Below are 115343 nucleotides of genomic sequence, written 5' to 3'. Positions count from 1 at the left end.
ATAATCTCTTCCCCCGATAAGCGCCGTAACAAAGCCTGTCTTAGGATCCATCGCTGCAAATCCAACTTGAATATCGGAGTCTTTAGAAATTGTTTCATTCATTACTTCTTCTGCAATGTCCTGCTGCCTTTGGTCAAGAGTTGTAAAAACTTTTAATCCTCCATGGGCCAACACTCTTTCATCTAAACCAACTGTCGTTAACAGTTCTTTTTTTACGACATCGTAAAAATAAGGGGCAGAGTCAGCGCGGTGATGTGGATGCTTTCCGGTTATAACCAATTTTTCTTCAGTTGCTTCTATTGCAGTTTCCTTAGTAATCATATTCATTTCCAGCATTGATTTTAATATCAGCAGCTGCCTTTTTTTCGCTAATTCATAATTAATGAGTGGTGAGTAAATACCTGGACCTTTCGGAATTCCGATAAGCATAGCTCCTTCTGCAACAGTTAAGTCCTTCGCATTTTTTCCGAAGTAAAATTGACTGGCAGCCTCAATTCCGTATGCACCATGCCCGAAATTAATGGTATTTAAATATCCTTCCAATATTTCATCTTTGGAATAATTTCCTTCTAGACGAATGGTGTAAATCGCTTCTGAAATTTTCCGTTTCCATGTTTTATCCATCGTCAAAAATAAATTTCGCGCATATTGTTGAGTAATCGTACTAGCACCTTGCACTTTTTTCATCGATGTAATATTTGCTGCAATAGCGCCGAAGATTCTTTTGACATCGAAACCGTAATGATTGTAGAAAGTTCGATCTTCAATCGCGATAGCTGCATCAATGACCGATGGCGAAATCTCATCAAGTGTTACCCAATAACGCTTTTCACCACTATTGCTTTCTCCTATAACCGATCCATCATTCGCATAATATAAAGTAGATTGAGGGATGGAAAGCGGAGGAGGACCTAATATTTTGATATAAATAAAAAACGAAAAAATAAGGGCACCCAATGCTCCAATTGCTAAAATACTAGTAAACGTCAATAATCGAATCGTTCGCCACTTTTTTCTATGGGCTCTTGTTTCTGTCTCCATTCTTTTCTCACCTCAATCTAGCAATCTTTTATCAACAGTATGAAAGAAAAAACGTAGTTTTATTCATCGTTTTCATAGAAATTTTTAAGGGCATCTTTACTTCGTTACTCGATTTTTCTATAATTTTTGTGTTTGTAAATGTACGATAGTGGAAAACTAAATAGAAAAGCGGAAGCGCCTTGCTAATCGACGTATGGATTTCGTATTTCCTGACGAGATAAAGGAAACACGATTCGTCCTATGGATGAATCAATGTTGAATTATCGTAGGAAGGGAAGTAGAAATCCACTAGTCGATAGGCGCTGTAGCTAGACAATGAAAAGCGGAAGCGCCGCATGAGTAGCATCTACCGCTTGTAAATAACATAATTACACGGAAGGATGGCTGAATTATGGGAGGTTTATGGTTTACTGAAAAGCAGACTGATCATTTCGGCATCACAATGAAGGTTAAGCGTACTTTACATACAGAGCAGACAGATTTTCAATTGTTGGAAATGGTGAAAACAGAAGAATGGGGAAATATGCTACTCCTTGATGGAATGGTCATGACTTCGGAAAAAGACGAATTTGTGTATCATGAAATGGTCGCTCATGTTCCGTTATTTACACACCCAAAGCCTGAGCATGTTTTAGTAGTGGGTGGCGGTGATGGCGGGGTCATACGCGAAATTATGAAACATCCTAGCGTAAAAAAAGCAGTTCTTGTTGACATTGATGGGAAAGTAATCGAATACTCAAAGAAATATTTGCCATCTATTGCCCACGAGTTGGATAATGAACGTGTAGAAGTGAAAGTCGGCGACGGGTTTATGGAAATTGCTGAGAGCGAAAACGAGTACGATGTCATCATGGTCGATTCAACAGAGCCTGTAGGTCCCGCTGTAAATTTGTTTACAAAAGGTTTTTACGCAGGAATTTCGAAGGCTTTAAAGGAAGATGGGATTTTTGTGGCTCAAACAGATAATCCTTGGTTTAAAGCAGATCTTATCCGCGAAGTACAGCATGATGTGAATGAGATTTTTCCAATCACAAAGCTCTATATCGCAAACATCCCAACCTATCCAAGTGGAATGTGGACTTTCACATTAGGATCCAAGCGCTACGATCCACTTGAAATAGAAGAAAGCCGCTTCCACCCAATTGAAACAAAATACTATACAAAAGACCTGCACAAAGCCGCCTTCGTCCTCCCGAAATTCGTTTCTGATTTGATAGGGACAGGTTCAAAGGGGACTGACCCCAAAGGGACAGGTTGAAAAATTGAGGAGGATTTAGATGCGTTTTGATGAAGCTTATTCGGGGAATGTGTTTATAGGCAGTCATCCGAGTTATGAAGAGAGTAAAGTTGTGATTTATGGAATGCCTATGGATTGGACGGTTAGTTATCGTCCCGGGTCCCGATTTGGACCGGGGAATATTCGTAAGGTATCCATCGGGCTTGAGGAATATAGTCCATATCTCGATCGAGAAATGTCAGAAGTTAAATATTACGATGCAGGTGATATTCCACTTCCGTTTGGCAATGCGCAGAAAAGTCTTGATATGATTGAAGAATATGTCGACAAGTTACTAGATGCAGGAAAATTTCCGCTTGGTATGGGTGGGGAGCATCTAGTTTCTTGGCCGGTCATTAAAGCAATGTATAAAAAATACCCAAATCTCGCCGTTATTCATATGGATGCCCATACTGATCTAAGAACGGAATATGAAGGAGAGCCGCTTTCCCATTCAACACCAATTCGAAAGGCAGCAGACCTAATTGGCGCAGAAAACATTTATTCATTTGGAATTCGTTCCGGAATGAAAGAAGAATTCGAATGGGCTAAGGAAAACGGGATGCAAATTGCCAAATTTGAAGTGCTTGAACCGTTGAAAAAAGTTTTGCCGACTTTGTCTGGCCGCCCTGTTTATGTGACGATTGATATCGATGTTCTTGACCCTGCTCATGCCCCTGGAACGGGAACAGTAGATGCAGGTGGCATTACGTCAAAAGAACTTTTAGCATCCATTCATGAAATCGCCAATTCGGACGTTCAAGTTGTCGGCTGTGATCTTGTAGAAGTGGCACCTGTTTACGACCACTCTGAACAAACATCAAATACTGCAAGCAAGCTCATTAGGGAAATGCTGCTTGGCTGGTGTAAGTAGTAGGAAAAGCGTAAGGCGCTTGAAGCTGGACAAAAAAAGACTACCCAAGATCAGCTTGAAACTGATTTTAGGGAAGTCTTTTTTGTTTCATCAATATGTACCGCTTTATTCCGGCCAGTGTTTTTTGCATGGTATAAGGCAATGTCAGACTGATTAAATAGCTTTTGTATTTCATCGCCATTGTCAGGGAAAGTAGTCACTCCAACGGAAACGGTTATGCTAAGATCTATTCCATTAGACGTAGTAAACGGAACGTTTTCCACCGCAGACCGAATGATTTCAGCCACTTCCATTCCCGTTTCTTTTTCGGCATAAGGCAGAATAACTGAAAATTCCTCTCCACCATTTCGTGAAACAATCCCCTCATAGCTGTGCGAAGACCTTCTCAACCTTGAAGCAAGCTCGCGAAGAACTTCATCGCCAATCGGATGTCCATATGTATCGTTTACCCTTTTAAAGTAATCAATATCGAGTAAAAGGAGAGAAAAAGGAGCATCCGTATTTTTCGTAATAGATTCTGTCACTTTCTGAAACATCCTATTATTATAAAGCCCTGTTAAATAGTCAGTTTCTGATAATTTTTCTGCTAGACTTACTTTAGTAAAATGAATATTTAATTCTCTTAAAATAAAAAGAACGGTAAAGAATGATAGAAATGAAAAAATAATGAAATAAAAGATTTGAGCAGCCGCGGTCCAAGAAAAATCCATTAAAATAGCTAGTAACACTACAGTTTGAATTAGAAAATAATAAAAATAAAAACGAGCATTTCGAAATGTCATACGTTTTCTGATCGTAAAAACAGAAATAACTAATCCACCAATGATAGTTCCTATTCCGACAATCATAGAAGTAGTTGTTAATCCAGTAATAAAAATACGTGTTCCACCAATAATTAAACCGCTAATCAATGGGGCAATTGGTCCACCATAAATACCAGATATCACAATAACAGCCATGCGGGCATCCACAATGATTGCATCTGTAATTGTAATGGATGTCCCCATTAACACTATTCCTGTAATTCCACTGATAAGCGCAATGAAAAATGGATGTAAGGATGGAAAAGGCATATGAAAACGAACCCGAGTTTGAAAGGGCCAGTAAGAGAGCACACTAAATGTAAACAACACACAAAAATTAATTGCCATTCCTAAAAACATATGAGTCCCCTATTATCGAATTTTGTCGTTTTCCATTATATCCCACCATTAATCATTAATAAAGAGAATAATTCATTTTAACAAAACCAAAATAGACTTCCGTATAAAAGTTTCCTATAATATAAAGGTTAACTATAGATAAAGGTGGTTTTTTGACCGTGGATACACAAAACCCAGTCAAAATCCAACTCACGACAAGAGTGAGGATCGATGATGAGATTGAGACATATGAATTGACCGTTTTTGGTACTCGTTATCAGAAGGGGAAGACAATTTATTTAAAATATGATGAAATTCAAGAAGAAGGCACAATCCATACAGTTGTTAAAATTTTGCAGGATGAAGCGACTATTTTACGAAGTGGCCTACTTAAAATGAGGTTGAGCTTCAGTCTGTCAGAGCAAAAGCATGGTACACACGAAAGTACATTAGGAACGATTTTCTTAATGACAGACACTAAAAAGCTGAGTCATGAAAATGGTAAATTAAGTTTAGCTTATGATTTATCGATGCAAGGCACACTCGCCGGATATTACGAAATGGACCTAGAATATAAGGAGGACAAGCTATGAATATTGTTGAACAAATTCAAGAAAAATTGAAGCAAGAAATTAAAGCCGCTGTCTTAAAAGCAGAGCTTGCAACTGAAGAACAGCTTCCCGAAGTTATCCTCGAAACACCGAAGGATAAAGCGCATGGTGATTATTCTACAAACATGGCGATGCAGCTTGCCCGTATCGCGAAAAAAGCACCTCGTGCGATAGCTGAACAAATTCAAGCTCATTTTGACAGTTCAAAGGCTTCAATCGAAAAAATAGAAATTGCCGGACCAGGTTTTATTAACTTTTACATGGACAATAGCTATTTATCAGATATTATTCATACGATTCTTGAGCAAGGTTCTGAGTACGGTCGCTCAAATGCTGGGAATGGTGAAAAAATCCAAGTCGAGTTCGTGTCTGCGAACCCTACTGGTGACCTCCACCTTGGACATGCGCGCGGGGCGGCAGTTGGAGATTCGTTATGCAATATTCTTGATAAAGCAGGATACGATGTATCTCGTGAATATTATATAAACGATGCCGGAAATCAAATTCATAATTTAGCCTTATCCGTTGAGGCACGCTATTTTCAAGCACTAGGACTTGAAAAAGAGATGCCGGAAGATGGGTATCATGGACAAGATATTATCGGTATTGGCCAAAAACTTGCTGAAGAATTTGGGGATAAATACGTCAATGTAGATGAAAAAACTCGCTTTGACTTTTTCCGTAAATTCGGGTTGGAATATGAATTAGAGAAGTTAAAAAAGGATCTAGAAAATTTCCGAGTGTATTTCGACGTATGGTATTCAGAAACATCTTTATATGAAAACAATAAAATCCAGCCGGCTCTTGATCAACTTCGTGAAAGAGGTCATATTTATGAGCTGGATGGAGCGACATGGTTTAGATCAACAGAGTTTGGCGATGACAAAGACCGTGTTCTCATTAAAAATGATGGAACGTACACATACTTAACGCCAGATATTGCGTATCACCTAGATAAACTTGCTAGAGGTTTTGATAAGCTAATTAATATTTGGGGTGCCGATCATCACGGTTATATCCCTCGTATGAAAGCAGCGATTGAGGCAATGGGTTACGAACGTGACCGTCTAGAAGTGGAAATCATCCAGCTCGTTCATCTGTATAAAGATGGCGAGAAAATGAAAATGAGCAAACGGACTGGAAAGGCAGTCACGATGCGCGAATTAATTGAAGAAGTTGGCTTGGATGCTGTTCGCTATTTCTTTGCGATGAGAAGTTCAGACACTCATATGGACTTTGACTTGGACTTAGCCGTTTCCGAATCGAACGAGAACCCTGTGTACTACGCTCAATACGCGCATGCACGAATTTGGAGTATACTCCGTTCGGCAGAAGAAAAAGGATTCTCTGTTGATGGTGAAGCAAATCTTTCCGTCTTAACGAGTGAAAAATCCGAGGACTTATTGAAAAAACTTGGCGAGTTCCCGCAAATTATTGCAGATGCAGCAGAGAAACGGATTCCTCATCGAATTACTCATTATATTTTTGAACTAGCTTCATTCTTCCATAGCTTTTACAATGCTGAAAAAGTATTGAATGAAGAAAATCCGGAAGAAACAAAAGCGCGGTTAGCTTTAATAAAATCTGTGCAAATTACGTTGAAAAATGCTCTCGCATTAGTTGGCGTATCTGCACCGGAGAAGATGTAAGTGGGGAAGGTGTCTCTTTATGGAGACACCTTTTCTGTCCAGCTCAGCGCCTATCGGTGTACAAACTTCTTGTCCTTGTCCCTACGATAAGTAAACATCGATTCACCTTAAAGGCTCAACGTGTTTCCTTCGGTGGCCAATGAAGGAACATCGACTAAAAGCCGCCATGTCCTGTGGCGACATCGACCGACCCACATCCTGTGAGCCTGTACGCCGATAAACAGGCGTTTCGCTTTCCTTATTACAACAACCCTTTAATCATCCACCCCAGAATTTCCTTCAACTTTGAGCCGAAGCTAACATTATTCAATTTTTCTAACGACAGTTGGCGTGAATGGCTAATATCCTCTTCTAAGGCATGTTCAACATCTGTAATAAAATTTTTATCGTATATATAACAATTGATCTCATGATTTAATAAAATGCTTCTTCGGTCAAAATTGGTAGTTCCAATATCACAAACTTCTCCATCTACAATCATCACTTTCGCATGGAAAAAACCTTTTTCAAACTGGTAGACTTGCCCACCTCCCACTAGCAACCTACGCAAAGAAGGAAATGAAGCTTCCTTCACTATTGGATGATCAGCCGTTTCTGGCACTAGAACTGTTAGGGAAACGCCTCTTTTTAATGCGGCTTCGATTGATTCCATGATTGCATCAGTGGGGATAAAATATGGGGTTCCGATCATAAGAGAATTTTTCGCTCCATCAATCAGTTTGAGAAGATGATGTTCCACACCAATTCCTTCTGACGGATAGAATCGATGCAGCATCTGGAAATCCTCATTATCAACAAAGTTATCCTCAAATTCCGGAACTTCCTTTTTGGTAGCTCGCACCCAATCGACCAAGAATTCATTCTGTAGATCTGAAATTCCTTCACCCCTTATCCGAATATGATAATCACGCCAAGGCGATAGCTTCGGCTCCAAATCAATATATTCTTTGCCAATATTGTAACCACCTAAATACCCGATACGATTATCTATAATCGTGATTTTCCGATGATTTCTTTGTTGCAATGTAAAAATGAGAAACGGTAAACGAGGAATATGGCAAAAACTAATTTCCATACCGCAACTTCGCGCTTTTTCGATCCATTCTTTTCGAACTTGGCGGCTGCCTATCCAGTCGAGGAGCAATCGAACTTTTACACCTTCCTGAGCTTTTTCTATTAATACTTCCCAAAATATTTGGCTAAAACGGTCATTTTTTACGATATAAAATAAAATATGTATGTTAGACCTAGCTTCTCGCAAGTCTTTAAAATATGTCTCAAATAAATCTACTCCGTTTGTAATTAATTGAAGATGACCTTTTCTCAGTGGATAAGAACGTTTTTTCCAGCGCTTATTATGCAAATAAAGACCGAGGTGAAAATCGGCATAGAACCATACGCCAACTAGGGCAATAACGAGTAAGATCCCGATGAACCATCCCATTTTCAAACCTCCATATTAAAAATCTCAAATGATATACTTCATTATTATGACCAGAACCGAATAAAAAAGATGTAGGTTTAGTAAAAAAGATGTATAATCAATGAGGTATCTTAAAACTAAATAGCTTGGATATCGGTGCTTCCTTCATAGGGAAGCTGAAAAGGGAAGTTGGTTAAAATCCAACGCGGTCCCGCCACTGTAATTGGGAGCTTGCTGCATAAACCACTGTGCCTTGTGCATGGGAAGGAGTAGTAAGTGATGATCAAAAGCCAGGAGACCTGCCGATTCCATTGCACCAATAAACCTACGAGGATAGGGAGGTGGAGAAGAATCAAGTTTATTAATTGTTGACGCACATCTCCATGTTCTGGGGATGTTTTTTATTTTGCAAGGCGCTCTTACATATTTAAATAGCTTTAGTAAAACTTTTTTCAAGGGGGAACATAAGAATGAAAAATTTATATGGTTTATTTGCTGCATTTTTACTTGTTTTTGGACTTTTAGCAGCATGCGGAAATGAAGGGAATAATAAAAATACAGATACTAACAAACAGCCTGTCTCTGAACAGACGGATGAAAATACGAATAAAACGGAAGAAGCTTTCCCAGTTACGATAAAAGACGCTTCTGATACAGATGTAATCATAGAGAAAAAACCAGAAAAAATTGTTTCGTTGATTCCAAGTAACACAGAGATTGTCTATGCGTTAGGCGAAGGCGATGCAATAGTCGGTGTATCTGAACTCGATAATTATCCAGAAGAAGCAGCTACAAAAGAAAAGGTAGCAGGTATGGAATTGAATGTAGAAAAAATTCTCTCGTTAAATCCGGACCTTGTTCTTGCACACGGATCAGTCGCCTCTTATTGGGAAGCGGGTCTAAAGCAGCTGAAAGATAGCGGTGTGACGGTACTTGTGGTGAATGAAGCACAAAGCTTCGAAGGTGTATATACATCGACTGAAATGATTGGTAAAGCAATTGGAAAAACGGCAGAAGCTGAACAGCTTAACCAAGATTTGAAATCAAAATTGGATGACATTCAAAAGAAAGCAGCTTCCATCTCAGAGCAAAAAACAGTATTTGTTGAAGTTTCACCTGCTCCAGAGATTTATACAACAGGAAAAAATACGTTTATGAACGAAATGCTTGAGCTAATTAATGCTAAAAATGCTGTGAGTGATCAAGAGGGATGGATTCCGATTAATGAAGAGGCAGTAGTCGAAATCAACCCGGATACGATTATTACGACTGTAGGATATGTTGAAAATGCAGCTGATGAGATTAAAGGTCGTGCTGCTTGGAAAGATATTGCCGCTGTTAAAGAAAATCAAGTTTACTTAGTGAATGAGGACCTTGTAAGTCGTCCAGGTCCACGGATTGTTGAAGGAGTAGAGGAGCTTGCAAAAGCCATTTACCCGGACGTTTTCGGGAAATAAAAAATTAATTTCATATGTAGCGGCGTCCGTATTTTTACTATTGGCGGTTTTTTTAGGAATCGCCATTGGGGCGGTCCATGTGCCGTTTAAAAACATCGTGACTATTATTTTTCAAATACATCATAATAATGAGGCGAATCTCATGACGAATATTGTCATGAATATCCGCCTTCCTCGTGTTATTTTGGCAGGTCTAGTGGGAGCTTCTCTTGCTATTGCAGGAGCGGCTTTCCAAGGACTGCTCCGAAATCCACTCGCAGATCCCTATACTTTAGGTGTTTCATCTGGAGCTTCTGTTGGTGCGGTCGTAGTGTTATTTTTTCAAATCTCACTGCCATTCGCAGGTTTATTTACTTTGCCGTTAATAAGCATAGTCGCTTCCTTCATCACTATTTTCCTCGTTTTATTTTTTGCAAGAACGATAGAGCCTTCAATGAAAGTGGAGACGATTATTTTAACGGGAATCATCTTCAGCTCATTTTTAGGAGCCGTTTTGTCTTTAATGATTGCCCTTTCCGGAGAAGAATTAAGGCAAATTATAGGCTGGCTGCTAGGAAGTGTTTCGATGCGCGGTTGGAGTTATGTCCGGCTTATTTTGCCTTTCTTAATGATTGGCGGATTGATTCTTATGATGAATGTTAGGGAACTAAATGCGATGACGTTTGGCGAGGAGCGCGCAAAGCATCTAGGCGTGAATGTAGAGAAAAGAAAACTTGCAATTTTATTAGCAGGTTCTTTACTAACAGGTGCTGCTGTTGCAGTTTCAGGAACAATCGGTTTTGTTGGACTCGTCATTCCGCATTTCGTAAGGATACTTTCAGGACCGGATCACAAGCATTTATTGCCATTATCAATGTTAGTCGGAGCAGGATTTTTGATTTTGGCCGATTTAGTAGCGCGTACGATTATTCAACCAGCGGAACTCCCAATCGGCGTCATCACCGCCTTAATTGGAGCGCCTGCTTTTGCATCGATTTTAGTAAAAAGACGAATGGAAAGAAGGGGATAGATGATGCTTCAAGTTAGCGGATTATATGGAGGCTACCCCGGATTTAGTGTATTAAAAGATGTGTCGTTTTCTGTGGAGACTGGTGAATTATTCGGTATTTTAGGACCGAATGGGAGCGGAAAAACGACTTTACTGAAAATGATTAGTGGTTTGCTTACGCCTAATCAAGGAGAAATTTTTATTAATGGCCAGGATCTTAGAAACTACTCAACTAAGGAATTAGCAAAAATAACGGCCGTTTTGCCTCAGGTCGCATCTGAAGTTTTTGCCTATACGGTTCGAGAAACCGTTTCGTTAGGTCGATATGCGCATCAAAGAGGATGGCTCGGGCGTACGGATGCTCATGATGAAAAAATAATTAATGAAGCAATGGCTTTAACGGGAGTCGAGATTTTTCAAGATAAACTGTTGCATGAGCTTTCCGGTGGGGAACGCCAACGTGTCTTTCTCGCTCAAGCACTTGCTCAACAACCGAAAATTCTTCTTTTGGACGAACCGACGAATCATTTGGATTTATCTTTTCAGAAGGATCTATTAGATTTATTGAAAAAATGGACACGAGAACATGATTTAACAGTTGTGTCTATTTTTCATGATTTGAATCTTGCCAGTCTTTATTGTGATCGACTTCTGCTTCTAAATGAGGGTCAAATTAGTGCAATCGGAAACACTGGCGATGTTTTGCAGAGAGAACGCATTAGAGAAGTATACGAAACAAACATTGATATTCAGCCGCATCCAAAAGTCCCGAAACCACAAATGATTTTGCGTCCGGACGAGGACAAGGTGAAACCTCTAAAAATAAACGAGTCAATTTTTAAGAAAACGAAAGATTATGCCGAGCTGACTACACCAATCCCGTTAAAAGTAATGGCTACATCTACAGTTGGCGCTAGGATTGGTTGGTGTGAAAGGTTTATCATGTATTTTTCTGATGAGCCTTTTGGAAAAGATGAAGCAATCGTAATGCCTGCAAAAAGCTCGGAAATGATGCGGCATGGAACATACCAGGATATTTTTATCATAGCATCGACCGGACGACAGGATGACGGTATCAATCTATGGTTTTTTGTTAATGGAATCATATCCGACGAAGCGTTCCTTCAAGGAATCGTAGCAGCTAGCGAAGAGCGAGCACTTGTAGCAGGGAGAAGCAGTGGAGGTGGAATCGTTATTGCCTCTGTTCAGAAAGGTGAGTCGATTACTGGGGAATTACTAGCCGAGTATATTCGAAAAGGCTTCCGGGAGATTGCGGGTGTTTTATTAAATGGCCAGTGATGTTGTTGTGAATTGCGTTTGCTGATTATAAAACCAGTGTGATCGCTGTTCCCACTAAAGTGTTATATAGAACGTTCTTATGGGAATAGTGATAGACAGTCCGATTGGAGCGTTCAATGAACACATTCCAGCCGGAAATGGGAGTTATCTGTCCGATTGGAGTTCCCAATGAACACATTCCAGAGGAGAATTGGAGTTCTCTGTCCGATTGGAGATTCCAATGACCACGTTCCAGAGGAGAATTGGAGTTCTCTGTCCGATTGGAGGTTCCAATGAACACGTTTGAGAGGTAAATGGGAGTTATCTGTCCGATTGGAGGTTCGAATGAACACGTTTGAGAGGTAAATGGGAGTTATCTGTCCGATTGGAGGTTCCAATGAACATGTTCCAGAGGTAAATTAGAGTTCCATGTCCGATTGGAGGTTCCAATGAACACGTTCCAGAAGTAAATCGTAGTATCCTGGCCGATTAGAAGGTTCAATGAACACATTCCAAAGATAAACCCTGCTCTACTACCCGAATGTAGTGTTTAAAGCGTTAAAGAAAATTTTGTCACTAAAGACGCTACGTAAACATTTCAAAGAGAAGAAAGATCATAGAGGTCACAATGACTACACGCTTCGAACTTGATAAAAGAAAGTTTGAGATTATATGTCCAATTCATTAACTTTAAAAAGCATCTAGTTTCTGAATTATTTATTTTTGAGTCGGAAATGTATAATACGAATACCTCCCCAGATAATATTGAGTCATATTCTTCTTCAATATTCTTCTAATTGTTCTTATGGAGTTAATATTACACCATTCATGAATAATTTTACTTGTGATTTTTATTTCCGGAAAAAGAACGCTAAACTCCTCAACACTGCGCATAACCGAGGCTTCGAGCAGTTCCTTGAATCCGCATTTCCTACATATTAATTCCGTATTGCTTAACTTTGACATAAAGGAGTAGCATGATTTGCATATAACTCCTTTTTTTAGTTGTGCATATTCATACTCGGGCAGTTGTTTATAAGGATTTTCCACAACATGATCTGAATTTATTTTTGCCGCTAACTTATAGTGAAAATCACTTAGTTGTGATGGTATAGAGTTTAGATCACTTATGAATCGATTGAGCTGTGTAGGAAGAATGATTGGTTTGTTGCGAGGAGCTTGTAATAAGGTAAACTCGGGGTTGATAAAAATAAGGAGTTCTTTAACTGACAAGTTACTTATCCCTATGTCTTGCAGATATCGCCTAAATAAAGATGAGCATCTTGATAACTGGGTTAAAGGATTTTGTATTTCTTTACCTGTTGCGACTGAATACCATCTATCTTCTTCGACATAGAAATCACCTTCATAATTTTTCACTTCGAAAAGATAAATGGTGTTTTGATAAATTTGTAGAGTATCAATTTGGAAAAATGTGTTGTTTTTTTCAAGCAGTAAGTCATTTAATATGAGGAAGGTAATTGGTAGCTTTTCTAATAAAGAGTTAAAATCTTTTTCGCCTTCATAGCCTTTTTGGAGAGTCAAATATTGTGACATATCTTTAGATGTCAAATTCATACGACTATTTAAAATCCTATAAACTATTAATTCCTTCGATTTGAGTAGTGGTTTAAGAAACATTTTCCACTTCCTTTCTATATTTTTGACAAAATCGACTTAAACCTATGATAGGAAAAAGTACCTATCTTTACAAGTTGCCATCTAGTATAAAGAGTATTTGTTGAATATTGTTGAAATTTGTTTTATACTCCAAATGTAATGGTTTATATTTCCTAGATAAAGGCAAACTTTCCGAAAGGGTAGGACGCAAAGCAAAGGGTCTAAGGTTTATTGTGCAACTATGATCGCCTGGCTGCCAAAATGGTTAACTATTTCAAATATGAAATGGTATTTTTTGGCTATTTTTATTAAGAGTAGCCTTTTTTATGAGTAAAAGAAAATAAAATGTAAGCGGTGAATTTCCATTAGCTTTAAGACATGAGATAAAACCTTCCTTTGCTTAGTATTGAAACGTTTAAAAACAATCATAGAGAGATAGAGGAGTTGTGGATTTAGATGTTAGATGTACGACGGGAGTGCTCAAGATATAACTTATTGCTTTCGCAATTTACATTAGATGAGGATTTCAATATTGCAAGCGTTAAATCGTTTGAAAGAATTTTTAACTTCTTATATGAGCATACGAATATATATTATCTTGGGTTTGTTAAGGAAGAGAATTTAATTCAGTATTTGGAATATCATCGAACTAATCAGTTTAGTGACATTTCTTTTATTGAGGCGATTAAGGATGTTAAACTATTCCAAAAATATTTAAGAAATCATAAACAAATTAACCACCACGTACATATAGATTTATCGCTAAAAAATTCAGACCAATGGATTAATTTATAAAATGGCAAACACCGCTCTTTTACTTTTAAAAAATTTCTCAAGAAGGTGAACTATTCACTTCTATTAAGTCAAAACCAATTATAATACGGTTTTTACTGCTAGCGATTCCGCTAGCTTTTACTAGTACATTTACTTACTATAAAAGCGCTTTAAACAATGTCTAGCTCATCGAAGGCAGCTTGCGCTGGACAGCAAAAGCCTTAGTTCAAAATATAGATTAACTTCTAAAAAAGTTCCGGGATAATACTCGGAACTTTTTTCATATACTTTAGAAGAGAATATTCAGTCTTGACTGAATGCTCATTCATTATATAATGAAGGTAAACAAAAGTTCGGATAACGCCGGAAAGGAGTTCCGATTATGGACATTTTATTTTGGATAAATTGGCTTGCATTTTTAATTGTAACCGCTTACGCCATTTCCTTGTTCGTGTATGTTGTCAGAACGCGAATTGCGTATATTAAACTAGGAAAAAAAGCAGAGTTTGATAATGATGTTAAGTCACGTTTTAATAATATTTGGACCAATGTATTTGGTCAAAAGAAACTGCTGAAAGATAAAAAAAGTGGTCTGATTCATGTTATGTTTTTCTATGGCTTTATTCTTGTTCAATTCGGTGCGATTGACTTTATTTGGAAAGGTCTTGCACCAAGTTCCCACCTTCCTATCGGTCCTCTTTACCCAGGCTTTAAATTTTTCCAAGAAATTGTCACTTTAATGATTTTAGTAGCGGTCGTATGGGCTTTTTACAGACGTTATATTGAAAAATTACCTAGATTAAAACGTGGATTTTACCCAAGTCTCGTACTAATTTTTATTGGTGGGCTCATGCTTTCAGTCTTGCTCGGAAACGGTATGTCTCTTTTATGGCATGAGCAAACTCTCACATGGACAGAGCCTGTCGCCGCAGGAATTGCCACACTCTTTAGTTGGATGAGTCCAATGGCTGCAGCTGTAGTATTTTATGTTTCTTGGTGGGTCCATTTACTTCTATTACTTGCATTTCTTGTGTATGTACCACAGTCGAAACATGCTCACTTAATTGCCGGCCCTGCCAATGTATATCTCGAACCGCTTGATGGCGGGAAGAAACTTGCTCCAATCGATTTTGAGGATGAAACACAAGAGAGTTTCGGTGTGGGGAAAATTACTGAATTTACTAATCTTCAGCTTGTGGATCTATATGCCTGTGTCGAATGTGGACGCTGTACGAATATGTGCCCGGCTTCAGGCACGGGAAAAATGCTTTCTCCGATGGACATTATGACCAAACTCCGCGACCATTTAACGAACTATGGCGCGGCTGTCACGCAAAAACAACCTTGGGTACCTGCATTCGCATTTGCGGGAACGGTTGGGAACCAACTTGCAAAAGCAGCTAAAGGCAAGGGTGCCGAGGAAGCAGCAGCTGCTGTAAACTATGAACCTAGCATGATTGGTGAAATTATTACGGAAGAAGAATTATGGGCTTGTACAACATGCCGCAACTGTGAAGACCAATGTCCAGTAATGAATAAGCATGTCAGCCACATCATCGATATGCGCCGTTACCTCGTGTTAACGGAAGGGAAAATGAATCCAGATGCACAGCGTGCGATGCAAAACATTGAGCGTCAAGGAAATCCATGGGGATTGAACCGCAAGGAAAAAGAAAACTGGCGTGATACTCGTGAAGATGTGTATGTACCAACAGTTAAAGAATTGAAAAAGATAGGAGAAGACTTCGAATATTTATTCTGGGTCGGATCAATGGGGGCCTTTGATAATCGCAGTCAAAAAATTGCCCTCTCCTTTGCAAAATTATTAAATGAAGCGGGCATTTCCTTTGCCATTATCGGAAATAAGGAAAAAAATTCGGGTGATACGCCGCGCCGTCTTGGCAACGAATTTTTATTCCAAGAACTGGCGACCGCTAATATTGCCGAGTTTGAAAAAATTGGTGTGAAGAAAATCGTCACGATTGATCCGCACGCATATAATATTTTTAAAAATGAATACCCTGATTTTGGATTTAAAGCGGAAGTATATCATCATACAGAGCTTCTTGACGAACTCGTTAAAGAAGGACGTCTGCAACCGCGCCATGCAGTCAATGAAAAAATCACATTCCATGACTCTTGCTATCTAGGACGTTATAACGAAGTATATGATCCACCAAGGGAAATCCTTAAATCTATTCCAGGGGTGGAACTCGTGGAAATTAAGCGTCACCGTGAAAATGCGATGTGCTGTGGAGCGGGTGGAGGATTAATGTGGATGGAAGAGGACTCGGGTCAACGTGTAAATGTCGCCAGAACAGAACAAGCACTTGCCGTCAACCCATCCATCATCAGTTCAGGCTGTCCTTATTGCTTAACGATGCTCTCAGATGGAACGAAGGCAAAGGAAGTAGAAGACACAGTGAAAACGTATGACGTAGCGGAGTTATTAGAAAAAGCAGTATTTGGAGAAGATAAAGAACTAGTTTCATAGAAGATAAGCGCTTCAATGACAGTTGAAGCGCTTATGTAGAAAAGGAAATTGAGCGAGCGTTCAGTCGAAATATTGTAAGCGTTTACTATCTTTGTAAAAGGAGAGAGTGGCTCATGGCGAAAACGGTCATTGTTGCTGGTGCACGTACCCCTTTTGGAAAATTTGGTGGAGCTCTAAGTTCATTGTCGGCGACAAAGCTAGGAGGAATTGCGGTTAAAGAGGCGTTGGCAAGGGCGAATGTCGCGCCTGAAGAAGTGCAGGAGGTCATATTAGGAACAGTACTACAAGGAGGACAGGGACAATTACCTTCAAGGCAGGCTGCACGGGAGGCCGGTATTCCTTGGAATGTAAAAACCGAAACGATCAATAAAGTATGTGCCTCTGGGATGAGGGCCGTCACACTTGCAGATCAAATTATTCGATTAGGAGACGAAGAAGTGATTGTTGCTGGTGGAATGGAGTCCATGTCGAATACACCATATATGTTACCGAACGCAAGATGGGGATACAAAATGGGCGATGCTGCTTTAGTTGATTTACTTACCCATGATGGTCTTACTTGTTCGTTTACGGGTGTCCATATGGGAACGTACGGAAATCAGACCGCTAGAGAATTTGAGATTACTAGAGAAGATCAGGATGAATGGGCATTTAGAAGCCATGAAAGAGCAATTAAGGCGATGGAATCTGGGAAGTTAGCTGAGGAAATCGTGGTGGTTGAATTACCCCAGCGTAAAGGCGAGCCTTTAGTCATAAAAGATGACGAGGCACCTCGTAAAGATACGACATTAGAAAAACTGGCAAAGCTTAAGTCCGTTTTTGATAAAGATGGAACGATTACGGCAGGAAACGCTCCTGGAGTGAATGACGGGGCGGCCGCGCTCGTGTTAATGAGTGAAGAACGTGCCGCAAAGGAAGGTAAACAGCCGTTAGCTTATATTCTCGGGACTGCGGAAGTGGCGGTGGAAGCGAAAGAATTTCCGCAAACTCCTGGGCTTGTCATTAATGAACTTCTAAAAAAGACAGGAAAAACGATTGAGGAAATCGACCTGTTTGAAATTAACGAAGCTTTTGCAGCGGTGGCTCTCGCAAGTAATAAAATAGCCAACTTAGCTTCTGAAAAAGTGAACGTGAACGGCGGTGCGATTGCACTTGGCCATCCAATTGGTGCAAGTGGTGCAAGAATTATTTTGACATTAGCGTACGAGTTAAGACGACGTGGAGGCGGACTTGGAATCGCGTCGATTTGTTCTGGTGGAGGCCAAGGTGATGCCGTTTTAATCGAAGTACCAAAGGTGGTGCATTCATAAGATGGAAATTAAATCAGTGATGGTCGTCGGGGCGGGACAAATGGGTTCAGGGATTGCACAAGTGTGTGCAATGGCAGGGTACAAAGTGTATTTGAACGACTTGACCGACGAACTTGTGGAAAAAGGGCTAAACGTCATTGAGAAAAATTTGAGCAGACAAGTAGAAAAGGAAAGAATGACAGAAATAGAGAAAGCAAATGTGGTAGAAAATTTAAACCGATCTACTGATTTAAACGATGCGGAAAAAGTAGATATTGTCATTGAGGCAGCCACTGAAAACATGGAAGTAAAAAAAGAGATTTTTGCTAAGTTGGATAAAATCGCGCCAGAGCACGTGATTCTCGCATCCAACACTTCCTCACTCCCGATTACAGAAATCGCTGCCGCAACAACTCGACCAGAAAAAGTCATCGGCATGCATTTTATGAATCCTGTTCCAGTAATGAGATTAATTGAAATTATTCGCGGACTTGCTACTGCAGATGAAGTGTATAAAACGGTTGAAGCGATGGCGAAAACTCTTGGAAAAGTTCCTGTTGAAGTCAATGATTTTCCGGGATTCGTATCGAATCGTGTCCTTATGCCGATGATCAATGAAGCCATCTACACCCTTTACGAAAGTGTTGCGACGAAGGAAGCAATAGATGAGGTTATGAAACTCGGGATGAACCATCCGATGGGACCACTGACGTTAGCTGATTTTATCGGCTTGGATACTTGCTTGTATATTATGGAGACCCTACATGAAGGCTTTGGCGATGATAAATACCGTCCGTGTCCACTTTTGCGAAAATACGTGAAGGCTGGCTGGCTCGGTAAAAAGACAGGGCGCGGTTTTTACATTTACGACTAATTCCTTGATTCTGGGAGGTCTACCATGAAATTCCAATTTACTGAAGAACAGTTGATGATGAGGAATATGGTTCGTGATTTTGCTGAAAAAGAAATTGCACCTTACGTTGAAAAAATGGAAGCTGGTGAATTTCCACGTAAGGTTTTACAAAAAATGGGGCCGCTCGGATTAATGGGGATTACGGTTCCTGAAAAATATGGCGGTTCGGAAATGGATTTTACTTCCTATATTATCGCCATTAACGAAATATCCAAGATGAGCGCGACTTTAGGAGTTATATTATCGGTCCATACATCTGTAGGAACGAATCCGATTGTTTATTTTGGAACGGAGGAACAAAAACAAAAATATGTAACAAAACTTGCTACCGGAGAGTATTTAGGGGCTTTTTCCCTTACCGAACCAAATGCAGGCTCAGATGCTGCGAATATTCAAACTCGTGCAACGCGAGTGGATAATCATTACAAGCTAAATGGAATAAAAGCTTTTGTATCGAACGGCGGGGAAGCCGATCTGTATATTGTGTTTGCTGTAACAAATCCGAGTGCGGGCAATAGAGGAGTGTCTGCTTTTATTGTGGAAAAGGATACTCCGGGTTTAATAGTAGGAAAAGACGAGAAAAAAATGGGGCTTCATGGCTCAAGAACTGTTCAACTAACATTTGAAGATGCGTTAGTGCCAGCCCAAAACAGGCTTGGGGAAGAAGGGGAAGGCTTTAAAATTGCGCTTTCCAATTTAAATATCGGTCGAATTGGAATTGCAACGCAGGCACTTGGGATAGCGGAAGCGGCTTTTGAAGCAGCAGTAAAATATGCCGGCCAACGTAAACAATTCGGAAAGCCGATTGCAGAACAACAAGGTATCGCCTTCAAGCTATCAGATATGGCCACAGCCGTCGAAAGTTCACGTCTCTTAGTCTATCAGGCTGCCGATTTATGGCAAAGAGGAATCCCATGTGCAAAAGAAGCTTCAATGGCAAAATTATTCGCTTCAAAAACAGCTGTTGAAGTGGCAACGGAAGCTCTCCAAGTTTTTGGCGGTTATGGCTACACAAAGGAATACCCAGTCGAACGCTATTTTCGCGACGCTAAAATCACTGAAATATACGAAGGTACAAGCGAGATCCAACGCATCGTCATCGCAAAACATCTACTAAAATAATGAACCCGTCCCCTTGGGGACAGTCCCCAAAGGGACAGGTTAGGAGGAATAAAGGATGAATTTTCGACTTAGTGAAGAGCACGAGATGATCAGGAAAATGGTCCGGGATTTTGCTGAGAATGAGGTTGCACCCACCGCGGCGGAGAGGGATGAGGAAGAGCGGTTTGATATGGGGATTTTTGAAAAGATGGCTGAACTCGGGTTGACTGGGATTCCGTGGCCTGAGGAATATGGTGGGATTGGGAGCGACTATTTGGCGTACTGTATTGCGGTGGAGGAGCTTTCTCGAGTGTGTGCGTCTACCGGGGTGACTCTTTCGGCACACACATCGCTTGCTTGCTGGCCATTATTTAAGTTTGGAACGGAAGAGCAGAAGCAAAAATATTTGCGGCCAATGGCTGAAGGGTCGAAGATAGGAGCTTATGGACTCACTGAACCTGGCTCTGGATCGGATGCAGGCGGGATGAAAACGACGGCTCGTCTCGATGGGGACAGCTATATATTGAACGGATCTAAAATTTTCATTACAAATGGTGGCATCGCAGACATTTATATCGTTTTTGCTCTAACTAATCCGAATGATAAACGAAGTACGACAGCATTCATTATCGAAAAAGATTTTGAAGGCTTCTCCGTTGGGAAAAAGGAGAAAAAGCTAGGGATTCGTTCATCACCTACAACTGAAATTATTTTTGAAGACTGCAAGGTCCCTGCTGAAAATATCCTCGGCGAAGTTGGGCAAGGCTTCAAAATTGCGATGATGACACTTGATGGCGGACGTAATGGAATTGCTGCTCAAGCGGTTGGGATTGCTCAAGGAGCGTTGGATGCGGCTATTGCATATGCAAAAGAACGTAAGCAATTTGGAAAATCGATTGTCGAAAACCAAGGGATTTCCTTTAAGCTTGCTGATATGGCGACATCTATTGAGGCATCTCGCCTTCTCACTTATCAAGCGGCATGGCTGGAATCAGCTGGTCTTCCATATGTAAAAGAATCCTCCATGTCTAAACTGATGGCAGGGGACACGGCAATGAAAGTAACGACGGAAGCCGTGCAAATTTTTGGAGGATATGGATATACGAAGGACTATCCAGTAGAGCGTTATATGAGGGATGCCAAAATCACACAAATTTACGAAGGCACACAAGAAATCCAGCGTATCGTTATTTCTCGAATGCTAACTAAATAGTTTGCTAGAAGGCGGTGAGAAGAAGTGGAAGAAAAACGTGAGGTTCATGCATCGGTAAAAGATGAAAGCCTCATTAAAAAACGGCGTAACCAAATGATTCACGGAGCAGTTTCTCTTTTTAAAGAAAAGGGCTTCCATCGAACGACGACGAGAGAAATCGCTAAAGCATCAGGGTTCAGCATCGGAACGCTATATGAATATATCAGAACGAAAGAAGATGTTCTCTATCTTGTATGCGACAGTATTTATGATGAGGTGAGCGAACGATTAAGCAGCATCGAACTCGGTCAAGGAACACTCGAAAGTCTTAAGCTTGGAATCAAACATTATTTTAAATTAATCGATGATATGCAGGATGAAGTACTCGTCATGTACCAAGAGGCAAAAGCCCTATCTGAAGAAGCACTCCCATACGTCTTAAAAAAAGAACTCGAAATGGTTTCGATGTTTGAACGATTGATCAATCGTTGTGTCAAGAATGGAGAATTGGATATCGGCAAGGAGCACCAGCATTTACTTGCACATAATATCTTTGTTCAAGGGCAAATGTGGGGTTTCCGTCGTTGGGCTTTAAAAAGGATATATTCTATCGAAGACTATATTACACTCCAAATCGACTTGCTTTTTACAGGGATTCAAGGCTACGAAACGAACCGAGGAGGGGTAACGTGATGACTGAAGTTTACAAACCGAAAAATCACGTCCGATTCATAACGGCATCCAGCTTATTTGACGGCCACGATGCCTCTATTAACATTATGAGGAGAATTTTACAGGCAAGTGGTGCTGAAGTCATTCATCTCGGCCACAATCGTTCAGCCGAAGAAGTGGTTAATGCAGCCATTCAAGAGGACGTACAAGGCATCGCCATTTCATCTTATCAAGGTGGTCATGTCGAGTACTTTAAATATATACATGATTTACTCTTGGAAAAAGGTGCGTCGCATATCCGAATTTACGGTGGCGGTGGCGGGGTCATCATTCCTCGTGAGATCAAAGAACTTCATGATTATGGAATCGCAAGGATTTTTTCTCCAGAAGACGGACGCATCCACGGCCTGCAAGGAATGATCAATATCATGCTTAAGGAATGTGATACGGAAATTCCGATTCAGTCACTGGGAAGCGAGATTGAAAAACTTCGAGAAGGTAATTTTCAGGCAGCTGCCAGATTGATTTCAGTTGCTGAAAATAACAAAGAATCCCTTGCTAATCTTTTAAAAAAATCGAAAGAGGATGCAGGAAATACCCCTGTACTTGGAATAACCGGAACGGGTGGGGCAGGAAAAAGTTCACTCACAGATGAACTCATCCGCAGATTCATAAATGAATTCCCTGATAAAAAAGTGGCAATTCTATCGGTTGACCCGACAAAGCAAAAAACAGGTGGGGCGCTTTTAGGCGATAGAATTAGAATGAACGCTATCTTTTCTCCAAATGTGTACATGAGGAGTTTAGCAACACGAGGTTCGAAAAGCGAGGTTTCCGATTGCCTCGAGGATGCCATTCAAATTGTAAAAGCGGCAGGGGTCGATCTTGTTGTGGTCGAAACGAGTGGAATTGGTCAAGGGGATGCGGAAATTAGTACGATTAGCGATATTTCGATGTATGTTATGACGAGTGAGTTCGGAGCACCTTCACAGCTTGAAAAAATCGACATGATTGACTATGCCGATTTCATTGTCATTAATAAATTTGAACGAAAAGGGTCCGAAGATGCTAGAAATCAAGTAAGAAAGCAATACCAACGCAGCCATCTGTTATTCGACCATCAGCTTGAATCGATGCCAGTATATTGTACAATCGCTAGCCAATTTAATGATCCAGGAACGAATACGTTGTTTGCAGCGTTAGTTCAAAAGATAAATGAACTAACAGATAACGAATGGAATTTTTCTCCGAAACGAGTAGAAATAAGTGAAAAAAGAGACGTCATCATTCCAATCAATCGCCAATATTATTTACGTGAAATTGTGGAGACCGTCCGTAATTATCATAAAAAGACAGAAGAACAAGTAAAATTTGCACGCCAACTTTTTCAGCTTGAAGGTGCAATTGCAGCTGCAAAAGATGGGGAAATAATCCCGAATGTAATCAAAGAACTCGAAAGACTTAGTGAAAAAGCAAAGTCGCACTTAACTCCTGCTTCTATCAAAATATTGAATGAATGGGAGACGATAAAGGAAAAATACGCTGCAGAACAGTTTGCGACAAGCATTCGTAATCGAGAAATCATAACAGAGCTAAGAGTACGTACGTTATCTGGCCTTTCCATTCCAAAGGTAGCATTGCCAAAATACGAAGATTACGGAGAAATATTAAGATGGATGTATAAAGAAAATATTCCAGGTGCATTCCCGTTTACAGCCGGCGTTTTTCCTTTTAAACGTCAAGGGGAGGACCCGAAACGTCAATTTGCAGGAGAAGGAACTCCTAAACGAACGAATCGTCGATTTCATTATTTATCGAAGGATGATGAGGCGAAGCGGCTAAGCACTGCATTCGACTCAGTCACATTATACGGAGAAGATCCTGATTACCGCCCGGATATTTACGGAAAGGTAGGGGAAAGCGGCGTTAGCATTTGTACATTGGATGATATGAAAAAACTGTATGCAGGCTTTGATCTCTGCTCTCCATCTACATCCGTATCGATGACGATCAATGGGCCAGCTCCGATTATTTTGGCGATGTTTTTAAATACGGCAATTGCCCAGCAAGCAGAAAAGAAAGCAAATGAGCTAGGCAGGACACTTACAGAAGAAGAATATGCCGAAGTAAGAGAGCGAACTTTAGCAACCGTAAGAGGCACGGTGCAAGCAGATATTTTAAAAGAAGATCAAGGTCAGAATACATGCATCTTTTCAACGGAATTTGCCTTACGCATGATGGGGGATATCCAGCAATATTTTATTGATCATAAAATCCGTAATTATTATTCCGTATCAATTTCCGGCTACCATATTGCGGAAGCTGGGGCAAACCCCATTTCCCAGCTCGCCTTTACACTCGCCAACGGATTCACCTATGTGGAGTATTATTTGAGCCGTGGAATGAATATTAATGATTTTGCTCCGAATCTGTCGTTCTTTTTTTCGAACGGTCTCGATCTTGAATACACGGTTATTGGTAGGGTTGCTCGTAGAATATGGGCAACAGTGATGCGAGATAAATATGGAGCAGATGAGCGCAGTCAAAAGCTGAAATATCATATTCAAACATCCGGGCGTTCCCTTCATGCTCAGGAAATTGATTTCAACGACATCCGCACGACATTGCAAGCATTGATGGCACTACAAGACAATTGCAATTCACTCCATACAAATGCATATGATGAGGCGATTACGACTCCTACGGAAGAATCAGTCCGCCGTGCGATGGCAATTCAAATGATCATTACGAAGGAGCACGGATTATCGAAAAATGAAAATCCACTTCAAGGATCTTTTATTATTGAAGAACTAACCGATTTGGTTGAAGAAGCTGTTTTGCAAGAATTTGAGCGCCTTAATGATCGCGGCGGCGTGCTGGGTGCAATGGAAACGCAGTATCAGCGCGGAAAAATCCAGGAAGAATCGATGTACTATGAAATGTTGAAACATTCGGGGCAGCTGCCGATTATTGGGGTCAATACGTATGTAAATCCAAACCCGCCTTCGGAAGAAGAAATGAATAGTCTCGAACTTGCACGTGCATCAAAAGAAGAAAAAGAAACGCAAATTCAAAACTTAAAGTCTTTTCAAAAACAGTATCAAGACAAAGTTGACCAAGCACTAGTCAAATTAAAAGAGACAGCCATAAACGGGCGGAATATTTTTGCTGAGCTAATGGAAACAACGAAAGTAGCAAGCCTTGGGCAAATCACAAATGCTTTATACGAGGTAGGAGGAAAATACCGCCGTAATATGTAAAAAGAAAATCGTGCATTTAACTAAGGATAAGTACAATTCTATTTGAAGTTTGTGACTCGATTTGATTCCCGTTTAATGAATCCGAAATTCTGCTATTTGATTTGAAAATCGCGCAAATAATGGATGAAATCATTCCCTATTAAATTGCTCAAAAGGATAAATGGAAAAAACTTTTAATAATTGGCGAAAACAGTGGCATAATTGAAAACAATTTGTTTATAATGGTGAGTATGGATTTTTGGTTTAAAAGAGTGAAGGGATGTGCATTTATTGAACTTATTGCAATTGTCCAAAGAAGAACGAAAAGAAATGTCTTTTATTGAAATTGCTCAACATATTTTTGAAGAAAAGAAAGAAGCTATTTCATTTAAGGATCTTGTAGATGAAATTGCAAACTATCTTGAATTAAACGAACAAGAGAAAACGACACGTATGCTGCAATTTTATACAGATTTGAATGTGGATGGCCGCTTTTTAACACTTGGTGAAAATCGCTGGGGATTACGCGAGTGGTATCCTATTGATCAAATCGATGAGGAAATTATCGCTCCTGTAAAAACGAAGAAGAAGAAGAAGGCAAAAGCGGCATTGGAAGATGACGATTTAGATCTTGAAGATGAAGATCTTGACTTTGACCTCGATGAAGACGAAGATTTCGATGATGTGGATGAATTGGACGAGGAAGAAGACGAAAGCCTTGAAGCTCTTCGTGAAGAAGAAGAAGAAGAAGAATTTGAAGACGATGAATTAATCGAAGATGATTATGAAATCGAAGAAGAAGAAGAGGACCTTGATCTTGAAGATGAGGACGAGGACCTTGATTTAGAAGAGGAAGAAGAGGAAGAGGAGTAATCCTCTTGACTTACAATCAGTGAGTATGTAGAATTTTATTTGGGCTCCTTGAAAAAGGACTGCTGAAAATATTATTTCACGCTCCCTTACGCGGGGGCGTTTTTTATTTTTTACTAACAATGTAAAATTGAGGAAGCATATGTAATGTCAAAATAACCCGTATAATAATTATACGGGGGTGCGATTATCCAATGGTTTTTCGTTCAAAGGTAGATGCGTTTTTATTAAAAATGCAATCAAAATGATTTGACTATCTAAGGTGAAATGTGGCTTTGATAGCCAATATAGATATAATCTTAGCAAAGAGGAAAATGAGTTTCCGATTAAGATACTAATAAAGAGTTCTTTCGTGCAAAGAGGGAACTATAGTTTATCATACATAAGATGGGGAATTTGTTATTCACATTCGAAAGCGAGCGGAAGAAAGATGAAAAAAGTTGGATTTGATTCAGAGAAATACTTGAAAGAACAATCTTCCTATATCCTTGAACGGGTACAACACTATGATAAGCTTTACTTGGAGTTCGGCGGCAAATTGATCGGCGACAAACATGCCAAGCGTGTTTTGCCGGGATTTGATGAAGATGCAAAGATGAAGTTGTTGGCAACACTGAAGGAAAAAGCGGAGATCATTATCTGTGTGTACGCAAGTGACATTGAACGGAAAAAAATACGCGAAGATTATGGTATTACTTATGACCAAGATGTTTTGCGCTTGATCGATGAATATCGCGGATACGGCATATCTGTTAACAGTGTCTTGATTACACGTTACCAAGAGCAGCCAAATGCCAAAGTATTCATGGCGAAGCTGGAACGGAACGGTATCAACGTTTACACTCATCGCGCTATTGAAGGTTACCCGACGAATGTGGAAGCGATCGTCGGCGAGGAAGGATTTGCAAAGAACCCCTATATTGAAACGTCAAAGCCGATCATAGTGGTAACAGGGCCAGGTCCGGCAAGCGGAAAACTCGCGACTTGTTTAAACCAAATGTACCACGAACATGAACTAGGAAACAAAATAGGCTACGCAAAGTTTGAAACTTTTCCCGTTTGGAACTTACCATTGAAGCATCCTGTGAATATTGCTTATGAAGCCGCTACTGTGGATTTGAAAGACGTGAATATGATCGACAACTACCACTATGAAGCTTATGGAGAAGTGGCGGTCAATTACAATCGCGATATCGAAACGTTCCCAGTCATCAAACGGATTATTGAAAAAATCACGGGTAAAGAATCTGTTTATCAATCGCCGACGGATATGGGTGTCAATCGCCTTAAGTCGGGTATCATAGATGATCAAGTCGTACGGGAAGCTGCAAAGCAAGAAATCATTCGGCGCAGTTTCGCTGTAGAAAATGACTATAAAAAAGGATTGGCAGATGAAGATACTCTTCGGCGTATGCAAGTGATTTTGGAAGAAAGCGACTTGAAAAAAGAAGATCGGGTACCCGTATTGCCAGCACGCGACTATGCAATAACGGTGCAGGATAGGATCGGCAGTACGAATCTTCAGGCAGTGATTGCGATCGAACTGCCAAACGGCAAGATCATTACTGGTCGAACCACAAAACTTATGGATGCTTCGGCAGCGGCGATTCTGAATGGGTTGAAGTTATTGGCTAATGTAGCGGATGAAATTGATCTTTTAGCACCGATGATTTTGCAAACCATCCAGCGTTTAAAAACCGATGATCTAAACAGTAGAGTACCGACATTAAGTGCAAACGAATTGTTGATTGCATTGGCAATCAGTGCCGTCACCAATCCTACTGCTCAGCTCGCTTATCAGCAACTGCCGAATTTAAAAGCCGCACAAGCTCATTCTACGGTCATTTTGAGCAGAGAAAACGAACAGACCCTGAAAAAACTTGGCATCGATATCACCAATGACCCGGTATACCCGACAGAGAATCTGTATTATAATTAATGATAATTGAGGGAACAACAACCTGTCACTTCCTAATCGGATTATCCCCAGGATTTAGGGAGTGGCAAGTTTTTTTCTTATAACCCCTTTTAAATCAAGGAATTATTAACTTTTTACTATAGAGGTTTTGACAATACGTATAGAAATCAGGGGAAAGATAGAGTCGCTATATGGACCGAGCTCGAAAGAGTCTTGGATCAACGTAGCTAGACCATCAATTCATTTGCGCATATCTGTTTTCCCGCAAATGATATAGATGTTTTTGACACTGGTATAATCCTGTCTCATCGGTGGATCAGCTCCCTCATGATCGTTTGGATGATGCGCTCCTCCACGTTTTGCTAGTTTGATAGTACAAAGGCCAGAGGAATGGACATAGGCAATTGGAAGGATGCCGTCTGGCTCAGTATGCAAGGTCACGGGGACAATCGTCATTGGGTTTTGTGGCATTAGAAAAGCACCTCCTTCTGTTGATACATTGATCATACTAAGAGGTGCCACGTAAAGATATGCGTTGTTTGATTAGGAGCTTACTAATGTCATAAAGGAGGAAATATTCGTGTCAAAGTATATTTTCGTTACCGGCGGGGTTGTATCATCACTTGGAAAAGGAATCACAGCTGCATCGCTCGGTCGATTGCTAAAAAACCGAGGATTAACAGTAACCATTCAAAAATTCGATCCATATCTTAACGTTGATCCCGGTACGATGAGCCCTTATCAGCATGGGGAAGTTTTCGTTACAGATGACGGTGCTGAAACCGACCTAGACCTAGGGCATTATGAGCGTTTCATTGATATTAATTTAAACAAATATAGCAATGTGACAACTGGAAAAATTTATTCCGAAGTAATCAAAAAAGAACGTCGCGGTGATTATCTTGGCGGCACAGTTCAAGTTATTCCCCATATAACAAATGAAATCAAAGATCGTATCTTTCGTGCTGCAGAAAAAACGAAAGCGGATGTCGTTATTACGGAAATTGGCGGTACAGTAGGGGATATTGAATCTCTTCCATTTTTAGAGGCCATTCGCCAAATGAAAAACGATGTTGGCCGTAAAAATGTCATGTATATTCATTGTACTCTCGTTCCTTATTTAAAAGCTGCGGGTGAAATGAAAACGAAGCCGACACAACACAGCGTTAAAGAACTTCATAGCTTAGGTATCAATCCTAATGTCATTGTCGTTCGTACAGAAATGCCAATTTCTCAAGAAATGAAGGACAAGATTGCCTTATTCTGTGATATTGATAAAGAAGCCGTTATAGAAGCGGGTGATGCGAGCACATTGTATTCCATCCCACTTTCATTACAAGATCAAAAGCTAGACCAACTTGTATGTGAGCATTTGAACCTTGATTGCCGTGAAGCAGATATGACGGAATGGAAACAGCTTGTTGAAAAGGTGCAGGGTCTTTCTAAAACAACTAAAATTGCACTTGTTGGTAAATATGTTGAATTGCAAGACGCTTATATTTCTGTGGTTGAAGCATTAAAACATGCAGGATATGCATTTGACTCAGACATTGAAATTAAATGGCTTAATGCTGAACTCATTTCTGAAGAAAATGTTGCTGCGGAGCTTGGTGATGTGGATGGCATCCTTGTTCCTGGTGGCTTTGGGGATAGAGGGATTGAAGGTAAAATAGCGGCAATCAAATATGCACGTGAAAATAAAATTCCTTTCCTTGGAATCTGCTTAGGAATGCAGCTTGCTTCAGTTGAATATGCGCGAAATGTTCTCGGCTTAGAAACAGCCAATTCGTCTGAAATCAATCCGGAAACACCATATCCAATCATCGACCTTTTACCAAACCAAGAAGATGTTGAGGATCTTGGCGGTACATTACGTTTAGGTTTATATCCTTGTAAACTTCAATCTGGCACTAAAGCATATGCGGCATATAAGGAAGATTCAGTGGAAGAACGCCATCGCCATCGTTATGAGTTTAATAACGAATATCGTGAGCAGATGGAAGCAAAAGGGTTTATTTTCTCGGGAACGAGCCCAGACGGACGTTTAGTGGAAATCATAGAGCTTGCCGACCATCCATGGTTTGTAGCATGCCAATTCCATCCAGAATTCACATCACGCCCAACACGCCCACAACCACTATTCTACGGATTTGTAGAGGCATCATTAAATAAACAGTAAGTAGAAAAGCGAAAACGCCTGCTCATCGACGTACGAATTTCAGGGCCTTTGACTGAGATATAGGAAACACGACGAGGTTGGAAAAGTGGAAGGCGACTGGAGCTAGACAAGACGAGTCGATGTTGACTTATCGTAGGGAAAAGGACAAGAAGTTTGCTAGTCGATAGGCGACTGGAGCTAGACAAAGAAAAGCGCAAGCGTCTAACTTATCTAAAGGACACTATAGCTAGACACAGAAAGGACCGGTATCCATGATGTGCACCCCAAAAGTTAGACAAACAATTCTAACTCTTGGGGTGTTTTTTGTGGTCAAATATGATGAAGGATTTAAGCAAAATGTAGTTGACGCTTATTTAGCAGGTGAAGGTGGATATGCTTCCTTGGCTATTAGATTTGGAATTCAAAGTAAAACCAATATAAGAAAATGGGTCAGTGCGTTCCAACAATTTGGCAAACAGGGTTTGGCTTCTAAAAAAGCAATTACGAATTATCCTGTTCAATTTAAATTAGATGTCTTAAACTATAAGGTAAAAACAGGAGATTCCCTTGAAGAAGTTGCTAGAAAATTTGGCATTACTGAACCACCTATGATTCTTAATTGGTTGAGGAAATGGCAAAATGAAGGTATTGAAGGACTCTCTAAATCAAAGGGGCGTCCATCATTGTCCAACGAATCAAAGAGGAATAAAAATGAGAAGAAATTGACGAAAGAACAACAACTTTTAAAAGAAATAGAGTTACTACGTGCGGAGAATGCCTATTTAAAAAAGCTCCGTGCTTCAGGGGTAAATATTCCGAGCCGACTGCTAAAACAGAATCCAGGGTCATTCACGAACTCAGAAAACAATTCAAATTAGCTGTTATCCTTGAAGCCACAGGTTTTCCAAAAGCAACCTATATGTATTGGCAAAAACGATTTAATGAATCCAATCCAGATGAAGAGATTGAAAAGATCATCCAAGATATTGTAGACAAACATAATGGAAATTACGGATATCGTCGAATTGATATGGAATTGCGTAAGAGAGGTTATATCGTAAATCACAAAAAAATCCTACGGATTACCAATAAACTTGGTATTACTTGTACATCATTCACACGTAAATCTCGTAAATACAGCACTTATAAAGGAACTATAGGCAAGATTTCGAAAAACCTTGTAAACCGTAGATTCCATACAAGTATTCCACATCAAAAATTAACGACTGATACATCTGAATTCAAATACTATACGACCGATTCTGATGGGAAGATAATCATTAAGAAGGCTTATTTAGATCCATTTTTAGATATGTTTAATAGTGAAATTCTATCCTTTCGGTTCTCAGAACGGCCAAACGCTCAAGCAATTATGGATGCTTTAGACGAAGCAATTGAAATAACAAAAGATTGCCCCTATCGAACGACTATACACTCTGATCAAGGCTGGGGTTATCAAATGAAAAGATATGTAAGGAAACTAAAAGATAACGGTATATTTCAAAGCATGTCCCGAAAGGGAGACTGTCTGGATAATTCACCAATGGAAAATTTCTTCGGGATAATGAAACAGGAAATGTATTACGGTAGAGTTTATAAGTCATTTGAAGAGCTTAAACAAGCAGTATCTGATTATATTTTTTACTATAACAATGAACGGATAAAAGCAAAATTGACTGGCATGAGCCCGGTGGAATACCGTCTTCATACCAGTCAACTAGCTGCATAAATATTTTGGTCTAACTTTTAGGGTTCAGCACACCAAAACCGGTCCTTTCATCATTCATATTCTTCTAAAATTTCCTCTATCGTGAACTTTAATGAGAAATAAATATAGAGTGCTGCTATTAAGGAAGGGAAACCAACTCGATTTCCATCTTCTGTTGGAAGCAACGGTTTGATTACATACGTTTGAATAAACACATCCGCTATGTCAGCTAAGCTCTCGCCCCCGGACTTGTTCTCGCCTGCAATGACAACAAAAGGTATATTTTTTTCGACAAGATTTTTACCAAACTCCATTGCTTCCACATCGTCAGCAAAGCGGGTGATCAACATTACTCTATCTGCGTGGGATAATTTTTCAACAGATTCTAATCGAACGGCGCCTTTTAATGGCTCAGCACCCTCAAGTGCTTCTATTACGGCTCCTTCCATTTCTTTGAATCCCTTTATAAAAATGTTGCCTTCCCCAACTGGTGCCTGCGCTAAAACCCGAGCACCATCTTCTATATTTAACTCTTCTTTTTCAAGTATTCTTTTAAATAATCCAGCCAACTGGGTCGTAAACATTTTCTGCATAGCGTACACTCCTTTTAGAAAACCGCAAGACACTACTAAAAATAATACTATACCATACTGGCATAAACAATTTATGTCAAATAAGGTCGCTTTTTTTTAGAAGGACAAAGAGCTGATTATGGAGAAAAAGTAAGTGTGATTGTTATCAATTGTTGTATTTTGAAACGAATTTGACCTTCAAGAAAAAAAGCGAATAATATTGCGAAATCCATCTTAATACCCTATTAATTTTTATCGATGTTCGTTATAATGAAATAAAGAGGGGGATATAATGAAGGAGAAAATTTTGATTGTCGATGATCAGTTTGGAATACGCATATTATTAAACGAAATATTGCAAAAAGAAGGCTATCAAGTTTTCCAAGCAGCAAATGGTTTACAAGCTTTAGCTATTACAAAAAAACATACCCTTGATCTTGTATTACTCGATATGAAAATACCTGGGATGGATGGATTAGAAATTCTTCAGCAAATGAAAAAAATACGCCCAGACATTCGCGTTATTATTATGACTGCATACGGAGAACTTGAAAAGATTGAAGCGGCCAAAAAATTAGGGGCTTTGGCGCATTTTACAAAGCCATTCGACATTGTTGAGCTTCGTCAAACTATTAGAACATACATACCTATAAAGTTGGACACATAATAAAAAGATTCTTTATATTTCAATTTCCTCTGACAAAAAACATTTTCATAGTTGGTAAACATTTGATGAATTTGATATGATGAAAATGAAAAATGTCCCTGTCCTAGTTTTGGGTCAGGATCAATCATGCACAACAGTGCGCAGTTTAACTCAGAGGAGGAAAAAAGAATGCCTTTAGTTTCCATGACCGAAATGCTTAATAAAGCAAAAGAAGGAAAATATGCTGTCGGTCAATTTAACTTGAATAACCTTGAGTTTACTCAAGCAATTCTACAAGCGGCAGAAGAAGAAAAATCTCCTGTTATCCTTGGTGTATCAGAAGGTGCCGCACGCTATATGGGCGGCTTCAAGTTTGTAGTAAAAATGGTTGAAACCCTAATGGAGGAATATGGTACAACTGTACCTGTTGCTATTCATTTGGACCACGGCTCTAGCTTTGAAGCATGTGCAAAAGCAATTTATGCTGGCTTCACATCTGTTATGATTGATGGATCACATTATCCACTTGAGGAAAACATTGCATTGACGAAGAAAGTTGTCGAGCTAGCGCATATGTTTGGTGTTTCCGTTGAAGCGGAACTAGGCCGAATCGGCGGGCAAGAGGATGACTTATCTGTTGATGATGCTGACGCAGCTTATGCAATTCCAGAAGAATGTGATCAACTTGTACGTGAAACAGGAGTAGATTGCTTCGCTCCAGCTCTTGGTTCCGTCCATGGACCGTATAAGGGTGAACCAAACCTTGGATTTGATCGTATGGAAGAAGTCATGAATTTGACAGGAGTACCACTTGTTCTTCATGGCGGTACAGGCATTCCGACAAAAGACATCCAACGTGCAATTTCACTCGGAACAGCTAAAATCAATGTGAACACTGAAAACCAAATTTCATCTGCTGCACGTGTACGTGAAGTATTGGCAGCTGATCCAAATATGTATGATCCACGTAAATATTTGGGACCTGCGCGCGATGCTATTAAAGAAACAGTAAAAGGCAAAATGCGTGAGTTTGGTTCATCTCAAAAAGCATAATAAAACGAAACCGTCCATGTTTAATGGGCGGTTTCTATACAATTTGCAATTTAATGTAACTGTATCGATATAAAAATACGATTATGAATCCCCTATAATTTTTTCCACACTTGCAATAAATCCATATTATTCGATATTATTGTTAATAATTTACTTTATTTCTACATGTTTATGTTAAATTCGTATATAATACATATAATCTATTGTTCGTTTAAAAAAGCCATTGGAATATTTACCCAATAGAGTTGGAAAGGGAGACAAAAATGGAAAAGCTAAAAATAGCAGGTGGGTATCCGTTAAAAGGGACAATAAAAGTGAGTGGTGCAAAGAATAGTGCCGTTGCGCTTATCCCTGCTACGATATTAGCTGAATCACCTGTAACGATTGAAGGCCTTCCTGATATTTCAGATGTTCATACACTACAAGGACTCCTTGAAGAAATAGGCGGAAATGTCACTTTTAAAGATGGAGAAATGACTGTTGATCCGAGTTCAATGATTTCCATGCCGCTTCCGAACGGAAAGGTGAAAAAGCTGCGGGCGTCTTATTATTTAATGGGGGCGATGCTTGGCCGTTTTAAAAAAGCAGTGATTGGTCTTCCTGGTGGATGCCATTTAGGGCCACGTCCGATAGACCAGCATATTAAAGGCTTTGAAGCGTTAGGGGCAAAAGTGACAAACGAGCAAGGTGCCATTTATTTACGTGCGGATGAACTTCGTGGTTCAAGAATTTATTTGGATGTTGTCAGTGTTGGCGCAACGATTAATATTATGCTTGCAGCCGTTAAGGCAAAAGGTCGCACAATTATTGAAAATGCAGCGAAAGAACCTGAGATTATTGATGTTGCCACACTGTTAACGAATATGGGAGCAAAAATCAAAGGTGCAGGCACAGATGTAATTCGTATCGATGGAGTTGACCGTCTGGATGGGTGCCGTCACACAATCATTCCCGATCGAATTGAGGCTGGAACGTTTATGATCCTTGGTGCTGCAGTCGGGGAAGGAATACTAATCGATAATGTCATTCCGCATCACCTTGAATCGCTTATTGCAAAACTTCGTGAAATGGGAGTGCCCGTAGAAACCGGAGACGATCAAATTTTTATTGGAAAAAGTAATAAATATAAACCGATAGATATTAAAACACTAGTTTATCCTGGATTTCCCACTGATTTACAGCAGCCTTTTACCGTACTGTTGACGAAAGCTGAAGGGTCTTCTATTGTAACGGACACGATTTATTCTGCACGCTTTAAACATATTGATGAATTGCGGAGAATGAACGCGAACATTAAAGTAGAGGGCAGCTCTGCAATTGTGAATGGGCCATCTATTCTACAAGGGGCGAAAGTAAAAGCTTCTGATTTGCGAGCGGGGGCTGCACTTGTCATTGCAGGTTTGCTCGCGGAAGGCATAACAGAAGTAGCGGGACTTGAGCATATTGATCGAGGATACAGTGATTTAGTTGAGAAGTTAAATGGACTTGGAGCAACCATCTGGCGAGAAAAAATGACTGAGGAAGAAATGGAACAATTAAAGAGTTCCTAAATTAAGAGAAAAAAACGAAAAACATTTTTTTGGAGAGTCTAAAAAAATGCAGACTCTCCTTTGCAACTATTATCATTTCCATGTAAAATAGGCATAAGGTGAGGCCTTTTATTCCTCAACCTCTTCATACTCTTCTAATGTGTTACTATGGTTTTTATTTTTAATTCCTCTTAATCAATGTTTTTTCATCGAGAGTTTTTTCTACCTATGGCATTATTTGATTCCTTTTTCCGGTGAATAACGATCTTATTTTATTTATTGTTTTATTATTTTTTATCTTAAAACAGGGGAGACGTATGCCAGTTTTCCTGTATTAAGACCAAACTAAAAAAGAGTGGTGTCGAAATGGCTGAGTTAACAATTTCATTATTGGAAGATATGAAACTTAAAGAATTATATGAACTGGCCCGTGAATATAAGGTTTCGTATTACAGTAAACTAACGAAAAAAGAATTGATTTTTGCAATCCTAAAAGTACGTGCAGAACGAGAAGGGTTCTTCTTCATGGAGGGCGTACTGGAAATTATTCAATCCGAGGGGTTTGGTTTTCTAAGACCAATCAACTATTCTGCAAGTTCAGAGGACATTTATATTTCAGCTTCACAGATCCGACGATTTGATTTACGAAATGGTGATAAAGTATCAGGAAAAGTAAGGCCGCCAAAAGAAAACGAACGCTATTTCGGCTTGTTGCATGTTGAAGCTGTCAATGGTGATGATCCAGAAAGTGCTAAAGAGCGTGTCCATTTCCCAGCATTAACGCCACTCTATCCTGATCGCCAAATTAAACTGGAAACGACTCCAACGAATCTATCAACTAGAATCATGGATTTAATATCACCGGTTGGTTTTGGACAACGTGGATTAATCGTTGCCCCTCCAAAAGCAGGGAAAACGATGCTTTTAAAATCGATTGCAAATGCGATTACTACGAATAACCCTGAAGCTGAATTGATTGTATTATTGATCGATGAGCGTCCAGAGGAAGTTACGGACATCGAACGTTCAGTCAATGCGGAGGTTGTCAGCTCCACATTTGACGAAGTTCCTGAAAATCATATAAAAGTAGCTGAGCTTGTTTTAGAACGAGCGATGCGTTTAGTGGAACATAAGCGCGATGTCGTTATTTTGATGGATAGTATTACAAGACTTGCGCGTGCTTACAACCTAGTGATTCCACCAAGTGGACGAACATTGTCAGGTGGTATCGATCCAGCTGCGTTTCATCGTCCGAAACGATTTTTCGGAGCAGCAAGAAACATTGAAGAAGGCGGCAGCTTAACGATTCTAGCTACTGCCCTTGTCGATACAGGTTCCCGTATGGACGATGTTATTTATGAAGAGTTTAAAGGAACTGGAAACTTGGAACTTCACCTTGACCGCTCACTCGCGGAAAGAAGAATTTTCCCGGCAATCGATATTCGCCGTTCCGGTACAAGAAAAGAAGAATTGCTCATTCCTAAGGAACAGCTTGAAAAACTTTGGAAGCTTCGTAAAGTCATGTCAGATTCCCCAGACTTTGCAGAGAAGTTTTTACGAAAGCTGCGTCAATCAAAAACAAATGAAGAATTTTTTAATATGCTTGCAGCTGCGGAAGCAAAAGGCAATACGAATGGAAGAACGGTTCTATAAGACTTAATTTTTTCATGAAGAAATATTGCATTTTAAAGAAGCCCTTGTTATAATGAAAAATGTGTTTTCGAAGTAAAAAATGCTAAAAGCATCACGATAGATAACTCTGTTTCAGCAAATGATTCAGGGCATAAGGAGATGAAAGTAATGAAAGCAGGAATTCATCCAGAATATAAAAAAGTAATGGTTAAATGTGCATGTGGAAATGAATTTGAAGGCGGATCTGTTAAAGAAAACATTCGTGTAGAAATTTGCTCAGAATGCCATCCATTCTACACAGGTCGTCAAAAATTCGCGTCTGCAGATGGCCGCGTTGACCGCTTCAATAAAAAATACGGACTTAAGTAAGAAAAGCAGAAGCGCCTGTTTATCGACGTAAAAACTTCAGGGCCTTTGACTGAGATAAAGGAAACACGACGAAGAATGAGTCGATGTTGACTTATCGTAGGAAAAGGACAGGAAGTTTTCTAGTCGATAGGCGCTGGAGCTAGACAATAAGAATGTTCGAAAAAACGGGCAAGAATTGCTTGCCTGTTTTTTTATTGTCTGAAATGGGGGAAATCTATACGATAAGTACTTTTTTCGCAGTGTGTAGTGCTGTATAAGCGGAATTAATTATCGCAGGAGGAGCACTAATTGGCGGATAATAAGTTTTTATTGTATCATAGGTGAATTTAATCTCCGTATAACTGTTGCGATTGTCGTATAAAAAAAGATTTACTCTCGTATATAAGGTATATACTCTCTTATAAAGTATACATACTCTCACATAAGGAACACACTCTCATAGAAAAACCTGAAAGGAGCAGTCATCTCATGGATATAATCAAACATACAGGATGGATTGAAGTTATTTGTGGAAGCATGTTCTCTGGAAAGTCGGAGGAATTGATTAGACGAGTCAGAAGAACGCAATTTGCGAAGCAAAGCATTATGGTTTTTAAACCCCAATTAGATGACCGCTATAGTATAGAAGAGGTTGTTTCGCATAATGGAACAGCTGTGAAAGCACAACCTGTGCAACATTCCTCTGACATATTAAATGCTGTACATGCTGATATCGATGTTGTTGCCATTGATGAAGCTCAATTTTTTGATGATGATCTTATCGCAGTAGCCCAACAATTAGCGGATAGTGGGCACCGAGTGATCATTGCAGGTCTGGATCAAGATTTTCGCGGGGAGCCATTTGGACCAATGCCAAATTTAATGGCCATTGCAGAGCATGTAACAAAGCTTCAAGCAGTTTGTGCCGTTTGCGGATCGCCTGCAAGCAGAACGCAACGACTCATTAATGGAGAACCGGCATGTTATGACGACCCGATTATTTTAGTTGGAGCTTCCGAAGCGTACGAAGCAAGATGCAGGCATCATCACGAAGTACCTGCAGGAACGAATGCCAACTTACGACAACCTATTGAAAATAGTAAATAAAACATACATATTGACAGTCCTTGAAATTCCTCAAGGACTTTTTTTATTTTTGTAAAACTTTTTCTGCATAACAGTGTCTAATATATGGAAAGGGGGATTTCGGTGATCGATGAGAAACTAGTTAAAAAGGCAATCAGAGGAAATGACGATGCCTTTTTAGAAATCATGAATGAATATAAAGTAGATTTATATAGAACGGCTCTCGCTTTTTTGAAAAACGAAGGCGAGGCATTAGAGGCCATTCAGGAAGTTACCTTCCGAGCTTATAAAAATATCCGCACATTACGGAACTCCAATTTTATTAAAACATGGCTGTTTCGAATTATGATCAATTATTGCAATGACCAACTAAAAAATAAAAAGCGGCACATTGTTGATGATGGAGTCATCCAAACATTAGCAGTGTCTGAAACATTCAATGAACTTGAATTGAAAGATGCGATGTTAAAACTTGATGATCGGTCTCGTGAATTATTAACGCTAAAATACTTCAACGATATGAAAATAAAAGAAATTGCCGATGCGATGCAATGTCCAGAAGGCACGATCAAAACATGGCTGCATAAGGCCTTGAAACAGCTGCGAGACATATTGGAAGAGAAAGGAGCGGGTTCGAGTGTTTGAGAAAGAAGAGAAGAAATTGGCTGAATTAAAAAATAAATATGAAGATGCGTCTATTCCAGTGGAAGCATTGAACACCGCCATTATGGCAGGCTTCCAAAAAGCAAAGCAAAAGAGGAACACACCTATTAAAAAATGGATGTTTGCCAGTACAGCAGCTATCATTTTTCTAAGCGGATTTTTTACAACCATTCGGATATCACCTGCATTTGCTTCTTATATCGCCGCTATTCCTGGTATGGACAGAATCGTTGAAATGATTGTTCATGACAAAGGAATGCTTGCAGCAATTTCAAATGAATATTATCAGGAAATAGGAGTTTCGGAAGAAAAAAATGGAGTAAAGCTGACAATTGATGGGGCAATTGCGGATGAAAATGGAATGGTTTTGTTTTATACGTTGAAACCAGAAAAAAAATACGAATCCATGTGGATTGATCTTGTAGATTTAAAAAGTTTAGATGGAAAAGAAATAAAAGAACCTTCCACATCACATGGGGCTCCTCATACTCCGGAAAAAAGTTCTTCCTTTCAAGGAATGATTGAATATTACTTTTCTGAACCGTTAGAAGCTGGGAACTTTCAAGTTAGTGTAACAGTAAAAGCGAGCGGCTATACGGAAGATTTTACAATGCCTTTTACGATAAAAGAAATTAAGTCGGTAAAAAATCTGACAATCAACAAAGATGTGACAATCCAGGACCAGAAAGTAACCTTTGTAAAAGCCGATATCTATCCTTTAAGGGTGGGCATCCATGTAAAAATGGATCCTAATAATACGAAGAAGCTCTTAAATTTTGATGATTTACGCCTTGTTGATGAACATGGAGATGTATGGAGTAAAATTACAAATGGAATTACTGGTACCCGAATTTCTGATGATGAAGAAATTGTCTATCTGCAAAGCAACTATTTCAACGAACCTATGGAACTTTATATAGCACTTAATAAAATTCAAGCAATAGATAAGGATGAGGCTGAATTAGTGGTGGATATTGAAAAGGAAGAAATCATCAAACAGCCAAAAGGAAACCAAATTGTTTCTAAAGTAAATGTTTCAGGAAATGACTTGATTTTTACGATGAGAACAAAAGAAGAGTTTTCGTATTTTATGTTTAGTACACCTAAGGATCGTGATGGCAAAGAATTAGAATCAGGTTCTTCTTTTTCGAGATATAGCGATGGTGATGATCAAGTATATGAACATGGTATCAATATAACAGATTTACATTCCGTCAAAGGTCCAATCTCGCTTGGGATATCCTATTATCCAACCTGGATCGTAGGTTCTGAAAAAATAAAAATTAAATGAGAACGTAATTTTCACAAAAATATTTGCTTTGCATAAAGTGAACGTTATACTATAATAGTGCACTTATGCAAACAGTATGAGGTGAAAAAGATGTTTGATAAATTACAAGCTGTAGAGGAGCGCTACGAAAGGTTGAATGAGCTTTTAAGCGACCCGGCTGTTGTTAGCGATTCTACAAAGTTAAGGGATTATTCAAAAGAACAATCGGCGATTGCGGAAACCGTTGAAGTGTATCGTGAATATAAAAATGCTCAAACCCAATATAAAGAAGCAAAAGAAATGTTGGAAGATAAGCTTGATGCTGACATGCGTGAAATGGTTAAAGAAGAGGTCAGTGAGCTTGAAGATCAGCTAGAGAATTTAGAGGCTCGTTTGAAAATTCTACTTGTTCCTAAAGACCCGAATGATGACAAAAACGTTATTATGGAAATTCGCGGTGCGGCGGGCGGCGATGAAGCAGCTTTATTTGCTGGTGATTTATACCGAATGTACAGCCGTTTTGCTGAAGCGCATAACTGGAAGACAGATATAATCGAAGCCCATTCAACTGGCCTTGGCGGCTACAAGGAAATCATTTTCATGATTAATGGAAATGGCGCCTATTCCAAGCTGAAATATGAAAATGGAGCCCATCGCGTCCAACGTGTTCCTGAGACAGAATCAGGCGGAAGGATTCATACATCGACCGCGACTGTTGCTGTTCTTCCGGAAGCAGAAGAAGTCGAAGTCGATATTCATGAAAAAGATATCCGTGTTGATACATTTGCTTCAAGCGGACCTGGTGGACAAAGCGTTAACACAACGATGTCGGCTGTTCGTTTAACACATATCCCGACGGGTGTTGTCGTATCTTGTCAGGATGAAAAATCCCAGATTAAAAATAAAGAGAAAGCGATGAAAGTATTGCGTGCACGTGTATACGATATGTTTCAACAGGAAGCACAGGCGGAATATGATGCAAACCGTAAGTCCGCTGTTGGAACGGGAGATCGTTCTGAACGAATTCGCACGTACAATTTTCCGCAAAACCGTGTAACTGATCATCGAATTGGGTTAACGATTCAAAAGCTTGATCAAATTTTAGAAGGTAAGCTCGACGAAGTGATTGATACTTTAGTCATCGAAGATCAATCTAAAAAACTTGAGAGCGTGGAAGAATAATGATGCACAAAAAAGTGTACGAAGCCCTCAATTGGGCTTCTTCTTTTTTAAAAGAACATGACCGAGATGAAAATGCAGGCGAGCTTCTATTAATGTGGATTTTAGGCTGGAGCAGAGCTCGGCTTTTATCTGAATTACGAATGGAATTGCCTGATCGTGAATACGATGGTTTCATAGAAGTTGTTAAGGAGCATGTCACAGGACGTCCTATTCAGCACATCATCGGGTATGAGGAATTTTACGGAAGAAGATTTATCGTAAATGAGAATGTGCTCATTCCAAGGCCTGAAACCGAAGAATTAATTGTCGCTGTACTTGAGAGGTTGGGTACATATTTTGGTCCATCCTCAAAGCTAAAGTGCGCTGACATTGGGACAGGCAGTGGAGCGATTGCGGTTACGATGAAACTGGAAAGGCCGGAGCTCGTGGTTTCCGCATCGGATATTTCTGAAGCGGCATTAAAAATCGCTCAGAAAAATGCGGAAGCACTCGGAGCAGAAATAGATTTTCGACACGGGGATTTACTAGAACCATTTTTAAACGAAAAATGGGATATCATTCTCTCCAATCCACCGTATATTCCAAATGAAGAAAAGTTATCCGAGGTCGTAAGTGAACACGAGCCGCACAACGCCTTATTCGGTGGCGTCGATGGTCTTGATTTTTACCGCAGATTCGCCAACGACTTGCCGAAACTCACTAATAAAAAAGCACTCATCGCTTTTGAAATTGGTGCTGGACAAGGAGAGATAGTCGCAGCCATGATGAAAAAAGCTTTTCCAGACAGTAAAACAGATATCATCCTCGACATAAATGGAAAGGACCGAATTGTACTAACTCAAACCTGTCCCTTTGGGGACTGTCCCCAAAGGGACGGGTTCAATGTATAGGATTCTATTATCTTGTCCATAATGCCTGCTAGAGGGGGCAGATGGATATGATGCATGATTATATGAAACATAAATTCTATCAAAAAAATATAGCTTGGATGTATTTGATTATTCTTGTTTTCGCTACTGTAGCAAGTTTAATTATTCCTAAACAGGAAATGGCAAAGGCTTCAGATCCTCTTGTCATTCCGGGTGAAGCGATTCGTCTTCGAATATTGGCTAATAGTGATGGAGAAAAAGATCAAGAAGTGAAGCGCGCTATCCGTGATGCAGTAAATGCGGAAATTACAAATTGGGTGCAAGATTTAACATCGATTGATGCAGCAAGAACGACTATTACGTCACGTCTTGATCATGTTGAAGAAATCGCAAAACAAGAATTGGCTGCGCGAAATCTTAATTATTCCGTAAAAGTAGAATTCGGCAATGTACAATTTCCTACAAAATTATATGGTCAATATCTTTATCCAGCAGGCACATACGAAGCGATCTTAATTACACTAGGTGAAGGAAAAGGAGCCAATTGGTGGTGTGTTCTTTTTCCACCGCTTTGCTTCTTAGATTTTTCAAATAGCCTAGCTGTAAGCCCAGGCTTTGAAGAAGAAGAAGCTTCACTTGAGGAAGGAACTGTTACAAGTGAAGAGAAAATTCCAGAAGCAACAACTAAAGAGGTTGGGGATAAGTCTGTGGATAAAGAGCTTCAAAAATCGGATGAACAAGCACCAACTTTTATAAAAGAGGAAGAAAATAAAGTAGAAGTAAAATTTTTCGTAGTTGAATTATTTAATAAATTATTCTAATCTCTTTCAAGAGTTTCTATAAATGCAAGTTATACACATAACTCACAGTAGTTATCCACTGGAAAATATTGTTTATCCACAATATGTGTATAACTTGTTCCTTATTTTACTGAAAATCTCGTAAAGTACTTGAAATAGGAATGAGGCAATATACATGAAAACAGTTAGATGGTCTGTGGATAAAAAGATCGATAATATGACAGGTTATCCACAGATTGATGAAGCGGCTGCTTATTTACTCAACAATGAAGTAGTGGCATTCCCGACGGAAACCGTATATGGACTTGGGGCAAACGCCAAATCGGATGAAGCGGTAGCTAAAATTTACACTGCCAAGGGAAGACCTGCAGATAACCCATTAATTGTGCACATTTCTTCCACAAGACAGCTTCAAGACCTTGTTGCCGCTATTCCGGAAAAATCTATGAAACTGATGAATGCGTTTTGGCCAGGGCCTTTGACGCTTATTTTTCAAAAAAAGCAAGGGGCTGTTTCGGAAATCGTGACGGCGGGACTTGATACGATTGCAGTTCGTATGCCAGATCATCCAGTTGCGCTTGCGCTTATTTCAGCATCAAGTTTGCCTATAGCCGCTCCGAGCGCCAATCAATCTGGAAAACCAAGTCCAACAACCGCTGATCATGTAGCGAAAGATTTGGATGGGAAAATTGCGGGCATCGTTGATGGAGGCCCTACAGGTGTTGGTGTTGAGTCAACTGTGATTGATTGCACAGGAACGACGCCGATCATTTTAAGACCGGGCGGTGTTTCCAAGGAAGAAATTGAGTCTATTATTGATCATGTAGAAATGGACGCGAGTTTAAAAGATAAGGAAGAAAAGCCGAAATCACCCGGAATGAAATATAAGCATTATGCACCAGCAGTACCTTTATTTTTAGCAGAAGGTGAACCGAATTGGGTCCAGTCCTTGATCAACGAAAAAAGAAATCAGGGTTTAAAAGTGGGAGTAATGTCTTCTTCAGAAACAGCTTCTTATTATGATGCGGACAAAGTTCTTGATTTGGGGAGCAGAAGCAACTTAAGTGAAGTGGCACATTCACTATATGATTCACTGCGTGCTCTCGACGAAGCCGAGCTGGATATCATTTTTTCAGAAGTTTTTCCAGAAACCGGTGTGGGTGCAGCTATTATGAATCGCCTAGACAAAGCAGCAGGCCATAATTGGATACAACAAAAAAAATAAGTCTATTCCCTTTTATATTGGCATATGTTCCCTATAGGCACGTCCAATGGGGAAAGGGGAAGATAGACATTGCTTCCGGAAATAATCACACTTTTAATCATGGCATTTGCAGTTGGGATGGACGCATTTTCTGTCTCCCTAGGCATGGGAATATATAAGCTAAGATTGAAACATATTTTTATTATCGGGATTACAGTCGGTATTTTTCATGTAGTAATGCCATTGTTTGGGATTTTAGCCGGTCATTTATTATCTGAGACGTTCGGAAAAATAACAGGATATGTCGGAGGAATTCTGCTCATTATCCTTGGACTGCAAATGATTATATTTTGTTTCCGAAGCAATCGCCAATCCTTTATATTGCCGGTTGGCTGGGGAATTGTTCTCTTCTCGCTTCTTTTAAGTGTCGATAGTTTTTCAGCAGGACTTAGCTTAGGGATGTTTGGTGTTAGGGCAGCAATTGCCGCTTTCTGCTTTGGAGTAGTCGCTGTTTTCCTAACATGGAGCGGGCTGCTAATCGGGCGGAAGGTACAAAATCTGCTCGGAGTGTATGGCGAAATACTTGGTGGGATTATTTTAATCGCATTTGGTTTAAAACTTCTTTTACAATTTAATTAATTAAGGATTAAGGCAAGAAAGGCGGCTTTTCTATTTAGAGGGCTGTCTTTTTTTATTGAACTATGCCATAATTTTCTCTGAATATTCCGGTCGTCCTTTAGACCTGTTGAAATGAAATAATTATGTAAGGGTGGTCGTAACGTGAACGTTCTTTTTGTATGTACAGGAAATACGTGCAGAAGCCCAATGGCAGAAGCAATTTTTAATAACATATGGTCTGGAAAAGGTGAAGCTAAGTCCGTCGGCATGTTTGCTTCCGCAGGAGATAATGCCGCACATAATGCGATTCAAGTATTAAAAGAAAATGGAATAGATATTAACCATCAGTCAAAGCAGCTTACGAAAGAAAATGTAAAATGGGCGTATCTTATACTCACAATGACTGCATCGCATAAAAATATGCTGCTTAACATTTATCCCGAAGCTGCCGATAAAATATATACATTGAAAGAATACGTAAATGGTCCTGGGTATGATTCTGATGTACTCGATCCGTACGGAGGGGATATAAATATCTATCGCTCAACTTTTATGGAATTAAAAGAATTAATTAATCGTATTTTTGAAAATGAATAAGCCCTAAAAATCTAAGCGCATAAAGAGAATTGGACAGGAGAATGGACATGGCAAAGAAACGAAAGCATAAATTTGGTTTGCAAAGAAAGTTTGTTATTTTAACTACGTTGCTTGCTGTTATTACTTTTACAACAAGTGCTGTTTTTCTTTATTTCGTTTATCCTTTTGTTGATCAGTACTTGAGTGAGGAATTATTTACAATTGTTACCTTATCATTAGGTATTATTTGGTCGGGGATTTTAGCTTATTTCGCTGCGTTTTTTATTACGCGACCATTGCAAAGATTGGAACAAGCCGCTGTTAAAGTTGGAGAAGGGGATATTAGTACCGACGTTAAGATATATAGTAAAAATGATGAAATAAGTTCGCTTGGTCAAGCATTTAACCAAATGCTACATAACTTTAGAGAAATGGTTTTTCAAATTGAGGAAAATTTTAGCCAAACAAATGCGAATGTGGTAGCCATTTCACAAAAATCAGTAAGAGCTAGCGAAGAAGCGGAAAGTGTAGCTCATACAATATCTGAAATATCTGCTGGAGCAGAAAACTCTGCTGCTGCGATTCAAGGGACTGCTGAATCAGTAGAAGATATTACACGAATTGCAAATGAAGTTCAGTTAAAAGCGAGAGAATCAGAAAAAATCTCAGAAACAATGATTGAAGAATTGAAAGAAAGCCAACAAGTCGTTCAATCACTTGTAAGCGGAATTGAAATGCTTGCTGAAGGAAATAATGAATCTTTAAAAGCTGTACGAAGACTTGAACAAAATGCGACAGAGGTAGGGAATATCATCCAACTCGTTGGGGATATTGCCAATCAGACTAACTTGCTGGCGTTGAATGCTTCGATCGAGGCAGCAAGAGCTGGGGAACACGGAAAAGGTTTTGCAGTTGTAGCAGACGAAGTTAGAAAGCTGGCAGATGAAAGTGCGAAAGCTGTACAAGGAATTTCCGACCTCATTCAAAACATTCAATCAGAAGTAGAAAATGTAGTAAAACAAATATCAGCTCAAGTTGGCTCTGCAAACGAGGAAGTAAAGAAAGGTACGACTACAAATACTGCTATTGCCGAAATGACTGAAACAATCCATGAATCAGCGGCAGCGGTTAAAAATATTTCCTTATTGGTTGACAATCAAATGGAAAGTGTACGAGTAACCTCTTTGCAAGCTCAAGAAGTAGCCGCAATCGCGGAAGAAACATCGGCAGGCGCAGAAGAAGTTGCAAAACAATCACAAAAACAAGCAGAAGACATGGAAGAAATCGACCAACTCGCTGAACAACTACGCGCCCAAGCCGGCAAATTGAAAGACACCATCTCCCGTTTTACATTATAATTAGTGGGGGACAGGTTCAAAGGGGACAGGTCCAATGGGGACTGTCCCCATTATTAATAGGAGGTTCGAATATATGAAGGTGGCGTTGGCTTCTGATCATGGAGGCATGCAGATTCGGGAAGAGATTAAGAAGTTGCTTGAAGAGTTGAAGATAGAGTATGAGGATTTTGGTTGTGAGTGCGCGGATTCGGTGGATTATCCGGATTATGCTGTGCCTGTCGCGGAGAAGGTGGCGAAAGGTGAATTTGATCGCGGGATATTAATTTGCGGCACTGGGATCGGTATGAGTATTTCCGCAAATAAGGTAAAAGGAATCCGCTGTGCACTTGCTCATGATGTTTTTAGTGCGAGAATGACTCGCCTTCATAATGACAGTAATATTTTGGCAATGGGAGAGCGTGTCATCGGTGCTGGATTAGCACGAGAAATTGCTCAAACTTGGCTGCAAACAGAGTTTGAAGGTGGACGTCATCAAACTCGTATTGGTAAAATTGCAAAGTATGAGGGAAAATAAATACAATCTAGCATAAAATCCGGACCGTGTCTTTCACGCTCCGGATTTTCTCAAATAACGATAATCGAGGAGGGTGAGAGATTTGACGTTGCCTCTAGAACAATGGAAAAAAGAGATGAGGTCAATCATTCAGGAAAGCCGCGACACGCTTCAGCTTAATTCTGAAAAAATTTTAGTTATCGGCTGTTCCACATCAGAAGTTGCAGGAAAAAACATCGGCACATCCGGAACGATGGAAGCAGCTGAAGTGATATTTAGGGAACTGAAAAAATATGCTGACGACCAAGGGTTCCATTTGGCCTTCCAATGCTGCGAACATTTAAATCGAGCACTAGTCGTCGAGAAGCGAACAGCAATTGAAAAGGGTCTCGAGCAAGTATCAGTCATTCCAGCCCCACATGCAGGAGGCTCGATGGCTACATATGCCTTTAGTCAGTTTAAGGATCCGGTAGTGGTGGAATTCATTAAAGCGGACGCGGGAATAGACATTGGCGATACTTTTATTGGCATGCATTTAAAACATGTCGCGGTTCCAATTCGCATAAATCAAAAACAATTAGGAAATGCACACGTAACAATCGCGACTACCCGTCCAAAATTAATCGGAGGAGCGAGAGCGATTTACGAACCGCAAAAGCTGAACATTCAATGCTGATTTTATGAAAAACGTTCAGGAAATGCCCATAAAAATAGAAAATTCGTTTGGCACGATCACTTTTACATGGTAAAATGGAACAGAATCTAAAAACGATTAACTTTTTTAATAAGACAAGGGGGAACGAAATGAGCACAATTGCACAACAAGATCCGCAAGTGTATAAAGCGATTCAAAATGAATTAAAACGCCAGCGGACAAAAATTGAGTTGATTGCATCTGAAAACTTTGTGAGCTCTGCAGTAATGGAAGCCCAGGGATCAGTATTAACGAATAAATATGCGGAAGGTTATCCAGGACGTCGCTACTACGGGGGCTGTGAATATGTAGATGTCGCCGAAGACATTGCCCGCGACCGTGCGAAAGAAATATTTGGAGCAGAGCATGTGAACGTGCAGCCTCATTCCGGAGCCCAAGCAAATATGGCCGTTTATTTCACCATTCTCGAGCATGGTGACACTGTTCTAGGAATGAATTTATCCCACGGTGGACACTTGACACACGGAAGTCCAGTTAACTTTAGTGGTATCCAATACAATTTCGTAGAATATGGCGTTGATGAAAAGGATCATCGCATTAATTATGAGGATGTCCGCCAAAAAGCGCTTGAACACAAGCCGAAGCTCATCGTAGCTGGCGCGAGTGCTTATCCTCGAGTTATTGACTTTAAAAAATTCCGTGAAATCGCCGATGAAGTCGGAGCCTATTTAATGGTTGATATGGCTCACATCGCAGGTCTTGTAGCTGTAGGTCTACATCCAAATCCAGTTCCTTATGCTGATTTCGTAACTACAACTACACATAAAACATTGCGCGGACCTCGTGGAGGAATGGTGCTTTGTAAAGAAGAATTTGCAAAGAAGATCGACAAAGCCGTTTTCCCAGGTCTTCAAGGTGGACCATTAATGCATGTCATCGCTGCGAAAGCCGTAGCATTCGGGGAAGCTCAAAGCGATGAATTTAAAACATATATTCAAAATGTCATTGATAATGCGAAACGCCTTGGCGAGTCATTGAAGAAAGAAGGATTCGACCTTGTTTCAGATGGAACCGACAATCATTTATTGCTGCTCGACCTTCGCTCTATAGGTCTAACAGGAAAAGTAGCTGAAAAAGTATTGGATGATGTTGGGATTACTGTCAATAAAAATACAATTCCTTACGATCCAGAAGGTCCGTTTACAACGAGTGGAATCCGTATCGGTACACCTGCTGTAACTTCAAGAGGATTTGGCCATGAAGAAATGGATGAGATCGCATCCCTTATCGGATTCGTATTGAAAAATCATGAAGACGAAACAAAACTTGATGAGGCACGCAATCGAGTAGAGGCATTGACTGCGAAATTCCCATTATATGAATAATATTAAATTGACCGCTTTCATTATGAGGCGGTCTTTTTTGTACTCGCATTTCCCTTGCCCAAGCCACTTCAATTCTGTAAAATAATGAAAGGTTATAATACAAAATCCGATGATTTCAGACATGGAGTCTATTAAAAAAGGAGAGCAACCATGGCAAAAGTATATGTATTCGATCATCCTCTTATTCAACACAAAATTACATATATCCGTGACAAAAACACTGGTACAAAGGAATTTCGCGAACTCGTTGACGAAGTTGCGACATTGATGATGTTTGAGATTACTAGGGATATGGCACTTGAGGAAGTTGAAGTTGAAACACCAGTTGCAAAAGCTAAATCAAAAATTTTATCAGGGAAAAAACTAGGGATTGTCCCTATCCTACGTGCTGGAATTGGAATGGTAGATGGAATCTTAAATTTACTTCCCGCCGCAAAGGTAGGACATATCGGATTATACCGAGATCCTGCAACATTAATGCCAGTTGAATATTACGTTAAGCTTCCAAGCGATGTAGAAGAACGTGATTTTATCCTCGTTGACCCAATGCTTGCGACAGGTGGTTCTGCAGTAGCAGCCATTGACTCTTTAAAAAAACGCGGTGCGAAAAACATTAAATTCATGTGTCTGATTGCAGCTCCAGAAGGAGTAGAAGCTATGCAAATGGCTCATCCAGATGTAGATATTTACATCGCAGGCTTGGATGAAAAACTTAATGAAAAAGGCTATATCGTTCCAGGTCTTGGAGATGCAGGAGACCGCTTGTTTGGGACAAAATAATATCGTAACGGAAAATGGGGTGCAGATTTGGAGAAACGTGTAAAAGTAATGGCCATCTTTGGGACTAGACCTGAAGCGATTAAAATGGCTCCGCTTGTTTTAGAATTACAAAAACGTTCCGAAGAATTTGCAGCGATTGTAACAGTGACAGCTCAACATAGGCAAATGCTTGATCAAGTCCTCGATATTTTTAACATAAAACCAGACTATGATTTAAATATTATGAAAGACCGCCAAACTCTCATGGATGTAACGACACGGGGGTTGGAAGGTCTCGACAGAGTGATGAAGGAAGCTAAGCCGGATATTGTTCTCGTCCACGGCGACACGTCTACAACTTTTATTGCCAGTCTTGCCGCCTTTTACAATCAAATTGAAGTTGGTCATGTCGAAGCGGGTTTGCGCACATGGAATAAATACTCGCCATTTCCTGAAGAAATGAACCGTCAGTTAACAGGTGTCATTGCTGATCTGCACTTTTCGCCAACAGAAAAGTCCGCTCAAAACCTTTTAATTGAAAACAAAAAAGAGGAAGCTATTTTTATTACCGGCAATACGGCAATTGATGCTTTGAAAACGACGGTAAAAGAAGATTATCACCATGAAGTGCTAGAAAAGCTCGGAAATGACAGACTCATATTAATTACAGCTCATCGCAGAGAAAACCTAGGAGAACCGATGCGAAATATGTTTCGGGCGATCAAGCGGATTGTTGATGAACAACCAGATGTTCAAGTTGTTTATCCCGTTCATTTGAATCCAGTTGTAAGAGAAACGGCAGAGGAAATCCTCGGGAATGACGACCGAATTCATTTAATTGAACCACTCGACGTTATTGATTTTCATAACTTTGCGAAACATGCTCATATCATCTTGTCCGATTCAGGTGGTGTACAAGAAGAAGCTCCTTCATTAGGCGTACCGGTCCTTGTTGTACGAGATACGACGGAGCGCCCTGAAGGGATAGAAGCTGGTACTCTAAAATTGGCTGGGACGGATGAGGAAACCATTTACAAATTGGCGACAGAATTACTTACGAATACAAACGAATATGAAAAAATGGCACAAGCCTCTAATCCTTACGGAGATGGTAAAGCATCCACAAGAATTTGTGATGCCATCCTCTACCATTTTGGAAATAGAAAGCAAAAACCCGAGCCTTTTCAGGGATGAATGTGAAAAAGACGGGAAATTTAACTTTCCGTCTTTTTACATTTTTACATAATTAATGCTATGTCGATTAAAACGCAAATAACTTAATAACAATTCTCATAAAAATGTCAAAACAAGTCGCAATTGGAAGAAATTTTTAAAGTGATTATTTTGTGAACAATCTTGACAATCTTTATGCGAAATAAATTGAAAACTCGTTGACTAATGATTTGTGCTATTGTATGCTACAAAGGGTATGACTAAAACGGTTTTCCCTCATTATATAACGATTCCAAGCATGAGTGCGCACATGTTTATGGACAAAGTTAGCATTAGTTTTAACATCGAACTTCCACGATGCCAAACCTCGAAATTTGGCGGATCCTCAAAGTTCGACATTTCTTTTGAGGAGATTAAAAAGATATGCCGGAACTCCAACAATTATTCAGTAGACACTGCAAGTACATAATTTACATAATTGCAATCTATGTACTGGGATGGGGTTTTACAAGCTATAAATCAATCTTTCTCGGGTTGATACTAGGCACAGTAGTAAGTCTTTTTAATCATTGGAACTTAGTGAGGAAAACTACTGCGTTTGGTGAAGCTGCCTCATCGGGCAAGAAATTTCGTTCATTTGGCACGCTGGTCAGAATGTGCAGTGCCATATTAGCGGTGATGATTGCAGGGACTTATCCTAATGTCTTTAATCTAATAAGTGTCATCATAGGGATAATGACAGCGCACGCAGTCATTATGATAGACTTCGTTTTAAATCAGATTTTTAAATCCCACAAGAAGCGAGAAGAGAGGTGAGTTTAATTGGGTCATGAAGCACCAGAAATACAGATATTTGGTCTATGGTTTAACCTCGCCAACGTTTTAATGATTACCGTCGCATCAACGATAGTATTTCTTATCGCATTTGTAAGTACAAGGAAATTGGCATTAAAGCCTACTGGAATGCAAAATGTCATGGAATGGGTCTTCGATTTTGTCAAAGGTATCATTAAAAGTAATATGGATTGGAAATCCGGTGGCCATTTTCATATATTAGGTGTCACGCTAATCATGTATATTTTTGTTTCCAATATGTTAGGTTTACCTTTTTCCATCCAAATTAATGATCAACTATGGTGGAAATCACCAACAGCCGATCCAGTCATCACGCTGACTTTAGCGACGATGGTAGTGGGATTATCCCATTATTATGGAATTAAACAAACTGGCATTGGCGGATATCTCCGAGGGTATGTAAAACCGATGTGGTTTTTACTTCCGCTTAAAATCATCGAAGAATTTGCCAATACATTAACATTGGGTCTTCGTCTTTTCGGAAATATTTATGCTGGTGAAATCCTACTGGGATTACTTGCTGGAAGCTTGGCAGCTCCGAATGGAGTTATCGGCTGGATATCAGCGGCATTACCAACCCTTGCCTGGATGGGATTCTCAGTCTTTATTGGGGCGATACAGGCATTTATTTTCACTATGTTAACGATGGTCTATCTGGCACATAAAGTCAGCACTGATCATTAATATAAAAATGTTCATTCTATGGACAAACCATTTTAGTAAAAATACTTTTCATACAATTAAGGAGGAATTTTATAATGGGTATGTTAGCAGCAGCAATCGCAATTGGTTTGGCAGCTCTTGGAGCAGGTATCGGTAACGGTTTGATCGTTTCTCGTACAGTTGAAGGAATGGCTCGTCAACCAGAAGCAAGAGGTATGCTTCAAACTACAATGTTCATCGGGGTTGCATTAGTTGAGGCGATTCCTATTATCGCAGTTGTTATCGCGTTTATGGTTCAAGGAAGAATGTAATTATCTAAGTAAAAATACGGATAAAATGGCGAAGATTACGATCAAGAACCTTCGCCTTTTATTTAGGATAAGCGGTACTATCTCGAGTGTTTTTTGAAAGGAGTGGAGCGAGCGTGTCTACATTTGTACTAGGTGCTGTACATTTTAACGGCGGTGACATTCTATTTCAGCTAGTCATTATGATTATTCTTATTGCATTGCTGAAAAAGTTTGCTTGGGGTCCGTTAATGGGCATCATGAAGCAGCGTGAAGATTATATTACGAATGAAATTGAAGCGGCTGAAAAAAGTCGTACTGAAGCAAGCAAGTTGCTTGAAGAACAAAAAGAATTATTGAAAGAAGCCCGCTTGGATGCTCAAAACATGATTGAGAATTCCAAAAAGCATGGCGAAAATCAGCGTCAAGAAATTATTGCTACTGCTCGTGAAGAAGCAGAACGCCTTAAAGAATTGGCTCGCATTGAAATTGAACATCAAAAAGAACAAGCAGTTACAGCTTTGCGTGAACAAGTTGCAACTTTATCTGTTTTAATTGCGTCTAAAGTTATTGAGAAGGAACTTAACGAAGAAGATCAACAAAAATTGATCAACGATTATATTCAGAGGGCAGGAGAATAGCGATGAGTCAAAATGTTGTCGCAGAACGCTATGCTTTAGCTCTTTTCCAATTGGCCAAAGAACATAATCTTGTTCAACAAATAGAAGAGGAACTGCGTGTTGTGAAAAAGTCTGTCAGTGAAAACTCTAGCTTTATCACATTGCTCACTTCTCCGAATTTATCTCTTCATGAGAAAAAAAATGTATTGCAAAATGTTTTTTCGAATGTTTCTCCATTCGTTTCACATACGTTGCAGCTGCTGATTGACCGTCACCGTCAAAGTGACATCTTGGATGTAGCTGAGGCTTTTATCGATTTAGCCAATGAAGAAAATGGAGTAGCAGAAGCGACTGTATACTCAACACGACCACTGACTGCAGTTGAAGTTGAAAGCATTTCGGCTTCCTTTGCTCCAAAAGTTGGTAGACGTTCACTGAACATCGAGAATATCGTGGATACAAATCTTCTCGGTGGTTTAAAAATCCGTATTGAAAATCGCATTTACGACGGAAGTCTTCGTGGGAAACTTGACCGTCTTGAGCGTACATTAATCAGTTAACTTTTTGGGAATGTGAAAAAGTTAACCCATCAGATTTTATATTCTGCTGAAAAATGAGGGGTGAATTTCATGAGCATCAAAGCTGAAGAAATCAGTGCGCTGATAAAACAGCAAATTGAAAACTATCAGTCTGATATGGAAGTAAATGATGTTGGTACAGTTATCCAAGTTGGGGACGGAATCGCCCGCGCTTACGGACTGGACAATGTCATGTCAGGAGAACTTGTTGAATTCTCCAACGGTGTTATGGGTATGGCTCAAAACCTTGAAGAAAGCAACGTTGGTATCATCATCCTTGGTCCATATACAGAAATTCGTGAAGGAGACCAAGTTCGTCGTACAGGACGTATTATGGAAGTTCCTGTAGGTGAAGAACTAATTGGTCGTGTAGTAAATCCACTAGGACAACCAATCGATGGTTTAGGTCCAATCAATACAACGAAAACTCGTCCAATCGAAAGCCCTGCACCAGGTGTTATGGATCGTAAATCTGTTCATGAACCTTTGCAAACAGGGATTAAAGCGATTGACGCTCTTGTTCCAATCGGACGTGGTCAACGTGAATTAATCATCGGTGACCGTCAAACTGGTAAAACAACAGTTGCAATCGATACAATTTTGAACCAAGCCGACCAAAACATGATCTGTGTATACGTGGCAATTGGTCAAAAAGAATCGACTGTACGTGGAGCAGTTGAAACGCTTCGCAGACACGGTGCTCTTGACTACACAATCGTTGTAAGTGCATCTGCATCACAACCTGCACCATTATTATTCCTTGCAGCATATGCGGGAGTAACGATGGGTGAAGAATTTATGTACAACGGTAAACACGTACTCGTTGTATATGATGACTTAACAAAACAAGCTTCGGCATACCGTGAGCTTTCCTTGCTACTTCGCCGCCCTCCAGGCCGTGAAGCATATCCGGGGGACGTATTCTACTTGCACTCCCGCCTTTTAGAGCGTGCTGCAAAACTTAGTGACGCTAAAGGTGGAGGTTCCCTAACAGCACTTCCATTCGTTGAAACTCAAGCTGGGGACATCTCCGCATATATTCCAACGAACGTAATTTCAATCACAGACGGACAAATCTTCTTACAATCTGATTTGTTCTTCTCAGGTGTACGTCCAGCGATTAACGCAGGATTATCTGTATCCCGTGTCGGTGGATCCGCACAAATTAAAGCAATGAGAAAAGTTGCGGGTACATTGCGTCTTGACCTTGCATCATTCCGTGAACTTGAATCATTTGCTCAGTTCGGTTCAGATCTTGATAAAGCAACACAAGCGAAACTTGCTCGTGGTGCACGTACAGTTGAAGTACTAAAACAAGACTTGAACAAGCCGATTAAAGTAGAAAAGCAAGTTATGATTTTATATTCATTGACACAAGGCTACCTTGATGACATTGAAGTTCATGATATTCTGCGTTTTGAAGAAGAGTTCTATTCTTGGCTTGATCATAATCGCGCAGAACTACTTGAAAAAATCCGCACAACAGGTGCTCTACCAGCAGACGAAGAAATGGTAGATGCAATCAATACGTTTAAAAGAACTTTCGCTAAAAGCGAATAATATGAAAAGCGTAAGCGCCTTGCTCATCGACGTACAAACTTCAGGACCATCGACTGAGATAAAGGAAACACGATGAGGAACGAGTCGTTGTTGACTTATCATAGGGACAGGGGCAAGAAGTTTGCTAGTCGATAGGCGCTGGAGCTAGACTCGAAAATACACTTTAAAAAGCAGAGCGGTGCAAACCGTTTCTGCTCTACTTTGAAAAAAGGGTGGTGAGAATCAGTGGCATCCTTAAGGGAAATCCAATCTCGCATCAACTCGACGAAGAAAACTAGACAAATAACGAAAGCCATGCAAATGGTTTCTGCAGCAAAACTAAGTCGTGCAGAAATGAATGCTAGAGCATTCGTTCCTTATATGGAAAAGATTCAGGAAGTTGCAGCAAGTATTGCAATGGGAAGCAGGGATGCGACTCATCCAATGCTTGATACTCGTCCTGTTAAACGTACTGGATATATTGTCATTACAGCGGACCGTGGATTAAAAGGTGCATACAATACTAACGTATTACGTGCAGTCCATAACACAATTCAGGAACGTCATAAATCTGATGATGAATATGCCATTATTGCAATTGGACGCATGGGACGCGACTTTTTCCTAAAAAGAAATATGAATGTCGTACTGGAAATCAACGGACTTCCAGATCAGCCATCTTTCGTGGATATTATGGAAATCACGAGCAAAGCGGTTGGAATGTTCTCAGACGAAACGTATGACGAACTATATATGTACTACAACCACTATGTTAGTGCCATCAGTCAAGAAGTGACAGTGAAGAAAGTATTGCCACTTACTGATATCGCACCAACAACAAAGCTTATGTCTTACGAGTATGAGCCATCTGCAGAATCAGTTCTTGAAGTTTTACTGCCGCAATATGCGGAAAGTTTGATTTATGGCGCACTTCTAGATGCAAAAGCAGCTGAGCACGCTGCAGGTATGACTGCTATGAAGAGTGCGACTGATAACGCAGGTGAGCTTATTGATAGCTTGACACTACAATTTAACCGTGCACGTCAGGCAAGCATCACTCAAGAAATTACCGAAATTGTCGGTGGAGTAGCAGCTCTAGAATAATATTTCATATAAGTGTATGTTCAAAAAAGAGGATAAAAGGATCGAGGATTTCAAGACTGAGCAGTTTTGAACAGCGGAAATTCGATGTGTCATTATTACCGGACTTTTTGAACATCTTATTAAACCCAGGTAGGAGGGGAAATGATGAACAAAGGACAGGTTCTACAAGTAATGGGACCAGTTGTTGACGTAAAATTCGCCAATGGCCAACTCCCTGAAATTTATAATGCCCTTAAAGTTACGTATGCAGCGCAAAACGAATCAGAAGTTAACATCGACTTGACATTGGAAGTTGCTCTTCACCTTGGTGATGATACTGTCCGTACTATCGCAATGGCTTCTACAGATGGAGTTCAACGTGGAATGGAAGTACTTGACACAGCAGCACCAATTTCCGTTCCTGTTGGAGATGTTACACTTGGTCGTGTATTTAACGTATTAGGTGAAAATATTGACCTCGATGAAAAATTGGCAGATGATGTGCGTCGTGATTCTATTCACCGTGAAGCACCTAAATTTGAACAGCTATCCACAGAGGTTGAGATTTTAGAAACAGGTATTAAAGTTGTTGACTTACTAGCTCCTTACATCAAAGGTGGTAAGATCGGTCTCTTCGGTGGAGCGGGTGTAGGTAAAACCGTTCTAATCCAAGAATTGATCAACAACATTGCTCAAGAACACGGCGGTATTTCCGTATTCGCTGGTGTTGGAGAGCGTACACGTGAAGGTAACGACCTTTACTATGAAATGAAAGACTCTGGTGTTATTAATAAAACAGCGATGGTATTCGGACAAATGAACGAGCCACCAGGTGCACGTATGCGTGTTGCTTTGACTGGTCTTACAATGGCTGAATACTTCCGTGATGAACAAGGACAGGACGTTCTTTTCTTCATCGACAACATTTTCCGTTTTACTCAAGCAGGTTCTGAAGTATCCGCCCTTCTTGGACGTATGCCTTCAGCGGTCGGTTACCAGCCTACACTTGCAACGGAAATGGGTCAGCTTCAAGAACGTATTACATCAACAAACGTTGGATCTGTAACATCAATCCAAGCGATTTACGTTCCTGCGGATGACTATACAGACCCTGCTCCAGCAACTACGTTCGCTCACCTTGATGCAACGACAAACCTTGAGCGTAAGCTTTCAGAAATGGGTATTTACCCTGCGGTGGATCCACTAGCTTCTACATCAAGAGCCCTTTCTCCAGAAATCGTAGGAGAAGAGCATTATGAAGTTGCACGTTCTGTACAGCAAACATTGCAACGCTACCGTGAATTGCAAGATATTATTGCAATCCTTGGTATGGATGAGCTTGGCGATGAAGATAAACTGGTTGTAGCTCGTGCTCGCCGTATCCAATTCTTCCTATCGCAAAACTTCCACGTTGCGGAACAATTTACTGGCCAACCTGGTTCTTATGTACCGGTAGCTGACACAGTAAAAGGATTTAAAGAAATTCTTGAAGGTAAATATGACCATCTTCCAGAGGACGCTTTCCGTCTTGTAGGGCCGATTGAAGATGTAGTTAAAAAAGCTCAAGACATGGGCGTAGAAGCATAATCAGAGACCAGGAGGGTATGAAATGAAGACATTGCAAGTAAGTATTGTCACTCCCGACGGTCCCGTCTATGACTCCGAAGTTGAAATGGTAAGCACGAAAGCAGAATCGGGAGAACTTGGTATTTTACCAGGACATATCCCATTAGTGGCACCACTTCAAATTGGGGCTGTCCGTCTAAATAACGGAACAGAAACAGAATATGTTGCAGTCAGTGGAGGATTTTTAGAAGTTCGCCCTGACAAAGTAACCATTCTTGCCCAAACGGCTGAAAGATCAGAAAGCATCGACATTGCTCGTGCAGAAGAGGCGAAGAGACGTGCCGAAAGCCGCCTTCAAGGAAGTCAAGATGACATCGATTTTAGACGCGCCGAACTGGCACTAAAAAGGGCCATGAATCGGATAGACGTATACAAACATCATTAATAGAAAAGCGAAAGCGCCTTACTCATCGACGTAAAAACATAATGGCCATTGACTTAAGGACAGAGAAGTTTTCCAGTTGATAGGTGCTGCAGCTTAACAAAAAAATTGAACACCTTCTGATATGTTGAAAAATCAGAAGGTGTTCATATGTATCATTTAGACATGGGGCAGAGGTGATAAAAGATGCTCGAGAATCTTGGTCAGCAAGCCTTGATCAATTTACTCTCCCATTTATTTTTCATTGGTATTACTTTTTTTGCTCTACAAGCGTTAAATTTTGAAAAACTCATTAGAGCAAATAAAGTTTTTCAAGCACGATTGCTTTATATTTTGTTGACGATTGTAATTGGTTCCGCTGCAAGCAACTTTTTTTTAGACTATTTATATTGGTCCAGACAATTACAACTTCTATTTTAATTTTAGGAATTTATATAGGGAGTTTCCCCAATTTATAAAAATAACTTCAATGTAAAACCTCAATTTAACAATTTTTAAGAGAACTAAGACAAATGTAACAGACTTTTAATGCATAATGGGCCTTTTTACCTGTTTTCAATATGACTTCTTTTGTATATTATTTGAAGTGGTGACTCGAAATTTGTCGATGAAAAAAGTCTATTATCGTCTATAGTTGACGTTTTTCTTCAAGTATTACTTTCCCCATAGTGGTAACAATGTAACTAAGGGGGGAAGGATCATGAGAATTAATAGATTTTCCATTTTATCTCAAATTATTATAGCATTTGGTTTCATCTTTATTTTTATTGGGAATAACACCATTGCAGCACCGACATCAACTGATATTCAAAACTTGGCGAAAATCGTTGATAAACATCATGGCAAGATTACTGGATGGTCTTTATATGCAAGAGAATCCGTCTATCTTCTTACTGAAGAAAAGTGGTTGGCGAAAAAGCAAGAATTAGAAGATCAATTTCCGAATATGAAATGGAAATTGTCCAAAGCAAATGGTACATATTCTATACATGGTTTTATTGATCATGGACCGTTTAGCGAATCGATACAAATTCTTTCTGCCAGTAATAGACAAACAACTTCGTACTTAATTTACGAAGCTAATGGGGAGAACTGGAATCCAAAATTTGCTGAGTTAACTGGAAAAACAGTTATGCATCTTTTTAAAGAAAATCCCAAATTATTCTCTTGTATAAAAGGCGAATTCAGTGAGGAACTAAAAGAATTTGTTGATCATTCTTTGGATGGATTATTGCACTCACTGCATGCATCTGAAGTTGAATCCCTTAAAGAAAAGGAATTTTACTCCATATCAGCATTTTCCTCTCTTTTTGCCCAAACCTTATCTTTTACAAACAAACAAATGAATATGCAAATTGGACTTAGGAAAAATGAAATGGGTACGGGAACGACCTTTGTGGTCGGCACACCCATCTTGACGATTGAATATTAATATAAAGAATATGGACGCGGAGGGGAATTCTCTTGGAAAAAATCATCGTCCGCGGCGGAAAAAGGCTGAGCGGCACTGTTAAAGTTGAAGGAGCAAAAAATGCCGTATTGCCTGTGATCGCTGCATCATTATTAGCGAGTGAAGGAAAGAGCATCATACGAGATGTTCCGACTCTCTCCGATGTATATACAATAGGTGAAGTGCTGCGTCATCTAAATGCCAGCGTTGAATTTGTGGATAAAACCATTATTGTGGATGCATCAGAGGATCTAAACATAGAAGCACCGTTTGATTACGTTCGAAAAATGAGAGCTTCAGTACTCGTGATGGGCTCTTTGCTAGCTAGACAAGGCAGAGCGCGTGTTGCTTTACCAGGTGGCTGTGCAATTGGTTCTCGTCCCATCGACCTTCATTTAAAAGGCTTTGAAGCAATGGGGGCAAAAGTAAAAGTAGAGAATGGCTTCATTGAAGCAACAGTCGACAAATTGAGAGGTGCAAAGATTTATTTAGACTTCCCAAGTGTCGGTGCAACCCAAAATATTATGATGGCGGCAGTTCTTGCTGAAGGATCAACTATAATTGAGAACTGTGCTAAAGAGCCAGAAATCGTTGACCTCGCCAATTATTTAAATAGTATGGGTGCTTTTGTTAGAGGAGCCGGAACAGGTACAATTCGTATTGAGGGAGTAGAGAAAATGTATGGTGCCGACCATACAATTATTCCAGACAGAATCGAAGCAGGTACATTCATGGTTGCAGCTGCAATTACAGGAGGCAACGTACTTGTCCAGGGAGCCGTTCCTGAACATTTGTCGTCTGTCATTGCGAAGCTGGAAGAAATGAACGTAACAATTATAGAAGAATCCAATGGAATTCGTGTCATCGGGCCTGACAAATTAAAGGCTGCAGATATAAAGACAATGCCCCACCCCGGCTTTCCGACAGATATGCAATCACAAATGATGGCTTTACTCGTTTGCGCTGAAGGAACAAGCATCATCACAGAAACTGTTTTTGAAAATCGCTATATGCATGCAGAGGAATTTCGCAGAATGAACTCTGATATTAAAATTGAGGGCCGCTCTGTTATCATTAATGGACCGAGCCAGCTTCAAGGTGCAGAAGTAGCTGCCACAGACTTACGTGCTGCAGCTGCGCTCATTATTGCTGGCCTAAAAGCAGACGGCTACACCCGTGTTACAGAATTAAAACATCTTGACCGCGGATATTTAGACTTCCACCTCAAACTCCAATCCCTTGGAGCAGACATCGAACGAGTGAAAGATCTAAGCGATACACCATCCGTGGAAACAGCAGCTGTTGAAACAAATTCATAAGTGAATTCTAAAAAATCCGCCCCTTGTCTAATATGTGATCTGACCCAATAAAGTTAGACAAATAATTTTAGGCAACTTCTAAGACTTGAGTTCGGTATTCTACTGGGCTCAAGTCTTTTAATTTTGCCTTCATTCGTTTGTAATTGTAATACCTAATATATTCTTCTAATTCTTTTTCAAAGTGCGCCATACTTTCAAATTCTTGCAGATACAGTAGTTCAGATTTTAATAAACCGAAGAAATTCTCCATAACGGCATTATCCAAGCAGTTGCCCTTACGGGACATACTTTGTGTAATCTGGTGCTCTTGTAATGTTTTCTGATACTTCTTCATTTGATAATGCCATCCTTGATCAGAATGAAGAATGACTTTATCTTCTGGTTGGATACGTTTAATCGCTTCATCTAACATATCACTCACCAGTTGATAGACCGGTCGATTCATGACTTTATATGCAATAATTTCGCCATTGCACAAATCGAGAACAGGAGACAAATAACGTTTTTCCCCAAATAGATGGAATTCGGTCACGTCTGTTACCCATTTTTGATTCATTTTATCTGCGTTAAAATCACGTTGTAACACGTTCGGCGCGATTTTACCCACGTTCCCTTTATAAGAACGATACTTCTTCATGCGGACCATACATTTTAAGCCCATCTCATTCATTAGACGATTAATTGTTTTAGGATCGTGTGAATAACCGTGTTTCCTCAACTCTTTTGCGACACGGCGATAACCATAACGGCCTTTATGTTCGTGGTAAATTATCTTGATTGTTTCTTTTACTTGTCCATATTTATCTGCTTGATCTAAACGTTTTTCCCAATAATAGTACGTGCTACGTGGAATGCCTGCGACTTCAACTAAATCCACAACTTCATACTGATCCTTTAGTTCAAAAATTACTTGCGCTTTGATTTTGTTTGTAATTTTTCCTGCATCTGAACTAAAGCATTCAACTTTTTTAAGTAAGCATTCTCCATTTCTAAACGCTTGATTTTCGCTTGTAACGCTTCTACTGAGTCTTCACCTGGTGCCAATTTATTTAATTCGTTTTTATTGGTTTCCTTCTTCATGGATGGACGCCCCTTTTTCCTTGGTTCTAGCGCATCCAGCCCTTGTTTTTTTAATATCTGCTCCCAATGATAAATAGTACTTGGAGAAGATATATTAAACTTACTCGCTGTTTCTCGAAGAGAAGCGCCTGTTTCGTTCATAAAATTAAGTACGTCTAGTTTAAACTGAATAGAGTAAGCTGTATAGTCTTTTTCAAAACCTTTGATTCCTTGTGCCTCAAATAACTTTACCCAGTTGATAACTTGAGACTTAGTTGAACCAATACTTTCTGCAATATCTTTATAACTATCAGCTCCACTTAAATAACGTTTCACTGCGTCTAATTTTATTTCCATTGTATACTTTGACATAAAAACACCCCGTAAATGTTAGTTTAGTGTCTAACATTTACGGGGCAGTTCAATGGCGGGTTTTTTATTTTTGGTAAGGTGATTTTGTCTTCTATAAACGTTTTCCTATGTTAATGGTGAATTGCATTTTTTTTCACAGTTTTATTCATAAGTTACATGTAACATAGGATTTTTTCCATAACACTGTTTATTGGACATATCACACGAATCACAATAGAGTTATGTCTAAAAAAACTGGTATATTGGGCATATTACTTGTATCACAAGAGAGGTATGTCTAATAAAATGTCCAACAAAGCTAGCATATTGGACAATTCAACTTGTAATATAAGAAAATTGGTCGATCAAACAAAATTTAAAATAAACCACTAACACCCGAAGTGTTAACCTAAAGTACAACTAATTTTCAATTCACTTACATGGGAAAATTTAATAGAACACATCTGATCGCAAATAGAACTGGCTTGACGAGGAACAGAATTGCCCCGATGGCGAATAGAATGGGCTTGACGGCGAATAGAATTGCTCCGATGGCGAATAGAAAACGCACGACGATGAATAGAACACGTCGGACAGCGAAAAGAAAGCAGACGACATCCAATAGAAACACTTAAGTAAAAATTTTTCAATTTAATAGTTATATTTAGCTTTAAATTAAAAAAAATTGTCCCAAATAACTACGATAAAATCCAAGTATTCTTCAAATTCACCGCCAATAATTATACGAATGTGAACAATCCCCAAAGCATGTCATAAATGCTTGTCCATGCCCATATATTTTAAAAGCAGGGTGATGAATCTCGTCGCCTTAATTTTGTATTGGGGGAATAGGCATGAAGCAATTAAAACCAGCATTCATCTTCGCAGTTATTTTACTAGCACTATCGTTCACCATCCCAGCTATCCTTGTTCATCCTACAAAAGATAAGATGGAAGGGGAGCTAAAAGAACTGAAGGAGATTAAACAGAAGAAAACATCGAAAGAAGAACCCTCGATGGAGGTAGCAGTATTCCGATCAAGCACTAAAAAAATCGAAAAACTTCCTCTTGAAGAGTATGTTATTGGAGTAGTTGCATCGGAAATGCCAGCAGATTTTGAAATGGAAGCTCTGAAGGCACAGGCTCTCGCGGCAAGAACCTATATCGTGAACCAACTCATGAACTCTACTGACGACGACACCATTCCAGAAGGAGCAAATATTGTAGATACTGTAAATCACCAAGTTTATAAAAATAAAGAAGAATTAAAAAAACAATGGGGAAAAGATTATGAATGGAAATTTAAAAAGGTATCAGAAGCTGTAAAAGCTACTGCAGGCAAAATTTTAACATACAATCAAAAACCAATTACGGCTTCCTTTTTTTCAACAAGTAATGGCTATACTGAAAACGCGGAAGACTATTGGAAAAATCAAATTCCTTACTTAAAAAGCGTTGAAAGTCCTTGGGATACAAAATCGCCAAAGTTTAATAGTCAAAAAGTATTGACCATTTCTGAATTTGAAAAAAAGTTAGGTGTCAAAATCGGGACTGGGAATGATATAGGAACGATTACGGGAAGAACGTCAGGAAAGAAAGTCGCTAAAGTTAATATTAACGGTAAGGATTTTACCGGCAGAGAAATAAGAGAAAAGTTAGATCTTAGATCCACAGACTTTACTTGGGCTAGAAAAGGAGATTCAATCGTTATTTCAACAAAAGGATTTGGCCACGGAGTAGGCATGAGCCAATACGGTGCAAATGGGATGGCCCTAGAGGGCAAAAAATACGATGAAATAGTTACGCATTATTATCAAGGTATTGCGATATCGAACGTTGATCAAATAGATGACAAAAAATTGGCCTCGAAATAAAAGATTGCTGGATTCACTGTATGTGGATTCAGCATTTTTTTGTTAATTATGAAATGATAAGTTTTGTTAATTATTTGAGGTTGTGTTGTCCAGCTCCAATGCCTAACGACTACCAAAATTCTGTTCTTCTACTTATGATAAGTCAAAATCAAATCGTCTAAAGGATTATTGTATTTCCTTTCTCTAAGTCCAAGGGCCTGTATCATGTGGGCCAGTAAGTCGATGAGAAAGGCACTTCCTTCTTTTTTTAATAAAAATGTATAATATTTTACATTTGTCGAAAAAATAAGTGGATAAATTCAATTTTCGAAGTATATTATTCTCGCTTTCTGTTCAGAATGGTGACAGAGGTGATGAAAATGAGAGAGGAAGAAAAGAATCGATCTTCTCAATGGAAAACTTTTTTCAAAAAGCGGTGGGTATTTCCAGCAGTTTATCTTGTAGCAGCAGCATTGCTAATTTCTACGATTGTTTGGTATCAAGCAAGCAGTAATAATTCTGCAAAAGATCCAAAGGTCACAGAGAATGGCAAAAATATTTCTGGCAACAAAAATGATGAACCAGTTATTGAAGTAAACCAGTCTTTTGAAAATATCGTGATGCCAGTTAAGAATGAAGATGAGGCAAGAATTGTAACAAAATTTTTTGATGCAAATGCCTCTGCAGACAAGCAAGAAGAAGCAATCATAGTAGATGGAAATAAATATCGTCCGAATCTGGGAATCGATATTGGCAAGAATGATGGTTCAGAGTTTGAAGTAGTTGCTGCCCTTAGCGGAAAAGTTGCTGATGTTCGTCAAGATGCATTGCTAGGAAATGTGATTGAAGTGGAACATGAAAAAGGAGTCGTTACCATTTATCAGTCTGTTAAAGATATAAAAGTAAAAGCAGGCGATCAGGTGAAACAAGGTGACTTACTCGCTACATCTAGTACAAGCCAATTAAATATGGCTGCAAAGAATCATGTTCATTTTGAAATTAGAAAAGATAATAAAGCACTAAACCCACTGACTTATATTGGACAATCACTTACTGCATTAACTGAGGCAGATGTGAATGATTCCAAAATCTCTGGACAAGTAGAGTCCAAAGAGGGAACAGAAGACGTAAAGGATTCTGAGGATACAGAGGAAAGAGATAACTCTCAATCTAACGAAACTCAAACCGAAGAATAAGGCAGTATATGGAGGCGGGCCGCAAATGGTCCGTCTTTTTTTATGCATTAGAAAATAATACTATTTGTTTTGTAATAAAAGAAAGAAAAATGAAATATAAAGGGAATTTAGATAGATATTTTACTCTAATCATCAAAAAATTTACCAATAAATTGCAAAGACATATTAAGAAAGCATGAAGAATATAGCCATTTCTTGTAATAATGAAAAGAATAATGTGTAAAAAATAGGAAAAATGCCTTCTAGTTTTCGTAGCTAAATAACAAGATAATAAGGGAAAAACGTGAGGAGGAAGGCATGAGACAATTAAAAAAAATCGGCTTTATATCTATCGTTTTTTTTCTTTTCTTAGGAATCGGTGAGGAGGTTAATGCTGAAGGTGATTACAAAGTAGGTACAAACTCTTTGAATATCAGGTCTGAACCATCTTTGAAGTCCGAAGTCATTGGTGCCTTGCCTGAAGGAAATATTGTTAATGTGCTAGATATTCAATTTGATTGGGCAAAGATTAATTTTCAAGGTAAAACGGGTTGGGTTGCATCGTATTTTTTATATAATTCAATTAACAAGGTGGACACTTTTGTTAGCGTCACTGCAGACAGTGTTCGTTTAAGAAGTGGACCAGGAACAAATTATCCAATCGTCGCTTTTGCTAAGTATGGTGACACGTTTTCATGGATTGAGACAAAAGGAGATTGGAAGAATATTCGTTTGAAAAATGGACAAACTGCATGGATTGCCGGATGGCTTGTTTCCTCTAATCAGGAACATACAAGTGCAATAAATCCAGATACTCTTCGCGGAAAAACAATTATATTAGACGCCGGTCATGGGGGGCTGGACCCTGGAGCTATTGGAATCGGTGGTTTATTGGAGAAAGATATAAATTATAGCACTGCTGAAGTAATCAAAAAGAAATTAGTACAAGCAGGTGCAACGGTCATTATGACTAGACAGGATGATCGGTATGTCGGATTACATAATCGTGTAAATATCAGCCGAGATTTTCCTTCAAGTGTCTTTATCAGTATCCATCATAACGCCCATAAGAATACTGGAGCAAGAGGAATCAATGCATATTATTATCATCCTGCTGATAAAAATCTAACTATTGCCATTCAGGAACAGTTAAACAAACAAACTCCATTGAAAAATAATGGTGTCCAATTAGGAGATTACTATGTATTAAGGAACAATCATCCCCAATCTATTTTGTTAGAATTGGGATTTATTACAAACTTGAATGACTTAAGTGCCATTCAAAACAATCAATATCAGGAACAAGTGGCAAACTCAATTGTCCAAGGGCTACAAAACTATTTTCACTAACCTGTTTAACTTTAAACAGGTTTTTTGTGCTTCTAATTCATTAGCAAACTCCCCTTCCACTTTTTACGACATTACCCGGGAAATATTTTAACTTCGTTCAACATATAACTACTATTCAATTAATAATAAATCAATCGCAAACCCAACTGGACCAAGGCATCATGGAATATTGTCTCATTTTACGCATATATCTGCCTTAAACACAATAAGTATATACAAACTGTACAAAAAAAAGAGAGTGTTTGAGGTGAGCAATCGTTGCATAGAATCCACATTCAGTTATAGATTTATTTTATATCCAGAAAAGAGAGATGGATTTCAAATAAAGATTTCACTACACAGTCGCAAGCTTCGGAAGGCTGTAATCAATAACTAGCCAGCTTGAGCAGATGGAGTATATTTTTTGAAAACTGACGAGTCTCATTTCACACTCCTCACATCCAATTCGAGGAGGGCGAGCGGTGTGCACGATTACATCAAAGAGAGAACGATCAAGATTGGAAGGTATATCGTGGAGACAAGAAAAACAGTTCGTGTAATTGCGAAGGAGTTTGGAGTATCCAAAAGTACTGTCCATAAAGATTTAACAGAGCGCTTACCAGAGATCAATCCAGATTTAGCAAATGAAGTAAAATTGATTTTGGATTACCATAAATCGATAAGACATTTACGTGGTGGAGAAGCGACGAAGCAAAAATATAGAAAAGAAGAACTAAAAAGTGGTTCATTGAAATAAGGGAGCGGATGCTTCCTTTTTATTTTGAAAATTTCATGTCGAAAAAACAATAATTTTTTCAATTAATGCCAATTTACAAATTGAATATGGTAAAATAAACAATTAGGGAAATAAAATGAAAATGCCTATCTCAGTTGCTTTTTTTCTTAGGAAATAATGATCCAAATGGAAAATAGCGTACATAAAAAATAAATAGATAAAAATGTCGAAAGAAGGGATTATTGTATGTTAGCGAAAGATATTGGGATTGATTTGGGGACAGCAAATGTTTTGATTCATGTAAAAGGGCAAGGGATTGTTTTAAATGAGCCGTCAGTAGTTGCTATTGACCGCAATACAAACAGAGTACTGGCAGTTGGGGAAGAAGCAAGAAGAATGGTCGGAAGGACACCAGGAAACATTGTGGCCATTCGTCCGTTAAAAGATGGCGTCATTGCAGATTTTGATGTGACAGAAGCTATGCTAAAGCATTTCATCAATAAATTGAATGTAAAAGGCTTCTTATCAAAGCCTCGTATTCTAATCTGCTGCCCAACAAATATTACAAGCGTAGAGCAAAAAGCAATTAGAGAAGCAGCTGAAAAAAGCGGCGGAAAGAAAATTTATTTAGAAGAAGAACCGAAAGTAGCTGCGATTGGAGCGGGAATGGATATTTTCCAACCGAGCGGTAATATGGTTATTGATATCGGCGGAGGTACAACAGATATTGCTGTTTTATCGATGGGAGATATCGTAACATCTGCATCCATCAAGATGGCAGGCGATAATTTTGACACTGAAATTTTGAACTATGTAAAAAGAGAATACAAGCTTCTAATTGGGGAAAGAACTTCTGAGAGCATTAAAATTAATATCGGTACAGTTTTCCAAGGAGCACGTTATGAGGAAATGGAAATTCGTGGACGTGACATGGTGACAGGTCTCCCACGAACAATCTCTGTGAATTCTAAAGAAATTGAAGAAGCACTTCGCGAATCCGTTGATGTAATTGTTCAAGCTGCTAAAAATGTACTTGAAAAAACTCCACCTGAATTATCAGCTGATATTATTGATCGCGGTGTGATTTTAACAGGCGGTGGGGCTCTTCTCCACGGTATCGACCAGCTTCTAGCCGAGGAATTAAGAGTTCCGGTTCTTATTGCGGAACATCCAATGGACGCTGTAGCAACTGGAACTGGAATCATGCTTGAAAACATGGACAAAATTTTACGTCGCAGCTTTGTTTAAAAATTGGCCCAGATTATTTAACTGAGGTGATTCGATGTTACGTGGATTTTATACAGCAGCATCCGGGATGTATGCACAGCAACGAAAAACGGATTTATTGACGAATAATATGGCGAATATAAATACTCCTGGCTTTAAGGAAGATACATCTACTATACGGGCATTTCCAGAAATGCTTCTACAACGTATTGAGGCAGGCAAGGCAAAGTCAGAAACAGTTGGCCCAATCAATACGGGAGTTTATATGCAAGAAACGTTACCCCGATTCATTCAAGGTGATCTTCGGCAAACAGATATAGGAACGGATCTTGCGCTAACAGATTTAGAAGGCACACCCGTATTTTTTATAGTGGAAGAAAACGGCCAAACTAAATATACGCGGAACGGACGCTTTACTTTGGATGCCGAAGGCTTGCTGACAACAACAGAAGGTTTTTCTGTCCTTGATGTAAATGGCAATCAGATTCGTTTAAATAGTGATCGTTTTAAGGTAACGAGCAATGGAATCATCGAGGAAAATGGTGCTCAGGTTGCACGACTTGGAATCGCAGCTGCGGAAAACCCTGAAGCACTCATCAAGGAAGGAAACGGTCTTTATCGTACAGAAAATAATGGACAGCTTCCAAACGTTGATGGTACGTTTTCAATATCACAAGGCTTTATAGAAGCATCCAACGTCGATCCCACTCGTGCGATGGCTGATATGCTCACGGCATATAGGGCGTTTGAAGCGAATCAAAAAATTCTTCAAGCATATGACAGGAGTATGGAAAAAGCAGTGAACGAAATTGGAAGAGTAAATGGATAAGTATTTTCCAAGGAGACTGAGTGATGAACAGATCAATGACGACGGCAACCAACACTTTGAGCCAGCTGCAAAAGCAATTTGATATCATAAGCAATAACATCGCAAACTCAGGGACGAAGGGTTTTAAAAGAAGAGATGTTTCTTTCGCAGATATGGTTTTTCAGGAGATTAATAATCAACCTTCTCGGGAAAATGAAATCGAAAGGTTGTCTCCGCATGGAATTCGCCAAGGGGTCGGTGCCAAGATTTCAAAATCAGCTATCGTTTTGAATCAAGGCCCTATCCAAAATACAGGCAGATTCTTAGATTTTGCTTTTACATCTGAAAACCAGTTTTTAAAAGTCCGCGTTCAAGATGACAGTGGAACTCATATAAGATTTACACGAAACGGTGCTCTTTATGTAACTCCATCAGGAAATAATCAATTAATGCTTGTTACACAGGATGGGCATGCTGTCTTAGACCAAAATAATAATCCGGTTATTTTTTCAGACCAATTAAATCGTTTTACGATTACAAATCATGGAACGTTTCAAGCGAGCGGCGAACAAGGACAAGCCAACATTGATTTAGGGGTTATTGCCTTGAATAAACCGCAATATATGGAACAAAAAGGTGATTCACTTATTGGATTACCTGATAATAATACGGTAAATCCTGCTTTGGTCTTTACAGACTTGGCAGGACCAGAACGAAATACAATTGCGATGCAGCAACAAGCCTTAGAAGGCTCTAATGTCGATTTAGGCAAAGAACTCACTGATATCATGAACGTTCAACGTGCACTGCAATTTCAATCTCGAGCAATTACCGTGTCAGATCAAATGATGGGGCTAGTTAACGGAATTCGTTAAAAAACGCAACCAATTTTGATAAAATGTGATATGATAAAGAAACATTTATTCATACTCCCAGTTTTAATAGGCGAAAAAGGCTGCGCCATTTGGGAGCAAAGGAGTTTACCATATGGCGAAAGAGATCAGCCAAGCAGAAGTACAATCGAGAGAAGATATAAAAAAGAAAAAACGCGAGGAAAAAGCCGAAAGAAAAGAAGCTAAAAAGAACGCGATTCCAAAGCGAATTCGAGTTCGTTTAATTCCAATTTGGCTGCGTCTTTTCCTCGTAATCGCTTTGGTCGCCGGGAGCCTAATAGGTGGTTTAATGGTCGGCTATGGTGTTATGGGCGGTGAGAATCCAAAAGACGTTTTGAAAAAAGAAACATGGACTCACATCGTAGATCTTGTTGTGGAAAAAAAGTAAGGAACATCAACATGGGTTCATCAGCAAAGCTGGTGGCCCTTTATTATACAAAAAAGGAGGATGCAACATGCTTGATATCCAACAAATAAAAGAAATCATCCCTCATCGCTATCCATTTTTATTAGTTGATAAAATTATTGAAATTGAAGAGGGTCAGAAAGTGGTTGGGATAAAAAATGTCTCAGCAAACGAAGAGTTTTTCAATGGTCATTTTCCTGATTTTCCAGTAATGCCAGGTGTTTTGATCGTTGAGGCATTAGCTCAAGTCGGTGCCGTAGCTATGCTAAAAAAGGAAGAAAATCGTGGGAAGATCGGCTTTCTAGCTGGTCTTGATAACTGCCGATTTAAGCGCCAAGTAAGACCAGGTGACCAACTTCGCCTGGAAGTCGAAATCACCCGCGTAAAAGGCCCGATTGGAAGAGGAAAAGGGATCGCAACCGTAGACGGAGAAGTTGCGTGTGAAGCGGAAATTACATTTGCTTTAAAATAATTTTGGAATTTATGAATGGAAAAAAAGTCCCGCTTCAAACATGGCAAGTGATCTGACCCAATAAAGTTAGACAAATAATTTTAGGCAACTTCTAAGACTTGAGTTCGGTATTCTACTGGGCTCAAGTCTTTTAATTTTGCCTTCATTCGTTTGTAATTGTAATACCTAATATATTCTTCTAATTCTTTTTCAAAGTGCGCCATACTTTCAAATTCTTGCAGATACAGTAGTTCAGATTTTAATAAACCGAAGAAATTCTCCATAACGGCATTATCCAAGCAGTTGCCCTTACGGGACATACTTTGTGTAATCTGGTGCTCTTGTAATGTTTTCTGATACTTCTTCATTTGATAATGCCATCCTTGATCAGAATGAAGAATGACTTTATCTTCTGGTTGGATACGTTTAATCGCTTCATCTAACATATCACTCACCAGTTGATAGACCGGTCGATTCATGACTTTATATGCAATAATTTCGCCATTGCACAAATCGAGAACAGGAGACAAATAACGTTTTTCCCCAAATAGATGGAATTCGGTCACGTCTGTTACCCATTTTTGATTCATTTTATCTGCGTTAAAATCACGTTGTAACACGTTCGGCGCGATTTTACCCACGTTCCCTTTATAAGAACGATACTTCTTCATGCGGACCATACATTTTAAGCCCATCTCATTCATTAGACGATTAATTGTTTTAGGATCGTGTGAATAACCGTGTTTCCTCAACTCTTTTGCGACACGGCGATAACCATAACGGCCTTTATGTTCGTGGTAAATTATCTTGATTGTTTCTTTTACTTGTCCATATTTATCTGCTTGATCTAAACGTTTTTCCCAATAATAGTACGTGCTACGTGGAATGCCTGCGACTTCAACTAAATCCACAACTTCATACTGATCCTTTAGTTCAAAAATTACTTGCGCTTTGATTTTGTTTGTAATTTTTCCTGCATCTGAACTAAAGCATTCAACTTTTTTAAGTAAGCATTCTCCATTTCTAAACGCTTGATTTTCGCTTGTAACGCTTCTACTGAGTCTTCACCTGGTGCCAATTTATTTAATTCGTTTTTATTGGTTTCCTTCTTCATGGATGGACGCCCCTTTTTCCTTGGTTCTAGCGCATCCAGCCCTTGTTTTTTTAATATCTGCTCCCAATGATAAATAGTACTTGGAGAAGATATATTAAACTTACTCGCTGTTTCTCGAAGAGAAGCGCCTGTTTCGTTCATAAAATTAAGTACGTCTAGTTTAAACTGAATAGAGTAAGCTGTATAGTCTTTTTCAAAACCTTTGATTCCTTGTGCCTCAAATAACTTTACCCAGTTGATAACTTGAGACTTAGTTGAACCAATACTTTCTGCAATATCTTTATAACTATCAGCTCCACTTAAATAACGTTTCACTGCGTCTAATTTTATTTCCATTGTATACTTTGACATAAAAACACCCCGTAAATGTTAGTTTAGTGTCTAACATTTACGGGGCAGTTCACAAGTAAGTTTGGAGCGGGATTTTTTTGGGGGAATATGGTCGTAAAGATAACCAATCGCAATATAGGTGCCCTTCACGATTTGGAATATGGTCGTGAAGGTAACCAATCGCAGTATAGGTGCCCTTCACGGTAGGAAAGATGGTCGTGAAGATAACCAATCACTGTATATGTGCCCTTCACGGTAGGAAAGATGGTTGTGAAGGTAACCAATCGCATTATATGTGCCCTCCACAGTTGGAAAATAATCACAAAGGTAACAAATCCACCCACCATTCGTCCACCATAAACATGTAGAGTGAAACCCCATAACAAATCTCAACACTATATTTTCCCTTCGCTCATCTTCTCCTTAATCAATTCATACGTTTCAAAACTAAAATCTCTATACGGAGTGTCTGGCATAGGACTGATATTTTTAATCGCAAGTTCAGCAAGTGCCAAAGCTTTATCAAAATTTCCCAATTCCATATGACAACGTGCTTTATAAGAATCTGCAACATAAAATATAGATAAATCAAATGGATGATGCACAAAGGATGGCACATTGATTTTATCAAGCAAATGGAGAACATTTTTATATTGCTGAAGCCCGAATAAAGCTTTTCCCTTTTCAAGAAAGAAGAATTGTTCGTAAAATTGAGTCAAACTAGGATCCTTTAAATGTGAATCGATTTCTTCTAAGGCGGCTGTGTAACATTGATTCATTACTAGATATTCGATATTTAATAAATCGCAAAATATAAGCGAGTTCATATCATCCGCAAATTCCCCGTATTGTCTTAACTTTTGTAAGTAATAAACTCTTTTTTCATCATTTTTAAACATTAAAGCGTGTCCAGCCGCCACTCTGTACAAATCGTCAATCCGGAAAAAAATACGGTGCTCTTTTGAATATTCCATGGCACTTTCCATAATGTGAGTAGCCGAATCCGAGTCTCCCACAGCAAAATGCAATATAGCTTCATGGAAGTCTAAATCGACACGAGTCATCGGATCAATATAGGCATATTTTGATTCAATTTCCGTACGCTCTCGGAGTAGAATTTCTAATGCTTTTTTATAATCATGTTCCGAAAATTTCATCATCGCACGAAACAACCCTATTTCAGCACGTCTAGCCCCCAAGTTCATCTGATCATATAATAGGGCAGCCTTATCAGAAGTATCTTGCCATCCGTCCATCCCTTCATGATAAAGACAACGACTTACGATTTCTAAAAGACGTGCCGATTCATATCCTTGATTAAGTTTATCCAGCAATGGTTCAACAATTGAAATGATTTTTTTATATTCGTCTGTCTTTTGGTCAAATTCAATATTAAATAACAACTCAACTTCCTCAAGAACTTCACTAAAATGATATGGGGGGATCGCACCCAACAATACAGAGACGTCAACTTCAAGCTGCTCTGCAATATATGTTAAGCTTTCGATTGAAGGCCTTGCCTTATTATTTTCAATTAAACTAAGCATTCCCTTAGTCATAGTAGTCCCTGCAAGTCCTTCTAATGTCATTTTCTTCTGTTTTCTCAAATCCCTAATTCGTTCACCTAGAGTATCTATTTTACAACACCTCTTACATTAATATAGTTTAATTATATTAAACTTTTGCTTGCAATGAAAGTCAATAGGTGGTATATTTTGTTTAATCACATTAAACTTTTTTGAACGGAGTGTTTTCATGGAAGAGGCATTAAAGCTAAAAAGAGCAACATACCACTTATGGACGTTTACGACGAGTAAGCTAATTTCAACATTTGGAGCAAATGTATACGCATTCGCGATTAGCTTTTATATTTTGCAGACGACAGGATCTGCAACGAGTTTTGCTACAAATTTAATATGTAATATTTTACCCAAAACATTGGTTGGACCATTTGTAGGGTATGTTGCCGATAATTACTCTAGAAAAAAGATTGTTATTCTATCTCAAATCGCTACAACTTTAGCCATATGTGGACTGTTAATCGTCACTTCTACAGTGGGTATTTCACTCATTGCAATCTATGTAACGACATGTATTCTGTCATTGACATCCATATTCTCAGGAATTACATTTAGTTCCTCAATAACTGGACTTGTTGATGAAAAAAGAATTCAAAAAGCGATGTCATTAAACCAAATGTCAATTTCATTCGCTTCAATCGGAAGCCCGGCAGTTGGCGGTCTTTTATACGGAGCTGTGTCTCTTCCAGTATTTCTAATTATTTATATCTTTGCTTCCATTTTTGCCGTCATTCTTGAATCAACGATGAACTTTAAATTATTTGCAAAGCGGAAGGAAAAAGCAGAAGGAGAAGCAAAAGAGCCTATGTGGCAAAGTATGAAAGCAGGGTTTGCTTATTTAAAAACACAGCCTGTCATCATGGCCATCATTTGGATCGCACTAATGGTGAATTTCTGTTTTGGGGCGTTTGAGGTGGGTTATTCGTACGTACTCATTGAAAAATTAAAAATGGCTGCTCAGCATTTTGGCTTTACTGAAGGAGCCTTCGCATTAGGGATGCTGCTGATGTCTATATACTTCTCTGTCCGTAAAGAAGTAAAATATCCACTTATCGTATCAAAAAGAGGCATTCTTGCAATGGGGCTTTTTATGGGGGGAACAGGTCTGCCGTTATTAATGTCCATGTCTTACAATCTTAACGTCATTTATTATATTGTTCTTATGTTCGGATTCGGATCTATGATCATTCTTGTGAATACTCCAATCCAAGTGATGATGCAAAAGCAAATTGATGATGATTACAAAGGGAGAATTTTTTCCATCCTTGAAACGATGGCGATGGCACTTTTGCCGCTTGGAATGGTGATCTACGGATTTCTTTATGACTTATTTCCGGCTCAGTGGGTATTGCTTGCGTCTACGGCTCTCCTTATAGGTGTGGTGTTAGGATTAGCCAGGCCTTCAATCATTCGTATGGCTCATCCAGAGCGTTTTGAAAAAAAGGTGATTAAAGCAAAAACTGTGTCACAATAAATGTTTATATAAGAAAAAAATAGGTTATATAGGTGGTACTGGGACAATTATTCCAGTACCATTTTTTATTTTTTTTGGTAGAAAAAAAATATGCACGTTTTTGGAGAAATTGGGAAAGCTAAGGTCAGACCATGCGCAGGGTCAATTTTCATCGCGATGTCAAAATCTGAAAGGAGCTTACCAAATGAAAAAAGCAGTAAAAATTATTGGAGGAATGGCATTAGCATCCATGCTACTAGTGGGTTGTGCAACGAATAACCAAGAACCGCCTCCGCCGAATACGAATAATGATACAAATGTTCCAACTACTCCAGACAATAACAATGGTGTCAACGACAATAACGGAGTCAACAACAATGGCCTGGATAATAATACTGATACAAATCCAAACAATAACATGAATAATACGGACACCAACAGATAAGCAGGGGACAAAAACCCTGCTTTCTTTTTTTATATATTATTAATTATTGGTTGTTCAACCTTTATAGTCTCGCCCTTTCTTCATCCGATTCCGAAACTCCTCTATAAGCTGGTCACCACTTAAACCTTCTTTAATTAAGTCATCCAGCAACATTTCAGGGTATTCATTGCGTCGTTTACTCAAACGGCCTTCGAATAAAACACTGATGTTTTCTCCCAATACTTGGAGAGTATTTACTTTTACAGTAAAAGGTGCTGGATCGTTAGCTGCGTGAGTAATGATAACCCTGATTTCAAAAAGTTCCTGGCTTTCATGTCTTTTTTGAAAATGCCCGATATACTGCTTGTCCACGAAGGCTTCAATGATCCAATATCCGTCTTCATTTTCCTTATTGATGATCAACCCATCTTTAAGGGGAATATCTGTCGCTTTTTTTTCTTCGTAAATTTGCAGAGCAACAATTTTAAAAGTTTTCATTTAAGCATGCCCCCACGCCGTTCTTTTATAAAATTATATCATCTTTCCCATCTTAAATAAAAAAGTGTAAACAATGTAAAAATTGAATTTCAAATAAGAGGTGTGTTGAAAAAAGAATTTTCTCTATAGATTATGTCGATTTTAGTCATGACAGAGAGATTAAAAGAAGACCTCACTCATTTTACACAAAAATTAATGTGCTATAAGATGGGAATACCCTGCAAAAAAGGAGTTGAAAAAAAGTTGATAAACCAAGTGACACTAGTAGGCAGGCTTACGAAAGATCCAGTTATACGGTATACAATGGAAGGGACACCTGTGATGAATGTAACACTAGCTCTTAACCGTCATTACCGTAATGCCAAAGGCGACTTTGATGCTGACTTTGTATTATGTACATTATGGAACAAAGCAGCAGAAAACACCTCAAAATATTGCACCAAAGGTTCGCTGATCGGCATCATGGGCAGGATCCAGACGAGGAATTATGACGGATTAGAAGGAAAAAAGGTTTACGTCACGGAAGTCATCGCTGATACTGTCAAATTTTTGGGCAGTCGCCCAGCAGAAGAGAAAACAGATGAAAAGGAATTATTGCCATTCTAATGAAAGCGTTAACTTTAAAGGAGGTGAATTTTTGAGAACGAATCAACACAACGATTCAATTGAAATACTGATTGGAGACCTCATCTTTAAACTCGGAAAAGCCAACCAACAAATTCATCAATTATCACAAAGAGTTACTCAACTTGAATTCCTTCTCCAAAATCAGCAAACGGAATCATTTTCTAAAACCCATCATTCTAGCTTCGTAAAAAAAATAATGGCACAATAATTTTCTTTCCCCCATGTGCCTTTCATTGATCCATCCTCGCTTTAGCATCCCTCCAATTGAACGGGGCTGCTCGCAAAAGTGGGCAGCCCCTATTTTTTGGATTGAATCATTTTTTCAGCTTCTTCTTTTTCAATAAGTGGAGGCACATCGCACTCCAAATACAGTGCCGCTTCTTTAAGCAAAACAGGGAGCACGTTTCCCGCCTCACTTAGTGACTTCCAGCGCAAGGTTTCAGGAAGCCACGAAGTAGGAAAGAGGGATGGGTCGTCAAGTAGCCCATCCACTTCAGTCTCACAAATTCCCCTGAGTAAAAAATCATTCCGCAGCTCATCCCGTTCCTGATGAAACAATTCATCTCTCTTTTTCAAAGTGGAAAGCAATTGTTTGAGTTGATTCATTAAAAGACGTCCTCCCAACTAAGCGAGCGCCAGCAAATGATGCAATTCCTCATTTGAAAGCTCCGCCATCCATTGATCACTTCGAATAATCTCTTCGTTTAATGCTTGTTTTTTCTCCAGCATCAAATCAATTCGCTCTTCCAATGTCCCCGTAGTAATAAATTTATGCACGTGAACAAAGCGATTTTGTCCAATCCGATAAGCCCTATCAGTTGCTTGATTTTCAACAGCAGGATTCCACCAACGGTCGTAATGGATGACATGATTTGCAGCCGTCAAATTAAGTCCAGTTCCACCAGCTTTTAACGAAAGAAGGAAGAATGGAAAATCTCCTGCTTGGAAGCTGCTGACATAATGATCTCTTTGGGCCTTTGGCATACTTCCATTTAAGAACGGTACTGAAATTTCATAACGTGCCTCTAATATCTTACGAATCATTTCACCCATCCCGATGTATTGTGTGAAAATAATACAAGCTTCTCCAGTTGCCATGATAGAATCAGCTAATTCCACTAGCGCACCAAGTTTATTAGAGCGATTCACGATATTTTCTGGGACTTCCTCCTTCAAATATAGAGCAGGATGATTGCACAACTGTTTCAACTTGCTCAACATTTGTAAAATCATACCTTTTCTTTCGAATACCGATAAAGTCTCTATCTTACCAAACGTTTCTTGAACAAGATCTTCATAAAGTGCCGCCTGCTCAGCTGTCAATGCACAATATTCCTTTTGCTCCAGTTTATCAGGTAAATTCAATTCTACTTCAGGATCTTTTTTCGTTCTTCTTAGTAAAAATGGTCTGATTAACTTTTGCAGCTCATGAATTTTTGCTTCCGAATTATCTCGCTCAATCGGTAAAATATAATTCTTTTGAAATTGGCCGAACGTCCCTAAATAACCATGGTTGATAAAATCAAAAATCGACCACAACTCAGATAAGCGATTTTCCATCGGCGTTCCTGTTAAGGCGACATGATGAGTCCCTTTAAACTTCCGAATGGCCCTCGACTGTTTCGTTTCGGCATTTTTTATATTTTGTGCTTCATCGAGTGCAATCGTGCTCCAGTTTACTGATAAGAATTCCTCCGAATCAAGATGGGATAGGCCGTAGCTCGTAAGCACAATATCCGCTGTTTTCGTCATGCCGATAAAAGCTTCTTCCTTTGCTCTGTTGGAACCGTAATGTAAAACGACATTCAAACTTGGAGCAAAACGCTCTAATTCCCGTTGCCAATTTCCAAGAACGGAGGTTGGACAGATGATCAAAGCAGGGGTGTCGTTTAATCCAGTTTCTTTGACATGAAGCAAGTAACTTATAAGCTGAATGGTCTTCCCGAGTCCCATATCATCAGCAAGGCAGGCACCGAATCCAAATTGCCTTAGGAACACGAGCCAGTTTAACCCAAGCTGTTGATACGGCCTGAGTTCCCCTGATAATGTTGTCGGTACTTTTATTTCAGGAATTTCAGAAATGGTATTTAGTTGTCTCAGCATCTTTTTTAACGACTGATTAAGTTCGATTTTGATTTTGGCAAAAGCACGCGGATCATATTCATCAAGATCGATGGTTTCATATTCTTCATCGCCCAATGTAAAAATATCCTGAACTCGTAATCCTTCTTTTCGTGCTTGAGCCATTAATGCTTGGATGTGGGCAATCATTTTCGGATCAAGCTTTACCCATTGACCTCGAATTTTTACAAGCCTTCTCTGTTCCTGAACGAGAGAGTGAAACTCTTCTTCAGAAAGGTCGGCACCATTCATCGAAAGTCGCCAATCAAAATTCAACATCGAATCAAGACCTACAAAGGATGGACGGTAATTCGTTCCGGTTTGTTTTACTCTTGCTCGAACCGTCATATTGGCAGCACGCATCGCTTCCCACCAGGAAGGAAGGAGGATTTCAACACCAAGCGCAAGGAATTTTTCACTTGCATCCGTAAGGAAATTCCACGCTAATGGTTCATCAAGTTCCCGTACGAGACCATCTTCACCTTTAAGCCACGGAAATAATTTTACCCAACGATCCTCTTCCTCATAAACAGAATCCAAAAATGAAAACCAACGTTTTGGAAAACGTTTATGTTCAGAGAGTGGAATGATTCGTTCCGGATTTTTTACATCACGCAGCACCGTTTCCAAAATCCACGGGTCTTGATCATCGTCAGGCTCAGATAGACGGATGCCAAGTACAAACGGCAAAGCATCTTCAGTTGTACTGATCCATTCTTGAAAGCGGTCTTCATCAAAATAAGCTTCGAGTTCCTCAGCCGATAGAGGGCTGTTTTTAAGCTGCTCTATTTTTTTCGAAACAGCTTCCCCTTCATGACCTTGTTCTAAGTAGATGGATAGAGCACGATGAAAAAAACGGGAGACGAACTGTTCCATCGATTCCTCGTAAAAAGGCTGCTTCCAGAAATCAGCCGAAAACTCATCCCAGATCATTTCAGGAACCTTCCATGTAAAAATCGAATCATCATCATTCGTAAACTGAGGATGCCATTTTCCTGATTGAATCGCTTCGAAAATGACGGATGAAACGGCGAGCAAGGCATCTCCCGGTTCGTTCCAATCCCAAGAAATGAGCGAACTGAACCGTTCTTTTCCAAGCAGCGTCAATAACTCGTAGCTATCAATTTCAACCCCGACATGGTGATCTCGTTCTCTCGTTTCGATAAAAGAACCATAAAAGCTTTCCTCATGCCAAAGAAAGAGCTGTTGCTTCCAAGCAGTAGGGTCAACCTCATTTGTAGCGTATATGAAAAATGAACCTGTATCCAAAGGGATAATATGAAGTTGGATTGTCTCAAGATTCATCATAATTTAAGTCCTTTCAACTATTTGGAATTCTCATTTATGAGTTTTCCTCTCTCGCATTCTTCCTGAAATGCACGCAAACGTTTTGTTTTATCGAGCAATGTTGAAAAATAAAGTTCCCATTGCATTAGTTTCTTTTCTTTTTTATAAAGCTTTTGTAGCCTTTTTAAATAACGGACAGCTCGTTTATACGAATCACGGCCACGGTTATTGATGAGTGCGGTAATCGACTCGTGGTATAGAGGCTTGAGTGCAGAAGGGTCATGCTTTGCGACAATCTCTATTGTGTGCCGATCAATAAAATCAATACCATTTTTTGAATAAACTTGAAGCTCCGCCCATTTTTTATAATCTTGTTTTGCGAGTAAAAATTCATTATATTGAAATCGGCTATAAGGCAGTAATTTCATGTACACCTTTTCTAAAAGGGATGAATCAAGATTCAAAGCGGCATTGCTATCTAAAATTTGAAAAAACGCCCTTGTAAACTGTGCTTGTTCATAGCTGTGGGTCAAGGAGGAAATAAATGTTGTAATCTGATCAATGAAAACAGGCAAATAAAGATTGAGCCGCGTTTTGGGTCTTTCTTTTTGCAGTAATTTCATCCATCGTAAAGCATAAGGAGCAATCTGTTGTCCAAGCTCTTTCATTTGTCTTATCGCCGCATCGTCTTCTCCTAATAGGATGGCGATATGGATAAAAGCAATGTCGATTCGCTCGTCATGCTCTTTCTCCATTTTTTCATTAAGATGCTTCCATTCCTGCATTAATTCTTTTTTCTTTTTAAATAACTCAGACCAGAGCTTCATGTAAATATCAGTAAATTCAGTCGGAAAAACCGTTTCATCTTCCAAGAAACTCTGGCTATTTTCACGTAAATAATGAAAATACTCATCAAATGCAAATGGAGAAGCCGTCGTTGCTAGTTTGGACAAAGCCTCATCTGCTTCTTCAAGCATTTGTTCTGTGAAAGACCGTAAATGGGATCTTTTTTTCGGTTCCGAGGCAAGCGAATTAATGACTTTTAACGACTCGCATGCCGCAAACAACTGAAATAAAGGCTTCCATTCTCGTTCTACAGGCGCAAATCCAAGTAGACGTTTATAAGAAACTCTTGCCCATTCTTCAAGCTGATAAAAATTTTTAACAGATGTGTTTTGATAGGCATTACGTATTCGTTCAATCCATTGATCCGGCCCTTTTTCTAGTTGTGGAGGCATGTTTTTCAACAAATCAGAACCACGTTGCAAAGTAGAAAGCACGTCGGCGATTTGGTAGTGGCTTTTCCATTCCTGCAGCCATAAGAAGACACTTTGCGTCCTGCTCAAAACAGTGAAAAACAAGGCGACTTGATGCCGGCAAATTCCCTCTTCAGGACATGTGCAAGTACTATTGGACGGGTGGCTAAAAACCATTTCCACATTCACGGGCGTGACATCCTGAACTTTCGCCTCCACTTTTTCGTTGGAAAATTTCACACCATAAACAAGCTGCTGACGAAAAAGGATCATCCCTTTTTGAATGAGCTTTTCATGCACCTCGCTCCTAGGATCAAGCAAGCTCTTAAGTTCTTGGCTATAAGATTGTATATGTTGAAGTAATTGTTGATTATACATAATAATAAACCTCCAAAACCTTATTATATCGCTATTTCCATCAATTTGTCACTATGACGGGTTGATTTTGGAGAGAGGAGGTTTGGACAAATAAAAAAACCGTCAAGAAGACGGTTTTTATACCAAAATATGAAAATATTAATAAAATCTCTTAAAGCCGTTGAATTTACTTTTATTATATGGTGTGTTTAAGCTGGAAATTTCAACCCCACCATCATTTGCATGAATGAACTCATCGTTGCCAAGATAAATTCCCATATGGGAGATTCCAGCACGATACGTATTTTCAAAGAATACGAGATCTCCAGGCTCGGGTTTATTTACATAATAAGAACGGTCATAATATCCGTCCGTACCGTAGCGTGCAATCTTTTTTCCTGCTTGATTGAACACATAGTAGACAAACCCACTGCAATCAAATCCAGCAAGTGTCGTACCACCCCAAGCGTACTTTGTACCAATAGAGCTTTTAGCAATTTTAATAATGGCTGAAACATCGTCAGTTACTTTAGGAGCTTCGACTTTTTCTGCCGGTTTAGATTCAGTCGTAGCCTTTGCATTTACCTTTAATACTTGTCCAACACGAATCATATCGGAAGTAAGACCATTCAATGATTTAAGTTCGTTGACTGTTGTGCCATATTTAAGGGCAATTTTACTAAGTGAATCTCCAGAAACAACTTTGTATGTATCAGTAGTTGGAACGGAGTTATTGTTTTTTACCGTTTCCGTTTTCGGAGCAGGATCCGCAGACACAGTTGACTTACTGTTGGAGATCTTCAACACTTGTCCTGGGTGAATCAAGTCGTTTTTAAGATTATTCCATTCGTATAATTGAGCGACCGAAACTTTATAGTTAGAAGCAATTTTACTTAAAGTATCTCCGGATTTAATTGTATACGTTGCAGCTTGAGGAGCAGGAGCAGGTTTAGATGCAGGTTTTGGTTGAGCAGCTGGTTTCGCTTGCTCTTTTTTAACATCTTCTGAAGAAACCTGTAAAATTTGTTTTGGATATATTAATTCACTTTTCAATTGATTCAATTCTTTTAATTGATTGACCGTTGTATTATAACTCGAGGCAATTTTCCAAAGAGAGTCTCCACTTTTAACTTCATAAGTTGCCGCAGAAGCAGTTCCAGTGAAAGAGGCAGCCAAAAAGACAGCAGTTGCAGTTGTCACTACTTTTTTATGCATTGAATTAAAATCCCCCTAGATCCCTTTTTATTTAGGTAATTTTACCATAATTTTGCACTTTAATTGTAAGATATTACAAATTGTAACATGATTTTAATGTTTATGTCATAAATTTACATTTTATAGGAAGAACGGATTATATCAATGTCTAATAGTGAAGGAAAATTACAATTATGTGACAATGGCGCAATCATAATGTTACGTAAATGTAAAATAAACTAACAATATTTTGTGCTATGATTTTCTTAGAAAAGTTACCAATAATAACTAAATTTAGTGAGATTTACAAAATATAGACTATTTTAACGGGGGAAAACTATTAAAATGACAGTAGTAAAAAAGTCTTTGTTGTCGTTGCTTGCTTTAGTCATGTTCGCTGTGATCGCGTTTCAACCCGAGGCTGCCAGTGCAGCAGTAAAAAAGCCATCAGCTAGTGCGATCGTCAACCAAGGAAAGAAATATATAGGAGTAAAATACGTGTATGGAGGATCTACTCCGAAAGGATTTGACTGCTCCGGATTTACGTCCTATACATTTAAGCAACAAGGGATGACATTACCGCGCTCTGCAGCGGAGCAATACAAAAAAGGAACAGCAGTGAGTAAAAATAATCTCAAACCAGGGGACTTAGTATTTTTCAAAACTTCAAATAAGGCTGTCTCACACGTAGGAATTTATATAGGAGACAACAAATTCATCCATTCCGCCGGCAAAGGTGTTGCCATCACGAATATAAATGATCCATACTATTGGAAATCCCGCTTCGTTGGAGCGAAAAGAGTCCTATAATGATAATCTGCTAGGTACAATACCTAGCGGATTTTTTGTTTTTTGTGAAAGAGTCGAATATAGTCTAAAAGACGATGATCATTGACTTTGTGACAACACTGAAATAATAATGTTACGCAAGTGTAAATTATTTTAATCTTTTCATGTGCTATCATTTTTTTACAAACATACTAGGAAAAAACATAAGTGGAGGGACTAAAAAATAAACGGGGGAAAACGAGTACATGTCAACTTTCAAAAAATCGTTGTTGTCGTTACTTGCCGTAGTCATGTTCACTATGTTCGTTATCCAACCAGATGCTGCTAGTGCAGCTACAAAAATATCTTCCGCTAGTGCTATTATAAGTAAAGGGAAGGAATACATAGGAATAAGATATGTATATGGGGGATCAACCCCTAAAGGATTCGACTGCTCCGGATTTACATCATATACATTTAAACAACAAGACATTCCTTTACCGCGTACTGCAGCGGAACAATACAAAAAAGGAATAGCTGTGGAAAAAAATGACCTCCGACCAGGCGACTTAGTATTTTTCAAAACTACGAATAAGCCCATTTCACATGTAGGAATTTATATCGGAGGCAACAAATTCATTCATTCCGCGGGCAAAGGCGTTGCTATCACAGATATTAATGATCCGTATTACTGGAAATCCCGCTACGTAGGTGCAAGAAGAATTATACAGCCCTTATCTGCTAGGTTACTTGCCTAGCGGATTTTTTGTTTTTATTGATAAAAAGGGAGATGCGGTTTAACGTGCCTCTTATCACGAAAAAACCGTCTGTGGGTTACAATGAAGCACTCAACGTGCCCTCCACGCGAAGAATCCGTCTTAGAAGTCACGATGATACGTTTAAATGTCCATTCAAATGAATTTTCTTGAATTGTTTGGATTGAACTTTTCAAAGTGCTTAGGTCCTACGAAAAGCAAAGTTGTTGTCCGTTTGATATGATTAAAGAGCTTGTATCCAAGTGAAAACCGCGTTGGATGTCCGTTTAAAGCGTTCAAAGAGCCCTTAACCAAGCGAAAACTATGAAAGCTGTCCTTTTGAACGTTCCAAAGAGCCCGTACCCATTCAAAAAACGCATAGTCTGTCCGTTTGTAGCATTCAAAGAATCCAATCCATACAGTGTAAGTGCTAATATCCCCATCCATCCCCCTTCCAATTGTCATTACCACTTAGGAGACTTATAATAGAGCTAGCTGATGAAAGCGAATGTCTTATATGAGAGGTGAATATTTTGGAAACGCAAGTCATAACAAATGTCACAATCTATCCTGGAGGAATGGAACGTCCTATTCAAAACGGGTACATACGGTTTGCCGAGAAAATAATTCAAGTAGGTGAGATGGATTCTTATCAAAAGCAACTAGGGGAAATTGTAACTGACGCTGAAGGAAAAATCATTATTCCTGGAATGATAGACATCCATGTTCACGGTGGCTATGGTGTAGATGCGATGGATGCAGACCCTGAAAAGATGCTATACCTAAGTGAAAAAATGCTGTCTGAAGGGGTAACGTCATTTTTTGCGACAACGATTACGCAAGATCATGATAAAATTTCGGATGCATTAAAAGCAGTAAAGATTGCGATGGATCAAGGTGCGTCGATTGAAGGCGTGCATCTGGAAGGTCCATTTATTAATGTGAAACGTGCGGGTGCACAGCCGCCTGAATACATAACCGATCCAGATATTGAATTATTTTTAAAATGGCATGGGGAAACTGGCGAACAGATTAAGCTTGTCACGTATGCTCCTGAATTACCTGGCGGAGAAGAATTTGAACAAGTGATGGTCGGAAGAGGGATTGTTCCATCTGTCGGACATTCCGATGCTGTAAGAGAAGAACTCCGTAATAGTGCTGCGACACATGCGACGCATTTGTATAATGGGATGCGCGGTCTCCATCATCGAGAAGCTGGTGTTGCGGGCCATGCATTGCTAAAAGATGATATACAAGTTGAAATCATTGCAGATGGAATCCATATTACACCAGATATGATTGACTTGGCATACCGTTTAAAAGGCGCTGAAAAAATATCTTTAATATCTGATGCAATGATGGCAAAAGGAATGGCACCTGGTGAATATGATCTCGGCGGTCAAAAAGTGATCGTTAAAGATGGTGAAGCTCGTCTTGAAAATGGATCACTCGCAGGAAGTGTTCTGCGAATGGACGAAGCGTTTCGAAATATCATGAATTTTACAGGATGTTCGATATCAGAGGCTGTACAAATGACATCCAGCAATCAAGCGCGTGAATTCAATCTCGAGCAAAAAGGATTGTTAATGCCAGAAAATGATGCAGACTTTGTCATTATGGATGAAGATTTGCAAGTAGAGAAAACATACCGACTGGGAGTCGGCTATGAATTAGGAGGATAAGAATGGAGATTATTGTTGTAAAAAACGATCAAGAAGGATCAGAAAAAGCATTTGAGATTATTAAAGCTGGACTTGATAATGGAGAAATCAAAACGCTCGGACTTGCTACAGGTGGAACTCCACTAAAATTATACGCAAAAATGCGCGAAGCAAAATTGGATGTGTCTGACGTTTCAACAGTGAACTTGGATGAATATGTAGGTTTACCTGCAGATAGCCCCCAAAGCTATCACTATTATATGGAGCAAGAACTGTTCAGCACACTCAATTTTAAAGAAACTTTTTTACCAAATGGCATGGCTGAGGATTTAGATGCAGAATGTGATCGCTACGAGCAAATCCTTGCCGATCATCCAGTTGACATCCAAGTTCTCGGAATTGGAACAAACGCACATATCGGTTTCAACGAGCCTGGAACGCCGTTTAGCACAAAAACCCATGTTGTTGAATTAACACAAGAAACAAAAGATGCTAATAAACGTTACTTTGAAAAGGAAGAGGACGTTCCGACACATGCTGTATCTATGGGAATTGCCTCCATCATGGCAGTTAAAAAAGTCGTCTTACTCGCATTTGGCGAATCAAAAGCAGATGCCATCCAACAAATGGTAGAAGGCCCAGTAACAGAGGATTGCCCGGCATCCGTACTACAAAACCATCCAAACGTAACCATCATCGTAGACGAAGCCGCAGCTTCCAAATTAAAATAATTATTAATTGGGGACGGGTCCAAAAGGGACAGGTTCAAAAACCGAGTGTAAAGTCATCATGATTTTGCACTCTTTTTTTGTAGGAAGGGGGAAAATTAATGGAAGTGGAAATTAAGAACGCGGGTGTTGAGGATACAGATATTATCGCTCATTTTTTTACAAAAGTAGGGGGAGAGGAAGTAGAGGTTAATGAGACATTTTTCGATAATGAGGGGAATATTCTACTTATTGCTTATTTGGAAGGTATAGCATGTGGAATAGTGTATGGATATATTTTGTCTTCCATATCAAGCGAAAAACGAATGCTGTTCTTATATTCCATAGATGTATTGCCAGAATATCAGAATAGGAGAATTGGTTCAGCGTTAATTGAACGTCTAAAAGATATTGCCGCACACAAGAATTGCTTCGAAATGTTTGTATTAACAAACGACTCCAACACTTCGGCCAAAAAACTATATGAACGAACGGGTGGTATTAGAGAAAATGTAGATGATCTTCTATATGTATTTCCGATAAATCAAACCCCTTGAAATAAGAGGAAGAGCGCCCGGATAAGCGCTCTTCTGTGTTAGGCAAGAGAATGGACCCCTTATAGGGAGTGTTAAATGCTCTAACGTACTAGTTGCAACTTTCTTTGCTTTTTTACAAAGGCTAATTTCAATCAATACTACTTTAACCATCAAAATGCTACAAAATTTGGAAAAGAGCCTTAGTAAACAAACGCTGTACCGACGATAATCAAAAGGATGAAGAGTACAACGATTAAAGCAAAGTTAAATCCCATTCCGCCACCATAGCCGCCGCCGTAGCCGCCATAGCCGCGTCCGCCACAACATCCGCCGTAGAATCCCATAACACCACCACCTTTCGAATGGTTAATACATTTTATGTAGGTTGTGAAGAAACGAACTAGGGATAAGCGGACAAATCGTGAAATGGTTGTTTTCATTAGAGGTAGGGAACAAAGCTTGGTTGAACTGAGGAAAATACGTTAATAGTCAATTTTCCAATCCATACCACAAGAAAGATCCAAATAAAAATAAAAAAAATGCCTACGAGCCAATTCTTTCTTTTACCTTCCTTTTTCAACTCTTCCGCTTTTTGCCGATTTTCCTCCTTAACTTGAGATGGGATCAGTTTTAAAGCTAGCGTTATACCCAATGGAAGTAGTATTAAATCATCAAGATATCCTAACACCGGGATAAAATCGGGGATCAAATCCGGGCTAAAAGCATAGGCAACAACGCAGATGGCAACAGCTTTGGCATACCATGGGGTTCTATCGTCTTTGTACGATAAATAAAGGACGAATAATTCTTGTTTTAATTTTCTCGCATAGGTTTTTAAACGATCGATAACCCTTTTCATAATTAGTAAATCCCTTCAAATTAAATGATTGCTATTAAATCCAATATACCAATAGTAGTCATCATATGTCTGGTTTAAATCCTCCTTCTAACAGGTATAGGAAAAGGGATTAAGAAAAGGAGGTTTTTTACAGATGCCATTTGATTCAAGCTACAATTGGGCCTCTATCTATGTTTCGAAACTACCGAATTTATTGTGGGCTCTAATTGTATTGCTAATCGGCTGGATTATTGCTAAAGCAATTGGAAAAGCAGTAGAAAAAGGGTTGAAAAAAACAAACTGGGAAGAAAGACTTTTCGTAAGTCAACATCCAGACGGCACAGCAAAACCAGCAAGGCGCGTAAATACAAATGAACTAATTGGAAAAATTGTCTATTACATCTTACTTGTGCTCGTCTTTATCTTATTTTTCCACTTGTTGAATCTTGGAGCGATCACCTCGCCATTCCTCGGAATGTTTGCAACGATGCTCGCCTTCGTTCCTGCTATTTTAAAAGCAGCGCTCATTCTGCTAATGGCTTATGTCATCGCCACCCTTTTAAAAGTGCTTATTATAAAAGGTGGAGAAAAAGCCAATGTAACGTCATTGATGCAAAAAATGAATGTGGCTGAGTCAGGTACTGATAGTAGAAAGTTCCTTTACACAGCAGGAAAAATTGTTTTTTACCTCGTCATGCTCCTCTTTATTCCTGGAGTGTTGGCAGCACTGAACATTCACGGTGTGTCGGGACCGTTCGGAGGAATGCTTGAAAATATTCTTGGATTCATTCCAAAGCTGCTCGCAGCTGCCTTAATTCTTCTAATAGGCTGGTTCGTAGCAAAAATCATTCGCGACCTCGTGACAGGCTTGCTAAAAACAGTTGGAACCGAAAAACTAGCATCCCGTCTTGGGTTACAAAAATTACTAGGAACTACATCACTTTCATCTATTATTGGAACAATCGTATTCGTTTTAATTATGATTCCAATCGTGATTTCAGCACTGGATCAACTCGATATCCGTGCTATCACGGATCCTGCAGTTGCCATGTTGAACGATATTATGACGATGATTCCGAACTTGGTCATCGCCGTACTTCTTATTGCTTTGAGTGTCTGGTTAGGGAAATGGGTACGCCATATCGTAGCAGAACTCTTGCAAAGAGTAGGATTTGATTCATTGACGCGCAATCTGGCAGTGGGGAACTGGAAGCCAGGGGCTAACGGGATGCTCATGTCCGAACTTGTTGGTTATATTGCTCAAGTTCTCATCGTATTTCTCATTACGATAGAGGCCTTAAATCTAATTAAACTTGATTTTCTCGTACTCATGTTAACGGCTATCACCGCCTATTTGCCACAAGTGCTGGCAGCCGTCATCATATTGGCGCTAGGACTCATCGTTGCCAATATTGTGGATAAAGTGTTATCGAATATTTTAACAGGTCCAAGCTTTAAATTGATTACAGCAGTAGCGAAATATGCGATTATTGCACTCGCTATATTTATGGCATTAGATCAGCTCGGCGTTGCCGCAACCATCGTCAACTCAGCGTTTATCTTGATTTTAGGTGGACTTGCTCTAGCCTTTGGCTTATCATTCGGCCTTGGAGGAAAAGAATTCGCAAAAAACTACTTGGAAAAATTGGATAAAACGATTGAACAGACCGATGTGGATAAGTCGAAAAAACCTGCTTCAACGAATACAGACCATTCAAATTTCACTGAGCCAAACCCTGGATTTACAGAACCAACGGACATAGAAGATGACAATGATTTTAGAGATGACCGAGGTCCAAGCGATTCATGGCCTCCGAAGCAATAAAAAATAGCCTGCACTTCGGTGTAGGCTATTTTCTATGTAAATGCTAATTTCATAATTCGCTCTCGAATAGTTTTTTCTACTCACCTCTGCAAAATCCCAACAAGAACGTTTTTTAACTTTTTTCTAAAACTATCTTTTTCCCACTGTGCCAAGAGGTGCTTGTCACTTTTAAAGGGAGTGATGAATTTTCCTGCTCGGTCAACTTCTTTTGGGTGCTTTGCATAGATTTCGCCAAGTGCAACTCCGCTCTTCACTTCTTCGCGATTTCCCAGCTGCAAGCCCATATTCATTTTTCTTTTTTCAACCATTCCTTCACGGTTTAAGACCCATAAATAGGAATTCTCTCCCTTAACGAGAACACTCTCAGATCGAACAACAGGTACGTCTAATGCCTCATCCAGTACAATATCTGTCTGAACATGGTAGCCGGCATACAAATGAACGTCTGCCGCGTCGAAAACTGCAGTAAACGGATAGAGACTTGCCCGTTCTAGAGCTGGCTGTTCAGCTGGAAGCTCATCAACAGTCGCTACCTCTCCAATAAGTTTACCTTTAAATAAATGAGAATGTACGTCAACGCGCATGCCTTCCTCGACATCGGCAACTTCCGACTCACTTAAACGCCCTTCCACGAAAAGATTCTCCGACACAATTGTGATCACCGGGTTATTCAGTTCAAACGAGATATCTTCAACGATTCCATCGTACGCACTTAAAACGGTTAAGCCGCTGCGTCCATTTTCCACTGCATCACGCTGTTCCTCGTACATTTCTATTTCCAAATCGACTTTTTTCAAATCTAATTCTTTCTCAGCGATGGATTGCTCTATACTTCGAGTCTCAGCAGCTTGCTCCCTCGATTGTCTTGCTACTTCGGCATTTGCTATAGTCTCAGAGACTGCATCAGAATCGGCATCGCCTCCAAAAACAGGCCTCACATACGATCTATCTCGCGCTAGTGAACTTTTGGTTTTTTTCAAATCACTTACAAAAGATTTAATGCTAGCCTTTTCCGACTTCAAACGAGTGATCTCTGCGTCAAGCAGTGCAATCTGTGCATCTAAATCAAATGTTTCATATTCAAATAAAGGGGTGCCTTTTTCCACTTTGTCCCCTTTTTTCACTAAAAACTCCTTGACGGGTAAATTAGGATCGACGAACACAGGATACCTTTCAGAGGGAGCAACAACTCCTTCTTTCTGAAGTGTTTTTACTAAATCACCAGCAGTCAATTCCTTCCAGTTCGAAATATAATTCAAACGTTCCGCCTTGCTCCCATTTTTCACAAGCAAAACGAGATTGAATGCAAGTACTAAAACAATAATTCCGACTACTACTAACCGTCTCCGATACACCTTCAACGAACATCACCACACTTCACAAAAAAGTATTGAAATTGATCAAAGCTAAAACAGCAGTCAATGCCCAAAAAAGTAGGTTAATAGAAATAACTAATAAAGCACTTTTCAACCGTGATAGCATTATTAAGGTACGAACTCCGCGGTATTGCACGACTACAACCCAAATCTTAAAGATAGATATGGAACCGAGTAAATAAATGAAATAATCAATTTTCGTTATGTATTGAGCGATAACGCCTAAAGAAAGTGGAGAAGAAAACCAAGGCAAGTCAAAAAAAACAGCAAGGATAATATATGTAACTTGTTCTACCAGTAAAATCGGCAAGCAAAAAGCTTGAACCACAATAAATTTCCTATAAAAGGTATCAGAAAACGTCCAATAGAAAAGGGCGATGAAAAAAATGATAGAGCCCGTATACAACAATCCGAGGATAACACGACCGATTATAAAATAACTTTTCAATGTTTCATATTGCAAACTGGAAGACAGTGCAAGTTCAGGGGAAAGAACGTGCGATCCAATTCCAAATGAGCCAGAGATTAAAAAAACAATACTACTAGAAAAAAACAGCCAAAACAAACGAATATTCAATCCATAAATTGCTTCGGCTTTATGTAATTGAAAAAAACTTCTAAGTGGATAAAATAAACCTTTAAAAATAGATGTTTGATAGATCAATAGAAAATCACCTGCTTATCATCTCTCTACTTTTATTTTAACCCATTTTTCTATAAAAAAGCCATATATTGCCACAAATCGTGACAGAAAACAACTTTTGTCACATTTCGTGACTTTTTCGATGACACCTAGCCGCGCTATCCAGATTCGGAGAATCTCTCTAATCTCCTCCAATAGTGACCATTCGCCTATGACTTTTAGGACTGTTCTCTCATTCTTCGCCACATTACTATTAAAATATCAGAATATTTCGCTTCCATAAGTATTTTGGTAGAACTTATCTAGAATGGGGGAAAATTATGTTCAAACGAAGCGCCATTCTTCTGTTTATCTTTCTTTTGATTTTCGGAAATCTATCATTCGCACAAGAAGTAAATGTTCCGAAAAAATCTCTGAAGAAGACTCAACCAGTCACAGAAGAACTAAAGCAAACAGTAGACCCTAACGAGGAACAAAGAGTCATCGTTGAGTTGAAAGAGGAAGCCCCAATCGAAATAGCGACGAAAAAGGGCGTCAAATTTGAAAAACTCGACAAAGTGCAAAAAAAGCAGCTTGAAAAGAACGCCAAAGCGCAACAAAAAGCTGTAAAAGAAAAAATGAAAGAAAAGAATGTACAGGCAAAATATTTAAAAGAATTTACAACAGTCGTAAATGGATTTAGTGCTGAAATTAAGCATAAAGACATTGAACTCATTAAAAATATTCCAGATGTAAAATCGGTCCATATCGTAAACGAATACGAGCGGCCAATCGCAACACCTGAAATGAAATATAGTAAGGAATTAGTAGAAGCTCAAAAAGCATGGCGCGACTATGGTTTTAAAGGCGAAGGGATGGTCGTTGGAATCATCGACACAGGAATCGACCCTAGCCATCACGACATGATTTTATCTGATCCTAGCACCGCTAAACTAACCGAACAGAAAGTAAACGAAGTCGTTACTGAAGACGGGTTGCCAGGGAAATTTTACACAGATAAAGTTCCATATGGATATAACTATATGGATGAAAATAACGAAATCCGTGAAATTCATGCAGAAGCGTCTATGCATGGAATGCACGTTGCCGGAACAGTCGGAGCTAACGGAGATGAAGACAATGGCGGCATCCAAGGGATTGCTCCAGAAACACAGCTTCTTGCGTTAAAAGTTTTCGGAAATGACCCGGAAATGCAGTCTACATATGGAGACATTTACATTAAAGCGATCGACGATGCGATTAAGCTTGGAGTCGATGTGTTGAATATGAGCCTCGGTTCGACTGCAGGTTTCGTGGACCCAGAATCTCCCGAACAACAAGCGGTGAAACGCGCAGTTGATAACGGTGTGCTAATGTCCATTTCTGCTGGAAACTCCGCATTGTTTGGTGATGGATACTACTATCCACTCGCTTCAAACCCTGATTACGGAGTAAGCGGAGCGCCAGGAGTATCATATGATTCTTTGCAAGTAGCATCGTTTGAGAACTCGTATATGCAAGTGGATGAACTCCAATATGCGATCGATGGTGCTGAAGGTTCAGCTCCATTCCTATCCGCAAGCAAAACGCATCCGAATGATTTTGTAAAAAATACATTCGAGGTTGTTGCAGCCGGCTTAGGGAAACCTGGAGATTTTGCCGGTAAAAATGTAAAAGGTAAATTTGCGCTTGTTCAACGTGGAGACATCGCGTTTACAGAAAAAGCATTGAACGCACAAGCTGCTGGTGCTGAGGGCGTCATCATTTACAATAACACAGATGGCATTGTCAATATGGCAACAGATGATGCAATCAACATTCCACAATTATTCATGCTAAAAAGCGATGGTGACAAATTAGCCGTTGCATTAAAAAGTGGACAAGCAGTAACAGTTACGTTTAACGGAAAATCAACGAAAATCGATAACCCATCTGCTGGACTGATGAGTGATTTCTCTTCATGGGGGCTGACACCAGACCTTGATTTCAAACCAGAAATTACAGCGCCAGGTGGACAAATTCTTTCTACATTAAATGATAATAAATATGGATTAATGAGCGGTACATCAATGGCTGCTCCACATGTTTCAGGAGGCGGTGCTCTCGTCTTGCAACGTGTGGAAGAAGAATTCGGACTTCAAAATGCGGACCGAATTTTACGAGCTAAAAATATTCTTATGAACACAGCCAAACTAGTTGATTTTGACGATGCGAAAGTGTCACCTCGTCGTCAAGGTGCCGGATTAATGCAGCTTCATGCCGCACTTTCTACACCTGTTATGGTGACAGAAGCAATAACTAAAGAAGCGAAAGTTGCATTAAAACAAGTAACGGAAAATAAGGTTACATTTGCACTTGTAGCGGAAAACTTCTCTGACCAAGATGTTACGTATGAAGTGAAAGCGAATGTCCAAACGGATCAATTCGTTAGAAACGGCTCAGACATTTTAGTCGCCCCGAATTTATTCGGAGCATTGGACCTTGAAGGAATAGCTGAAACGACCGTTAATGGTAAAGAAGTAAGCTCAGTAACGGTTCCTGCGAAAGGAAAAGCAAACATTTCCGTCACGGTTGACGTCAGTGCAGTTAATGCGACATTAAATAACTATTTCACAAACGGATATTGGTTAGAAGGCTTCGTTACATTAACCGATCCAACTGACCAAAATCCAGAATTATCAGTTCCGTACGTAGGTTTTAAAGGCGAATGGGATAAAGCTCCGATTTTTGACAAGCCAATGTGGGATAACGACACATACTATGGTTTTACGGGAGTTGTCACATCGAATGGAAAAAACAACTATGGATTCCTTGGAGAAGATTTGAACACGGGAGATGTAGATCCAAAGAAAATTGCCTTCTCGCCAAATGGAGATGGAACACAGGACGATGCTCTCATCATCTTGTCCTTCCTGCGAAATGCAAAAGAAGTAAAGTTCAACGTGCTTGATGCTAACAAGAAAGTTGTTCGAACAATCACAACTGAATCAGAAGTAAAGAAGAATTATTACGACGGTGGACGAGCACCGATGTATTCTTTATCTTCATTACGTGCATGGGACGGGAAAATTAATGGGGTAACAGCGCCTGAAGGCCAATACTATTTACAAGTAGAAGCCGTAATCGATTTCCCAGGTGCGAAATGGCAATCCATCGAATTACCTGTATTGCTTGATACAACTGCCCCAGAAGTGAATGCTAGCTTCGATGCGGATACGCAAAAAGTAACAGTTGAAGCTGCAGACGAGCTAAATGGCAGCGGACTTGCATACTGGGATGTGCTCGTTGACGGTAAATCTATCCTTGATAAGCCGTACACAAATGGTGAAACAGAGCACCAGTTTACAAAACGCTTAAATCCTGAACAAACACTGACAGTTGTAGCGGTTGACTACGCTGGAAATAAATCTGAGAAAGCAGTAAGTGAAGGAAAAGACGTAACTGTACCAGATCTTCATCTTTTAACTCCTGAATTCCTTGGCGTTGCTTCAAATAGTAACATCGAGTTCTCGGGCTATGTAAAAGATAAGTCAGGCGTTAAAGAAGTAACAGTTGATGGTAAAAAAGCAAAGCTCACATATAATGCGGAAAAAGATCAATACGATTTCTCCATCACAATGAATTACAAAAAAGACGGCTACTACACAGCGAAAATTAAAGCGGTAGACAATGCCGGCAATGAAACAGAAATCGCCCGCCGCTTCTTCGTTGATACAACAAAGCCAAAGTTAAAAGTAAAGGCTAAAAACAGCGTTGAAGAAGATACCATCAAAGTTTCAGCTGAAATCACTGATAATTTCGATGCAATCCGTCTTTACGTCGATGGCAACGAAGTATTCAAAAACGAACTATCCGAGCCATATGGTATGAAAGAATTCAAAAAGACGATTGACGACATCGAACTCCAGTTAAAAGACGGAGACAACACCTTCATTTTCAAAGCAGTTGACCTTGGTGGCAACGTAACGGAAGAAAAGGTAACGATTAAGAAGAAGAGTAAGAAATGATTAAAGAATAACTTCAAAACAATAGAATGTTAAAAGAAACAAAATAGATGCTCTGAAAGTCAAAACAATCTTTCAGAGCATCTTCTTTTTCGGCAATAAGAGTTAATGAACTTTGTATTCAACATTTTGATCGTTGATAAAGTAGAATCCTCCGCCTGCTTGTATTTTATTACCATCAATGTCATACACGCGGAATTGTTGTCCTGCCTTATACTTGGTATACGGTTTGCCATCAACAGTATATAAATAAGTATCTTTTTTTATAGCAACAAAGCCTGTATAAAATTTGGTGTTAGCTTCTTTTTTTACAAAATATCCATTTCCTACATTATAATCCTTTCCTGAAACGGAATAGACCCTCAGCCCTGCTCCTTTTTCAACTAACCGCACTTTTTCTTCTTTGCCGTTATCCAGTCGTTTGTATAAATAGACGTTATTCCCTGAAATCAAAACCCGTCCAATAAGAGGCAAGGCACGGTTGTCATCATTTCGTACATAGCGATTTCCAACATCATAGTATCCATCTTTAACACCATATAATCTTAAAAAACCATCCTTAACCAAGTCCCTATCTTTTACATATCGCCCGTTTTCAAGTTTTAATAACTCCGTCCCGTCCCTACGTATATGTAATCTTCCAATAGGTTCCCTATGGTTTGATGGGAGTATCTTATTCATAATCATTAACGAGTATTCCCTTAAATAACTAGATGCCACATAACCTTTATAATCATTATTTTCAACTTTATAAAAGTTATATAAATTATATATATAATCTGTTTCTTCAATATCCTTGATTTGAAAAGCCATGCCATTTGGTATAGAGTCGATAATTGTACCATTTGGATTAGTTCTAATGTTTACTTCTTGTCCCTCTTTATTATAAATAATAGCTCTCTGCCCCTTATTAAGCGTTAAGGTAGGTGATGGAGTATTGGCATTTGACCAATTATAATGAATACCTGGAGGGAAATATATAATATTAGAGCCAGCTTGATAGTTTAGTTGAATAGTTGGAATTTCCGCTAATGGAAGTAGAGCGAAATCTCGAATAATTTGAAACACTTTTTCTTGATATGCATTCTTTCCATTAATTCCCGGGTCATTGATTTTGGATAAGCCATTATAAGCCATCACCGCAAAGTACCAATGTTCAATTTTATTGCGATCCTTATCATTAATACGTGGCAGATTTGGATTATTCCATTTTTCTAATAAAATCTGTGCCCCTACATCAATGTTATAGGCTGTGTCATTTTTCAGGAGTTCGATGTTTATATTTTTTCTGCGCATTTCCTCTTCAGTCAATGTCACCTGCAGTATGCCGATACCACCATCCTTACTAACCCTAGGAGTGACTCCATCTCCTTCAAATTGGCTCATACTATTTTCAGCGAGAGCAATTGCCTTTAGTATCTCGGGAGGAATTCCGTATTTAATGGCAGCTTCATTTAATAATGCTTTTCTTTCTTTCACGGGAAGTTCTTTAATTTCCTGAGCGGAGGTCATGTGTGCAAAACTACTTAATACTGCTAAAAACAAAATTGTTGCCACTAAACTTAGTAAATTACTTTTTTTCATGATATCTCCTTATAATATATTTTTATATTAGTATACCATTCTTTGGAAGGGCCTTCCATATTACATGCGCAATGACCTTTATGCTTTGGAAAAAAAATGTAGACATTTGTATAAGTTTTTTTCATAGTAATGTTCATGTATAATCGAAAGAGATGAAAAAGATTGGAGAAAATAAATGAAGCATATAATAGTATATTTTCCTTATGCTTTGCAGGAGAATCCTAAAAGTGGTTCAGGAGTTCGTCCTAAGCGAATTGTTGAGGCTTTTAAGAAGTATGGAGAAAAGCAAAGCGTGGCAATTTACGTAATCAGTGGGAATTCCAATGAACGTAAGGAATTGATTAGAAAATATAAAGAAGAGTATAAAGTGGAGGATGCCCTTTTTTGTTATATGGAAAATAGTACGATGCCATTTTGGCTTACCGATAATGACCATCTCCCCCGCAGACTATTTATGGACATTCGGTTTTGGAAATTTTTAAAAAGGGCTAAAATCCCAATTGGCCTTTTTTATCGAGACGTGTATTGGCAATTTGACGATATGTATAGTCCGCCTTGGAATCTTAGCTTATTAACTCCGGTTATGAGATTCATTTACAGAAAAGAATTAAAAGTATATGGCGATACAGTTGATTGTCTCTTTTTACCTTCTTTGGAAATGAATGAATTTGTTGGTTGGAAAGGAAAAGCGGATGAACTGCCTCCTGGGATGGATAGGATGGAAACAGATCACCAGCCTTCAACTATACCTCCAAAAGCTATATATGTTGGTGCAATTAGCGACCAAATCGGAATTAAATTAATGCTAGAGGCTTTTTCTACTATTAATAAGGAAAGAACAATAAATTTGGAGCTCGTCTGCAGAAAAGAAGAGTATGCGAGGTTTACGGATATAAAGCAGTATGAAGGCTTAGATTGGCTTACAATTAGCCATAAATCAGGAAATGAATTGAAAGATGTTTATGAAAGCGCGGCAATCGCTCTCATTCCACGTGAGAGAAATACGTATCATGATTTTTCTGTTCCTGTTAAAATGTTTGAGTATTTATCCTATGGATTACCAATTGTGGCTACAGATTGTAAGGCTCATGCTCGACTCATTAAAAAAGATGGGCTTGGAATTATCACAGAAGCAAACGCGGAAAGCTTTGCAAAAGGTATCATCGATGCTTTAGAAATAGATACTTACAAAAAATTAAAGCAAAATATTAATGATAAGGCCCTTGAACGCCATAGCTGGATATCTCGTGTAGAAAAAGTGGCAGAGCAATTGAAAAAAGGCGGTGAACATGAATGAAAGTAGTCGTTTTTGCTCCCGCAAATAATGTTCATACGAAGAAATGGTTAGATTATTATAATGAACAGGGAATTGAAACAATAAATATAAGCTTTGATACTCATCGTGACGAAGAAGATCGGAGTAATTGGGAATGGGTAAAAACAACGTACTTAAAAGTGAAATTCCCCAATAAGCTTGCTTATTTTCTCACCATTCCAGAATTAAAAAAAATACTAAATACCGAAAAACCAGACATTTTCCACTCTCATTATATTTCTAGCTACGGAGTAATGGGAGCTCTCGCAAATTACCATCCATATGTTGTTTCTGTTTGGGGAACAGATATTTATGATTTTCCTACAAAAGGCATACTTAATAAAAAAATGGTAAGCTATGCACTTAAAAAGGCAGATGTGATTTGCTCGACAAGTGAAGCGATGAAGCATGAAACAAATAAATATACGAATAAACCAATTGAAGTGACCCCTTTTGGCGTTGATACAAACGTGTTCGCGCCTTTGAATTTGAACAGAAATAAGGATATCATCGTATTTGGCATTGTAAAAACAATGGATGAGAGTTATGGAATAAACTATTTATTACAAGGGTACGCTCGTTTTAAAGAAACAGTGGGTCCTGAAAAATACAAAAAAACACACCTGAAAATTGTAGGTGGTGGACCTCTTTTGAGTGAATTAAAGCAATTGGCTCAAAATCTAGGCATTGTGGAGCAAACGACTTTCACCGGAAGAATCCCACACGGAGAAGTTCCGGCAGTTATTAACGAATTTGACGTATTCTTCGTCCCGTCAATATTGGAGAGCTTTGGTGTTGCGGCCGTCGAAGCACAAGCGTGTGAAGTGCCTGTAGTCGTTACGGATGTAGGAGGGCTCCCAGAGGTAATGTTAGATAATGAAACAGGCTTTATTATTCCAATGCGAGATGCAGATTCCATCTCCCAAAAAATGGAGTTTTTTATGGAACACCCAGAAAAAATTTCAGAAATGGGTAAAAGAGGTCGTGAAAACGTTATGGAGCATTATTCATGGCAAGAAAATGCGAATCGAATGATTAAGATATACAAACGTATTCTAGAAGGAGAGGTTGATAATATTGAATAAAGAACCTTTAGTTTCAATTATCACTCCTTCCTATAACAGTTCTAGATTCATTGAAGACACTATAAAATCCGTTATTGCCCAAACATATACAAATTGGGAAATGCTGATAGCGGATGATTGTTCCCAGGATGGGTCTAGAGATTTGATCAAGGAATGGATGGAAAAAGACGAGCGCATTCGTCTGATAGAACTAAAGCAAAATGGTGGAGCAGCAGTAGCGCGCAACATAGCAATTGGGCAAGCAAAAGGTCAATATATAGCTTTTTTGGATAGTGATGATTTGTGGACGGCTGATAAACTTACACAACAAATAAGATTTATGAATGAACACGATTCAGCAATCTCCTTTACTAGCTATCAGTTAATGGATGTCAATGGAAATTTACTAGATAAGGTAGTAAATGTTCCTAAAAAAATAGATTACCGAGGATTATTGGGAAACACAATCATCGGATGTCTTACGGTTATTGTGAATATTGATAAAACAGGTCCCATTCAAATGCCCAATATGAGAACGCGTCAAGATTTTGCGTTGTGGCTCTCCATCCTTAGAAAAGGGTTTATTGCTCATGGTCTGCAAGAAAACTTGGGCAAATATCGCCTCGTTCCTGGTTCAATTTCTAGCAATAAAAGGAAAGCAGCTAAACAAACATGGAAAGTGTATCGGGAAGTGGAAAAATTAGGATTACTTGCTTCAGCTTGGTATTTTTCGAATTATGTATGGAACGCGGTGAAAAAGTCGTATTTCAAGTAAGGAGATGAAGATATGAAAGTAAGAAAAGCCATAATTCCTGCAGCAGGACTAGGAACAAGGTTTTTACCCGCAACCAAAGCACAACCTAAAGAAATGCTTCCTATAGTAGATAAGCCTACCATTCAATATATTGTAGAAGAAGCAGTCGAGTCTGGAATAGAAGATATTATTATTATTAGCGGTAGGGGCAAACGTGCAATAGAAGATCATTTTGATAAATCTTATGAATTGGAAGAAACTCTTGCAAAAAAAGAGAAATTCGCCATGCTTAAGGAAGTTCAAGAGATATCGAATATGGTGAATATACATTATATACGTCAAAAAGAAGCACTTGGTTTAGGGCATGCTATTTACGTCGCCCATCGATTTATAGGAGATGAGCCATTCGCAGTGCTATTAGGTGACGATATTGTAAAATCGGACGTGCCTTGCACTAGACAATTAATGGATGTTTATGAAAAGTATGAAACATCTATAGTTGGAGTCCAAAAGGTTGACCGCAAAGATGTCTCAAAATATGGTATTATTGCTCCTAGTGAGAAGAGCAAGGAGGAAAGTGTTATATCAATCGAGACACTTGTAGAGAAACCTAAGATGGAAGAAGCTCCTTCACAATATGCGATTATGGGCCGCTATATTTTGACACCTGATATTTTCCCAGTACTACAAGATTTGCCAGTAGGATCGGGAGGAGAAATTCAGTTGACAGATGCAATGAATCATTTAAATGAAGTTCATCCAATACTTGCATACAATTTCTCGGGGAAACGTTATGATGTAGGAGATAAACTAGGTTTTATTAAGGCAACAATAGATTTTGCTTTAGGACGTGAGGACTTACAAGGCCCTGTTTTTGAATATTTAAATGGGATTGTCAATAAACATCAACAATGAGAGGTAATTAACATGCAAATTGCAGTAGTAGGAACTGGTTATGTGGGACTCGTTACGGGTGTTTGCTTATCCGATATTGGTCATCATGTAACTTGCATTGATATAGATGAAAGTAAAGTCGAATTGATGAGAGATGGACATGCTCCAATATATGAGCCTGGCCTAGATGAATTAATGAAGAAAAATATTGATCAAGGCCGTCTGTTCTTCACAGCCAATCATAGAGAGGGATTTTCTGAAGCAGAAGTTGTGTATATTGCAGTCGGAACACCGCAAACCGAGAATGGCGAAGCAGATCTAAGATTTGTAGACCAAGTTGCAAAAGATATTGGCAACAATATGAATCGTAATCTTGTAGTTGTGACTAAAAGCACTGTTCCAGTAGGTACGAATGAACGAGTGAAACAAATAATCTCCAAAATAGTAAAAGATAAGTACGAAGTAGAGGTCGTGTCGAATCCCGAGTTTTTACGAGAAGGTACAGCGGTATACGATACATTTCATGGAGATAGAATCGTCATCGGATCAGATAGTGAAAGGGCTCTTGCTATTCTTGAAGAAATTAATCGTCCATTCGGTATACCTATTTTTAAGACTGATATACGTAGTGCAGAAATGATTAAATATGCCTCCAATGCATTTCTAGCAACCAAAATCAGCTTTATAAACGAAATCGCAAACTTGTGTGAGAAACTTAGCGCTAACGTAGAAGATGTAGCAATGGGTATGGGGATGGATGACAGAATTGGTTCCAAGTTCTTAAAGGCTGGAATTGGATATGGTGGATCTTGTTTTCCTAAAGACACAAGTGCACTCGTACAAATAGCTAGTTTCGTCAAACATGATTTTAATTTGCTAAAATCAGTAATAGAAGTCAATAATGATCAAAGATTATTATTGTTCGAAAAAGCAAAAGAAAGATTTGGTGATTTGTCTGGAAAACAGATTGCAATGCTAGGATTAGCATTTAAACCAAATACAGATGATATGAGAGAAGCTGCCTCCATTACGTTAAGTAGGGAATTAGTAAATGCAGGTGCTAAAGTTGTTGCATACGATCCAATTGCAATCAATAATGCTAAAAAAATACTTCCAAATGAAGTTGAATATGTGGATTCGGTTGAAGAGGCACTCCATGGTGCAGACGCAGCTTTCATTGTTACAGAATGGGATGAAGTAAAAAATACGAATTTGGATGTTTATATAAAGTTAATGAAATCTCCGATCATATTCGATGGACGAAATTGTTTTTCACTAGATAAAGTGGAGGAATATCCGGTTGAATATCATTCGATAGGTCGTCCAAGTAAATATTAGTGGATTTTTTAAATAGGCGTTAAAAAACGCCTATTTTTTTTGTCGTAAAATTATTGGAAAAATGTAATAAATATTACCAAAGTTTAATAAAATAATAGACTTACGGAAAAAGATGTTGTAATATGTAATTAATTCCTCCAATTCTATATAATTGACATATTGGAAAATAATTGAGAAGATATGTGCAAATAGTATTGTATTTTTTAATAATCTATGGAATAATACCTATTGTACGAGGAATTGATTACCTGGTTTGGCTATTAGTGGAAATAGAATCTACTAATATCTTATAAAAAACACCTTTTGAAAGGGGAACAACAATTCATGTCGAAGAAAAAAGTTGCAAAACTTGGAATTTCAACTGCAATTGCAGCTAGTGCATTAATTGCGGCTAATCCTGCAGATGCAGCATCAGTTTCACAAGCTGAAACTCTTGTGAAGCAAGCAGAAAGCCTTGCTAAACAACTACGTCCATATTACTCAGCTAAGACGGTATCAGATGTAAAAGTATCTGCTGACTTCTCAAGCAAATACGACGAAACAAGAAAAGCTATTACTCGTGCACAAAATGCTTTAAGTACGGTTTCTGGAAAAGAAAAGGCAAATTTAACAAACCGTATAGCTAATGCTGAAGCACTAAGATTGCAAGCAGCATTCTTTATTGATGCTGTAAAAGTCGGCGATAATGAATTAAAGCCTGCTTTAGCAAATCTTAAGAAGTATATCACTACTGATGTGATCAATGCAGATGCTGATAAAGCATATTCAAAACTTACTGACACTCTTCTGAAAATGGAGCGCGTCATCGGTAAAGCATATGGCCCAGATGCAAGACAAGCTTTATTAAAAGCTTATGTAACTGATGCTAAAATTGCTAGAGAAACCGTTATCTATGAAGTTTCTCAATACCGTCTACTTAATGATATTTCTAAACTTGTTGCTTCTGACAAACTTGAAGAAGCGGATGCTGAACTTGCAAAGCTAGATCGATTGAAAGTTCGTGCGGTTGCAATTAAAGAAGCAGGAAACAAACTATATCCTGGTTCATATCCAGCACTTCCTGGCATTTCATCAAGCCTTGCTAAAACTGAAGGTGAAGTTCGTGCGGATTTAGAAGCTAAATCAACACCTAAGGTTGTTAGTGTAAGTGCGATTAACGCTAGAAATCTAGAAGTTAAATTCAACAAAGCTATAGATAGCACTCCTGCTAATCTAGCTAAAGTTGCAGTTTCTGCACGTACAGGTGCTGTTGCTCCGGGATCTTTAGCATATACATTAAGTAATGATGGTAAAACATTAACCATTTCAACTGATGGTTCTTCAAATATGTATTTCAAAGGTGACTACAATGTTGTAGTTGGTTATGAAGATTTAAAAACTGCAGATGGGGAATTCGTTGCTCCATTTAGCAAAGTTGTAAATGTTACAGATAATGTTGCTCCAACATTCACTACTCAAAAAGTAAGTGCTTCTGTTTACAAAGTTAAATTCTCAGAGCCAATGTACGCAGACATTGCTAGCAAAATTTCGTTCAAGGATAAAAACGGTGCTGCTATTGCAGTAGGAACTGCTACTAATGAAATCAAAGTTGCAGCTAACGCTGCATTCACAGAGTTAACATTAACAGTAGGATCTGCTATTGCAGCAAATGAAAATATTACAGCGACTATTATCGGTGCTCTAGATGCTTCTGGAAATCTACTAAGCCCTAACCCAGCAACCTTCACATTCCAAAAAGGTGCAGCTGATGGTGTTAAACCTGTTGTCCAAACAATTACACAAACTGGTGCAGAGAACTTTACAGTGAAATTTTCTGAAGAGTTACTGGCAGATCCTACAGTGCGAATTGGAAAAACAGTTGGTGGTTTAGCTGCTGTATCTTCAGTTACACAAGATGAAAAAGACAAGACACTTTATCATGTAGAAGCGGGTTCCGTATTAGACACTGATAATTATTATGTTGAAGTTTCAAGCTTTACAGATTTATCAGGTGAAGCTGGAGATACCTACACTACAATTAAGTCATTTGTAAAAGATACTGCAGCACCAACTGTAGCTTCTTATCAATTAGTTAAAGATGCTACTGACAACGCTGAGTACCTTGAACTAACTTTTAATAAGGATGTAACTGCAGGTACAGTAGATGCAACTGGTACTGCTGTTAAAGATCATGTTACAACTACATTAACTGGTTCAACTGGTACGACAGTTGCTCTTAAAAATGCAAGTGTCAATAAAAAGGTAGTAAAAATTAAGGTTGCTGATATCCTTTCTGGTGCACCTGCTGATGATATCCAAGGTGCAACTTATAATGTGAAATTAGCATTTACTGGTGTAGATAGTGCTAGTGGAGTAACTGCAGCTGATAAGAATGTAACATTTGTTCGTGGCAATGACTCAGCTGTTACTGCAGTAAAAGCCAAAGTACAAAGTGTAGCACAAGGTGCTGATAACGATACTGTTGTTGTAACATTCGATCAAGATGTTGATCCAGCTACAGCAACTGTTGCATCTAACTACCATATTTCTGGGGCTGTTGTTAAATCTGCAACTGTTAAAGCTGGTGCAGCTGAATCTAAGAAAGTATACTTGACACTAGAGAAGGATTCTAATACTTTCACTGGAGTACGTAATGCTACAATCTCTGGTGTAAAAGCTAAGAATTCAACTGCTGTTATGGATACTCAAACAATTGTAACAGGTTCATTAAACGAAAACGTTGCACCTACAATTACATCTGTTAAATACGATGTTGCTACAGAGCTGTTTACTTTTACTTTCTCAGAAGCAGTTAAGCAGGCGGCAACAACTAATGCTGATTTTGAAGTGTATGTAGATGGAGCTGCCTTAGATCCAGCAGTTAAATTTGATGCTGGAGCAACGACAACTGCTGCTACTACAGCGACTAGTACTGCTGTTTCACTAACTCCTGGACAAAAGGTAAAATCTATTACACTTGTGGGCTTAAGTACTATTGATTTAACTGACTCAGTAGGAAATGCTATTAAGTTACCAGCATCAATTGTTGTAACTAAATAAAACTAAAACATTTTTTGAATAGCTTCAGTAATGAAAAAAAGCAGAAGGGAATTTTAGCCTTCTGCTTTTTTTTTTTACCCCATTGGGTTATGTGCCTGTTACTTCTCAAAATATGCGTAAGTCTAACCGGATTTATCCGCCAATGACATACAATCCCCTAAGAAGCCTAAAAACGGCATACTTAAATAAGCATCGGCAGGTTATCCCACCCGTTTAAATTTCGAGTGAGTACTTTTTCATTTTTTCTCTTTTTCAAAGGTATTCCATATTTCTTACTAAGTTCAATCCCTTTTTTAGCCAGGGATTCAGCCTCAACTTTTGACATTTTCATTCTCTATTTCCTCCTCCAAGATATTAATCTCATTTTTTCATAGGATTTCCCACTTTTCTATTAATTAATAATAAATATATGATGATTACTAGACCTTAGAATAAATAGACAAACGCCTTATGGTCCTTAAGGGAGACCATATATAAGTGCCCATAAGGTCCGTTAAGGACCATATATGTGTACCTATTAGGTACATTATAGAGAAACCTTGTAAATGCAAGAGTTATCGGAAACAACTCATATAATTTTTTATCTATATTTTTATGATTTCCATCCTTTATGTACCTATAAGGTACATAAAATGTTTTCCTTCTAGCTACACAATAAAATGGCTTAAAAATGCACTTTTGCATGCAAGTAGAGTGGCAAAATATCAAAACCAATGCGCAAAGATGCATTTTGAGCTTGGTTAATAAGCTATTTTTCCTTTTTTCGCTTTTGCTAATAAATAAATGATGACTTATATTCGGAGATAAAGGGAGGTAGAGAGGAATGGAAAAACACATAATTGACGATGACTACTACTATACCAAGACTAGGGATCGTATAGGTGGAACAATAAGAACAGATGTATTTAAAAAAAATGGTGTGTATAAAGCATTTTCAAGCTACTGGCAGGATAAGGACGAAGAGATAGTGGGCTGGGGTGAATCATCGGATGACATAGAGGCCGGTCGTCTATCAAGGAAAGAGCTACGGAAAGAATGGAGAGAGGCAGGAAGATAAAATTGCTTGAGCAAACTGAAAAGGAACATCTCAAAAAATTTAGCTTAAAGTTTAACAAGAAGGTTGAAATGGCATTGAAACAGCATTTTTTTAAACTATTATTACTTTTTCTGTGTCCACTTTTCCCATAACATTTGAAATATGGGGTTAAATTTAAACATGACCACATAGCCAAATGCCAGAATACCCAAAGAGATTGGATTAATGGGTTGACCAGTAAAAATATTGAACAAAAGAATATAAGTTAAAGCAATAGGTAAGCAGATACCCAAAATGTGCAAATATAGAGCAAATTTAAAGAAATCCATAGAAGTTCTCCTTCATTTTATACGAATTGTATAAGTTCACAATAATTATACCCAACATTTCAAGTTTATAGAAATGGAAGGATCTAGAGTTAACGCATGCTTATTTTAAAACAAAATAACAGTCCCCCTGGCCAACGAGAGGACAACGATTGATAACAGCAATACTGTGTCATTTGTTGTCCTAAATGATACGGATTTGAAATGTGAAAAACACGCTTGCTAGAATGGGAGGGAGGTCGGCGCGGAAAATATTCCTGCCAGACCCACCAACTTATATTATATTCGTTTGGCACCTTCGCCCTTGAAAAGTGGAGGTACATTTTTTGAGTTTATTTGCCATCCTTCGGTGGCAGTATATTAGGTAAATAGTAGCAGGATTTATCCCTTTTTTTGTCGAATCAATAAAACAAAAAGGGAGGATGAATATGGGATTTGTATTGTTGAAAGAAACACTAGACAATATTGCTGTTCAGGTAATAACACTATTACTTATAATAGGAGCCTTTATCGTAACTGGGTATTTATTAGTATGGAAACTAAAAATTTATAAACAGATTAAGAACTTCATCGCTGGATTGTTTGCTTTAGTAGGAATCTATGTAGGTTATTTATTTGTGTTCACATAAGCAGGAAAATATCTCCTTTTGTCGAAATAGTTCGATGGGAGGGGGTGGAATGACATGAATTCGGTCAAAGATGGTTTAAATGATTGGTTAAATGAACTAATAGAGGAAAAAGATACAACCGATAAATTATTGAATAATCACATCACAGGAATGAAATTATCTCAAATTAAGTTAAGTATTTTAGATTCTGCCTTTTCGCAAATTCCTAATAATGATGATATGAAAAAGGAGTTTCGAAGAAAGTTTGTTGAAGTACATGAAATGAGGCATAATGAATTAGTTGAAATATATGAAGAACGAAGATTAGAACTTATTAGGCAAAGTCGTTATTTGGGAAAATTAATACAACATGTTGAAATTACAATCAGAGAATATTAATAGCATCCTTTGGGGTGCTTTTTCTTATGTCCAAAACTAAGGGGGTAGGTGATATGTAGTGGCTAAAAATAAAGGTGGTCGTAAAAGTAAATATGAAACACACGTAGAACCAAGATTATTTGAGGTTGAATGTTGGGTTCGTAAGGGTCTTATTGATGAACAAATAGCCAATATTCTTGGTGTTGCTTACTCTACTTTTCGAGAATATGTTAAGAAGTTTCCGGCATTATCGGCAGCCCTAAAAAAGGGGAAGGATGTAGTTGATTACGAGGTCGAGAATGCTTTGCTGAAAAGAGCTATGGGCTATCAATAGTTTTTTACGTAACAACCTTCACTTTCTATTTTTATCTTTGATAAAATAGGATTGAGGATAAATACAAGAGCTATAGTGTATAAAAGTTGAGGAGTATGATTGCCAATGGTTGTAACTTCTTTAAAAAATACAAGAGGATTTGTAGCAGAAGAACGATCGGATTTAATTGAAGAATGGATTTCAACCGAAAATAATGAGGACACTCCATACAATGTGAGAACCGGATCGGATAAGGTTGTAACTTGGCGTTGTAAAGAATGTGGTTATAGTTGGGAGAGTCAAGTTAAAAGCCGTGCTATCAAAAATACTGGATGTCCAAAGTGTCATGAGCGATACAATATTGGATTTCCTGAAATGGCGATTTATTTTTACTTGAAAAGGCTTTTTAAGGATGCGGAATTAAATGCCCCTATTGAGGGGATTAATCATTATAAATCCGTAGATATCTTTATACCTTCCCTTAACCTAATTATTGAATACGATGGGGGACACACTCACAGAGGTAGAATAGAAATTGATAAAGAAAAAAGCCGTTTGATTTTGGAAAGAGGATATAGATTAATACGGGTAAGAGATAATGGACTTCCAACTCTCAAAATGGAAGGATTGGAAGAATATTTATATGAACGGTCATCAAATAAGAAAATTGGAAAGATGATTGAGGATGTATTAGGGATAATTGATGTGCACTACAAAGGATTTAAAAATGAAATTGAAAGGTTAAAGACTCAGATTGATGTAGATGTTGACAATATATCCATATTAGCTCAGATCCCGCCAATTATTGAAAAAAATAATCTATTGGATAATTATCCGGAAATAGAAGCTGTATGGGATTATGAAAAAAATTATCCGTTAAGACCTGAGCATTTTAAACAATACTCAAATTTCAAGGCATGGTTCATTTGTGATCAGAAGCACTCTACCTTAGTCCAAATTGGAAGCAAAGCAAAAGGACACGGTTGTAGAGTTTGTCAAGGGCAGGAAGCAACAGAGGAGCATAACTTGGAATTGCTATTTCCTCAGATCGCCAAGGAGTGGAATTTTGAGCAAAACGGCAATACTTCTCCTTGTGATTATTTACCTTTTTCAAACCAAATTGTTTATTGGGATTGCCCAAAATGTAAATCAACTTACGATAAAATGATTAATGATCGAAGTGGAAGAGGAGAAGGTTGCCCTTATTGTGCAGGTAAAAGGGTAAATCAAACTAATTGTTTATCTACTACACATCCCCATTTGGGAGATGAGTGGGACTACCAAAGAAATAGAGACATTACACCCGATGTGGTGACGAAAGGTTCCCATGATAAAGTATGGTGGATATGTGAAAGAAACCACAGTTATTCTGCTGTTATATATAGCAGAGTTGGTGGGCAAGGGTGTCCTACATGCTATGATCTTTATGGCCGTTACTTACCTAAAAAGGTTAAAAAAGTGAACTCATTAGCCATAAAGAAACCCGAAATCGCCAAACAATGGCACTCAATCAAAAATGGTGATATTCTTCCAGATGAAGTAGGAGCATATGCAAGAAAAGAATATTGGTGGATATGTGAAAGTGGCCATGAATGGAAAAGTTCTCCTAACAGTAGAAGAAGTGCTAAATGTAATTACTGCAAAAATAATCAGTTTCCTGAATAGGTGATATTGGGTTAGATGTATTAAGGATAAATAGATCTTAAAGTGAAATGAGGTTCATCGGTGAAACAAATTTTGAATATGGGAATAATATTCGGGGGATTGGCATGGTTCTGGTTAATTGCGGATAATCCAAAGTGGTATTGGTTTTTTATCATACTTCTTACAGGTGTTATAATCCCTGAGTTGCTTTTTCTACCAAAAAAGAAAACAAAATCAAAAAAAGTCATGAACAAAAACCAATTGACGAAAAGCAACCATTCAAAAAAAGGGTTATCTAAGAAAATATTAAGTGATGAAGAGCTACTAACAGCAAATTTCAGTGATCTGAATGGTTATGATTTTGAAAGATTAGTAGCGATGTATTTTGAAGATAAAGGGTATGAACCAGTAATTATTGGAGGATCAGGGGATCACAAAGTAGATATAATCCTTACTGATCCAATAGAAAAATACAAAATTTCGGTACAGTGTAAACACTGGAAAACTAAAAATGTAGGAAATGATACGATACTGAGGTTAAATTCGGGCAAAAGAGTACATAAGTGTTTAGATGCTTGGTGTATTACAACAAGTAATTACACTAAAAGTGCTAAGGAGGCTGCAGAAGGTTTAAATATTCGGCTATATAATGGATTGCATGTTCAGGATAAAATCGGTAATTGGCGTAAAGAAAAAATTAATCGTATTAAAAGGTGAATGAGACTTAATAATCATATCGACAGGCATAAAAATATATAAGAATAGCTGATATAATCACAGAGTAGATTATATGGTATAGACTCTTCCCATTCTTTATATTACTGATCACCTTTCGACTCTAAAAAAGCATCGACAGATTCATCCAATAATCTTTCCCGATTTGGGTCTTCATTAACATCTGAATCCACTTCCATTGCTTGTTTAAGTATACCGTATGTATCATCTTCTTTATTTAATTGATTAACTTGATTTTTATGTGGGACTGGATTATGGCGATTATTTTTTTGTTTTGGCATATGTTCTCCTTTTTGTAACAGGTATTTTATCATCAGTATGAACAATAATCTAAAATAAAATCCAATACTAGGTTTAGATTGATTATTATTATGTACAAAGGTGATTGGGATGAGGACTTTGATGGAATGACCCGTGTAATAGCATTAGAGGGTGAAAAAGTTAAAATTTCAACAGCACAATTTTATATTGACGGAAAAAAACTAGATACTTTTTATGGTAGGGCACATGATTTAGGCATGGATTTTAAGGGCTTTGCTAATGTAGTTGAAGGCGAGTATAAACAGGATTTAGCTGATAAAAACGAGGATAAATAATTTTTTATCCCATATTTTGACTTGTTAGTATTAATGTTAGAAAGGATAAGTCCTTTAACCAGTGCTTAAATCAAAAAGATAAGCTCTTTCTACAGTTTATTCAGAATTAGTGTAAAACTAACACGTGCTTGATTTGAGGAGGAAAGGCTGCTGCGGCAGCCTTTTTTATTCGACTAACGGGGCAGTTTACTTTAATAACTGATAATTTATGATAGAAGGGTGTTATAATAGGATTATTAAATTTTATTTTATTCAGTTATTTTAAGGTAATTCATCTTCAACTAACGGGTGCTTCTCCATAATAATCAAACAGACTTTGTCACATCCACCATAAGCAATCACTAGCTAAATTTTATATTTGAAAAAACGAAAATGCTGTTGATGAAATCCTACAAAAATAATGAGGGTGTTAGTCTATGTTAACACTCCGAGATTTTTAGAATGAACAGCATTAAACTATTATAGGAGAGTCCTAAAATGAAAAAGAGAATGAGCTATTTAATCTTACTTTTAACGCTCATCTTTATGGTTGGTTGTACCAACGTAGAAGATGCATCCAATACAGATGTAGAAACAGCTCCACAAGAAGTAACCACAGTTGAAACAAATACAAATAATGAAAAAGAAGAAACTGTCACTACGATTTTTGATGAACCAGTAGAAGAGGAAACGCCGAGTGTTCCGATTGCGGAAGAAACACCAACCCAACCAAATGATGAACTGTTCTCAGGATACAAACTTATTGAAGTTGATGGTGGTGATTTGTCTGGTTATCGTGAACCTAACGTCGTCGTTGACATTGGTTTTGGGGACCGTGAATATTGGGCATTTACGAATGAATACGGGCAACTGGTACGTGTCATTGCTGACGAAATCATTCTACAAGATGACAATAACGAACCTGTATTATCGTCTGGCAGATACTATTCTGATGAAGCAAAGGTTCCTGGTGTCGAAAGTGAATTTTTAGATGAAGGCCATGTCATTGCTGATTCTCTCGGAGGGGTATCGAATGCTTATAATATTACCCCGCAAGATAGTACACTCAACCGACACGGTGATCAAGCCTATATGGAAAAGGCAATTAGCAAAGCTGGTGGAGCTACTAATTTTGAAGCAATTATCACATATCCGAATAAGAAAACGCAGATTCCTTCCAGTTACAAGTATACCTATACTTTAAGGGGTAACGTGATCGTTGATACATTTGACAACGTGAACCCTGATGAAGTAAACAAATCACTCGGTTTAACTGGTAGCGAGTCTTCCGATTCGACAAATTCAAACACAAGCTCAAACAAAAGCGGTGATATTTCTAGTGTTGATACAAACGGTAATGGGAAAGTGACGATTAAAGAAGCGAAAGAGGCAGGTTATAAAATGCCGATTACACGTGATCACTGGTTGTACCTATATATGGATGATCGTGATGGTGACGGTATGGTAGGTGAGTAAGCCCCCATCTGTACAGGAAACAGGGGAGGAAGAAGAATAGTGTTTATTAACTCATTTAAGGGGTTAGAAAAAACTAGGTTATCATTTGTTACTGATGCCACTGGAACGGTACACCTTAAAGATAATGAAGTCTCAAGGGCATGGCTAAAGAAAAATAAACAGGTAACCGTATTTACTAAAGTGTGGATTAACAACTTGCTACAGCCACATACAAGGGTAATAGATTGCACTGGATTAGGTTTAACAGTAACAGAAAAAAACAATTTAACACTGGATGATTTTTAGGGGATAGCCTTAACGGGTTATTTCCTTTTTTATGTTTAAAAATGTTATAGCAGTCGAATCGACGAAGTCGATACAATATTCATAAGACGTTCGAACGCTTGATTAGGTTGAAATGTAACTGTGACAAAAAGAACCCTCCAAACATTAAATATATTTCAAGATATAATAATACTAAAAAATAGAAACTCTACTCATAAAGATTCTATATTAAATATAGAAAATATTTCAAATTACAACAGAACTGAAAAGTGAAAATATGGTAAAATTATAAAACGGTAGGTCAAAAGTAATGAAGAAGGAGGGGCTTTATTGGCTAAAAAGAAAGAAATGCTAAAAAATGAAGAAATTGAGGAAATTTTAACGAAGAATAGTATTGAAATTATAAAAAAGTTTCTTGC

Annotated in this window: 107 protein-coding genes, 2 pseudogenes and 2 riboswitches (2 of these 111 running past the window's edge); of the genes and pseudogenes, 88 read left to right on the top strand and 21 right to left on the bottom strand. The window is 38.8% G+C overall.

The genetic code is table 11. The features are described 5' to 3' along the window. A protein-coding gene (locus KHA97_RS12580) for a transglycosylase domain-containing protein (protein WP_213125075.1) crosses the window boundary here: on the bottom strand, positions 1–1041 show its 5' portion. Its footprint begins 960 nt before the window's first position; the window shows 1041 of its 2001 coding nt (coding positions 1–1041); it begins with the start codon at positions 1039–1041; its stop codon lies off the left edge, out of view. Positions 1042–1432: 391 nt separating this feature from the next. Here KHA97_RS12580 and speE point away from each other — a divergent pair, with 391 nt between their 5' ends. Both speE and speB read left to right on the top strand, forming a co-directional pair. Then, positions 1433–2299, top strand: a complete 867-nt coding sequence (speE, locus tag KHA97_RS12575) for a spermidine synthase (protein WP_213125074.1) — start codon at positions 1433–1435, stop codon at positions 2297–2299. Positions 2300–2318: 19 nt separating this feature from the next. Beyond that, positions 2319–3191: an agmatinase gene (gene speB / locus KHA97_RS12570; RefSeq protein WP_213125073.1), complete on the top strand. Its 873-nt coding sequence runs from the start codon at positions 2319–2321 to the stop codon at positions 3189–3191. 50 nt (positions 3192–3241) lie between these two features. Here speB and KHA97_RS12565 read toward each other — a convergent pair whose 3' ends face one another. Further along, positions 3242–4354, bottom strand: coding sequence for a GGDEF domain-containing protein (locus KHA97_RS12565; RefSeq protein ID WP_213125072.1), 1113 nt, complete (start codon positions 4352–4354; stop codon positions 3242–3244). Between the two features lie 158 nt (positions 4355–4512). Between KHA97_RS12565 and KHA97_RS12560 the strand changes: the two genes are divergently transcribed. Both KHA97_RS12560 and argS read left to right on the top strand, forming a co-directional pair. After that, complete coding sequence (locus KHA97_RS12560; RefSeq protein WP_325167450.1) at positions 4513–4926, top strand: DUF1934 domain-containing protein; 414 nt, start codon at positions 4513–4515, stop codon at positions 4924–4926. Then, complete coding sequence (gene argS, locus KHA97_RS12555; protein ID WP_213125070.1) at positions 4923–6593, top strand: arginine--tRNA ligase; 1671 nt, start codon at positions 4923–4925, stop codon at positions 6591–6593. Before KHA97_RS12560 ends, argS begins: the two co-directional genes overlap by 4 nt. Positions 6594–6834: 241 nt before the next feature. Here argS and cls read toward each other — a convergent pair whose 3' ends face one another. After that, positions 6835–8037, bottom strand: a complete 1203-nt coding sequence (gene cls, locus KHA97_RS12550) for a cardiolipin synthase (protein ID WP_213125069.1) — start codon at positions 8035–8037, stop codon at positions 6835–6837. Between the two features lie 116 nt (positions 8038–8153). Continuing rightward, positions 8154–8337, top strand: a riboswitch (cobalamin riboswitch). A 149-nt stretch (positions 8338–8486) separates the two neighbouring features. On the opposite strand from cls, the gene KHA97_RS12545 reads away from it, so the two are divergent. Genes KHA97_RS12545 through KHA97_RS12535 form a run of 3 tightly spaced genes read left to right on the top strand, consistent with a single transcriptional unit; the run spans position 8487 to position 11760 of the window. After that, positions 8487–9473 carry an ABC transporter substrate-binding protein gene (locus KHA97_RS12545; protein WP_213125068.1) on the top strand — a complete coding sequence of 329 codons (987 nt, stop codon included), beginning with the start codon at positions 8487–8489 and terminating at the stop codon, positions 9471–9473. After that, on the top strand, positions 9436–10482 hold the full coding sequence (locus KHA97_RS12540; RefSeq protein WP_213125067.1) for a FecCD family ABC transporter permease: 1047 nt from the start codon (positions 9436–9438) through the stop codon (positions 10480–10482). Before KHA97_RS12545 ends, KHA97_RS12540 begins: the two co-directional genes overlap by 38 nt. Continuing rightward, positions 10483–11760 (top strand): ABC transporter ATP-binding protein, encoded by a 1278-nt coding sequence (locus KHA97_RS12535; RefSeq protein ID WP_233713463.1) that lies wholly within the window; start codon positions 10483–10485, stop codon positions 11758–11760. It abuts the gene before it with no gap. A gap of 696 nt (positions 11761–12456) precedes the next feature. Here KHA97_RS12535 and KHA97_RS12530 read toward each other — a convergent pair. Beyond that, entirely contained in the window at positions 12457–13380 is a 924-nt protein-coding gene (locus tag KHA97_RS12530) for a nuclease-related domain-containing protein (protein ID WP_213125066.1), read from the bottom strand. Positions 13381–13531: 151 nt separating this feature from the next. Further along, a riboswitch (cyclic di-GMP riboswitch) is annotated at positions 13532–13620 on the top strand. 195 nt (positions 13621–13815) lie between these two features. On the opposite strand from KHA97_RS12530, the gene KHA97_RS12525 reads away from it, so the two are divergent. The 10 genes and pseudogenes from KHA97_RS12525 (at position 13816) to KHA97_RS12480 (ending at position 27842) form a co-directional block, all read left to right on the top strand. After that, positions 13816–14154, top strand: coding sequence for a hypothetical protein (locus tag KHA97_RS12525; RefSeq protein WP_213125065.1), 339 nt, complete (start codon positions 13816–13818; stop codon positions 14152–14154). Between the two features lie 361 nt (positions 14155–14515). Continuing rightward, entirely contained in the window at positions 14516–16627 is a 2112-nt protein-coding gene (locus tag KHA97_RS12520; RefSeq protein WP_213125064.1) for a (Fe-S)-binding protein, read from the top strand. A 113-nt stretch (positions 16628–16740) separates the two neighbouring features. Continuing rightward, complete coding sequence (locus KHA97_RS12515) at positions 16741–17937, top strand: acetyl-CoA C-acetyltransferase (RefSeq protein WP_213125063.1); 1197 nt, start codon at positions 16741–16743, stop codon at positions 17935–17937. Between the two features lies 1 nt (position 17938). Continuing rightward, on the top strand, positions 17939–18790 hold the full coding sequence (locus KHA97_RS12510; RefSeq protein ID WP_213125062.1) for a 3-hydroxybutyryl-CoA dehydrogenase: 852 nt from the start codon (positions 17939–17941) through the stop codon (positions 18788–18790). Between the two features lie 24 nt (positions 18791–18814). Next, a complete protein-coding gene (locus KHA97_RS12505; protein ID WP_213125061.1) occupies positions 18815–19951 on the top strand; it encodes an acyl-CoA dehydrogenase in 1137 nt (378 codons plus the stop codon). 55 nt (positions 19952–20006) lie between these two features. Then, on the top strand, positions 20007–21143 hold the full coding sequence (locus tag KHA97_RS12500) for an acyl-CoA dehydrogenase (protein ID WP_213125060.1): 1137 nt from the start codon (positions 20007–20009) through the stop codon (positions 21141–21143). A gap of 24 nt (positions 21144–21167) precedes the next feature. Continuing rightward, positions 21168–21815: a TetR/AcrR family transcriptional regulator gene (locus KHA97_RS12495; RefSeq protein ID WP_325167449.1), complete on the top strand. Its 648-nt coding sequence runs from the start codon at positions 21168–21170 to the stop codon at positions 21813–21815. Further along, positions 21815–25054, top strand: coding sequence for a fused isobutyryl-CoA mutase/GTPase IcmF (icmF, locus tag KHA97_RS12490; protein ID WP_213125059.1), 3240 nt, complete (start codon positions 21815–21817; stop codon positions 25052–25054). The genes KHA97_RS12495 and icmF overlap by 1 nt, the downstream gene beginning before the upstream one ends. Before the next feature lie 309 nt (positions 25055–25363). Continuing rightward, a pseudogene (gene rpoE / locus KHA97_RS24635) lies at positions 25364–25585 on the top strand (DNA-directed RNA polymerase subunit delta); the annotation flags it as partial. A 748-nt stretch (positions 25586–26333) separates the two neighbouring features. Then, positions 26334–27842, top strand: a complete 1509-nt coding sequence (locus KHA97_RS12480) for a DUF1846 domain-containing protein (RefSeq protein WP_213125057.1) — start codon at positions 26334–26336, stop codon at positions 27840–27842. A gap of 219 nt (positions 27843–28061) precedes the next feature. Here the strand turns inward: KHA97_RS12480 and KHA97_RS12475 are convergent, their stop codons facing one another. Next, entirely contained in the window at positions 28062–28292 is a 231-nt protein-coding gene (locus tag KHA97_RS12475; protein WP_213125056.1) for a hypothetical protein, read from the bottom strand. A gap of 109 nt (positions 28293–28401) precedes the next feature. Between KHA97_RS12475 and KHA97_RS12470 the strand changes: the two genes are divergently transcribed. The 3 genes and pseudogenes from KHA97_RS12470 to KHA97_RS24020 all read left to right on the top strand — a co-directional run bounded on the left by KHA97_RS12470 (position 28402) and on the right by KHA97_RS24020 (position 31708). Beyond that, positions 28402–30000, top strand: a complete 1599-nt coding sequence (locus KHA97_RS12470; RefSeq protein ID WP_213125055.1) for a CTP synthase — start codon at positions 28402–28404, stop codon at positions 29998–30000. A 251-nt stretch (positions 30001–30251) separates the two neighbouring features. Beyond that, positions 30252–30599: pseudogene (locus KHA97_RS24450) on the top strand (helix-turn-helix domain-containing protein); the annotation flags it as partial. Between the two features lie 101 nt (positions 30600–30700). Then, positions 30701–31708: an IS3 family transposase gene (locus tag KHA97_RS24020; protein WP_325167429.1), complete on the top strand. Its 1008-nt coding sequence runs from the start codon at positions 30701–30703 to the stop codon at positions 31706–31708. A 50-nt stretch (positions 31709–31758) separates the two neighbouring features. On the opposite strand, the gene KHA97_RS12460 is transcribed toward KHA97_RS24020, so the two are convergent. Then, positions 31759–32280 (bottom strand): DUF2529 domain-containing protein, encoded by a 522-nt coding sequence (locus tag KHA97_RS12460; protein ID WP_213125054.1) that lies wholly within the window; start codon positions 32278–32280, stop codon positions 31759–31761. A 271-nt stretch (positions 32281–32551) separates the two neighbouring features. Between KHA97_RS12460 and KHA97_RS12455 the strand changes: the two genes are divergently transcribed. The 32 genes from KHA97_RS12455 (at position 32552) to murA (ending at position 61960) form a co-directional block, all read left to right on the top strand. Continuing rightward, positions 32552–32926, top strand: coding sequence for a response regulator (locus tag KHA97_RS12455; RefSeq protein WP_213125053.1), 375 nt, complete (start codon positions 32552–32554; stop codon positions 32924–32926). 168 nt (positions 32927–33094) lie between these two features. Then, positions 33095–33958 (top strand): class II fructose-1,6-bisphosphate aldolase, encoded by an 864-nt coding sequence (gene fba, locus KHA97_RS12450; protein WP_213125052.1) that lies wholly within the window; start codon positions 33095–33097, stop codon positions 33956–33958. 263 nt (positions 33959–34221) lie between these two features. Further along, positions 34222–35508, top strand: coding sequence for a UDP-N-acetylglucosamine 1-carboxyvinyltransferase (locus KHA97_RS12445; RefSeq protein ID WP_213125051.1), 1287 nt, complete (start codon positions 34222–34224; stop codon positions 35506–35508). 345 nt (positions 35509–35853) lie between these two features. After that, entirely contained in the window at positions 35854–37140 is a 1287-nt protein-coding gene (gene rho, locus KHA97_RS12440) for a transcription termination factor Rho (RefSeq protein ID WP_213125050.1), read from the top strand. Between the two features lie 147 nt (positions 37141–37287). Beyond that, entirely contained in the window at positions 37288–37488 is a 201-nt protein-coding gene (rpmE, locus tag KHA97_RS12435; protein ID WP_213125049.1) for a 50S ribosomal protein L31, read from the top strand. Positions 37489–37956: 468 nt separating this feature from the next. Then, complete coding sequence (locus KHA97_RS12430; protein ID WP_213125048.1) at positions 37957–38574, top strand: thymidine kinase; 618 nt, start codon at positions 37957–37959, stop codon at positions 38572–38574. Between the two features lie 102 nt (positions 38575–38676). Beyond that, on the top strand, positions 38677–39198 hold the full coding sequence (locus KHA97_RS12425) for a sigma-70 family RNA polymerase sigma factor (protein ID WP_213125047.1): 522 nt from the start codon (positions 38677–38679) through the stop codon (positions 39196–39198). Next, positions 39191–40507 carry a DUF4179 domain-containing protein gene (locus KHA97_RS12420; RefSeq protein ID WP_213125046.1) on the top strand — a complete coding sequence of 439 codons (1317 nt, stop codon included), beginning with the start codon at positions 39191–39193 and terminating at the stop codon, positions 40505–40507. The genes KHA97_RS12425 and KHA97_RS12420 overlap by 8 nt, the downstream gene beginning before the upstream one ends. A 90-nt stretch (positions 40508–40597) precedes the next feature. Further along, positions 40598–41668, top strand: coding sequence for a peptide chain release factor 1 (gene prfA / locus KHA97_RS12415; RefSeq protein ID WP_213125045.1), 1071 nt, complete (start codon positions 40598–40600; stop codon positions 41666–41668). A gap of 2 nt (positions 41669–41670) precedes the next feature. Then, positions 41671–42558 carry a peptide chain release factor N(5)-glutamine methyltransferase gene (gene prmC, locus KHA97_RS12410; RefSeq protein WP_213125044.1) on the top strand — a complete coding sequence of 296 codons (888 nt, stop codon included), beginning with the start codon at positions 41671–41673 and terminating at the stop codon, positions 42556–42558. A 47-nt stretch (positions 42559–42605) separates the two neighbouring features. After that, positions 42606–43358: a stage II sporulation protein R gene (gene spoIIR, locus KHA97_RS12405; protein ID WP_325167448.1), complete on the top strand. Its 753-nt coding sequence runs from the start codon at positions 42606–42608 to the stop codon at positions 43356–43358. Positions 43359–43512: 154 nt separating this feature from the next. Beyond that, positions 43513–44562, top strand: coding sequence for an L-threonylcarbamoyladenylate synthase (locus tag KHA97_RS12400; protein ID WP_213125043.1), 1050 nt, complete (start codon positions 43513–43515; stop codon positions 44560–44562). A 99-nt stretch (positions 44563–44661) separates the two neighbouring features. Further along, complete coding sequence (locus KHA97_RS12395; RefSeq protein ID WP_213125760.1) at positions 44662–45180, top strand: manganese efflux pump MntP; 519 nt, start codon at positions 44662–44664, stop codon at positions 45178–45180. A gap of 141 nt (positions 45181–45321) precedes the next feature. Continuing rightward, positions 45322–45756, top strand: coding sequence for a low molecular weight protein arginine phosphatase (locus KHA97_RS12390; protein ID WP_213125042.1), 435 nt, complete (start codon positions 45322–45324; stop codon positions 45754–45756). 47 nt (positions 45757–45803) lie between these two features. After that, entirely contained in the window at positions 45804–47093 is a 1290-nt protein-coding gene (locus KHA97_RS12385; protein WP_213125041.1) for a methyl-accepting chemotaxis protein, read from the top strand. Positions 47094–47166: 73 nt separating this feature from the next. Then, positions 47167–47607: a ribose 5-phosphate isomerase B gene (gene rpiB / locus KHA97_RS12380; RefSeq protein ID WP_213125040.1), complete on the top strand. Its 441-nt coding sequence runs from the start codon at positions 47167–47169 to the stop codon at positions 47605–47607. Between the two features lie 82 nt (positions 47608–47689). Further along, positions 47690–48262, top strand: a complete 573-nt coding sequence (locus tag KHA97_RS12375) for a TIGR01440 family protein (protein WP_233713461.1) — start codon at positions 47690–47692, stop codon at positions 48260–48262. A 128-nt stretch (positions 48263–48390) separates the two neighbouring features. Further along, positions 48391–49626 (top strand): serine hydroxymethyltransferase, encoded by a 1236-nt coding sequence (locus tag KHA97_RS12370; RefSeq protein ID WP_213125039.1) that lies wholly within the window; start codon positions 48391–48393, stop codon positions 49624–49626. Positions 49627–49776: 150 nt separating this feature from the next. After that, complete coding sequence (gene upp, locus KHA97_RS12365; RefSeq protein WP_213125038.1) at positions 49777–50406, top strand: uracil phosphoribosyltransferase; 630 nt, start codon at positions 49777–49779, stop codon at positions 50404–50406. Positions 50407–50454: 48 nt separating this feature from the next. Beyond that, positions 50455–51579: a non-hydrolyzing UDP-N-acetylglucosamine 2-epimerase gene (wecB, locus tag KHA97_RS12360; protein ID WP_213125758.1), complete on the top strand. Its 1125-nt coding sequence runs from the start codon at positions 50455–50457 to the stop codon at positions 51577–51579. 402 nt (positions 51580–51981) lie between these two features. Beyond that, a complete protein-coding gene (locus KHA97_RS12355; protein ID WP_213125037.1) occupies positions 51982–52374 on the top strand; it encodes an ATP synthase subunit I in 393 nt (130 codons plus the stop codon). Positions 52375–52380: 6 nt separating this feature from the next. After that, positions 52381–53097, top strand: a complete 717-nt coding sequence (atpB, locus tag KHA97_RS12350) for a F0F1 ATP synthase subunit A (RefSeq protein ID WP_213125036.1) — start codon at positions 52381–52383, stop codon at positions 53095–53097. A gap of 74 nt (positions 53098–53171) precedes the next feature. After that, positions 53172–53387, top strand: coding sequence for a F0F1 ATP synthase subunit C (atpE, locus tag KHA97_RS12345; protein WP_213111247.1), 216 nt, complete (start codon positions 53172–53174; stop codon positions 53385–53387). A 113-nt stretch (positions 53388–53500) separates the two neighbouring features. Further along, on the top strand, positions 53501–54004 hold the full coding sequence (atpF, locus tag KHA97_RS12340) for a F0F1 ATP synthase subunit B (protein WP_213125035.1): 504 nt from the start codon (positions 53501–53503) through the stop codon (positions 54002–54004). A gap of 2 nt (positions 54005–54006) precedes the next feature. After that, entirely contained in the window at positions 54007–54543 is a 537-nt protein-coding gene (locus KHA97_RS12335) for a F0F1 ATP synthase subunit delta (protein WP_213125034.1), read from the top strand. A 69-nt stretch (positions 54544–54612) separates the two neighbouring features. After that, positions 54613–56121 carry a F0F1 ATP synthase subunit alpha gene (gene atpA, locus KHA97_RS12330; protein WP_213125033.1) on the top strand — a complete coding sequence of 503 codons (1509 nt, stop codon included), beginning with the start codon at positions 54613–54615 and terminating at the stop codon, positions 56119–56121. Between the two features lie 225 nt (positions 56122–56346). Further along, positions 56347–57204: a F0F1 ATP synthase subunit gamma gene (locus KHA97_RS12325; protein ID WP_213125032.1), complete on the top strand. Its 858-nt coding sequence runs from the start codon at positions 56347–56349 to the stop codon at positions 57202–57204. Between the two features lie 144 nt (positions 57205–57348). After that, positions 57349–58770, top strand: coding sequence for a F0F1 ATP synthase subunit beta (atpD, locus tag KHA97_RS12320; protein ID WP_213125031.1), 1422 nt, complete (start codon positions 57349–57351; stop codon positions 58768–58770). A gap of 22 nt (positions 58771–58792) precedes the next feature. Beyond that, on the top strand, positions 58793–59194 hold the full coding sequence (locus KHA97_RS12315; RefSeq protein WP_213125030.1) for a F0F1 ATP synthase subunit epsilon: 402 nt from the start codon (positions 58793–58795) through the stop codon (positions 59192–59194). A 183-nt stretch (positions 59195–59377) separates the two neighbouring features. Then, positions 59378–59611 carry a DUF1146 family protein gene (locus tag KHA97_RS12310; protein ID WP_213125029.1) on the top strand — a complete coding sequence of 78 codons (234 nt, stop codon included), beginning with the start codon at positions 59378–59380 and terminating at the stop codon, positions 59609–59611. Positions 59612–59891: 280 nt separating this feature from the next. Continuing rightward, the gene (locus tag KHA97_RS12305) at positions 59892–60623 is read left to right on the top strand and encodes a YwmB family TATA-box binding protein (protein WP_213125028.1); all 732 of its coding nucleotides are present in this window, start codon (positions 59892–59894) and stop codon (positions 60621–60623) included. Positions 60624–60655: 32 nt separating this feature from the next. After that, a complete protein-coding gene (gene murA / locus KHA97_RS12300; protein WP_213125027.1) occupies positions 60656–61960 on the top strand; it encodes a UDP-N-acetylglucosamine 1-carboxyvinyltransferase in 1305 nt (434 codons plus the stop codon). A gap of 67 nt (positions 61961–62027) precedes the next feature. On the opposite strand, the gene KHA97_RS12295 is transcribed toward murA, so the two are convergent. Then, positions 62028–63391, bottom strand: a protein-coding gene (locus KHA97_RS12295) for an IS3 family transposase (protein ID WP_213125017.1) whose coding sequence is annotated in 2 segments (ribosomal slippage) — positions 62028–62932 and positions 62932–63391 — 1365 coding nt in all. Because the reading frame shifts where the segments join, the coding sequence is not laid out codon by codon here. A gap of 833 nt (positions 63392–64224) precedes the next feature. Here KHA97_RS12295 and spoIID point away from each other — a divergent pair. From spoIID to fabZ, 9 genes are all read left to right on the top strand, one after another. Beyond that, positions 64225–65244 (top strand): stage II sporulation protein D, encoded by a 1020-nt coding sequence (spoIID, locus tag KHA97_RS12290; RefSeq protein WP_213125026.1) that lies wholly within the window; start codon positions 64225–64227, stop codon positions 65242–65244. A 353-nt stretch (positions 65245–65597) separates the two neighbouring features. Beyond that, positions 65598–66419 (top strand): M23 family metallopeptidase, encoded by an 822-nt coding sequence (locus KHA97_RS12285; RefSeq protein ID WP_233713460.1) that lies wholly within the window; start codon positions 65598–65600, stop codon positions 66417–66419. A 297-nt stretch (positions 66420–66716) separates the two neighbouring features. After that, positions 66717–67748, top strand: a complete 1032-nt coding sequence (locus tag KHA97_RS12280) for an N-acetylmuramoyl-L-alanine amidase (RefSeq protein ID WP_213125024.1) — start codon at positions 66717–66719, stop codon at positions 67746–67748. A gap of 463 nt (positions 67749–68211) precedes the next feature. Further along, positions 68212–68484 (top strand): sporulation transcriptional regulator SpoIIID, encoded by a 273-nt coding sequence (gene spoIIID / locus KHA97_RS12275; protein WP_213125023.1) that lies wholly within the window; start codon positions 68212–68214, stop codon positions 68482–68484. A gap of 225 nt (positions 68485–68709) precedes the next feature. After that, a complete protein-coding gene (gene mreB, locus KHA97_RS12270) occupies positions 68710–69711 on the top strand; it encodes a rod shape-determining protein (RefSeq protein ID WP_213125022.1) in 1002 nt (333 codons plus the stop codon). 34 nt (positions 69712–69745) lie between these two features. After that, entirely contained in the window at positions 69746–70519 is a 774-nt protein-coding gene (locus KHA97_RS12265; protein ID WP_213125021.1) for a flagellar hook-basal body protein, read from the top strand. Positions 70520–70542: 23 nt separating this feature from the next. Then, positions 70543–71373: a flagellar hook-basal body protein gene (locus KHA97_RS12260; protein WP_213125020.1), complete on the top strand. Its 831-nt coding sequence runs from the start codon at positions 70543–70545 to the stop codon at positions 71371–71373. 112 nt (positions 71374–71485) lie between these two features. Beyond that, positions 71486–71779 carry a DNA-directed RNA polymerase subunit beta gene (locus KHA97_RS12255; RefSeq protein WP_213125019.1) on the top strand — a complete coding sequence of 98 codons (294 nt, stop codon included), beginning with the start codon at positions 71486–71488 and terminating at the stop codon, positions 71777–71779. A 67-nt stretch (positions 71780–71846) separates the two neighbouring features. Next, positions 71847–72269, top strand: a complete 423-nt coding sequence (gene fabZ / locus KHA97_RS12250; RefSeq protein WP_213125018.1) for a 3-hydroxyacyl-ACP dehydratase FabZ — start codon at positions 71847–71849, stop codon at positions 72267–72269. 80 nt (positions 72270–72349) lie between these two features. On the opposite strand, the gene KHA97_RS12245 is transcribed toward fabZ, so the two are convergent. Together KHA97_RS12245 and KHA97_RS12240 are read right to left on the bottom strand one after the other, a co-directional pair. Next, a protein-coding gene (locus KHA97_RS12245; RefSeq protein ID WP_213125017.1) for an IS3 family transposase occupies positions 72350–73713 on the bottom strand; the annotation gives its coding sequence in 2 pieces (ribosomal slippage) (positions 72350–73254 and positions 73254–73713; 1365 coding nt in all). A gap of 374 nt (positions 73714–74087) precedes the next feature. Then, positions 74088–75299, bottom strand: coding sequence for a helix-turn-helix domain-containing protein (locus tag KHA97_RS12240; protein ID WP_233713459.1), 1212 nt, complete (start codon positions 75297–75299; stop codon positions 74088–74090). Positions 75300–75447: 148 nt separating this feature from the next. Between KHA97_RS12240 and KHA97_RS12235 the strand changes: the two genes are divergently transcribed. Continuing rightward, positions 75448–76746, top strand: coding sequence for an MFS transporter (locus KHA97_RS12235; RefSeq protein ID WP_213125016.1), 1299 nt, complete (start codon positions 75448–75450; stop codon positions 76744–76746). Between the two features lie 184 nt (positions 76747–76930). Then, entirely contained in the window at positions 76931–77170 is a 240-nt protein-coding gene (locus tag KHA97_RS12230) for a hypothetical protein (protein ID WP_213125015.1), read from the top strand. A gap of 54 nt (positions 77171–77224) precedes the next feature. On the opposite strand, the gene KHA97_RS12225 is transcribed toward KHA97_RS12230, so the two are convergent. Next, positions 77225–77647, bottom strand: coding sequence for a YwpF-like family protein (locus tag KHA97_RS12225; RefSeq protein ID WP_213125014.1), 423 nt, complete (start codon positions 77645–77647; stop codon positions 77225–77227). A gap of 243 nt (positions 77648–77890) precedes the next feature. Between KHA97_RS12225 and KHA97_RS12220 the strand changes: the two genes are divergently transcribed. Next, complete coding sequence (locus tag KHA97_RS12220) at positions 77891–78253, top strand: single-stranded DNA-binding protein (RefSeq protein ID WP_213125013.1); 363 nt, start codon at positions 77891–77893, stop codon at positions 78251–78253. A gap of 31 nt (positions 78254–78284) precedes the next feature. Then, on the top strand, positions 78285–78482 hold the full coding sequence (locus KHA97_RS12215) for a hypothetical protein (RefSeq protein WP_213125012.1): 198 nt from the start codon (positions 78285–78287) through the stop codon (positions 78480–78482). A gap of 89 nt (positions 78483–78571) precedes the next feature. On the opposite strand, the gene KHA97_RS12210 is transcribed toward KHA97_RS12215, so the two are convergent. From KHA97_RS12210 to KHA97_RS12195, 4 genes are all read right to left on the bottom strand, one after another. Further along, complete coding sequence (locus KHA97_RS12210; RefSeq protein ID WP_213125011.1) at positions 78572–78880, bottom strand: hypothetical protein; 309 nt, start codon at positions 78878–78880, stop codon at positions 78572–78574. A gap of 18 nt (positions 78881–78898) precedes the next feature. Continuing rightward, entirely contained in the window at positions 78899–81700 is a 2802-nt protein-coding gene (locus tag KHA97_RS12205) for a DEAD/DEAH box helicase (RefSeq protein ID WP_213125756.1), read from the bottom strand. 20 nt (positions 81701–81720) lie between these two features. Next, on the bottom strand, positions 81721–83316 hold the full coding sequence (locus KHA97_RS12200; RefSeq protein WP_213125010.1) for an SWIM zinc finger family protein: 1596 nt from the start codon (positions 83314–83316) through the stop codon (positions 81721–81723). 138 nt (positions 83317–83454) lie between these two features. After that, positions 83455–84510, bottom strand: coding sequence for a C40 family peptidase (locus tag KHA97_RS12195; protein WP_213125009.1), 1056 nt, complete (start codon positions 84508–84510; stop codon positions 83455–83457). Positions 84511–84834: 324 nt separating this feature from the next. On the opposite strand from KHA97_RS12195, the gene KHA97_RS12190 reads away from it, so the two are divergent. The 5 genes from KHA97_RS12190 (at position 84835) to KHA97_RS12170 (ending at position 88937) form a co-directional block, all read left to right on the top strand. Further along, positions 84835–85299 (top strand): C40 family peptidase, encoded by a 465-nt coding sequence (locus tag KHA97_RS12190; protein WP_213125008.1) that lies wholly within the window; start codon positions 84835–84837, stop codon positions 85297–85299. A 224-nt stretch (positions 85300–85523) separates the two neighbouring features. Then, on the top strand, positions 85524–86015 hold the full coding sequence (locus KHA97_RS12185) for a C40 family peptidase (RefSeq protein WP_213125007.1): 492 nt from the start codon (positions 85524–85526) through the stop codon (positions 86013–86015). Positions 86016–86545: 530 nt separating this feature from the next. Continuing rightward, positions 86546–87694 carry an N-acetylglucosamine-6-phosphate deacetylase gene (gene nagA, locus KHA97_RS12180; protein ID WP_213125006.1) on the top strand — a complete coding sequence of 383 codons (1149 nt, stop codon included), beginning with the start codon at positions 86546–86548 and terminating at the stop codon, positions 87692–87694. Positions 87695–87696: 2 nt separating this feature from the next. After that, positions 87697–88404 (top strand): glucosamine-6-phosphate deaminase, encoded by a 708-nt coding sequence (nagB, locus tag KHA97_RS12175; protein ID WP_213125005.1) that lies wholly within the window; start codon positions 87697–87699, stop codon positions 88402–88404. A gap of 98 nt (positions 88405–88502) precedes the next feature. Beyond that, complete coding sequence (locus KHA97_RS12170; protein ID WP_213125004.1) at positions 88503–88937, top strand: GNAT family N-acetyltransferase; 435 nt, start codon at positions 88503–88505, stop codon at positions 88935–88937. Between the two features lie 179 nt (positions 88938–89116). On the opposite strand, the gene KHA97_RS12165 is transcribed toward KHA97_RS12170, so the two are convergent. Both KHA97_RS12165 and KHA97_RS12160 read right to left on the bottom strand, forming a co-directional pair. Next, entirely contained in the window at positions 89117–89260 is a 144-nt protein-coding gene (locus KHA97_RS12165) for a YjcZ family sporulation protein (protein WP_213125003.1), read from the bottom strand. Between the two features lie 95 nt (positions 89261–89355). Next, entirely contained in the window at positions 89356–89775 is a 420-nt protein-coding gene (locus KHA97_RS12160) for a YkvA family protein (RefSeq protein WP_213125002.1), read from the bottom strand. Between the two features lie 133 nt (positions 89776–89908). On the opposite strand from KHA97_RS12160, the gene KHA97_RS12155 reads away from it, so the two are divergent. Further along, positions 89909–91579, top strand: coding sequence for a mechanosensitive ion channel (locus tag KHA97_RS12155; protein WP_213125001.1), 1671 nt, complete (start codon positions 89909–89911; stop codon positions 91577–91579). A gap of 80 nt (positions 91580–91659) precedes the next feature. Here the strand turns inward: KHA97_RS12155 and KHA97_RS12150 are convergent, their stop codons facing one another. Both KHA97_RS12150 and KHA97_RS12145 read right to left on the bottom strand, forming a co-directional pair. Then, complete coding sequence (locus KHA97_RS12150; protein WP_213125000.1) at positions 91660–92940, bottom strand: efflux RND transporter periplasmic adaptor subunit; 1281 nt, start codon at positions 92938–92940, stop codon at positions 91660–91662. A gap of 16 nt (positions 92941–92956) precedes the next feature. Continuing rightward, positions 92957–93619 carry a hypothetical protein gene (locus KHA97_RS12145; protein ID WP_213124999.1) on the bottom strand — a complete coding sequence of 221 codons (663 nt, stop codon included), beginning with the start codon at positions 93617–93619 and terminating at the stop codon, positions 92957–92959. 299 nt (positions 93620–93918) lie between these two features. On the opposite strand from KHA97_RS12145, the gene KHA97_RS24445 reads away from it, so the two are divergent. Next, positions 93919–97584, top strand: coding sequence for a S8 family serine peptidase (locus KHA97_RS24445; RefSeq protein WP_213124998.1), 3666 nt, complete (start codon positions 93919–93921; stop codon positions 97582–97584). 102 nt (positions 97585–97686) lie between these two features. Here KHA97_RS24445 and KHA97_RS12135 read toward each other — a convergent pair whose 3' ends face one another. Beyond that, complete coding sequence (locus KHA97_RS12135; RefSeq protein ID WP_213124997.1) at positions 97687–99165, bottom strand: SH3 domain-containing protein; 1479 nt, start codon at positions 99163–99165, stop codon at positions 97687–97689. A gap of 175 nt (positions 99166–99340) precedes the next feature. Here KHA97_RS12135 and KHA97_RS12130 point away from each other — a divergent pair, with 175 nt between their 5' ends. The 6 genes from KHA97_RS12130 (at position 99341) to KHA97_RS12105 (ending at position 107569) form a co-directional block, all read left to right on the top strand. Next, a complete protein-coding gene (locus KHA97_RS12130) occupies positions 99341–100462 on the top strand; it encodes a glycosyltransferase (protein WP_213124996.1) in 1122 nt (373 codons plus the stop codon). Continuing rightward, the gene (locus KHA97_RS12125) at positions 100459–101565 is read left to right on the top strand and encodes a glycosyltransferase (RefSeq protein WP_213124995.1); all 1107 of its coding nucleotides are present in this window, start codon (positions 100459–100461) and stop codon (positions 101563–101565) included. The genes KHA97_RS12130 and KHA97_RS12125 overlap by 4 nt, the downstream gene beginning before the upstream one ends. Beyond that, on the top strand, positions 101558–102319 hold the full coding sequence (locus KHA97_RS12120) for a glycosyltransferase family 2 protein (protein WP_213124994.1): 762 nt from the start codon (positions 101558–101560) through the stop codon (positions 102317–102319). The genes KHA97_RS12125 and KHA97_RS12120 overlap by 8 nt, the downstream gene beginning before the upstream one ends. 12 nt (positions 102320–102331) lie before the next feature. Continuing rightward, on the top strand, positions 102332–103213 hold the full coding sequence (galU, locus tag KHA97_RS12115; protein ID WP_213124993.1) for a UTP--glucose-1-phosphate uridylyltransferase GalU: 882 nt from the start codon (positions 102332–102334) through the stop codon (positions 103211–103213). Between the two features lie 12 nt (positions 103214–103225). Then, positions 103226–104530 (top strand): UDP-glucose dehydrogenase family protein, encoded by a 1305-nt coding sequence (locus tag KHA97_RS12110; protein ID WP_213124992.1) that lies wholly within the window; start codon positions 103226–103228, stop codon positions 104528–104530. 324 nt (positions 104531–104854) lie between these two features. After that, the gene (locus KHA97_RS12105) at positions 104855–107569 is read left to right on the top strand and encodes a hypothetical protein (protein WP_213124991.1); all 2715 of its coding nucleotides are present in this window, start codon (positions 104855–104857) and stop codon (positions 107567–107569) included. 181 nt (positions 107570–107750) lie between these two features. On the opposite strand, the gene KHA97_RS12100 is transcribed toward KHA97_RS12105, so the two are convergent. Next, positions 107751–107900 (bottom strand): hypothetical protein, encoded by a 150-nt coding sequence (locus KHA97_RS12100; RefSeq protein ID WP_213124990.1) that lies wholly within the window; start codon positions 107898–107900, stop codon positions 107751–107753. Between the two features lie 492 nt (positions 107901–108392). Between KHA97_RS12100 and KHA97_RS12095 the strand changes: the two genes are divergently transcribed. The 6 genes from KHA97_RS12095 (at position 108393) to KHA97_RS24000 (ending at position 112591) form a co-directional block, all read left to right on the top strand. Continuing rightward, a complete protein-coding gene (locus KHA97_RS12095) occupies positions 108393–108626 on the top strand; it encodes a hypothetical protein (protein ID WP_213124989.1) in 234 nt (77 codons plus the stop codon). A 733-nt stretch (positions 108627–109359) separates the two neighbouring features. Next, a complete protein-coding gene (locus KHA97_RS12090; protein WP_213124988.1) occupies positions 109360–109560 on the top strand; it encodes a hypothetical protein in 201 nt (66 codons plus the stop codon). Positions 109561–109614: 54 nt separating this feature from the next. Then, positions 109615–109938 carry a hypothetical protein gene (locus KHA97_RS12085; protein WP_213124987.1) on the top strand — a complete coding sequence of 108 codons (324 nt, stop codon included), beginning with the start codon at positions 109615–109617 and terminating at the stop codon, positions 109936–109938. 58 nt (positions 109939–109996) lie between these two features. After that, positions 109997–110251 (top strand): hypothetical protein, encoded by a 255-nt coding sequence (locus KHA97_RS12080; RefSeq protein ID WP_233713458.1) that lies wholly within the window; start codon positions 109997–109999, stop codon positions 110249–110251. Between the two features lie 105 nt (positions 110252–110356). Continuing rightward, positions 110357–111895: a zinc-ribbon domain-containing protein gene (locus KHA97_RS12075; RefSeq protein WP_213124986.1), complete on the top strand. Its 1539-nt coding sequence runs from the start codon at positions 110357–110359 to the stop codon at positions 111893–111895. A 60-nt stretch (positions 111896–111955) separates the two neighbouring features. Then, positions 111956–112591: a restriction endonuclease gene (locus tag KHA97_RS24000; protein ID WP_213124985.1), complete on the top strand. Its 636-nt coding sequence runs from the start codon at positions 111956–111958 to the stop codon at positions 112589–112591. 101 nt (positions 112592–112692) lie between these two features. Here the strand turns inward: KHA97_RS24000 and KHA97_RS12065 are convergent, their stop codons facing one another. After that, positions 112693–112890, bottom strand: coding sequence for a hypothetical protein (locus KHA97_RS12065; protein WP_213124984.1), 198 nt, complete (start codon positions 112888–112890; stop codon positions 112693–112695). Positions 112891–112944: 54 nt separating this feature from the next. Here KHA97_RS12065 and KHA97_RS12060 point away from each other — a divergent pair, with 54 nt between their 5' ends. The 4 genes from KHA97_RS12060 to KHA97_RS12045 all read left to right on the top strand — a co-directional run. Then, positions 112945–113205, top strand: a complete 261-nt coding sequence (locus tag KHA97_RS12060; RefSeq protein ID WP_325167471.1) for a S26 family signal peptidase — start codon at positions 112945–112947, stop codon at positions 113203–113205. A 477-nt stretch (positions 113206–113682) separates the two neighbouring features. Continuing rightward, a complete protein-coding gene (locus KHA97_RS12055; protein ID WP_213124982.1) occupies positions 113683–114660 on the top strand; it encodes a DNA/RNA non-specific endonuclease in 978 nt (325 codons plus the stop codon). A gap of 39 nt (positions 114661–114699) precedes the next feature. After that, complete coding sequence (locus tag KHA97_RS12050; RefSeq protein ID WP_213124981.1) at positions 114700–114945, top strand: hypothetical protein; 246 nt, start codon at positions 114700–114702, stop codon at positions 114943–114945. Between the two features lie 309 nt (positions 114946–115254). Then, on the top strand, positions 115255–115343 hold the beginning of the coding sequence (locus tag KHA97_RS12045) for a DUF3883 domain-containing protein (RefSeq protein ID WP_213124980.1). 1327 nt of this gene lie beyond the right edge of the window; 89 of the gene's 1416 nt are visible here — the first part of the coding sequence; it begins with the start codon at positions 115255–115257; the stop codon falls past the right edge of the window.

This window comes from Lederbergia citri (assembly GCF_018343625.1).
GTDB lineage: Bacteria > Bacillota > Bacilli > Bacillales > Bacillaceae_C > Lederbergia > Lederbergia citri.
The sequence above is the reverse complement of the archived record's forward strand: the minus strand, read 5'-3'. Positions and strand labels throughout refer to the sequence as shown.

Excerpts from the sequence above, each read along its gene's own strand:
- speE (WP_213125074.1), top strand. The coding sequence starts at position 1,433 with ATGGGAGGTTTATGGTTTACTGAAAAGCAGACTGATCATTTCGGCATC.
- speB (WP_213125073.1), top strand. The coding sequence starts at position 2,319 with ATGCGTTTTGATGAAGCTTATTCGGGGAATGTGTTTATAGGCAGTCAT.
- KHA97_RS12565 (WP_213125072.1), bottom strand. The coding sequence starts at position 4,354 with ATGTTTTTAGGAATGGCAATTAATTTTTGTGTGTTGTTTACATTTAGT.
- argS (WP_213125070.1), top strand. The coding sequence starts at position 4,923 with ATGAATATTGTTGAACAAATTCAAGAAAAATTGAAGCAAGAAATTAAA.
- cls (WP_213125069.1), bottom strand. The coding sequence starts at position 8,037 with ATGGGATGGTTCATCGGGATCTTACTCGTTATTGCCCTAGTTGGCGTA.
- KHA97_RS12545 (WP_213125068.1), top strand. The coding sequence starts at position 8,487 with ATGAAAAATTTATATGGTTTATTTGCTGCATTTTTACTTGTTTTTGGA.
- KHA97_RS12535 (WP_233713463.1), top strand. The coding sequence starts at position 10,483 with ATGATGCTTCAAGTTAGCGGATTATATGGAGGCTACCCCGGATTTAGT.
- KHA97_RS12530 (WP_213125066.1), bottom strand. The coding sequence starts at position 13,380 with ATGTTTCTTAAACCACTACTCAAATCGAAGGAATTAATAGTTTATAGG.
- KHA97_RS12525 (WP_213125065.1), top strand. The coding sequence starts at position 13,816 with ATGTTAGATGTACGACGGGAGTGCTCAAGATATAACTTATTGCTTTCG.
- KHA97_RS12520 (WP_213125064.1), top strand. The coding sequence starts at position 14,516 with ATGGACATTTTATTTTGGATAAATTGGCTTGCATTTTTAATTGTAACC.
- KHA97_RS12515 (WP_213125063.1), top strand. The coding sequence starts at position 16,741 with ATGGCGAAAACGGTCATTGTTGCTGGTGCACGTACCCCTTTTGGAAAA.
- KHA97_RS12510 (WP_213125062.1), top strand. The coding sequence starts at position 17,939 with ATGGAAATTAAATCAGTGATGGTCGTCGGGGCGGGACAAATGGGTTCA.
- KHA97_RS12505 (WP_213125061.1), top strand. The coding sequence starts at position 18,815 with ATGAAATTCCAATTTACTGAAGAACAGTTGATGATGAGGAATATGGTT.
- KHA97_RS12500 (WP_213125060.1), top strand. The coding sequence starts at position 20,007 with ATGAATTTTCGACTTAGTGAAGAGCACGAGATGATCAGGAAAATGGTC.
- icmF (WP_213125059.1), top strand. The coding sequence starts at position 21,815 with ATGACTGAAGTTTACAAACCGAAAAATCACGTCCGATTCATAACGGCA.
- KHA97_RS12480 (WP_213125057.1), top strand. The coding sequence starts at position 26,334 with ATGAAAAAAGTTGGATTTGATTCAGAGAAATACTTGAAAGAACAATCT.
- KHA97_RS12475 (WP_213125056.1), bottom strand. The coding sequence starts at position 28,292 with ATGCCACAAAACCCAATGACGATTGTCCCCGTGACCTTGCATACTGAG.
- KHA97_RS12460 (WP_213125054.1), bottom strand. The coding sequence starts at position 32,280 with ATGCAGAAAATGTTTACGACCCAGTTGGCTGGATTATTTAAAAGAATA.
- KHA97_RS12455 (WP_213125053.1), top strand. The coding sequence starts at position 32,552 with ATGAAGGAGAAAATTTTGATTGTCGATGATCAGTTTGGAATACGCATA.
- fba (WP_213125052.1), top strand. The coding sequence starts at position 33,095 with ATGCCTTTAGTTTCCATGACCGAAATGCTTAATAAAGCAAAAGAAGGA.
- KHA97_RS12445 (WP_213125051.1), top strand. The coding sequence starts at position 34,222 with ATGGAAAAGCTAAAAATAGCAGGTGGGTATCCGTTAAAAGGGACAATA.
- rho (WP_213125050.1), top strand. The coding sequence starts at position 35,854 with ATGGCTGAGTTAACAATTTCATTATTGGAAGATATGAAACTTAAAGAA.
- rpmE (WP_213125049.1), top strand. The coding sequence starts at position 37,288 with ATGAAAGCAGGAATTCATCCAGAATATAAAAAAGTAATGGTTAAATGT.
- KHA97_RS12430 (WP_213125048.1), top strand. The coding sequence starts at position 37,957 with ATGGATATAATCAAACATACAGGATGGATTGAAGTTATTTGTGGAAGC.
- prfA (WP_213125045.1), top strand. The coding sequence starts at position 40,598 with ATGTTTGATAAATTACAAGCTGTAGAGGAGCGCTACGAAAGGTTGAAT.
- prmC (WP_213125044.1), top strand. The coding sequence starts at position 41,671 with ATGCACAAAAAAGTGTACGAAGCCCTCAATTGGGCTTCTTCTTTTTTA.
- spoIIR (WP_325167448.1), top strand. The coding sequence starts at position 42,606 with ATGATGCATGATTATATGAAACATAAATTCTATCAAAAAAATATAGCT.
- KHA97_RS12400 (WP_213125043.1), top strand. The coding sequence starts at position 43,513 with ATGAAAACAGTTAGATGGTCTGTGGATAAAAAGATCGATAATATGACA.
- KHA97_RS12395 (WP_213125760.1), top strand. The coding sequence starts at position 44,662 with ATGGCATTTGCAGTTGGGATGGACGCATTTTCTGTCTCCCTAGGCATG.
- KHA97_RS12385 (WP_213125041.1), top strand. The coding sequence starts at position 45,804 with ATGGCAAAGAAACGAAAGCATAAATTTGGTTTGCAAAGAAAGTTTGTT.
- rpiB (WP_213125040.1), top strand. The coding sequence starts at position 47,167 with ATGAAGGTGGCGTTGGCTTCTGATCATGGAGGCATGCAGATTCGGGAA.
- KHA97_RS12370 (WP_213125039.1), top strand. The coding sequence starts at position 48,391 with ATGAGCACAATTGCACAACAAGATCCGCAAGTGTATAAAGCGATTCAA.
- upp (WP_213125038.1), top strand. The coding sequence starts at position 49,777 with ATGGCAAAAGTATATGTATTCGATCATCCTCTTATTCAACACAAAATT.
- wecB (WP_213125758.1), top strand. The coding sequence starts at position 50,455 with ATGGCCATCTTTGGGACTAGACCTGAAGCGATTAAAATGGCTCCGCTT.
- KHA97_RS12355 (WP_213125037.1), top strand. The coding sequence starts at position 51,982 with ATGCCGGAACTCCAACAATTATTCAGTAGACACTGCAAGTACATAATT.
- atpE (WP_213111247.1), top strand. The coding sequence starts at position 53,172 with ATGGGTATGTTAGCAGCAGCAATCGCAATTGGTTTGGCAGCTCTTGGA.
- KHA97_RS12335 (WP_213125034.1), top strand. The coding sequence starts at position 54,007 with ATGAGTCAAAATGTTGTCGCAGAACGCTATGCTTTAGCTCTTTTCCAA.
- atpA (WP_213125033.1), top strand. The coding sequence starts at position 54,613 with ATGAGCATCAAAGCTGAAGAAATCAGTGCGCTGATAAAACAGCAAATT.
- atpD (WP_213125031.1), top strand. The coding sequence starts at position 57,349 with ATGAACAAAGGACAGGTTCTACAAGTAATGGGACCAGTTGTTGACGTA.
- KHA97_RS12315 (WP_213125030.1), top strand. The coding sequence starts at position 58,793 with ATGAAGACATTGCAAGTAAGTATTGTCACTCCCGACGGTCCCGTCTAT.
- KHA97_RS12310 (WP_213125029.1), top strand. The coding sequence starts at position 59,378 with ATGCTCGAGAATCTTGGTCAGCAAGCCTTGATCAATTTACTCTCCCAT.
- KHA97_RS12305 (WP_213125028.1), top strand. The coding sequence starts at position 59,892 with ATGAGAATTAATAGATTTTCCATTTTATCTCAAATTATTATAGCATTT.
- spoIID (WP_213125026.1), top strand. The coding sequence starts at position 64,225 with ATGAAGCAATTAAAACCAGCATTCATCTTCGCAGTTATTTTACTAGCA.
- KHA97_RS12285 (WP_233713460.1), top strand. The coding sequence starts at position 65,598 with ATGAAAATGAGAGAGGAAGAAAAGAATCGATCTTCTCAATGGAAAACT.
- KHA97_RS12280 (WP_213125024.1), top strand. The coding sequence starts at position 66,717 with ATGAGACAATTAAAAAAAATCGGCTTTATATCTATCGTTTTTTTTCTT.
- mreB (WP_213125022.1), top strand. The coding sequence starts at position 68,710 with ATGTTAGCGAAAGATATTGGGATTGATTTGGGGACAGCAAATGTTTTG.
- KHA97_RS12265 (WP_213125021.1), top strand. The coding sequence starts at position 69,746 with ATGTTACGTGGATTTTATACAGCAGCATCCGGGATGTATGCACAGCAA.
- KHA97_RS12260 (WP_213125020.1), top strand. The coding sequence starts at position 70,543 with ATGAACAGATCAATGACGACGGCAACCAACACTTTGAGCCAGCTGCAA.
- KHA97_RS12255 (WP_213125019.1), top strand. The coding sequence starts at position 71,486 with ATGGCGAAAGAGATCAGCCAAGCAGAAGTACAATCGAGAGAAGATATA.
- fabZ (WP_213125018.1), top strand. The coding sequence starts at position 71,847 with ATGCTTGATATCCAACAAATAAAAGAAATCATCCCTCATCGCTATCCA.
- KHA97_RS12235 (WP_213125016.1), top strand. The coding sequence starts at position 75,448 with ATGGAAGAGGCATTAAAGCTAAAAAGAGCAACATACCACTTATGGACG.
- KHA97_RS12230 (WP_213125015.1), top strand. The coding sequence starts at position 76,931 with ATGAAAAAAGCAGTAAAAATTATTGGAGGAATGGCATTAGCATCCATG.
- KHA97_RS12225 (WP_213125014.1), bottom strand. The coding sequence starts at position 77,647 with ATGAAAACTTTTAAAATTGTTGCTCTGCAAATTTACGAAGAAAAAAAA.
- KHA97_RS12210 (WP_213125011.1), bottom strand. The coding sequence starts at position 78,880 with ATGAATCAACTCAAACAATTGCTTTCCACTTTGAAAAAGAGAGATGAA.
- KHA97_RS12205 (WP_213125756.1), bottom strand. The coding sequence starts at position 81,700 with ATGAATCTTGAGACAATCCAACTTCATATTATCCCTTTGGATACAGGT.
- KHA97_RS12200 (WP_213125010.1), bottom strand. The coding sequence starts at position 83,316 with ATGTATAATCAACAATTACTTCAACATATACAATCTTATAGCCAAGAA.
- KHA97_RS12195 (WP_213125009.1), bottom strand. The coding sequence starts at position 84,510 with ATGCATAAAAAAGTAGTGACAACTGCAACTGCTGTCTTTTTGGCTGCC.
- KHA97_RS12190 (WP_213125008.1), top strand. The coding sequence starts at position 84,835 with ATGACAGTAGTAAAAAAGTCTTTGTTGTCGTTGCTTGCTTTAGTCATG.
- KHA97_RS12185 (WP_213125007.1), top strand. The coding sequence starts at position 85,524 with ATGTCAACTTTCAAAAAATCGTTGTTGTCGTTACTTGCCGTAGTCATG.
- nagB (WP_213125005.1), top strand. The coding sequence starts at position 87,697 with ATGGAGATTATTGTTGTAAAAAACGATCAAGAAGGATCAGAAAAAGCA.
- KHA97_RS12170 (WP_213125004.1), top strand. The coding sequence starts at position 88,503 with ATGGAAGTGGAAATTAAGAACGCGGGTGTTGAGGATACAGATATTATC.
- KHA97_RS12165 (WP_213125003.1), bottom strand. The coding sequence starts at position 89,260 with ATGGGATTCTACGGCGGATGTTGTGGCGGACGCGGCTATGGCGGCTAC.
- KHA97_RS12160 (WP_213125002.1), bottom strand. The coding sequence starts at position 89,775 with ATGAAAAGGGTTATCGATCGTTTAAAAACCTATGCGAGAAAATTAAAA.
- KHA97_RS12155 (WP_213125001.1), top strand. The coding sequence starts at position 89,909 with ATGCCATTTGATTCAAGCTACAATTGGGCCTCTATCTATGTTTCGAAA.
- KHA97_RS24445 (WP_213124998.1), top strand. The coding sequence starts at position 93,919 with ATGTTCAAACGAAGCGCCATTCTTCTGTTTATCTTTCTTTTGATTTTC.
- KHA97_RS12135 (WP_213124997.1), bottom strand. The coding sequence starts at position 99,165 with ATGAAAAAAAGTAATTTACTAAGTTTAGTGGCAACAATTTTGTTTTTA.
- KHA97_RS12130 (WP_213124996.1), top strand. The coding sequence starts at position 99,341 with ATGAAGCATATAATAGTATATTTTCCTTATGCTTTGCAGGAGAATCCT.
- KHA97_RS12125 (WP_213124995.1), top strand. The coding sequence starts at position 100,459 with ATGAAAGTAGTCGTTTTTGCTCCCGCAAATAATGTTCATACGAAGAAA.
- galU (WP_213124993.1), top strand. The coding sequence starts at position 102,332 with ATGAAAGTAAGAAAAGCCATAATTCCTGCAGCAGGACTAGGAACAAGG.
- KHA97_RS12110 (WP_213124992.1), top strand. The coding sequence starts at position 103,226 with ATGCAAATTGCAGTAGTAGGAACTGGTTATGTGGGACTCGTTACGGGT.
- KHA97_RS12105 (WP_213124991.1), top strand. The coding sequence starts at position 104,855 with ATGTCGAAGAAAAAAGTTGCAAAACTTGGAATTTCAACTGCAATTGCA.
- KHA97_RS12100 (WP_213124990.1), bottom strand. The coding sequence starts at position 107,900 with ATGAAAATGTCAAAAGTTGAGGCTGAATCCCTGGCTAAAAAAGGGATT.
- KHA97_RS12095 (WP_213124989.1), top strand. The coding sequence starts at position 108,393 with ATGGAAAAACACATAATTGACGATGACTACTACTATACCAAGACTAGG.
- KHA97_RS12090 (WP_213124988.1), top strand. The coding sequence starts at position 109,360 with ATGGGATTTGTATTGTTGAAAGAAACACTAGACAATATTGCTGTTCAG.
- KHA97_RS12085 (WP_213124987.1), top strand. The coding sequence starts at position 109,615 with ATGAATTCGGTCAAAGATGGTTTAAATGATTGGTTAAATGAACTAATA.
- KHA97_RS12075 (WP_213124986.1), top strand. The coding sequence starts at position 110,357 with ATGGTTGTAACTTCTTTAAAAAATACAAGAGGATTTGTAGCAGAAGAA.
- KHA97_RS12065 (WP_213124984.1), bottom strand. The coding sequence starts at position 112,890 with ATGCCAAAACAAAAAAATAATCGCCATAATCCAGTCCCACATAAAAAT.
- KHA97_RS12055 (WP_213124982.1), top strand. The coding sequence starts at position 113,683 with ATGAAAAAGAGAATGAGCTATTTAATCTTACTTTTAACGCTCATCTTT.